Origin of the sequence: Nonomuraea rubra (assembly GCF_014207985.1) — a bacterium.
GTDB lineage: Bacteria > Actinomycetota > Actinomycetes > Streptosporangiales > Streptosporangiaceae > Nonomuraea > Nonomuraea rubra.
Genome location: NZ_JACHMI010000001.1, coordinates 5467357 through 5582699, shown reverse-complemented (window position 1 = coordinate 5582699; position 115343 = coordinate 5467357). Strand labels below are relative to the sequence as shown.

Annotated in this window: 92 protein-coding genes and 3 pseudogenes (2 of these 95 only partly in view); 54 read left to right on the top strand and 41 right to left on the bottom strand. The window is 72.4% G+C overall.

The window, feature by feature from the left end:
- Positions 1-1081, top strand: the 3' portion of a protein-coding gene (locus HD593_RS25315) for a cytochrome P450 (protein ID WP_185104590.1). The gene continues 152 nt to the left of window position 1, outside the view; the window shows 1081 of its 1233 coding nt (coding positions 153-1233); its start codon lies beyond the left edge, outside the window; it ends in the stop codon at positions 1079-1081.
- The gene (locus HD593_RS25310; RefSeq protein ID WP_185104589.1) at positions 1059-2015 is read left to right on the top strand and encodes an aldo/keto reductase; all 957 of its coding nucleotides are present in this window, start codon (positions 1059-1061) and stop codon (positions 2013-2015) included. The genes HD593_RS25315 and HD593_RS25310 overlap by 23 nt, the downstream gene beginning before the upstream one ends.
- Before the next feature lie 6 nt (positions 2016-2021).
- Here HD593_RS25310 and HD593_RS25305 read toward each other — a convergent pair whose 3' ends face one another.
- From HD593_RS25305 to HD593_RS25295, 3 genes are all read right to left on the bottom strand, one after another.
- The gene (locus tag HD593_RS25305) at positions 2022-2795 is read right to left on the bottom strand and encodes a hypothetical protein (protein ID WP_185104588.1); all 774 of its coding nucleotides are present in this window, start codon (positions 2793-2795) and stop codon (positions 2022-2024) included.
- Positions 2796-2874: 79 nt separating this feature from the next.
- Positions 2875-3510 (bottom strand): transcriptional regulator, encoded by a 636-nt coding sequence (locus HD593_RS25300; RefSeq protein WP_185104587.1) that lies wholly within the window; start codon positions 3508-3510, stop codon positions 2875-2877.
- On the bottom strand, positions 3507-3893 hold the full coding sequence (locus HD593_RS25295; protein ID WP_185104586.1) for a DNA-binding protein: 387 nt from the start codon (positions 3891-3893) through the stop codon (positions 3507-3509). Before HD593_RS25295 ends, HD593_RS25300 begins: the two co-directional genes overlap by 4 nt.
- Positions 3894-3951: 58 nt before the next feature.
- Between HD593_RS25295 and HD593_RS25290 the strand changes: the two genes are divergently transcribed.
- The 4 genes from HD593_RS25290 (at position 3952) to HD593_RS25275 (ending at position 7862) form a co-directional block, all read left to right on the top strand.
- Positions 3952-5367 (top strand): PEP/pyruvate-binding domain-containing protein, encoded by a 1416-nt coding sequence (locus HD593_RS25290; RefSeq protein ID WP_185104585.1) that lies wholly within the window; start codon positions 3952-3954, stop codon positions 5365-5367.
- Positions 5368-5411: 44 nt separating this feature from the next.
- Positions 5412-6029, top strand: coding sequence for a histidine phosphatase family protein (locus tag HD593_RS25285; protein ID WP_185104584.1), 618 nt, complete (start codon positions 5412-5414; stop codon positions 6027-6029).
- 47 nt (positions 6030-6076) lie between these two features.
- A complete protein-coding gene (locus tag HD593_RS25280; RefSeq protein ID WP_185104583.1) occupies positions 6077-7168 on the top strand; it encodes a sensor histidine kinase in 1092 nt (363 codons plus the stop codon).
- 100 nt (positions 7169-7268) lie between these two features.
- The gene (locus HD593_RS25275) at positions 7269-7862 is read left to right on the top strand and encodes a response regulator transcription factor (protein WP_185104582.1); all 594 of its coding nucleotides are present in this window, start codon (positions 7269-7271) and stop codon (positions 7860-7862) included.
- 890 nt (positions 7863-8752) lie between these two features.
- Here the strand turns inward: HD593_RS25275 and HD593_RS64485 are convergent.
- Entirely contained in the window at positions 8753-9517 is a 765-nt protein-coding gene (locus HD593_RS64485; RefSeq protein WP_221524945.1) for an MBL fold metallo-hydrolase, read from the bottom strand.
- A gap of 29 nt (positions 9518-9546) precedes the next feature.
- Positions 9547-10041 carry a MarR family winged helix-turn-helix transcriptional regulator gene (locus tag HD593_RS25265; RefSeq protein ID WP_185104581.1) on the bottom strand — a complete coding sequence of 165 codons (495 nt, stop codon included), beginning with the start codon at positions 10039-10041 and terminating at the stop codon, positions 9547-9549.
- Between the two features lie 127 nt (positions 10042-10168).
- Here HD593_RS25265 and HD593_RS25260 point away from each other — a divergent pair, with 127 nt between their 5' ends.
- Complete coding sequence (locus HD593_RS25260; protein ID WP_185104580.1) at positions 10169-11614, top strand: MFS transporter; 1446 nt, start codon at positions 10169-10171, stop codon at positions 11612-11614.
- Here the strand turns inward: HD593_RS25260 and HD593_RS25255 are convergent.
- Together HD593_RS25255 and HD593_RS25250 are read right to left on the bottom strand one after the other, a co-directional pair.
- On the bottom strand, positions 11580-12206 hold the full coding sequence (locus tag HD593_RS25255) for a TetR/AcrR family transcriptional regulator (protein ID WP_185104579.1): 627 nt from the start codon (positions 12204-12206) through the stop codon (positions 11580-11582). The two genes, HD593_RS25260 and HD593_RS25255, sit on opposite strands and share 35 nt — an antisense overlap.
- 34 nt (positions 12207-12240) lie before the next feature.
- Complete coding sequence (locus tag HD593_RS25250; protein ID WP_185104578.1) at positions 12241-13437, bottom strand: cytochrome P450; 1197 nt, start codon at positions 13435-13437, stop codon at positions 12241-12243.
- Between the two features lie 415 nt (positions 13438-13852).
- On the opposite strand from HD593_RS25250, the gene HD593_RS63570 reads away from it, so the two are divergent.
- Positions 13853-17197 carry a S8 family serine peptidase gene (locus tag HD593_RS63570; RefSeq protein WP_185104577.1) on the top strand — a complete coding sequence of 1115 codons (3345 nt, stop codon included), beginning with the start codon at positions 13853-13855 and terminating at the stop codon, positions 17195-17197.
- Positions 17198-17326: 129 nt separating this feature from the next.
- Positions 17327-18667, top strand: coding sequence for an NADP-specific glutamate dehydrogenase (gene gdhA, locus HD593_RS25240; protein WP_185104576.1), 1341 nt, complete (start codon positions 17327-17329; stop codon positions 18665-18667).
- Positions 18668-18754: 87 nt separating this feature from the next.
- Here the strand turns inward: gdhA and HD593_RS25235 are convergent, their stop codons facing one another.
- Complete coding sequence (locus HD593_RS25235; protein ID WP_185104575.1) at positions 18755-19570, bottom strand: FadR/GntR family transcriptional regulator; 816 nt, start codon at positions 19568-19570, stop codon at positions 18755-18757.
- Positions 19571-19716: 146 nt separating this feature from the next.
- Between HD593_RS25235 and HD593_RS25230 the strand changes: the two genes are divergently transcribed.
- The 4 genes from HD593_RS25230 to HD593_RS25215 are packed head-to-tail and all read left to right on the top strand — an operon-like array spanning position 19717 to position 24804.
- Positions 19717-21084 (top strand): ABC transporter substrate-binding protein, encoded by a 1368-nt coding sequence (locus HD593_RS25230; protein ID WP_185104574.1) that lies wholly within the window; start codon positions 19717-19719, stop codon positions 21082-21084.
- A complete protein-coding gene (locus HD593_RS25225) occupies positions 21081-21995 on the top strand; it encodes a carbohydrate ABC transporter permease (RefSeq protein WP_185104573.1) in 915 nt (304 codons plus the stop codon). The genes HD593_RS25230 and HD593_RS25225 overlap by 4 nt, the downstream gene beginning before the upstream one ends.
- Entirely contained in the window at positions 21985-22866 is an 882-nt protein-coding gene (locus HD593_RS25220) for a carbohydrate ABC transporter permease (protein ID WP_185104572.1), read from the top strand. Before HD593_RS25225 ends, HD593_RS25220 begins: the two co-directional genes overlap by 11 nt.
- 21 nt (positions 22867-22887) lie before the next feature.
- Positions 22888-24804 (top strand): DUF8034 domain-containing protein, encoded by a 1917-nt coding sequence (locus HD593_RS25215; RefSeq protein ID WP_185104571.1) that lies wholly within the window; start codon positions 22888-22890, stop codon positions 24802-24804.
- A gap of 11 nt (positions 24805-24815) precedes the next feature.
- Here the strand turns inward: HD593_RS25215 and HD593_RS25210 are convergent, their stop codons facing one another.
- Positions 24816-25376, bottom strand: coding sequence for a TetR/AcrR family transcriptional regulator (locus HD593_RS25210; protein WP_185104570.1), 561 nt, complete (start codon positions 25374-25376; stop codon positions 24816-24818).
- On the bottom strand, positions 25369-26220 hold the full coding sequence (locus tag HD593_RS25205) for an alpha/beta fold hydrolase (protein ID WP_185104569.1): 852 nt from the start codon (positions 26218-26220) through the stop codon (positions 25369-25371). Before HD593_RS25205 ends, HD593_RS25210 begins: the two co-directional genes overlap by 8 nt.
- A gap of 95 nt (positions 26221-26315) precedes the next feature.
- On the opposite strand from HD593_RS25205, the gene HD593_RS25200 reads away from it, so the two are divergent.
- Positions 26316-28430, top strand: coding sequence for a TerD family protein (locus HD593_RS25200; protein WP_185104568.1), 2115 nt, complete (start codon positions 26316-26318; stop codon positions 28428-28430).
- Positions 28431-28696: 266 nt separating this feature from the next.
- Here HD593_RS25200 and HD593_RS25195 read toward each other — a convergent pair whose 3' ends face one another.
- Together HD593_RS25195 and HD593_RS25190 are read right to left on the bottom strand one after the other, a co-directional pair.
- Entirely contained in the window at positions 28697-30133 is a 1437-nt protein-coding gene (locus HD593_RS25195; protein ID WP_312903688.1) for an N-acetylmuramoyl-L-alanine amidase, read from the bottom strand.
- 43 nt (positions 30134-30176) lie between these two features.
- Positions 30177-31214 (bottom strand): M23 family metallopeptidase, encoded by a 1038-nt coding sequence (locus tag HD593_RS25190; protein WP_185104567.1) that lies wholly within the window; start codon positions 31212-31214, stop codon positions 30177-30179.
- 191 nt (positions 31215-31405) lie between these two features.
- Here HD593_RS25190 and HD593_RS61725 point away from each other — a divergent pair, with 191 nt between their 5' ends.
- Both HD593_RS61725 and HD593_RS25175 read left to right on the top strand, forming a co-directional pair.
- Positions 31406-34624, top strand: a complete 3219-nt coding sequence (locus tag HD593_RS61725) for an AfsR/SARP family transcriptional regulator (protein WP_312903686.1) — start codon at positions 31406-31408, stop codon at positions 34622-34624.
- A 119-nt stretch (positions 34625-34743) separates the two neighbouring features.
- Positions 34744-35412 (top strand): DUF4142 domain-containing protein, encoded by a 669-nt coding sequence (locus HD593_RS25175; protein WP_185104566.1) that lies wholly within the window; start codon positions 34744-34746, stop codon positions 35410-35412.
- Here the strand turns inward: HD593_RS25175 and HD593_RS25170 are convergent, their stop codons facing one another.
- Positions 35413-35829, bottom strand: a complete 417-nt coding sequence (locus tag HD593_RS25170) for a nuclear transport factor 2 family protein (RefSeq protein WP_185104565.1) — start codon at positions 35827-35829, stop codon at positions 35413-35415.
- Between the two features lie 141 nt (positions 35830-35970).
- Here HD593_RS25170 and HD593_RS25165 point away from each other — a divergent pair, with 141 nt between their 5' ends.
- Together HD593_RS25165 and HD593_RS25160 are read left to right on the top strand one after the other, a co-directional pair.
- Positions 35971-36846, top strand: a complete 876-nt coding sequence (locus HD593_RS25165) for an isocitrate lyase/PEP mutase family protein (protein WP_185104564.1) — start codon at positions 35971-35973, stop codon at positions 36844-36846.
- 177 nt (positions 36847-37023) lie between these two features.
- Positions 37024-37500, top strand: coding sequence for an arginase family protein (locus tag HD593_RS25160; protein WP_221524944.1), 477 nt, complete (start codon positions 37024-37026; stop codon positions 37498-37500).
- Here HD593_RS25160 and HD593_RS25155 read toward each other — a convergent pair whose 3' ends face one another.
- Entirely contained in the window at positions 37501-37932 is a 432-nt protein-coding gene (locus tag HD593_RS25155; RefSeq protein ID WP_312903684.1) for a nucleoside deaminase, read from the bottom strand.
- A 57-nt stretch (positions 37933-37989) separates the two neighbouring features.
- Positions 37990-38841, bottom strand: coding sequence for an LLM class flavin-dependent oxidoreductase (locus HD593_RS25150; protein WP_185104563.1), 852 nt, complete (start codon positions 38839-38841; stop codon positions 37990-37992).
- Positions 38842-38935: 94 nt separating this feature from the next.
- Here HD593_RS25150 and HD593_RS25145 point away from each other — a divergent pair, with 94 nt between their 5' ends.
- On the top strand, positions 38936-39388 hold the full coding sequence (locus tag HD593_RS25145) for an Lrp/AsnC family transcriptional regulator (RefSeq protein WP_185104562.1): 453 nt from the start codon (positions 38936-38938) through the stop codon (positions 39386-39388).
- Between the two features lie 3 nt (positions 39389-39391).
- Here HD593_RS25145 and HD593_RS25140 read toward each other — a convergent pair whose 3' ends face one another.
- From HD593_RS25140 to HD593_RS25130, 3 genes are all read right to left on the bottom strand, one after another.
- Entirely contained in the window at positions 39392-40279 is an 888-nt protein-coding gene (locus tag HD593_RS25140; protein WP_185104561.1) for an ABC transporter permease, read from the bottom strand.
- 130 nt (positions 40280-40409) lie between these two features.
- Positions 40410-40991: a TetR/AcrR family transcriptional regulator gene (locus tag HD593_RS25135; RefSeq protein WP_185104560.1), complete on the bottom strand. Its 582-nt coding sequence runs from the start codon at positions 40989-40991 to the stop codon at positions 40410-40412.
- A gap of 61 nt (positions 40992-41052) precedes the next feature.
- Positions 41053-41895 carry a hypothetical protein gene (locus HD593_RS25130; RefSeq protein WP_185104559.1) on the bottom strand — a complete coding sequence of 281 codons (843 nt, stop codon included), beginning with the start codon at positions 41893-41895 and terminating at the stop codon, positions 41053-41055.
- Positions 41896-42062: 167 nt separating this feature from the next.
- On the opposite strand from HD593_RS25130, the gene HD593_RS25125 reads away from it, so the two are divergent.
- Both HD593_RS25125 and HD593_RS25120 read left to right on the top strand, forming a co-directional pair.
- Complete coding sequence (locus HD593_RS25125; protein WP_185104558.1) at positions 42063-42812, top strand: HAD family hydrolase; 750 nt, start codon at positions 42063-42065, stop codon at positions 42810-42812.
- 112 nt (positions 42813-42924) lie between these two features.
- On the top strand, positions 42925-45852 hold the full coding sequence (locus tag HD593_RS25120) for a pyridoxamine 5'-phosphate oxidase family protein (RefSeq protein ID WP_185104557.1): 2928 nt from the start codon (positions 42925-42927) through the stop codon (positions 45850-45852).
- Positions 45853-45863: 11 nt separating this feature from the next.
- On the opposite strand, the gene HD593_RS25115 is transcribed toward HD593_RS25120, so the two are convergent.
- From HD593_RS25115 to HD593_RS25105, 3 genes are all read right to left on the bottom strand, one after another.
- On the bottom strand, positions 45864-46955 hold the full coding sequence (locus tag HD593_RS25115) for an esterase-like activity of phytase family protein (RefSeq protein WP_312903682.1): 1092 nt from the start codon (positions 46953-46955) through the stop codon (positions 45864-45866).
- Between the two features lie 250 nt (positions 46956-47205).
- Positions 47206-47838: a TetR/AcrR family transcriptional regulator C-terminal domain-containing protein gene (locus HD593_RS25110; protein ID WP_246546713.1), complete on the bottom strand. Its 633-nt coding sequence runs from the start codon at positions 47836-47838 to the stop codon at positions 47206-47208.
- 25 nt (positions 47839-47863) lie between these two features.
- On the bottom strand, positions 47864-48664 hold the full coding sequence (locus HD593_RS25105) for a putative protein N(5)-glutamine methyltransferase (protein WP_185104555.1): 801 nt from the start codon (positions 48662-48664) through the stop codon (positions 47864-47866).
- A gap of 266 nt (positions 48665-48930) precedes the next feature.
- On the opposite strand from HD593_RS25105, the gene HD593_RS61720 reads away from it, so the two are divergent.
- The gene (locus tag HD593_RS61720; RefSeq protein WP_246546712.1) at positions 48931-49851 is read left to right on the top strand and encodes a helix-turn-helix domain-containing protein; all 921 of its coding nucleotides are present in this window, start codon (positions 48931-48933) and stop codon (positions 49849-49851) included.
- Between the two features lie 7 nt (positions 49852-49858).
- On the opposite strand, the gene HD593_RS25095 is transcribed toward HD593_RS61720, so the two are convergent.
- A complete protein-coding gene (locus HD593_RS25095) occupies positions 49859-51394 on the bottom strand; it encodes a long-chain-fatty-acid--CoA ligase (protein ID WP_185104554.1) in 1536 nt (511 codons plus the stop codon).
- A gap of 166 nt (positions 51395-51560) precedes the next feature.
- On the opposite strand from HD593_RS25095, the gene HD593_RS25090 reads away from it, so the two are divergent.
- From HD593_RS25090 to HD593_RS25075, 4 genes are all read left to right on the top strand, one after another.
- Positions 51561-52472 (top strand): NADP-dependent oxidoreductase, encoded by a 912-nt coding sequence (locus HD593_RS25090; RefSeq protein WP_185104553.1) that lies wholly within the window; start codon positions 51561-51563, stop codon positions 52470-52472.
- Positions 52473-52578: 106 nt separating this feature from the next.
- On the top strand, positions 52579-53025 hold the full coding sequence (locus HD593_RS25085; protein WP_185104552.1) for a cupin domain-containing protein: 447 nt from the start codon (positions 52579-52581) through the stop codon (positions 53023-53025).
- A gap of 10 nt (positions 53026-53035) precedes the next feature.
- Positions 53036-53470, top strand: coding sequence for a cupin domain-containing protein (locus HD593_RS25080; RefSeq protein WP_185104551.1), 435 nt, complete (start codon positions 53036-53038; stop codon positions 53468-53470).
- Positions 53467-53772: a DUF6313 family protein gene (locus HD593_RS25075; protein ID WP_185104550.1), complete on the top strand. Its 306-nt coding sequence runs from the start codon at positions 53467-53469 to the stop codon at positions 53770-53772. Before HD593_RS25080 ends, HD593_RS25075 begins: the two co-directional genes overlap by 4 nt.
- 34 nt (positions 53773-53806) lie before the next feature.
- Here HD593_RS25075 and HD593_RS25070 read toward each other — a convergent pair whose 3' ends face one another.
- Together HD593_RS25070 and HD593_RS25065 are read right to left on the bottom strand one after the other, a co-directional pair.
- Positions 53807-54931 (bottom strand): WD40 repeat domain-containing protein, encoded by a 1125-nt coding sequence (locus HD593_RS25070; RefSeq protein ID WP_185104549.1) that lies wholly within the window; start codon positions 54929-54931, stop codon positions 53807-53809.
- A gap of 147 nt (positions 54932-55078) precedes the next feature.
- The gene (locus HD593_RS25065; protein ID WP_185104548.1) at positions 55079-56389 is read right to left on the bottom strand and encodes a lysine N(6)-hydroxylase/L-ornithine N(5)-oxygenase family protein; all 1311 of its coding nucleotides are present in this window, start codon (positions 56387-56389) and stop codon (positions 55079-55081) included.
- Between the two features lie 112 nt (positions 56390-56501).
- On the opposite strand from HD593_RS25065, the gene HD593_RS25060 reads away from it, so the two are divergent.
- On the top strand, positions 56502-57449 hold the full coding sequence (locus HD593_RS25060) for a methionyl-tRNA formyltransferase (protein WP_185104547.1): 948 nt from the start codon (positions 56502-56504) through the stop codon (positions 57447-57449).
- Here HD593_RS25060 and HD593_RS25055 read toward each other — a convergent pair.
- The gene (locus HD593_RS25055) at positions 57440-58573 is read right to left on the bottom strand and encodes an alpha/beta hydrolase-fold protein (protein ID WP_185104546.1); all 1134 of its coding nucleotides are present in this window, start codon (positions 58571-58573) and stop codon (positions 57440-57442) included. The genes HD593_RS25060 and HD593_RS25055 overlap by 10 nt on opposite strands.
- A gap of 88 nt (positions 58574-58661) precedes the next feature.
- Between HD593_RS25055 and HD593_RS25050 the strand changes: the two genes are divergently transcribed.
- The 11 genes from HD593_RS25050 (at position 58662) to HD593_RS25000 (ending at position 79688) form a co-directional block, all read left to right on the top strand.
- Positions 58662-59696 carry a FecCD family ABC transporter permease gene (locus tag HD593_RS25050; protein ID WP_185104545.1) on the top strand — a complete coding sequence of 345 codons (1035 nt, stop codon included), beginning with the start codon at positions 58662-58664 and terminating at the stop codon, positions 59694-59696.
- Positions 59693-60763, top strand: coding sequence for a FecCD family ABC transporter permease (locus HD593_RS25045; RefSeq protein WP_185104544.1), 1071 nt, complete (start codon positions 59693-59695; stop codon positions 60761-60763). Before HD593_RS25050 ends, HD593_RS25045 begins: the two co-directional genes overlap by 4 nt.
- Positions 60764-60887: 124 nt before the next feature.
- Positions 60888-61886: an iron-siderophore ABC transporter substrate-binding protein gene (locus HD593_RS25040; protein WP_312903680.1), complete on the top strand. Its 999-nt coding sequence runs from the start codon at positions 60888-60890 to the stop codon at positions 61884-61886.
- Between the two features lie 51 nt (positions 61887-61937).
- Positions 61938-63716: an ABC transporter ATP-binding protein gene (locus HD593_RS25035; RefSeq protein ID WP_185104542.1), complete on the top strand. Its 1779-nt coding sequence runs from the start codon at positions 61938-61940 to the stop codon at positions 63714-63716.
- Between the two features lie 41 nt (positions 63717-63757).
- Positions 63758-74782 (top strand): non-ribosomal peptide synthetase, encoded by an 11025-nt coding sequence (locus HD593_RS25030; protein ID WP_185104541.1) that lies wholly within the window; start codon positions 63758-63760, stop codon positions 74780-74782.
- Positions 74769-76469 carry an ABC transporter ATP-binding protein gene (locus HD593_RS25025; RefSeq protein ID WP_185104540.1) on the top strand — a complete coding sequence of 567 codons (1701 nt, stop codon included), beginning with the start codon at positions 74769-74771 and terminating at the stop codon, positions 76467-76469. Before HD593_RS25030 ends, HD593_RS25025 begins: the two co-directional genes overlap by 14 nt.
- 31 nt (positions 76470-76500) lie before the next feature.
- Entirely contained in the window at positions 76501-76710 is a 210-nt protein-coding gene (locus HD593_RS25020; RefSeq protein WP_185104539.1) for an MbtH family protein, read from the top strand.
- Positions 76711-76729: 19 nt separating this feature from the next.
- Positions 76730-77170 carry a hypothetical protein gene (locus tag HD593_RS25015; protein WP_185104538.1) on the top strand — a complete coding sequence of 147 codons (441 nt, stop codon included), beginning with the start codon at positions 76730-76732 and terminating at the stop codon, positions 77168-77170.
- 37 nt (positions 77171-77207) lie between these two features.
- Positions 77208-78146 carry an ABC transporter ATP-binding protein gene (locus HD593_RS25010; RefSeq protein ID WP_185104537.1) on the top strand — a complete coding sequence of 313 codons (939 nt, stop codon included), beginning with the start codon at positions 77208-77210 and terminating at the stop codon, positions 78144-78146.
- A complete protein-coding gene (locus HD593_RS25005) occupies positions 78143-78898 on the top strand; it encodes an ABC transporter permease (RefSeq protein ID WP_185104536.1) in 756 nt (251 codons plus the stop codon). The genes HD593_RS25010 and HD593_RS25005 overlap by 4 nt, the downstream gene beginning before the upstream one ends.
- Complete coding sequence (locus HD593_RS25000) at positions 78891-79688, top strand: ABC transporter permease (RefSeq protein ID WP_221524943.1); 798 nt, start codon at positions 78891-78893, stop codon at positions 79686-79688. The genes HD593_RS25005 and HD593_RS25000 overlap by 8 nt, the downstream gene beginning before the upstream one ends.
- A gap of 9 nt (positions 79689-79697) precedes the next feature.
- Here HD593_RS25000 and HD593_RS64480 read toward each other — a convergent pair whose 3' ends face one another.
- The 3 genes from HD593_RS64480 to HD593_RS24985 form a co-directional block, all read right to left on the bottom strand.
- Complete coding sequence (locus HD593_RS64480; RefSeq protein ID WP_185104535.1) at positions 79698-82220, bottom strand: sensor histidine kinase; 2523 nt, start codon at positions 82218-82220, stop codon at positions 79698-79700.
- Positions 82190-82573 (bottom strand): response regulator, encoded by a 384-nt coding sequence (locus HD593_RS24990; protein ID WP_185104534.1) that lies wholly within the window; start codon positions 82571-82573, stop codon positions 82190-82192. Before HD593_RS24990 ends, HD593_RS64480 begins: the two co-directional genes overlap by 31 nt.
- 93 nt (positions 82574-82666) lie before the next feature.
- Positions 82667-83344: a response regulator transcription factor gene (locus HD593_RS24985; protein WP_221524942.1), complete on the bottom strand. Its 678-nt coding sequence runs from the start codon at positions 83342-83344 to the stop codon at positions 82667-82669.
- 177 nt (positions 83345-83521) lie between these two features.
- On the opposite strand from HD593_RS24985, the gene HD593_RS24980 reads away from it, so the two are divergent.
- Both HD593_RS24980 and HD593_RS24975 read left to right on the top strand, forming a co-directional pair.
- A complete protein-coding gene (locus HD593_RS24980; protein ID WP_185104533.1) occupies positions 83522-83785 on the top strand; it encodes a hypothetical protein in 264 nt (87 codons plus the stop codon).
- Positions 83772-84377, top strand: a complete 606-nt coding sequence (locus HD593_RS24975) for a hypothetical protein (RefSeq protein WP_185104532.1) — start codon at positions 83772-83774, stop codon at positions 84375-84377. The genes HD593_RS24980 and HD593_RS24975 overlap by 14 nt, the downstream gene beginning before the upstream one ends.
- 219 nt (positions 84378-84596) lie before the next feature.
- On the opposite strand, the gene clpX is transcribed toward HD593_RS24975, so the two are convergent.
- Both clpX and HD593_RS24965 read right to left on the bottom strand, forming a co-directional pair.
- A complete protein-coding gene (gene clpX, locus HD593_RS24970) occupies positions 84597-85841 on the bottom strand; it encodes an ATP-dependent Clp protease ATP-binding subunit ClpX (RefSeq protein ID WP_185104531.1) in 1245 nt (414 codons plus the stop codon).
- Between the two features lie 9 nt (positions 85842-85850).
- Positions 85851-87029 (bottom strand): cytochrome P450 family protein, encoded by a 1179-nt coding sequence (locus tag HD593_RS24965; protein WP_185104530.1) that lies wholly within the window; start codon positions 87027-87029, stop codon positions 85851-85853.
- A gap of 82 nt (positions 87030-87111) precedes the next feature.
- Here HD593_RS24965 and HD593_RS24960 point away from each other — a divergent pair, with 82 nt between their 5' ends.
- The gene (locus HD593_RS24960; RefSeq protein ID WP_185104529.1) at positions 87112-88182 is read left to right on the top strand and encodes a TetR/AcrR family transcriptional regulator; all 1071 of its coding nucleotides are present in this window, start codon (positions 87112-87114) and stop codon (positions 88180-88182) included.
- A 259-nt stretch (positions 88183-88441) separates the two neighbouring features.
- On the opposite strand, the gene HD593_RS24955 is transcribed toward HD593_RS24960, so the two are convergent.
- Positions 88442-89305: an SMP-30/gluconolactonase/LRE family protein gene (locus HD593_RS24955; protein ID WP_185104528.1), complete on the bottom strand. Its 864-nt coding sequence runs from the start codon at positions 89303-89305 to the stop codon at positions 88442-88444.
- 324 nt (positions 89306-89629) lie between these two features.
- Between HD593_RS24955 and HD593_RS24950 the strand changes: the two genes are divergently transcribed.
- A complete protein-coding gene (locus tag HD593_RS24950) occupies positions 89630-90994 on the top strand; it encodes a family 43 glycosylhydrolase (RefSeq protein WP_185104527.1) in 1365 nt (454 codons plus the stop codon).
- A gap of 129 nt (positions 90995-91123) precedes the next feature.
- Here HD593_RS24950 and HD593_RS24945 read toward each other — a convergent pair whose 3' ends face one another.
- Positions 91124-92035 (bottom strand): EamA family transporter, encoded by a 912-nt coding sequence (locus HD593_RS24945; RefSeq protein ID WP_185104526.1) that lies wholly within the window; start codon positions 92033-92035, stop codon positions 91124-91126.
- A 76-nt stretch (positions 92036-92111) separates the two neighbouring features.
- Between HD593_RS24945 and HD593_RS24940 the strand changes: the two genes are divergently transcribed.
- The gene (locus tag HD593_RS24940) at positions 92112-92615 is read left to right on the top strand and encodes a MarR family winged helix-turn-helix transcriptional regulator (protein WP_185104525.1); all 504 of its coding nucleotides are present in this window, start codon (positions 92112-92114) and stop codon (positions 92613-92615) included.
- Positions 92616-92755: 140 nt separating this feature from the next.
- Here the strand turns inward: HD593_RS24940 and HD593_RS24935 are convergent, their stop codons facing one another.
- From HD593_RS24935 to HD593_RS24920, 4 genes are all read right to left on the bottom strand, one after another.
- Positions 92756-93724, bottom strand: coding sequence for a pentapeptide repeat-containing protein (locus tag HD593_RS24935; RefSeq protein WP_185104524.1), 969 nt, complete (start codon positions 93722-93724; stop codon positions 92756-92758).
- Between the two features lie 6 nt (positions 93725-93730).
- Entirely contained in the window at positions 93731-94504 is a 774-nt protein-coding gene (locus tag HD593_RS24930) for a GNAT family N-acetyltransferase (RefSeq protein WP_185104523.1), read from the bottom strand.
- Positions 94505-94632: 128 nt separating this feature from the next.
- On the bottom strand, positions 94633-95409 hold the full coding sequence (gene uppS, locus HD593_RS24925; RefSeq protein ID WP_312903679.1) for a polyprenyl diphosphate synthase: 777 nt from the start codon (positions 95407-95409) through the stop codon (positions 94633-94635).
- Positions 95410-96137: 728 nt separating this feature from the next.
- Positions 96138-96326, bottom strand: coding sequence for a hypothetical protein (locus HD593_RS24920; protein WP_185104522.1), 189 nt, complete (start codon positions 96324-96326; stop codon positions 96138-96140).
- 196 nt (positions 96327-96522) lie between these two features.
- Between HD593_RS24920 and HD593_RS61710 the strand changes: the two are divergent.
- Positions 96523-96675 (top strand): annotated as a pseudogene (locus HD593_RS61710) (IS30 family transposase); the annotation flags it as partial.
- A 304-nt stretch (positions 96676-96979) separates the two neighbouring features.
- Here the strand turns inward: HD593_RS61710 and HD593_RS24915 are convergent.
- A complete protein-coding gene (locus tag HD593_RS24915; RefSeq protein ID WP_185104521.1) occupies positions 96980-97939 on the bottom strand; it encodes a LysR family transcriptional regulator in 960 nt (319 codons plus the stop codon).
- 128 nt (positions 97940-98067) lie between these two features.
- Between HD593_RS24915 and HD593_RS24910 the strand changes: the two genes are divergently transcribed.
- The 7 genes and pseudogenes from HD593_RS24910 (at position 98068) to HD593_RS24880 (ending at position 105065) form a co-directional block, all read left to right on the top strand.
- Complete coding sequence (locus tag HD593_RS24910) at positions 98068-99099, top strand: fumarylacetoacetate hydrolase family protein (protein WP_185104520.1); 1032 nt, start codon at positions 98068-98070, stop codon at positions 99097-99099.
- Between the two features lie 85 nt (positions 99100-99184).
- Complete coding sequence (locus HD593_RS24905; RefSeq protein WP_185104519.1) at positions 99185-100324, top strand: FAD-dependent oxidoreductase; 1140 nt, start codon at positions 99185-99187, stop codon at positions 100322-100324.
- Positions 100321-101340, top strand: a complete 1020-nt coding sequence (locus tag HD593_RS24900) for an amidohydrolase family protein (protein WP_312903677.1) — start codon at positions 100321-100323, stop codon at positions 101338-101340. Before HD593_RS24905 ends, HD593_RS24900 begins: the two co-directional genes overlap by 4 nt.
- A 10-nt stretch (positions 101341-101350) precedes the next feature.
- A complete protein-coding gene (locus HD593_RS24895; RefSeq protein WP_183642702.1) occupies positions 101351-102289 on the top strand; it encodes a VOC family protein in 939 nt (312 codons plus the stop codon).
- A 160-nt stretch (positions 102290-102449) separates the two neighbouring features.
- Positions 102450-102905 (top strand): annotated as a pseudogene (locus HD593_RS64475) (MBL fold metallo-hydrolase); the annotation flags it as partial.
- 361 nt (positions 102906-103266) lie between these two features.
- On the top strand, positions 103267-103686 hold the full coding sequence (locus HD593_RS24885; RefSeq protein WP_221524939.1) for a fumarylacetoacetate hydrolase family protein: 420 nt from the start codon (positions 103267-103269) through the stop codon (positions 103684-103686).
- 170 nt (positions 103687-103856) lie between these two features.
- Positions 103857-105065 carry an amidohydrolase family protein gene (locus HD593_RS24880; RefSeq protein WP_185104518.1) on the top strand — a complete coding sequence of 403 codons (1209 nt, stop codon included), beginning with the start codon at positions 103857-103859 and terminating at the stop codon, positions 105063-105065.
- A 21-nt stretch (positions 105066-105086) separates the two neighbouring features.
- On the opposite strand, the pseudogene HD593_RS61705 reads toward HD593_RS24880, so the two are convergent.
- The 4 genes and pseudogenes from HD593_RS61705 to HD593_RS24860 form a co-directional block, all read right to left on the bottom strand.
- A pseudogene (locus tag HD593_RS61705) lies at positions 105087-105387 on the bottom strand (transposase); the annotation flags it as partial.
- Between the two features lie 223 nt (positions 105388-105610).
- Positions 105611-107461: a glycosyl hydrolase 53 family protein gene (locus tag HD593_RS24870; RefSeq protein WP_185104517.1), complete on the bottom strand. Its 1851-nt coding sequence runs from the start codon at positions 107459-107461 to the stop codon at positions 105611-105613.
- 349 nt (positions 107462-107810) lie between these two features.
- The gene (locus HD593_RS24865) at positions 107811-109562 is read right to left on the bottom strand and encodes a right-handed parallel beta-helix repeat-containing protein (RefSeq protein ID WP_185104516.1); all 1752 of its coding nucleotides are present in this window, start codon (positions 109560-109562) and stop codon (positions 107811-107813) included.
- A gap of 12 nt (positions 109563-109574) precedes the next feature.
- Positions 109575-110618 carry a glycosyl hydrolase 53 family protein gene (locus HD593_RS24860; protein ID WP_185104515.1) on the bottom strand — a complete coding sequence of 348 codons (1044 nt, stop codon included), beginning with the start codon at positions 110616-110618 and terminating at the stop codon, positions 109575-109577.
- A gap of 1512 nt (positions 110619-112130) precedes the next feature.
- On the opposite strand from HD593_RS24860, the gene HD593_RS24855 reads away from it, so the two are divergent.
- The 3 genes from HD593_RS24855 to HD593_RS24845 form a co-directional block, all read left to right on the top strand.
- Complete coding sequence (locus HD593_RS24855; RefSeq protein ID WP_185104514.1) at positions 112131-112361, top strand: hypothetical protein; 231 nt, start codon at positions 112131-112133, stop codon at positions 112359-112361.
- Between the two features lie 31 nt (positions 112362-112392).
- Positions 112393-114633 (top strand): rhamnogalacturonan lyase family protein, encoded by a 2241-nt coding sequence (locus HD593_RS24850; RefSeq protein ID WP_185104513.1) that lies wholly within the window; start codon positions 112393-112395, stop codon positions 114631-114633.
- 258 nt (positions 114634-114891) lie between these two features.
- A protein-coding gene (locus HD593_RS24845) for a family 43 glycosylhydrolase (protein WP_221524938.1) crosses the window boundary here: on the top strand, positions 114892-115343 show its 5' end (the start). The gene runs 1879 nt beyond the window's last position; only the first 452 of its 2331 coding nucleotides appear in the window; it begins with the start codon at positions 114892-114894; its stop codon lies beyond the right edge, outside the window.

Below are 115343 nucleotides of genomic sequence, written 5' to 3'. Positions count from 1 at the left end.
GGCCATCCTGGCGGATCCGCGGTTCAGCACCCGGCGCGAGCTGCTGCACCAGCCGGTCGGGCGCGAGCGCGCGACCGAGGAGCCGTCACCGGCGGAGCCGGGCATCTTCCCGCACCTGGATCCGCCCGAGCACACGCGCTACCGCCGCCTGCTCGGCCACCACTTCGGGCCGCGGCGCGTCGCCGAGCTGATGCCCGCGATCCGGCGGCACACCGAGCGGGCCCTGCGCGACCTGGCGGACGGCGGGTCTCCTGCCGACCTGGTCGCCGGGTTCGCCATGCCGATCCCGGCGCTGGTGATCTGCGAGTTGCTGGGCGTGGAGGCGGAGGACCGGCAGCGGATCCAGGCGGCCACCTCGGTCATGAACGACCTGGACTCGCACCCGGAGCAGGCGGCCGACGCCGTGGGCACGATCACCGCGACGGTGCGCGCCGTCCTCGCCGACGGCCGCTCGGATGGCGGGTTGCTGGCGCAGGCTGCGGCGAGTGGCGAGCTGGGCGACGAGGAGCTCACCAACCTCGGGATGGTGCTGCTGGCCACCGGTCACCTTCCCACGGCGAGCATGCTCGCGCTCGGGGCGTTCGTCCTGCTGACCGACCCTGTCCAGCGGGCCCGCCTGGCGGTGGATCCCGGGCGGGCGGTGGAGGAGTTGCTGCGGTACCTGTCGATCCTCCAGTTCGACGTACGGCGCACCGCGCTGACCGCGGTCGAGATCGGCGGCCAGGTCATCGCGGCCGGCGAGACCGTGGTGCTGGCGCTGCCGCTGGCCAACCGCGATCCCGGCCACTTCCCCGACCCGGACACGCTGGACCTGACCCGCTCCGCGGCCGGGCACCTGGCGTTCGGGCACGGCGTCCACCAGTGTCTCGGGCAGCACCTCGCCCGCGCCGAGCTCCGGGTGGCGCTCACCGCGCTCTTCGAGCACTTCCCCGACCTGCGCCTGGCGGTGCCGCCGGCCGAGGTGCCGACCCGCGACCGCATGGCGGTGTACGGGGTGGACCGGCTCCCGGTCTCCTGGAGCACCGTCCGGACAGAACAGCCGAGAAAGGTTCACGATCATGCGCTACAGGACTCTGGGTGACTCCGGCCTCAGGACGTCGGTCGTCGGGCTGGGCTGCAACGCCATCGGCGCGAGTCTCGACAAGGCGCGGACCACGGCGCTGGTGGACGCGGCGATCGAGGAGGGCGTCACGCTGTTCGACACCGCCGAGGCGTACGGCGAGCCCGCAGGCGCGAGCGAGGAACTGCTCGGTGCGGCGCTGGCGGGGCGCCGGGACCAGGTGGTGCTGGCCACCAAGTTCGGCGGCCCCGGCCGTCACCGCCCCGACGACGGGCGGGGCGAGGCCCGCGGAGCTCCCGGCGGCCGGTCGTCCATCCGGCGGGCGGTGGAGGGGTCGCTGCGCCGCCTGCGCACCGACTACCTGGACCTGTACCAGTACCACGTGCCGGACGGCGTCACCCCGATCGAGGAGACCCTGGCCGCGCTGACCGAGCTGGTACGCGAGGGCAAGGTGCGCTACGTCGGCAGCTCGAACCTCCCCGGCTGGCGGATCGCGGAGGCCGCGCACGTGGCCAGAGCCGGTGGCCACGCGCCGTTCGTGGCGACGCAGACCCACTGGTCGCTGCTGGAGCGCGGCGCCGAGCGCGAGGTGGTGCCTGCGGCGGTGCACTACGGGGTCGGGGTCCTGCCCTTCTTCCCGCTGGATCACGGGCTGCTGACGGGGAAGGTGCGGCGAGGGCAGGAGCCGCCGGCCGGGTCCCGGCTCGCGAGGCTCCCCCACCTCGTCACGCCGGAGAAGCTGGATCGGGTGGAGGCGCTGGCGTCCTGGGGGGACAGGTACGGCCGGTCCGTCCTGGAGGTGGCCATCGGCGCCCTGGCGGCGCTGCCGGGCTGCGGTTCGGTGATCGCCGGTGCGACGAGCCCGGAGCAGATCCGGGCCAACGCGGCCGCCGGCGACTGGGAGCCGACCGCCGGGGAGCTGGCCGAGATCACCGCGCTGGTGCCGCCCGGCTGATCCGTGTCACCTGCCGGACCGCCAGCTGTTCAGGAACGGCCACTTGGCGTCGAGGTTCACCAGCTCGATGACCCGGCGGTTGTCGAAGATGATGCGCTCGTTGCCCTTGTAGTAGCTGAACTTCGGGGCGTTCTTCTCGAACTCCACCGAGAAGTCGTCGAGGTCGCCGCGGAAACGTTCGGGCAGGAGGGCTTCGCCGTAGAGCGGCAGTTCGGGGATCTCGAACGACTTGGTGAACGGGACCGTGGCGGACCCGCCCCGCACCCCCAGGCGCAGGACCGCGTTGCCGTCGTTGACCTCGCTCAGGCCGTCGTACGGCAGGGGGATCCTGAACGGGCCGCTGACGATGCCGCCGTCCTCGAAGGTGATCGCCTGGGTGCCGTTGGTCCAGGTGTGCCGCCAGCGGAAGTTGGGGCCGCTGAAGGAGATCGCGGCCGCGTCGATGCCGCGGGTGAACTGCTTGGGCAGGAACGGCCACTTCTTCTTGATCGGCGCCGGGCCTTCGATGAGGCCGCGGTCGGTGAAGATGGCGTACTGGTCGCCGATCAACGCCAGGTGCTTCCAGGCCTTGCGCTCGTTCACGGTGGTGACGGCGTCGAAGGCGCGCAACGCCGCCGGGGCGGGCGGGGCCACCGCCCTCCCGGAGGCGGGTGCCGCCGTCGCCGAGGTGGGGGCTGCCGCCGCGGTGGGTGCCGCCGCGGCACCCAGCACGGTCACGGCGGCCAGCAGCGCCGGCAGCCGCCACCACCGTGGCGGGACCCTGGTCTGCTTCTCGCGCATGTTCCACTCCGTTCACTGGTCCGATTGCTCAGGGGTCAGGAACGGTTCGCGCGACGGGCGGCGGCGGATGAGAGGCGGGTCAGGGTTCCGCGTGGCGGTCGAGGCCCAGCGTGGCGATGAGGTCTTCGTGGAGCTCGAACCAGACACGATGGCAGGAGTCGACGTCGGTGCGGTCGACCCAGCCGGTCTCCCCCGCCCCGGCGCGCGCGAGAGCCGCGGCGAACCGGGTGTCGTACCCGCGGAACCGGGCCAGGACGCTCCCGAGCCGGTCCGCGAGCGGCTGTAGCCCCTCGCCGATCTCGCCGAGCTCGCGCAGGATCCTGGCGTCCCAGGCGGGATCGGCGTGGTCGTTGACGGCGAGCCTGTCCCCGGCGGTGGGCCGCAGCTGCCAGTCGGTGCAGGCGCGCAGCAGGAGGGCGTTCAGCGGCAGGAACGCGCGGTAGACGTCGCGAACCTCCTCGGCCCCACCGGCGTGTGCGAGCTCGGCCGCCAGCAGGCGCTCGTTCTCGGCCCTGCCCCGCCCGGTCAGCGACCAGCCGCCGGTGCCGGCGAAGGAGGTGTGCTCGACCCAGCCGTGCGCCTCGGCGTCGAGCAGCAGCTCCTTCGTCTCGGCCGGGTCGAGGCCGTAGCGGTGCGCGACGGCCGGGGTGTCGGCCAGCCCGGTGATGCGTACGGCGTGCAGGGCCAGGAGGGCGGGCGCGGAGTCCGGTGTCATGAGGTGGTGTCCTGTCGTGCTGTCAGGCGGGTGTAGTGCTGCTGGCATGCCTGCGGCGAGTTGAACCCCATCGCGTCCGCCATCTGCGCCCAGGTCAGCCCGGTGCTCCTGGCGATGAACAGCAGGGCCGATTCGAGCCCTTCCACCTCGGCGCGGGCGGCGGGCAGGAGGGTCAGCGCGCTCAGCACGGCCTCCGGGGACAGGTCGGCGTTGCGCCAGACGGCGAACTGCACCAGGTCGACCGCCGAGGGCGGGGCGGGCGGGGGCCGCCATGGGCGGGCGTCGAGCGCGTCCGCGCCCAGGCTCAGCAGGCGCTCACGCGCGTCCCGTTCGCGCCCCGCCTGGGCGTGGTCGGAGTGGGCGGGGTTCTCCTTGCGTGGCATGCGACTCACCCTGCATAATCAACGAAATTTTGTCAACAAAACGTTGAAGGGAGGGTGGGTGATCGTACCCCTCATGGAGGCTGCCGCCGACACCTGCGGAGGGAAGGGCGGCACGCTCGGGGCGTTGCTGCGCGCGGGCCTGCCGGTCCCTGACGGCTTCGTCGTCCCGTTCGCCGCCTACCTGGCCGCCGTCCGCGACCTGGACCCGGACCGCGACCCCGAGCGGGGGCGGGGGCTGGGCCGGGGGCGGGACCGTGCGCAGGGGCCCGGGCGGGTCGCCGCTGTGCGTCGGGCGATCGCGGGCCGTCCCCTGCACACCACCCTGATCGACGAGCTGGGGCGGGCGCTCGGCCGGCTGGGTGATCCGCCGGTGGCGGTGAGGTCATCCGCGTCGGGCGAGGACACCGGTCAGGCGTCGGCGGCCGGTCAGCACGAGAGCTTTCTCGCCGTTCAGGGGGCCGGCGAGGTCGCCCGGGCCGTACGGGCCTGCTGGGCCTCGTTGTGGTCGCCGCGTGCCATCGCCTACCGGGGTGACGACGGGACGCCCTCAGAGCCTGTGATGGCCGTCATCGTGCAGCGGCATCTGGACGCCGAGGTGTCCGGGGTGATGTTCACGTCCACGGGGCCGGACGGGGCGACCGAGATCGAGGCGTCGTGGGGCCTGGGTCCCAGCGTCGTCGGCGGCACGGTCACCCCTGACGCCTACCGCGTCGCCGGGGACGGGACGGTCACCCGTACCGTCGCGGACAAGAGGACCCGCCTCGACCGGCAGGGCGCGCGGCTCGTGGTGCGCGACGTGCCCGCCGACGCCAGGAACCGGCTGGCGCTCGACGACGCGACCGCCGCGCGGCTCGCCGCGCTGGGCGAGAAGATCGCCACGGTGCTCGGCGGGCCGCAGGACGTCGAGTGGGCGATCGCCGACGGCCACACCTGGGTCCTCCAGTCACGCCCGATCACCGCCGCACTCCCCCGGCGCCCCTCACCCCCGGCCGCCCCAGCCGACGTCCTCACCAGCGCCTCGGACGCCCTGACCGGCACCCGGGACGTCCCGCACGGCACCTCGGACGTCCCGCACAACGTCCGAGACGTCCCGCAAGGCGTCACAGACGTCCCGGACGTCCCGGACGTCCCGCACGACGTCAAGGACGTCCCGGACGGCGTCCTCACCGGCGCCCCGGGGAGCCGCGGGATGGCGACCGGGCCCGCCAGGATCGTGCGGGGGCCCGGCGACTTCGCGCGCGTGCGGCCGGGTGACATCCTCGTCTGCCCTTTCACCGACCCCGCCTGGACACCGCTGCTGCGCATCGCCGCCGGCGTCGTCACCGAGACCGGGGGCGTGCTGTCGCATGCCGCGATCGTCGCCCGCGAGCAGGCCATCCCGGCCGTCCTCGGCGTCCCGGACGCCACCGGTACGCTCCACGACGGCATCCTCATCACCATCGACGGCGCCACCGGCACCGTCACGACGATGTGACCGCTCGACCCGAAGGGAGCAGGGGCACCGCGCCCCGACCGCTGATGACGACGCGACACCTCTACCTGGCACGCCACGGCGCGGCCGACGCGTTCGGGGAACTCACCGGCGAGGGGCGCCGGCAGGCGGCCCTGCTGGGCGAACGGCTCGCCGCCGTCCCGGTCGACGCCGTGTGGCACTCCCCGCTGCCACGTGCCGTGGCCAGCGCGCAGGAGCTCGCCCGGCACCTGCCGGACGTGCCCGTGGCCGAGGCCGCCGAGCTCATCGACCACGTGCCGTACGTGCCAGCCGCGGCCGAGACTCCCCCGGCCTGGGCGGGCTTCTTCGACGGCTACGACGACGCCGAGGCCGAGTCGGGCGCGAAGCTCGCCGAGGCCCTGGTCGCCCGGTTCGCGAACGTGCCCGAGCCGGACGCGGAGGGGGCGCGGCCCGACAGTCACGAGGTTCTGGTGACGCACGCGTTCCAGATCGCGTGGCTGGTGCGGCACGCGCTGGACGCGCCGCCGTCCCGGTGGCTCGGGCTGAACAGCGGCAACACCGCGCTGACGGTCATCCAGTATCGGACCGGCCTGCCGCCGGCGATCGTGATGTTCAACGACATGAGCCACCTGCCGGCCGACCTGCGCTGGACGGGCTTCCCCGCCGGAGGCGTGCGGCTGTGACATTCGTCAGGGGCGGGTGAGATCGGCGGCTGGATAGGGTGAGGCGCATGAAGGGCCGGCTCTGGACCTCCGTCTATCTCGTCGCCCTGGTGTGGCCGATGCCCGCGTTCCTGGCGTCCGCGCCGTCCGCCTCCGCGGTCGTGGTGGTGGCCGCCGGAGTGACGGGGTTCGTCGTCCTCTACCTGCGGGTCGTGTGGACCGCGCTGGTGCGGCCGCACCGCAACGCCACCCCGTACGCCCTGGCCCTGCTGTACGTGGTCACCGCCGCGATGGCACCGATCCTGGGTGAGATGTGGCTGTTCGCGACGTCGTACTTCCTCATCACCGCGGTCGCCACGGCGCTGCCGGAGCGGGTCTTGCCGGTGGCGGCCGGGGCGACCGTCGTGGCGCTCACGCTGGCCCTGCCGCTGCTGGACAGGCCGCTGGCCGAGTACTGGTGGATGCCGTTGCAGACGGTCGTGTTCACGGCCGCCATCCGCGCCTTCCTCCGGCTCGAGTCCGCGAACAGGGCTTTGAGCGAGGCCAACGTCAAGGTCGAGCGGCTGGCCGTGGACAACGAACGGCTGCGCTTCGCCCGCGACATGCACGACCTGCTCGGTCACAGCCTGGCCGTGATGACGGTGAAGAGCCAGCTCGCGGGCAGGCTCGCCGTCGCCGACCCGGAACGGGCCAGGGCCGAGATGGAGGAGGTGGAGGAGCTGTCCCGGCAGGCGTTGTCGGAGGTGCGCGAGGCGATCGCGGGGTATCGGGAGCTGTCGCTGCCGGAGGAGCTGGACGGTGCGCGCCGCGCGCTCGGCACCGCGGGCGTGCGGCTGGAGGTGGCGGCGGGGCCGCTGCCCGCCGATGTGGAGCCGGTGCTGGCCTGGGTGGTCAGGGAGGCCGCGACGAACGTCGTCCGGCACAGCGGCGCCCGGCGCTGCCACATCCGCCTCGGCGTCGAGGGCGGGGAGGCGTACGCGGAGGTGCGCGACGACGGACGCGGCCCCGCCCCGGGCCCGGGCGCCGACGGCGGCGGCGGGAACGGCCTGCGCGGGCTGGCCGAGCGCGTGCACGTGGCAGGCGGCACCCTGGACGGCGGCCCCGCCGAGGGCGGCGGCTTCCTCCTGTCGGCCAGGCTGCCCCTGGCGGACGCGCCATGACCCGCGCTCTCCGGCGGACGCACCGTGACGCGCATCCCGCCGCCGTCCATCGGCGGGACGCCGTGACGCGGCCCCCGCTGCCGTCCATCGGGGGGACGCCGTGATCCGTGTGCTGCTGGCCGACGATCAGCATCTCGTTCGGGAGGCGCTGGCGGCGTTGCTCGGTCTCGAGCCCGACCTGGAGGTCGTCGGTCAGGTGAGCCGGGGTGACGAGGTGCCCGGCGCGGTCGCCCGGTTGCGTCCGGACGTGGTGCTGCTCGACATCGAGATGCCCGGCCGTGACGGTCTCACCACGGCGGCCGGGCTCACCGGCGTACGGGTGATCATCCTGACCACGTTCGGCCGCCCCGGGTACCTGCGGCGGGCCATGGACGCGGGCGTGGCCGGCTACGTGGTCAAGGACGCCCGGGCCGGGGAGCTGGCCGACGCCGTGCGGCGGGTGCACGCGGGTGAGCGGGTGTTCGACCGCAAGCTGTCGGCCGCCAGCCTCTCCGCCGGCGCCAACCCGCTCACGAGCCGGGAACGGGACGTGCTGCGCGCCGCCAACGAGGGCGGCACCATCGCCGACATCGCCCGCCGCCTGTACCTGTCCGACGGCACCGTGCGCAACTACCTGTCATCGGCCATCGGCAAGCTCGGCGCCCGCAACCGGGCCGAGGCCGCGCGTGCGGCCGAGGCCAAGGGCTGGCTCTGACGAACGTCACTACCGGCGCCGCCCCGCCCCGGCGAGGCTGGAGACATGATCCAACGCATCGCGCCCGCGTTCGGGCTCTTCCTGTTGTCGCCGCTGATCGGCGAGTTCCTGCTGGGCAATCTGCCCGTCACCATGCTGTTCGCGCTGATCACCCTGGCCCCGCTGTACGGGGGCGGCGCGCTGCTCATCCGCGAGCTGGCCAGGCGCAGGGGCGCCGGCTGGCCCGGCATCGTGCTGCTCGCCGTCGCGTACGGGCTCCTGGAGGAGGGCCTGGTGACGCGCTCGCTCTTCAACCCCGGCTACGCCGGCATGGACCTCACCGCGTACGCCTGGATCCCCGGCGTGGAGGTGAGCGCCTGGTGGGTGAGCTTCGTGCTGGGCGGCGTGCACGCGGCGGGCAGCATCTGCGTGCCCATCGCGGTCGTGGAGGCCCTGGTGCCGTCCAGGGCGGCGCAGCCGTGGCTGCGGCTTCCCGGGCTGGTGATCACGGGGGTTCTGTTCGTGCTCGGGGCGGCGGCCACCGCCCTGTTCGACCCGGCCGCCCACCAGCTCTCCGTCGCCCAGCTCGCGGGCGTGGTCGTGCCTGCCGGTCTGCTGATCGCATTCGCCCTGCGCCGCCGCCGCCCGGCGGACGAACTGCCGGACCGGGCGCCGGCGGCGGAGCTGCCGGGACTGGCGCCGGGACCCTGGCCGGTGCTCGGCTTCTCGCTGGTGGCCGGAGCCGTGTTCTGGCTGGCCGCCATGGCCCTCGACACGCTCGGCGGCTGGCCGGTCGTGGCCGTCAACCTCACCGTCTACGCCGTGGTCTGCGGCCTGGTGACCCGCTGGTCGCGGCGCGCGGGCTGGGGCCGGGCCCAGGTGTTCGCGCTGGCGGCCGGCGGCGTGCTCACCTACGCCTGGCACGGCTTCGCGCAACCTCCCGCCGTACCTGTGGAGCAGGCGATCGACCTGGCGGGGAACGCCGGCTTCGCCCTGGCCGCCGTCGCCCTGCTCGCCGTGGCCGCCGCACGCCTGCGATCACCGCGTCTCGCCGGAGACCGACAGGCGTGACCGGTGACCACCTCAAGGCCCGTACGGCGGCAGCTCGTGCACCAGGCCCGGCACGGCGAGGTGCACGGGACCGTCGAAGTGTGGCCGTGCGAGGTGCTGTCGGTGCGGTCCAGCGTGGCCTCGGCCAGCAACAGGCCGGCGTCCGCGGCGAGGGTGTGCAGGGCGCCGGTCACCCCGGTGTCGCCGGTGTAGGCCAGGGTCGCGGCGGGGCCGCGCACGCGGGCGCCGCAGTTGGGCAGCGCGTGGCGCAACCCGTGCATGGTGACATGGCAGCCGCCGAGCTCGAACTCCTGCCCGGGGCGGTATCCCCGCACGTCCAGGGCGAGGTCGAAGACGCGGTCCAGGATGGGGGCGGTCGGCAGGGGGAACAGCGCCGCCAGCCCGCGCAGCAGGTCCCGGCCGCCGGCGGGCACGTACAGCGGGATCGCCGGGCGCAGCGCGCCGACATCGTGCTCGCCGAAGGGGTAGGTCAGCTGGTCGGACAGGATCCGGCGGCCCAGCGGCAGCAGGTCGTAGCAGCGCCCACGTGATCGACCATCTTCACAGCGTGACGCGGACGCGGAGCGGCACCGCCAATCGCGCCTGACGAACAGGCGAACCCTCACCGACGCGCCGGTGGCCCCGCGGGCCGGCGTCAGGGAGCTCCCTTGAGGTCGTCCGTGGCCCGCAGCCGGTGGATCTCGGCGGCGGTGCTGCGTTCGGCCGTCCTCATGAAGCGGACGATGGTCCGCAGCTCGGCGTCGCCGAACTCGCCGAGATCGTCCCGCGTCCGGGCGACCAGCCCCGCGTAGGCGGCGGTGACCCGGTCGAGCCCTTCCTGGGTGGGTTCGATGAGCACCTTCCTGCGGTCGTGCGGGTCGGCCACCCGCCGGACGCAGCCCGCGGCCACCAGCCGGTCGATCATGCGGGAGGCCGAGCCGGTGGTGAGGTTCACGTGCTTGGCCAGGATCCCCGGGGTCGCCGGGCCGTGCCGCCCCAGCACGTGCAGGCATTGCACGTCCGTGTCGGTGACGCCCAGCCGCTCGGCGACCAGGTTGTTGAGCTGGACGACCAGGATCGCCCAGCTGGGCACCACGTCCGTAGTGACCTCGGCGAGCAGCGCTTCCCTGCTCGCATCCGGCTCCGTCATCGTGGCACCCTTCCCCGTCGATTTCGCTGCGCCGCGCAGTGAAATTCGTGCTACGTTTTGCTGCGCGACGCAGCTACTGCGTTGCGCAGGCATTTTACCGTCCCCCGCACACGGGAGTCCAACCCGCATGAGCACACCCACCCGCCGGCACGACGGCAGCGCGGCCCTGCTGACCGGCCGCGCGGCGGCCGTCGCCCTGGCCGCCATCCTCACCGCGTCCTTCATGGAGCTCCTCGACGCCACGATCGTCAGCGTGGCGGCCCCCGCGATCGCCCGGGACCTCGGCGCCGGCCAGGCCGCGCTCCAGTGGATGATGGCCGGCTACACCCTCGCCGTCGGAGCGGGCCTGATCACCGGCGGCCGCCTCGGCGACCTGTACGGGCGCCGCCGCGTGTTCCTGCTGGGCCTGGCCGCGTTCATGCTGGCCTCGGCCGGTTGCGGGCTGGCGCCGAGCCCCGGCGCGCTGGTCGGCATGCGGGTCGTGCAGGGCCTGGCAGGTGGCCTGATGATCCCGCAGGTGTTCGGCATCATCCGCGCCTCGTTCGAGCCCGGCGCCCGCGCGCGGGCCCTGGGCGCCTACGGCGCCGTGCTCGGCCTGGCCTCGGTGGCCGGGCCGTTGCTCGGCGGGCTGCTGGTCGAGGCCGACCTGTTCGGCCTGGGATGGCGGGCGATCTTCTGGGTCAACGTGCCGATCGCGGTCGCCGCGCTGGCCGCGGGCGCGCGGTTCATGCCCGAGTCCCGCTCGCCCGGCCGTACGCGGCTGGACCTGGCCGGCGCGGCGCTGGCCGCCGCGGCCACGACGCTGCTGCTCCTGCCCTTGATCCAGGGACGCGACTGGGGCTGGCCCTGGTGGGGCTTCGCCGTACTGGCGCTGTCGGCGCCCGTGGCGGCCCTGTTCCTGCTCCGGCAGCGGCGCCTGACCGGCCGGGGCGGGCAGCCGATCCTCGATCCCGCGCTGCTGCGCGTGCGTGCCTTCGCCGGCGGCCTGGCGGTCTCCGTGCTGTTCTTCGGCGCGATCGGCTCCTTCTTCCTGCTGCTGTCCCTGTATCTGCAGCTCGGCGCCGGGCGTTCCGCGATGGAGACGGGGCTGGTGATCCTGCCGTACGCCGTGGGTTCGATCGTCACCTCCGGGATCGGCGTCCGGTTCGCCCACCGGGCCGTCCTCGTCGGCGGCACGCTGCTGCTCGCGGCGTCGCAGGTCGTGCTGCTCCTCATGGTGGGAGACAGCGCCGGACCCGCCTACTGGGAGCTGGCCGTGCCCCTGTTCGCGGGCGGCCTGGGGCTGGGCCTCACCGCCCCGTCCCTGATCAACGTGGTGCTCGCCGGCATGCCCGCGCGGGACGCGGGAGCGGCGGGCGGCGTGCTCACCACCATCACCCAGATCGGCAACGCGCTGGGCGTGGCGGTGCTGGGCGGCGTGTTCTTCGCCCGGCTGGACGGCTCCCTGCGCGACGGCGCCTCCGGTCTGCTCGCGTACGGCGACGCCCTGGCCTCGATCCTGCCCTGGCAGGTCGCCTGCTACGTCGCCGCGGCCGCGCTCATGTTCCTCCTGCCCAGGAACGCCCGGACGTGACCGGGCCCTCGGCCGAGGAGGGCGCGGGCAGGCCGTCGTCCGACGGCCGCAGGCCCGACAGCAGCAGGGCCAGGTAGCGGCGGGGGTCGTGATGGGCGGGATCGCGGGGGTGCGCGGTGGCCAGGGCCATCACGACGATCGCGGCGAGGTCGCGTACGACCAGGTCGCCGCGCACCTGCCCGGCCTGCTGCGCCCGGACCAGGACGGTGCCGAGCGGCCCCATGAACCGGGCGGCGATGTCGACGGTGGAGGCGCCCGACTGCCGGGCGGCCTTCAGCAGCCCGTGGTGGGCGGCCAGAGTGTCGACCGCCGCCGTCAGCGCCCCGGCGAGCGCTCCCCCGGGATCGGCGGCGTCGCGGGCGGCCAGCACCAGCGGCTCCACCTCCTCGGCGAAGTACGTCTCGAAGGCGGCCCTGATCACGCCGTCGCGGTCGCCGAAGCGCCGGTAGACGGTGGCGCTCCCGATGCCCGCCTGCCGGGCGATCTCGTCGAGGGAGACCTCGGGGCCGCGTTCGCGCAGGATCGCGATGGCGGCCCGGACGATCCTGTCGGCGTTGCGCAGCGCGTCGGCTCGCTGTCGCTGCTCGTGCACACGGTGAACGCTAGCAGCCGGGATGAGCGGGCTGTCACCAGGCGACTTCGAAGGCGGACAGGCCGTACACGACGTTGAAGGAGCGGAACTCCGGCGGGGTGCCGGTCTCGCGCAGCCCGGGGAACCGCTCGAACAGCGCCGGGAAGGCGATGCGCATCTCCATCCTGGCCAGCGGCGCGCCCAGGCAGTGGTGCACGCCGTGACCGAAGGCGACGTGGCCGAGGTCGCCGCGGGTGATGTCGAGACGGTCGGGGTCGGCGAGGAACGCCGGGTCGCGGTTGGCCGCGGGCAGCGCGCACAGCACGAGCTCGCCGGCCGGGATGCGGGTGCCGGACAGCTCGACCTCGGTCGTGGTGATCTTGCTCGTGCCGGAGTGCACGATGCTCAGCCAGCGCAGCAGCTCCTCGACGGTGGCGCCGATCCGCTCGGGCTCCTTCCTGAGCAGGCCGAGCTGGTCGGGATGGCGCAGCAGGGCCAGGGTGCCGAGGCCGAGCATGTTGGAGGTGGTCTCGTGGCCGGCCAGCAGCAGGAGCCCGGCGATGCCCACCAGCTCGTCGGTGGACAGGTCGTCGCCGTGCTCGCGCACCAGCATGCCGAGCATGTCGTCGCCGGGCGCGGCCTGGGCGCGGGCGACGAGCCCTGCCATGTAGGAGCGCTGTTCCAGGCTGGCCGCCTGCCGCTCCTCGACCGGCAGCGAGATGTCCAGCACCATGCCGGTACGCCGCTGGAACTCGCCGCGGTCGGCGTACGGCACGCCCAGCAGCTCGCAGATGACCAGCGAGGGGATCGGCAGGGCGAAGGCGGAGACCAGGTCGGCCGGCGCCCCGTCACGCTCCATCGCGTCCAGGTGCTCCTGGACGATCTCGTGGATGCGCGGCTCCAGGCGGCGCATCCGCCGCATGGTGAACTCGGGCGTCAGGATGCGGCGCAGCCGGGTGTGCTCGGGCGGGTCGAAGGCGAGCAGGTTGCCCGCCCGCATCGTCCTGAGCTGCTCCTCGCTGTACTGCGGCCGGTCGGCCGCCCGGAACCCGATGACCTCGGCGTTGCTGAAGCGTCCGGAGTCGCCGAGCACCTCCCGCACGTCGGAGAACCGGCTGACGACCCACGCTTCGATGCCGAACACGGTGGGCACCCGGCGGACGCCCTCCCCGTCGCGCAGCGCCGACAGCTCGGGGTCGGGATCGAACCCGCTGCGCCGCATGTGCAGGGGCAATGTCACAGAATCGCTCATGTCAACTCCCGTGCAGGGACCCGCTCGGACGATCTTGACTGACCGTGTGTCACTAAAACGACAGTAGCCCATCGTTTCGGCGGTCGCGCGGCGACGCTCCGCCCGCCACGGCGGCCCCAGGACGCCGGGGTGGAAGGCGGGGCCGGCGCGGGCGGAGGTGCCGGGGGCGTCCATCCGGCGCGGAGCATCTCGAACGGGAGATGTCGATCGTGAAGTGTGCCGGATTCCGCGGGAGATTCTGGCAACTCGGGTGGGATTCTCCGGCGTCGATCGCTGCCTACACTCCGGTCGGACCAAGATGAGTTCCCGTTCGTCGCCCGCCGGGGAGGGTCAGCGCTCCCTCCGGCGTACCCGCGGACGGGTGACGTGACGCCTCCCTGGCGGGCCTCGCAGCCCCTCGCCAAGGAGGTCCCCCGTGTCATCCGGTGCCCTGTTATCCCGCGCGCGGCGGCTCGTCCCCGCCGCCGTCGCGCTGAGCGTCGTCCTGGCCATCAGCCCGGCGGCGGCCGCGGCGAGCCCGCCGCCGTCCCCGCCGGCCAAGAAGTGGACGTCCACCCCGCTCGCCCCCGCCGAGGTCGTCGAGGGCGCCAAGTCCCCGACGGGCAAGCTCGCCAAGAGCGACCAGGCGCTGCTGAGCAGCACCTCCACCGCGCCGGTCAACGTCGTGGTCAAGCTGGACTACGACTCGCTGGCCGCCTACCGGGGCGGCGTGGCCGGCCTGCCGGGCACGAGCCCGTCCGTGACGGGCCGGGCCCTGGACGCCGACGGCGCCGACGCCAGGAGGTACGCCGAGCACATCGAGGAGATCGAGAACGCCTTCCTCGCCGAGCTGTCCAGGCAGATCCCCGGTGCCGTCCCCGGCCAGCGCATCAGGACGGTGTACGGCGGCATCGCCCTGCGCATCCCCGGCGACCAGGCGGCGGAGGTGCTGAAGCTGCCCGGCGCGGTCGCCGTGCAGGAGGACAAGCCGCAGCAGCTGCTCACCGACTCCAGCCCCGCCTTCATCGGCGCCCCCGCGATCTACGGCAAGCTCGGCGACACCGCTAAGACGGCCGGCAAGGGAGTGATCGTGGGCGTGCTGGACAGCGGCGCCTGGCCCGAGCACCCGTCGTTCGCCGCCCGGCCCGGCCTGCCCGCCCCGCCGCCCACCGAGGACGGCACCACGCGGGTCTGCGACTTCGGCGACAACCCGACCACCCCGGCCGCCGACCCGTTCACCTGCAACAACAAGCTGATCGGCGGGCAGCCGTTCCTGGAGACGTACAACGCGGTCTTCGGCGGCGAGGTCTACCCCGACAGCGCCCGCGACTCCAACGGCCACGGCACCCACACCGCGAGCACGTCGGCGGGCGGCCCGGTCGCCGAGGCGAACCCGCTGGGCATCGGCCGCGGCCCGATCCACGGCATCGCGCCCGGCGCGGCGGTGTCGGTCTACAAGGTGTGCGGCGCGCAGGGCTGCTTCCCGTCGGACTCGGCGCAGGCGGTGGCCAGGGCCATCCTGGACGGCGCCCAGGTGCTGAACTTCTCGATCTCCGGCGGCAGCGACCCGTACAGCGACCCGGTGGAGCTGGCCTTCCTCGACGCGTACGCGGCGGGCGTGCTGGTGTCGGCGTCGGCGGGCAACGCCGGGCCCGGCGCGGACACCACCGACCACCTCGGCCCCTGGACGACCACGGTGGCCGCCTCCACGCAGACCAGGACGTTCCAGTCCACCCTCACGCTGACCGGCGGCGGCGCCACGGCGACGGTCAAGGGTGCCTCGATCACGCAGGGGCTCGGCTCGCCGCTGCCCGTGGTGCTCGCCTCGGCGCCGCCGTACAACGACGCGACCTGTCTCACTCCGGCGCCGCCCGGCACGTTCACCGGGAAGATCGTCGCCTGTGAGCGCACCCCGAACCGGGTGATGAAGAGCTTCAACGTCATGCAGGGCGGCGCGGCCGGCATGATCATCTACAACACGTTCCCGTTCGACGTCTTCACCGACGCGCACTGGATCCCGTCGGTGCACCTCGACAAGCCCGAGGCGGACACGCTGCTGGGCTTCCTGGCCGCGCATCCGGACGCCGCGGCCTCGTTCACCCAGGGCACGAAGAGCACCTGGCAGGGCGACGCGATCACGCACTTCTCCTCGCGCGGCCCCGGCGGCGACTTCCTCAAGCCGGACGTCACCGCGCCCGGCCTGCACATCATGGCCGGCATGACCCCGACGCCGGAGTCGCCGGCGGAAGGGCCGCCCGGCAACCTCTACCAGGTCATCTCGGGCACCTCCATGTCGGCGCCGCACGTGGCGGGAGCGGCGGCGCTGCTGTTCGCGCTGCATCCAAGCTGGACGCCGGGGCAGGTCAAGTCCGCCCTGGAGACCACGGCCAGGACGGCGGTCACCAAGCAGGACAGGACGACGCCTGCGGACCCGTTCGACATGGGCGGCGGGCGCATCGACCTCACCAAGGCCGGTGACCCGGGCCTGACCCTGGACGAGAGCGCCGCGGACTTCGTCGCCTCGGCCGCCGACCCGCTCAACCGCATCGACCTCAACCTGCCGTCGGTGAACGCCCCCGTCATGCCGGGCGTGATCACCGCCGAGCGCACGGTCACCAACGTCACGAACAGGAGCCTCACCTTCACCGCCTCCGGCAGGACCGTCAGCGGCGCCGCCATCACGGTGCTGCCGCCCCGCTTCACCGTCGCGCCGGGCAAGAGCGCCAGGCTCAGCATCGTGATCACCGCGCCCGACCTGCCCGACGGGCAGTACTTCGGGCAGGTGGACCTCAAGCAGTCCGGCGGCTCCCGCGCGCTGCACCTGCCGGTCGCGTTCTTCCGCAAGGAGGGCGCGATCCCGGTGGACCAGACCTGCGCGCCGGCGTCGATCCCCAGGAACACCGGCGAGTCCACCTGCACGGTCACCCTCGCGAACGACACGCTGAAGGACGCCAAGGTGACCGCGGTGAGCACGCTCGACGCCCGCCTGCGGCTCAACGGCGTCACCGGCGCCACCAGGATCGGCAGCCAGATCGCGACCACCACCGCGACGCTGGCCGCCAGGCAGCCCGCCAGCCCGTCGATCGCGCCGGGCGCGAGCCCAGCCGGGTACATCCCGCTGGACGACTTCGGCGTCACCCCGATCCCGATCGGGGACGAGCAGGCGCTCAACCTCACGCCTCCGGCCCCGTTCACCTTCGCGGGCAGGAGCCACACCCGGCTGGGCGTGACCTCCAACGGCTACAGCGTCGCGGGCGGCGCCACGTCCGGCGACATCGACTTCGTGCCGCAGACGCTGCCCGACCCGGCCCGCCCGAACGGCGTGCTGGCCCCCTACTGGACCGACCTGGACGGCACCGGCGCGCCGGGCATCCTGGCCACGGTCCTGTCGGACGGGACGAACAGCTGGCTGGTCGTCGAGTGGCGGGTCAACCTGTTCGGCACCACGGCCCGCAAGGTCTTCCAGCAGTGGATCGGGCTCGGCGGCGCCGAGGACATCAGCTACGTCTACAACCCGGCCGACCTGCCGGGCGAGCCGCCCGCGAGCTACGGCCTCACCGTGGGCGCCGAGAACGAGGAGGGCACGGCGGGCGCCCAGATCGCCGGGCCGCCCACCGGGGACCTGCGGGTCACCAGCACGCCGGCCGTCCCCGGCGGCACGCTGACGTACTCGATGAGGGTCAGAGGGGTCGCACCCGGCACCGGCAAGGTCACCACGGCCACCTCGACGCCCCAGGTCCGGGGCATCACCGTCGAAGTGGACAGGATCACCGTGCAATAGCGTGACGGCGGCCGCGGGCGGGGCGACGCGCCCGCGGCCACCTGCCGCTTCGGGCGGGGGCGCGTTCTTCTCACAATGGGCCGAACCGTAAAGTGAGGTGGTCTACACCAGTGAGGTTGGGAGTCCCTCTTGCACGAGAAACTGTCGTCGATCTACGACAACGTCCTGCGCCGCAACCCTGGAGAGGTCGAGTTCCACCAGGCGGTGCGCGAGGTGCTCGACAGCATCGGCCCGGTTCTCGGCAAGCATCCCGAATACGCCGAATCCAAGATCATTGAACGGATCTGCGAACCCGAGCGGCAGATCATCTTCCGGGTGCCGTGGCTGGACGATCGGGGCCAGGTGCAGATCAACCGCGGCTTCCGGGTGGAGTTCAACAGCGCGCTGGGGCCGTACAAGGGCGGATTGCGCTTCCACCCTTCGGTCTACCTGGGCATCGTCAAGTTCCTGGGCTTCGAGCAGATCTTCAAGAACGGCTTGACGGGCCTGCCGATCGGCGGCGGCAAGGGCGGGTCGGACTTCGACCCCAAGGGCCGCTCCGACCGCGAGGTGATGGCCTTCTGCCAGAGCTTCATGACGGAGCTGTACCGGCACATCGGCGAGTACACCGACGTGCCGGCCGGTGACATCGGCGTCGGCGGGCGGGAGATCGGCTACCTGTTCGGCCAGTACAAGCGCATCACCAACCGCTACGAGTCCGGCGTGATCACGGGCAAGGGGCTGGTGTACGGCGGCGCCCAGGTGCGTACCGAGGCGACCGGCTACGGGTGCGCGTTCTTCGTCGAGGAGATGCTCAGGGCGCGCGGCACGTCGTTCGACGGCAAGCGGGTCGTGGTGTCCGGCTCCGGCAACGTGGCGATCTACACCATCGAGAAGATCCAGCAGCTCGGCGGCGTCGTGGTGGCCTGCTCCGACTCCTCCGGCTACGTGCTCGACGAGAAGGGCATCGACCTGGACCTGCTCAAGCAGGTCAAGCAGATCGAGCGGGCCCGGCTGGACGTGTACGCGGAGCGCGGCGGCGAGCACGTCACCTTCGTGCCCGGCCGCAGCGTGTGGGAGGTGCCCTGCGAGGTGGCGATGCCGTCCGCCACGCAGAACGAGATCACCGGCCGCGACGCCGCGCTCATGGTGGACAATGGCTGCGTCGCGGTCGGCGAGGGCGCCAACATGCCCACCACCCCGGAGGGCATCAAGGTGTTCGTCGAGGCGGGCGTCGCGTTCGGGCCCGGCAAGGCGGCCAACGCGGGCGGCGTGGCGACCAGCGCGCTGGAGATGCAGCAGAACGCCAGCCGCGACTCGTGGACGTTCGAGTTCTCCGAGCGCCGCCTGCGCGAGATCATGCAGGACATCCACGCCCGCTGCCTGGGGACCGCGGACGAGTACGGCATGCCGGGCAACTACGTGGCCGGGGCCAACATCGACGGCTTCCGCCGGGTCGCCGACGCCATGCTGGCACTCGGCCTGATCTGAGCCCCGCCACCCGACCGGGCCGACGCCACACCGGCGCCCGGCCCGATTCCGCCCTCAGCACTCGGCCGGGCCGGCGCCGGGCCGTGATCAGCCGTGAGGTGCGGGGCGGCGGCGGTTCCACGAATCGAGGATGTGGCGTCGCATGGCGGCCGCCGCTCCCTCCGGGTCGCCCGCCACGATCGCGTCGCTGATCGCCTGGTGCTCCTCCAGCGTCCGGCGCATGACCGAGTCGTTGTACTCGCCGTGGTAGCGCATGCTGGTGCGCGCCTTGTCGTGGATGCTGTTGACGATCGCCCGGCCGAGCCGGTTCCCGGACGCCGCCATGATCATGTCGTGGAAGCGCACGTCGGCCGCGCCGAAGTCGGGCGGTGACTCCAGGCTCGCCCGCATCGTGCCCAGCTCCGCGGCGATGCGCTCGTCGTCCTGCGCGGTGTGGAAGCGGGCCGCGGCGGCGGCCATGTCCGCCTCCAGCGCCGTCCGCACCGAGACCAGCTCGTCCAGGAACGTCGCGTTCTCGTCGTGCGCGATGACCGAGGTCAGCACGACGTCGTCGAGCAGGTTCCACTGCCGCGGATCCATGACCTGGGTGCCGCGCCCGTGCTCGATCCTGACCAGGCCCTTCTCCTGGACGATCTTCACCGACTCGCGGATCACGGTGCGGCTGACCCCGAACTCCTCGCACAGCTCACCCTCCGGGGGCAGCGCCGAGCCGGGGCGGAGCACGCCGCGGACGATGTCGTCCACGAGCTGCTCGACCACGGTGGTGCCCAGCTTGGCCGGGCGCACGCGCCGCGATCGGCGCGCGGGCTGCGCCGCGCCTTCGGCCGTGCGGCCGGCTGTGCCTCCGGCTGGGTCGCCGGCCGGGTCGCCGATGCGCGGGCCTGCCGGTGCGTGCTGTGTCACGTGCCCTCCCGAGCACTGATGGTCCTGATCTCCGGACCGCCTTGAGTATAGGCCATTGTAAATGACATCACACGTATGATGTCATATCCCGAAACGCGGCGTTTACGTAGCTCACTTCCGCCTTTCGTCCCCCCGAGGAACACCACATGAGACGACGCAGCCCGGCGATCCTCATCACCGCGGTCCTGTTCACCGTCGCGGCCTGCGGCCCGCCCAACCCCGCCGGCACCGAGCGGCCCGGCACCGCCACCCCCGCCTCCGACTCCGCCTCCTCCTCCAAGTACGGCTTCGCCCCGGCCCCGCAGGAGGACGGCAAGCTCGTGGTCTGGGTCGACTCCACCCGGCTGGACGCGGCGAAGGCGTACCAGGCCGCGCACCCCGGCGCGCAGCTCGACATCGTCACCTACGACGGCAACGCCAACGGCTCCAACTCGCTCAAGACCAAGGTCCAGCTCTTCAACCGGGCCGGCGAGGGCTGGCCGGACGTCGTGTTCACCACCGACAACAACACCGCCTCCTGGGCCTCGCAGGGCTCCGGCGCCTTCGTCGCCCCGCTGGACAAGGGCCTGATCGACCGGAACACGCTGAGCGGGTTCGCCAAGGGCGCACTGGACGTGTGCACGGTGGACGGCACCGTCTACTGCCTGCGCAACGACCTGGCCCAGGTGGTGCTCTGGTACAACAAGAAGCTGCTGGACGAGTTCGGCTACGAGGTGCCGGCGACCTGGGAGGAGTACCAGGCGCTGGGCGAGAGGGTGGCGGCCGAGCACCCGGGCTACCTCGTCGGCACGGCCGGCGACGCCTGGGCGCCCGAGATCTACATGTGGGGCGCGCAGTGCCCGGCCAACCAGGTCACCGCCGCCAAGGCGATCACCGTCAAGGCCACCGACCCGGCGTGCGTGCGGGCCGCGAAGCTGATCGACAAGCTCGTCGCGAACAAGACCATGTCCCTGCTGCCGCTCTTCGGCCCCGACTTCGCCAAGAACCAGGGCGACAAGGTGCTCATGCTGCCCGGCCCCGCCTGGTACGGCGGCGCGGTGTTCCAGGGTGCGCTCAAGACGCCCAAGGGCACGCTCGCGGTCGGCGACGCGCTGCACTGGGCGGACCAGAGCCCGCCCGTGACGGGCAACGTCGGCGGCGGCGCCTGGTGGGTCTCGCGGCACAGCGCCCGCCTGGAGGCCGCCAGGGACTTCGTCACCTGGGTCACCACCGCCGACGCGTACCAGGTGGACAAGTCGCCCGGCTACCCCGCGTACTCCCCCGCGGCGGCCAAGTGGATCGCCAAGCAGCAGGACAGCGGCTACTACGCCGGCGACATCGCCGCCCCGATCACCGCCGCGGCCGATCAGGTCTGGCCGGGCTGGGGCTCGCCCGAGTTCAGCCAGGAGGCGGTGTGGGCCAAGACGGTCATTCCCGCCCAGACCGCGGGCAAGACCGTTGAGTCGCTGCTGCCGGAGTGGCAGACCGCGATCGAGCAGCAGGCCCAGGTGCTCGGCTACCAGGTCGCCGGATGAGCGCTCCCGCGATGGCCGCCGCCGGCTCGCGAGCCGGGAGCCGTTCCCGCGCCTGGCGGCCGGCGGCGGGGCACGTCTTCGTCTCCGGGTACGTGGTCCTGCTCGTGGCCTTCGGCCTCGTCCCGACCGCGTACGCGCTCAACCTGGCCTTCACCGACGCCGGCGGGCGCTTCGCCGGGCTCGCCAACTTCGTGCGCACCGCCCAGGACCACCGCTTCCTGGCCGCCGTCGGGCACGTGGGCACGTACCTGGCACTGTGGCTGGTCACGCTGACCGTGCTGGTCCTGGCGCTGGCGCTGCTGGTGCACCGGCTGGCCGCGGCCTGGTCGCGGGCGGTGCTGCGGTTCGTCTACTACGTGCCGGGCGCGCTGGCCGGCGCGTCCAGCGTGCTGCTGTGGCTGTTCATGCTGGACCCGTCCGTGAGCCCGATCGACGGCGTCGTCCGTACGTTGTGGGGCTCGACGTTCGTGGCCGTCGTCGCGCCCGGGCACCTGCCGTGGCTGTTCACGATCATCGCGTTCTGGACCGGCGCGGGCGGCTGGATCGTCATCATGTACGGCGCGCTGAACAGCATCCCGCACGAGGTCATCGAGGCCGCCAGGGTGGACGGCGCGGGCCCGCTGCGCACCGCGCTGCGCGTGCAGCTGCCGATGCTGCGCAAGTGGATCGTGTACATGCTGATCCTCTCCCTCGCGGCCGGCACCCAGCTCTTCGTCGAGCCGCAGCTCATCTCCCAGGCGAGCTTCGGCGTCGTCGGCACCGACTACTCGCTCAACCAGCTCGCCTACCTGTACGCCTTCGACCAGAACGACTTCAACGGCTCGGCCGCCATCGCGATCGACCTGCTGATCGTGGCGCTGTGCTGCGCCGGCCTGTTCGTCGCCAAGGGAGGGCTGTTCGATGCGGACTGACCACCCGGCCCGCCTGGTGGTGCGCGTGCTGGTCGCCGCCGTGCTGGCCGGGTTCGCGCTGTTCTTCGTGCTGCCGATGGTGTGGCTGGTGCTGGCGGCCACCAAGACGCCGGCCGGCCTGATCCAGGACAACCCGCTCTCCCCCGGCTCGATCGCCGCGCTGCTGGACAACTGGCGCCATCTCATGTCCTTCCAGGACGGCACGGTGGCGACCTGGATGGGCAACTCGGTGCTCTACGCCGCACTGTCGGTGGCGCTCACGCTGCTGGTGAGCATCCCGGCGGGCTACGCGCTGGCGCTGACGAGGTTCCGGGGCCGCCGCCTGCTGCTCGTCGTCACGCTCGTGGTGATGCTGATGCCGGCCACCGCCCTGGTGCTGCCGATCTTCCTGGAGTTCAGCTACCTGGGGCTGGTCAACACGACGGCGTCGGTGGTGCTGCCGATGTCGTTCTTCCCGTTCGGCGTGTACCTGACCTACATCTACTTCTCCACCAGCGTGCCCGCCGAGCTGCTGGACTCCGCGCGCCTGGACGGCTGCGGCGAGTCGGCCACGTTCGCGCGGGTGGCGCTGCCGCTGGCCAAGCCGGTCGTCGCGCTGGTCGCCTTCTTCAGCTTCGTGACGAACTGGAACAACTTCTTCCTGCCGTACGTGATGCTGCCGGACAGCGACAACTACCCCATGCAGGTCGGCCTGACCCAGATGCTGGCGGCGACCCCCACCTTCAATCCCGTCGTCGGCGCCAACGCCGAGGTGCAGCCGCCGGAGCTGGTCCTGGCCACGCTGCTGTCGATCACCCCCGTGCTGCTGGTCTTCCTGTTCTCGCAGCGTTTCCTGGTCGCCGGGCTGACCGCCGGCGCGACCAAGGGCTGAACCTTGAGGAGCTCTCACCGCATGACGCACCGCAGTGCCACCGTGACGGCCAGTGTGCCCGTCCTTGATCCCCCGGCCTGGGCGCTGTCCCAGCGGGCCCTGCTGGACCTGCTCGACAGCGGGTGGCGGCTGTTCAGCGACCGCTACACCAGGCCGGACGGCTCGCTGCGCTACGAGGGCCGGCTGTCCTCGCGCGACGGCGCGGACGACTTCTTCGAGCCGTTCTTCAACTGGCCGCAGCTCTATCTGCTGGGAGGCGCGGACGACCTGCTGGAGACCTGCGCGCGGCACTGGCACGGCGTGGTGGCCCAGATGACGGAGCTGGGCATGTTCGCCGACGAGTTCGAGATCGGCTACGACTGGTTCCACCAGGGCGAGAGCCTGCTGTTCACGTACTTCCTGACCGCCGCCGACCCGCATTCCTGGGGCGAGCGGGCCACCCGCTTCGCCGACCTCTACCTCTTCCCCGCCAACGGCAACTACGACCCCGAGCTGTGCATCATCAAGGCCCCGCACAACGGCAGCCGGGGCGCCCGCGACGGCGTGTCCGACACGCCCGCGTACCCGTGGACCGAGGCGGAGGCCGCCCAGTACGGCTACCCGCTCGACTGGCTGGTGCCCGGCGGCACGCCCGTGCCCCCGCTCGCCGGGGACCCGCGGCTCGGCGCCGAGATGCAGCGCCGCCTGGGCCGCGGCGACGCCGTCGGCAACCTCAGCGTGGCCGGCCTGGTCTGCAACGCCTACCTCGCCGGCGGCGAGCGGCGCTACGCCGACTGGCTGCGCGAGTACGTCGGTGCCTGGCAGCGCAGGGCCGAGGCCAACGGCGGCGTCGTGCCCGACAACGTCGGCCCCGACGGCGTGGTGGGCAGCCTGCTCGACGGCCGCTGGTACGGCGGCCACTACGGCTGGACCTGGCCGCACGGCCTGTACAGCATCGGCCAGGCGGCGGCCGTCGGCGCGCTGAGCGCCGCCCTGGCCACCGGCGACGACTCCTACCTCGGTTTCGTCCGCTCGCTGCTGGACGCGGTCATCGAGCGCGGCGTCAAGCTGGCCTTCGACGAGAGCGACTCGGCCAACCAGGGCCGCTGGCGCGCCCACCTCGGTCCCGACGCGTACGTGCCGACGCTGCTCGTGCCCTATCGGCACAGCGACCGGGGCTGGTTCGACTACAACCCGATCCAGACGTCGGTCCCCTTCGCGCTCTGGCACCACACCGGCGCCGCCGAGGACCGCGCCCGTCTCGACGCGCTGCGGGCCGCCGCCGGTTACGACTGGGCGACCGTGCGGCCCTTCCGCGACAAGGAGGAGGCCGGGCACGAGGAGCCGTGGTACGCGTACCTGTGCGGCGACAATCCGGACTACCCCGAGCGGATTCTGGCCGCCGCGCACGCCCAGGCCCGCCGCCGCATCGCGCTGCTGCTCGCCAACGCCGATCGCGACCTGCCGGAGGAGGCCATTCACCTGTGGCAGAACGTCAATCCGGTGGTGACCGAGGCGCTGGCCCAGCTCATGTGGGGCGGCCCGCAGGTCGTCTACAACGGCGGCCTGCAGCAGGCCCGGGTGCGTTACTTCGACGCCCGGCGCCGCCGTCCCGGCGTGCCCGACCAGGTGGCGGCGCTGGTCAGCGCGATCGAGCCGGAGGCCACGGTGGTCACCCTGGTCAACCTGTCGGCGACGTGCGACAGGACGGTCGTCGTGCAGGGCGGGGCGTTCGGCGAGCACGAGATCGTGAGCGCCGTGGCGACGGCGGCCGAGCCCGGCTGGACCGGCCACGACACCGAGTACGTGCACCACGAGCCGGTGGTCTCGGCCGCCGGGCAGGCGGTGGGCGGGCCGTACCTGACCGTGGAGCTGCCGGCGGGCACCACAATCACGCTCACCCTGCGGCTGCGGCTGCGTGCCTACCGGCCGTCCTACCGCTCGCCGTGGGAGGCGTGAGAGGCGTCCCGCTAGCGCCCTGGAGGGGTGTGCAGCCCGGCGATCACCATGTGGATCAGCAGGTCGTAGCTCTCCTCCAGGTCCTCGGGCAGGCCGAAGGCGCCTTCGGCCTCCAGGACGGCGAACCCGTGGACGGCCGCGCGCAGGCTGCGGGCCGCGTGGATGGCCGCCGAGTCCTTCATCCCGTAGGCCCGCAGCGTGGCGGACATGATGGTGAGCAGGCGGGCCCCGGCCTCCGCCGTGCGCGGCTCGGGGGCCTGGATGAGCGCGGCGTAGCGGTTCGGGCATCGCCGTACGTAGGCCCGCCACGCCTTCATCAGCGCGCGGACCGCGTCGTCGGCGGAGCGGCCGAGCACGGCCTCGCCGGCCTGGGCGGCCAGCTCGTCGATGACCCGCGCGGACACCAGCGCCCGCAGCTCGGCCAGGTTGCGCACGTGCTTGTACAGCGACGGAGGCGCGACGCCCGCCGCGCCGGCCACCGCCGACAGCGTCAGTGCCGCGGGCCCGCCCTCGTCGACGACGCGCAGCGCGAGGTCGACGATCGCGTCTGGGGACAGAGCCGGCCTAGCCACGCGCACCGGCCCCGAGGAAGTCCAGGACGGCCGCGGCGACGGCGGCGGGGAACTGCGCGTGCGCGTAGTGACCGGCCCCTTCCACCAGGTGCAGCCGGGCCGTTCCCGGCGGCATGCCGGCCACGATGCCCTCGCCCTCGGCCCTGGGGTCGGCCCAGTCGGGGTCGAGCGTGCCCATGACGATCAGGGCCGGGCAGCGGACGTCGCCGAGCCGGGCGCCCGCGTCGGTGGGCGCGGACGTGCCGAACCTGGCGACCACGGCCATCCGGCCCGGCCTGCGCAGGTCGGCCTCCAGCGCGGCGACGTGCTGGGCGTGCCCGGCGGGCTTGGCGCCCGGGTAGGCGTGGTCGAGGTAGCGCTTCCACATCCCCACGCTGCGGAACAGGCCGGCCCCCAGCAGCAGGGTCATGCCCTTGCGGTAGCGGGCGTTGGAGATCAGCGCGCCCAGGTTCACCTGCTGGGCGCGGGTGAACGGGCCGAGCTCGACGATGGCGCTGACCAGGCCGGGCTCCTGGGCGGCCGCGATGGTGGCGGCGCCGCCGGCGAAGGAGTGGCCCACGATCACGGCGGGGCCGCCCAGGTGCCCGATCAGGGCGAGCAGGTCGCCGGCGACGTCGGTGCGCGTGTACGACGGCCAGCCGGTGCTGGACTCGCCGTGGCCGCGCAGATCCATGCTCGCCACCCGGAACCCGGCGGCCACCAGCTCCGCCGCCAGCTCGCGGTAGACCGCCCTGTTGTCGCCCATGCCGTGGGCGAGCACGATCAGCGGGCCCTGCCCGGTCACGTCGTAGGCGAGCCGGCCACCGTCGAGGTCCAGGAACTCGGTCCCGTGGTTTATCTCCATAGCCCATAGGCTAATGTCATTAGCCGACTCCGGTCAACCCCGATTCGAAGGAAAAAGCGCGGCATACCCCCGCGTACCGGCTATAGGGTGCGCCAGTGGAGAATCTTGAAGCGCTCGTCATCGCCCGCCGCCTGCGCGTACCGATCGGCGATGCCCCCGCCGGCGGCCACCCGGGATGGGGAGAGGCGGCCGCCCGCCAGCTCGACGCCGCGCTGCTGAGCGTCGGCTTCAAGTGCTCGGCGGCCCTGCTGGAGCGGCTGGGGGCGCTGCGCGGCGAGACGGTCCTCGACCTCGGCGTACGGGTGCTGGCCGCCGTCCGCGAGCTCGTGGGCGACCACGTGCGGCACAACGCCTACTTCATCGGCTTCCCCAGCAACGTGCCCGACACCATGGAATTCTGGGCGGGCCTGCTGCGGGAGGCGCTGCTCGACCCCGTCGCCGCCGCCCGCGTCCGGCCGGCCACGCTCAACCTGCTCGCGCTGCCCGGCTACGGCCGCTACCAGCACACCTACGCCGACCTCCTGGCCGCGCACGCCGAGCTGATCCCGCTGGCCGGCGACCGCGTGACCGTGCTGGACCTGGGCGCGAGCCTGGAGTCGGAGGCCCGCGAGCTGTTCTGGTCGATGGCCGGCTCGCAGGTGCCGCTGCCCGCCGAGGACCTGACGGCGCTGCGGGCCCTGGCCGCGTTCTGCCCGGACGAGCCGGAGCACATCCCGGTGCGCGAGAACCGCGCGGTCGTCAACGAGGAGCGCCTGGCCGCGGGCCGGCCGCTGCTCGTCGACACGGTGACCGACGTGCTCCGGCTGGCCTGCGGCGCCTCCGGCGGCGACGTCACGCTGGCCACCCTCACCCGGTTCCGCTCGTTCCGCCGGGCCGAGCGCCGCGCCCTGCTCCAGGCGCTGGACGCGGTCGCGTCGCCGGCCAGGCTCGGCGACGTGCCGCGCCACCGCGAGCAGTGGAAGCGGCTCGGCGAGCGGCTGCACCCGCACGAGCACCCGCGCTTCCCGCGCGCCGCGCAGGTCTTCGAGGTCGCCCGCGGGGCCCGCCGGGCGCGCGGCCTCGGCAGCCGGCTGGAGTCGTCCCTGGCACAGGGCCGCACCGGGGAGGCGCTCGGTCTGCTCGCCCAGGCGCCCGGTGCGCTGCTGCGCCGGCTGGACCACCTGCTGCGCACCGCCGACGACCCCTCGGCCGTGCTCGACGCCGCCGGGCAGGCCGCCGCCGGCGCGTCCGGAAGAGTCCTGCTGTCGCTGCGCGAGCACCTGCACAACCGGCTCGGGCCCGTCGCCGGCCGGGTCTTCGCCAACCGGCACGGCCGGGCGTGGACCACGCCCGACGCCCGCTCCCCGATCGAGGAGAGCGTCCTGTCGCGGGCGGTGGCCGTGCTGGACGAGGAGATCATCCGCCGCCTGCCCGATCCCGGCAACCTGATCATCGATCCGGACGTGCTCGACGTCGCCCTGCCGCTGTCGGGCAAGGCCGTCGCGCCCGGGCTCGGCATGCTGCCGCGCGGCTCGCTGTCGGCCGTGAACGGCGAGCTGCTGCGCTTCTTCGTCCACTGGCGCCAGGCCGAGCGGCGCACCGACTACGACCTGTCGGCCCTGATGCTGGACGCCTCCTTCGGCGACCCCGAGCACGTCTCCTGGACCAACTACCACAACGCCTTCGCCACCTACTCCGGCGACCTCACCGACGCCGCCGCCGGCGCGAGCGAGTTCATCGACATCCGCCTCCCCCAGGCGACCAAGCCGATCATCATCCCGCAGGTGTACCTCTACGCCGGGGAGCCGTTCGACGAGGCCGCAGAGGCGTTCTTCGGGTTCATGACCAGGGACGGCGGGCAGAAGGGCAGGCCGTTCGAGCCGCGCACCGTCCGGATGAAGTCCGACCTGCGCGGCGCGGGCCGCATCGCGCTGCCCCTGGCCTTCCTGCGCGGCGAGGACGGCACCTGGCAGGCGAAGTGGCTGCACCTCTACCTGAAGGGACGCCCCGGCTTCAACCAGGTGGAGGGCAACCGCGTCACGACCTCGCTGCTGGTGCGCTCGATCGTCGAACGCGACCACCTGCGCGTCCGCCACCTGGCCGACCTGCTCGCGCGCCGCGGCTCCGCCGGGGAGCACACCACGTACATCGGGTTGCAGGCGCCGGCCGGTCTGCCGGAGGGTGCCCGGGTGTACACGCCGGCGACGCTGCACGAGCTGATCCCCGCCTGATACAGTGCGGATCGCGAGGCCATGGGAGGGCTTCCTTCTCCTCTTTCAAAAAGAAAACTCTAGCCTTCCCGCCTTCCTCGCACGCCGTGCCGCGAGGCCATCCGGCAGCTTCCTTCTCCTGGTTCGATTCCAGGCAGGCCCCCCGGGGCCTGCTAGGTCATCTAGCTGCCGGGCCCTCCTCGCGGCCGGTTCCAGGCACCGGCCGAACGCCGCGGGCGGGCCCGGGCTCCTGCCCGCACCCGCCCGCCGCCTGTTCTCCGTACCGGCTAACCGCAGTGCTCGAACGGGCTGTCGTAGACGGCCGAGCCCGCCTTGCCGCCCCACTTGACGCACTTGCCCGCCGCCGCGGCGCGGATCGGGCCCGCGTAGTAGGCGAAGTTGCCGCTGTCGGTGACCCGGGCCTTGCCCTGCACCTCCAGGTACGCGCTGGTGGCGGTGGCCGTGCCGATCGAGGTCTTCTTGATCGTGGCGACGCAGTTGTTGCCGTTGGCGGAGTTGTAGAGCAGGTGGACCGTGCCGGCCGAGCCCAGCGCGGCGCTGTCGATCACCTTGTAGCCGCTGCCGCACACCGACTCGGGGGTGTGCGGGTTGGGAGTGCCGCCACTGCCGCCCGTGACGTACCGCATGAACGTGGTCCAGTTCCAGTGGCCGCCGGGGTCGGTGTGATCGGTGCCGGGGACCTGGTTGTGGCCGACGATGTGCGTGCGGTCCTTGGGGATGCCGTACCGGTCGGCGATGTTGCGGGTCAGCGCGGCCGACGAGCGGTACATGGCGTCGGTGAACCACGTGGCGTCGCTAACGTAGCCCTCGTGCTCGATGCCGACCGAGCGACGGTTGTACTCGCCGGCGTGGAAGGCCCGGTCCTTCTCCCTGACCATCTGGGTGACGGCGCCGTCGGACGAGCGTACGACGTAGTGGGAGCTGACCTTGGCGGCCGGGTTCTGGAACCAGGAGATCGTGCCTGCGTAGGAGCCCTGGGCCACGTGGATGACGATCCGGTCGATCTTGTCGCTCGCCGGGCGGCTGGAGACGGCGTAGTTGGCGGTGCCGGCCGGCACCCACGCGGCCTGCGGGTAGTCGGTCGAGGCGGCGAGGGTGCCGGGGCCGTCCAGGTCCTTGGCCTTGGCGTACGCGCCGCGGTCGGGTTCGACGGCGCGCGGCTCGACCGTGACGCTCTCGCCGCCCGTGCTGGTGGCGCGCACGCCCTCCGCCATCAGGTCGTAGACGGTGTCGGCGTACAGGCGGGCCACGTCGGGGGAGGCGGCGCCGCCGTAGCGGGCGATGGCCCCGTACCAGCGGGCGGGGTCCTTGCGGGCGGCGGCGTCCAGGCCCGCCTCGTCGGCGTAGGCGCGCAGCACGGCGGCGCCTCCGGCGATGTTGGCGGCGTCGTCGCTCTTCAGCTCCTTGACGGGCCGGTCGGTGAGGGTGGCCGCGCGCTCCAGCGTGCGGGACGTGACCAGGTGCATCATGCCGTAGCCGCCGCCGGCGCTGGGCTCGCCGTCGTGGCCGTCCAGGCGGGTCTCGGCGTAGGCGAGCGAGACCAGCAGGTCGCGCGGCACCTCGTGGGCGGCGGCCGCCTTGGCGAACGCCGCCGTCACGGGACCGTCGGCCGACGTAGCCGCGGCCGGGCTTCCCATCAGCAGCGAGGCGGGGATCAGCGCACCGGTCAGCAGCGCGGCTGAGCGGCGCAGTCGGGCTCGCACAGTGTTCTCTCCTCAGGAAGTCTCGTTCGTGGGGGTACGCGCTCTAGCCGCAGTGCTCGAACGGGCTGTTGTAGACGGCCGAGCCCGCCTTGCCGCCCCACTTGACGCACTTGCCCGCCGCCGCGGCGCGCACCGGGCCCGCGTAGTAGGCGAAGTTGCCGCTGTCGGTGACCCGGCTCTTGCCCTGCACCTCCAGGTACGCGCTGGTGGCGGTGGCCTTGCCCAGCGACGACTTCTTGATCGTGGCGACGCAGTTGTTGCCGTTGGCGGAGTTGTAGAGCAGGTAGGCGGTGCCGGCGGAGCCCAGGGCGGCCGAGTCGATCACCTTGAAGCCGGCGCCGCAGACGGACGTGGCGGTGTGCGGGTTGGTGGTTCCGCCGCCGCCGCACTTGTTCTTCGAGGTCAGGGTCTGGTTGGGGTAGCCGAAGGTGACGCCGTTGAAGACGGCCTTGCGGATGTTGCCGGGATAGCTGGTGCCCTGGCGGACCTCGTAGTGCAGGTGCGGGCTGATGTTGTTGCCCGGCTTGCTGGTGTTGCCGAGCGTGCCGATCTTCTGGCCCTGGGCGACCTGCGCGCCGGCGGCGACCGAGCGCACGTTCAGGTGCGCGTAGTACGACGTCCAGCCGCCACCGTGGTCGATCTTGACCAGGTTGCCGTAGCCGTTCGCGGAGCCCTGGTGGGCGGAGATGACCACGGTGCCGGCCGCGGCGGCAACGACGGTGTCGCCGAGGTCGGCGGAGGCGGAGCCGCCGCGGTTGAAGTCGATCTCGTACGAGCGGTGCGCGCTGCTGGCGCTGGAGTTGCCCGTCCAGCTCTGGCCGCAGGGGAAGGGGAGCTGGAAGCTCGGCGCGGCGAGGGTGGAGACCTCGGGGACCTCGACCTGGTTCGGCGGGTCGTTCGGGTCCGGCGCGGGCGTCGCCGTGGCTGTGGCCGCCGGGGTGGCCGCCGGGGTGGCGGGCTGGCCGGCGGGCTGGGTGGCGGGCGGCGAAGGAGCCGGCGTGGGGGCGGCGGAGGCGGCCTGGCCGGCGGCGAGCCCGCACACCAGGACGAAGCCCACCGTGAGCACCCTGCTGGGTCGCATAAGGATCCTTTCCTTACGGCTCCGGGACGGGGATCCGCCCGGCGCCGATCATGATCAAGTGGATCTCTCGACGTGCGCTTGCTGGGGCTCAAGATTGCGAGTACGGCGTACAAAGAACATCCAAAATCGGTATAAAGGCTCAACCCGGCAATGGTTGCAACACCTCCAGCCAAGGAGTAGGTGCGGTCATAGTGGTCGATCAACCAGCCTTCGGTGTCCTCGGGCCGTTGCAGGTCCTGGCCTCGGGCCGGAGCCTGCGCGTCGGCGGCCCCAAGCCGCGGCTGCTCCTGGCCACCCTGCTGCTCGACGCGAACCAGGTGGTCGGCTCCGACACGCTCATCGAGGTCCTGTGGGCCGGGAACCCGCCCTCGTCCGCCACGGCCAACCTGCGCACGTACGTGAGCTCCTTACGCGGGGTCCTCGGCACGGCGGGAGCCGGCATCGCCGCCCACCCCTCGGGTTACGCGATCGAGGTGGAGGCGGACGGGCTGGACCTGCTGCTGTTCGAGGACCTGGTGGCCAGGGCGCGGGCGGGCGGGCGTACCGGGGAGGCCGCCGCGCACCTGCGCGAGGCGCTCGCGCTGTGGCGCGGCGAACCCCTCAGCGACCTGCCCGCCAGCCCTGCCTGGGACGCGCGGCTGCGGGCGCTCACCCAGGCCAGGCTGGGCGCGGCCGAGGAACTGGTCGCGACGAAGCTGGCGACCGGCGAGCACGCCTCCGCCATCGACGACCTGCGGGAGCTGATCGGCGAGCATCCGTACCGGGAGGATCTCTGGCAGCAGCTCATCCTGGCCCTGCACCGTGGCGGCAGGCGGGCCGAGGCGCTGCACGCCTACACCGCCATCCGGCGCCAGCTCGTCGACGATCTCGGCATCGAGCCCGGCCAGGAGCTGCGCGAGGCCCATGCCCGGGTCCTGTCCGAGGACTTCGACCCCGCTCCCGCCCGCGACGCCGGGCCGAGCCTGGGGGCGTTGGCGGGCCCGGGTGCGGGCGCAGCCGCGGGTTCGGGCGGGGGCACAGGTCCGGGCACGCGGGCAGGCACGAGCGCGGGGCTGGCTGGGGGCACGCGTTCGGATGCGGGAATTGGCGCAGGCGCGGGTGCGAGCGCAGGCGGAGGCGGGGGCGCCGGCTCAGGCACGGTCACAAGCGCAGGCGCGGGCGCGGGCGCAGGCGGAGGCGGGGGCGCCGGCTCAGGCACGGTCACAAGCGCAGGCGCGGGCGCGGGCGCAGGCGCGGGGCCGGAAGCCGAGGCGGGCGTGGATGCGGGTGCAGGTGTGGGGGTGCCTCGGCCTTACCAGCTTCCGCCCGACATAGCGGACTTCACCGGACGGGCCGCCGCGGTCGCCGCCCTGACGGACGCCCTCGCGGCCGGGGAACGGCAACCGGACGGGCCCCCGTCGATCGCCGTGGTCGTCGGCCCGCCGGGCGTCGGCAAGACGGCGCTGGCCGTGCACTGCGCCCACGCCGTACGGTCCGGTTACCCGGCCGGGCAGCTGCACCTGTGCCTCGGCGGCACCGACCCGGCCCCCGCCGACCCGGCGGATCTGCTGGCCGAGGCGCTGCGCGCGCTGGGAGTGGGGGACGCCGCCCTGCCGCCCACCGTGCACGAACGCTCCGCCCTCTACCGCTCCCTGCTGGCCGAGCGGCCGATGCTCGTCTTCCTCGACGACGCCGCCGACGCGGCCCAGGTGCGCGCCCTGCTGCCGGGCAACGGCTGCGCGGTCCTGGTCACCAGCCGGCGGCGCATCACCGAGCTGCCCGGCGCGCTCCTGCTCGAACTCGACGTCCTGCCGCCCGACGAGGCCGAGCGGTTCCTCGGCCGCATCGTCGGCCCGGAGCGGCTGGCCGCCGAGCGGCAGGCGGCCCTGGCCATCCTCGACGCCTGCGGCCACCTGCCCCTGGCCGTCCGGATCGCCGGCGCCCGCCTGGCGGGCCGCCCCAACTGGCCGCTGCGCGTGCTGCAGCAGCGCCTGGCCGACGAGGCCGGTCGGCTCGACGAGCTGCGCGCCGGCGACCTGGAGGTACGGGGCTCCTTCGAGCGCAGCACCCGCCGCCTGACGGGCGAGGCGGCCACCGCCTTCCACGCGTTCGGCCTGCTCGGCCCGGCCTCCGTGCCCGGCTGGGTGGCCGACGCCGTCCTGGGCCGTCCCCGTACGGAAGCCGTCGTGGACTCCCTCGTGGACGCCAGCCTCCTGCGCCTGGCCGGCACCGACGCCCTCGGCCAGCCCCGCTACCAGCTGCACGACCTGATGCGCTGCCAGGCCCGGCACCACGCGGACGCCGGCGCGGCAGGCGGCACGGCAGGCGGCACGGCAGGCCGCGCGGGAAACGAGGCGGCAGCCCGTGTGCTCGCCGGCTGGGCCAGCGCCACCGGCCACTTCGCCGCCCGCCTGCCCACCACCCTGTTCAGCCTGACGCCCGAGGAGCCCGCCTCCTGGAGCCTCCCGGACGAGACGCTCGCCCAGCTCACCGCCGACCCGCTGTCATGGTTCGAGACCGAGCGCGAGTCGCTGGTGGAGGCCGTCCGGCTGGCCGCCGGCACCGGGCGCGCCGCCTCGGCGTGGGGGCTGGCCGCCGCCCTCGTCCCGTACTTCGACCTGCACTGCCGCCTGGACGAGTGGCGGCTCACGCACCGGCTGGCCCTCGACAGTGCCCGCGCGGCGGGCGATCGACGCGGCGAGGCCGCCATGCTGCGCGGTCTCGGCCAGGTGTGCCTGTACCAGGACCGCTATGCCGAGGCCGGCGACATGCTCAGGCGTGCCCGCGCGCTCTTCCGCGAGCTCGGCGACTCGCGCGGCGAGGCGATCTCGATCTGCGGGCTGGGCGCGGTCAGCCAGTTCTCCGGCGAGCACCTGCGGGCGCTCGGCTCGTTCCGGCACGCCCTGGCCATGTTCCTGGCCGTCGGTGACCGCAGCGGCGAGGCGTACGCGCGGCAGGCGATCGGGCGGATCTTCCTGTCGCTGCGGGACCTCCGCCAGGCGTCCCGGTGGCTGGCCGAGGCCCTGCGGCTGGCCCGGGAGCTCGGCGACACCCATCGCGAGGGGTGCGTGTCGATGCACCTGGGCCGCCTGCACGACATGAAGGCCGACACCGAGGGGGCGATGCGGTTCCAGGGCCGGGCCCTGGACATCTTCGAACGGCTCGGCGACCGGCACTGCGGCGCGTACGCGATGCAGAACCTGGGCGGGCTGCAGGCGGCCAGCGGCAGGCGGTCCGACGGCTCCGACCGCCTCCAGGCGTCCCTGGCGATCTTCCAGCAGCTCGGCGACCGCAGCGGGGAGGCGGCCACGTTCCAGACGCTCGGCGAGCTCTACCGCTCGGCCGGGCGGTCCACGCTGGCCTCCCACTACCTGCACCGCGCGGTCGAGCTGCGCAGGGAGCTGCGCGAAGACGCCGTTCCCCGCACGTAGCGGAATTGCCTCCGGCAAATCTTGCACAGTGCCATGAACGCTTCCCGGCCGCGCGGCGTATCCATGAGTGACCGGTGCCGCACCAAGGCACCCCCGGATCCCGGAAGGGGTGACGGCGGATGCGCCAGAGCCGTCGCGTACTCGCCGGATGCGCACTCGGCCTGCTCTGCTCGGCGACCGCCTGCGCCGGCTACACGCCCACGCCCACCTCGGACACGGTCGCGGTGAGCACCGTACCGGCTGCTGTCGGCACGGAGACGACCGAGCCGTCCGCCACCCCGTCTGGGGAAGAGGAGGACGGCGGGACGCGGCAGACCGAGTGGGGCCCGCTGTCCGAGACCGACCGGGAGCTCATCCGCAAGGTCCGCCTGGCGAGCCTGTGGGAGATGCCCATGGCCCAGGACGCGGTGCAGCGAGCCAGCACCGCCCGCGTCCGCCAGATCAGCAGGGACATCGCCGAGCAGCACCACACCCTCGACAAGCAGGTCCGCGACGTCGCCGCCAAGCTGCAGGTCAAGCTGCCGGTGAAGCCCACCACCCAGCAGCAGGCCTGGATGAGCGACATCTCCGGCAGGACCGGCGCCGCCTACGACACCACCTACGTCAAGTGGCTGCGCCTGGCCCACGGGCAGATCTTCCCCCTGATCGGCACGGTGCGGGGCAGCACCCAGAACACGCTGGTCCGCCGCTTCTCCGAGCAGTGCAACGCGGCGGTGCTCAACCACCAGCGGTTGCTGGAGAGCACCGGCCTGACCACCCCGGCGAGCTTCCCCACACCGTCGTCCTGATCAGGACTCCGCGCGCGTCCAGAGGGGCGTGATCCGCACCTCGCGGATCCGCCACCCCGCCGGGGCCCGCACCACGGTGGCGGTCAGCCGCAGGCCGCCGGTGAAGTGCGGCGCCCGGCTGTCGCGGTAGTAGTACACCAGCGAGTTCGCCGACACGGCCGCCTGGTCGCCGTCGAGGGTCGCCAGCAGGTCGGTGGTCGTGTGCTGGGCGCGCTGTCCCTCGACCTCGCCCTGCCGCATGAAGGCGACGACCTGGTCGAGGCCGCGCAGCTCGCCGCCGCGCGGCGAATGCACCGCCACGTCGCCGGTGAAGACCGTGCCCGCGTCGTCCCACCGCCCCTCGTCCAGCAGGAGCCCGAAGCGGGTGAACAGGTCGGCGATCTCGATGCGGTCGGCGATCAGGGTCTGCGTGGACATGCCATCCTCATTTCATTGGCGCAACCAACGTTTATGGCGCTAACCATACACGGATTTCGTTGGTGGCACCAACAGCTTTGGCATCCGTCCGGTACGGGGAGGAGCGCGCGGGTAGGAGCCGGGCACGGGGGGAACGGACAGATGACACGACACACGACCAGGCTGCGGGAGCTGATCGCCGCCCCGGAGATCCTGGTGGCGCCCGGCGTGTACGACGGCACGGGCGCCCGCCTTGCCCAGTCGCTGGGCTTCCGGGCGATCTACCTCAGCGGCTTCCAGACCTCGGCCAGCCTGCTCGGCAGGCCCGACGTCGGCTACCTGACGCTGACCCAGATGGTGGCGCGGGTGGCCGCGTTCGCCGAGGCCGTGGACCTGCCGCTGATCGCCGACGCCGACACCGGGTACGGCAACCCGCTCAACGTCCGGCGCGCGGTACGCGAGTACGAGGCGGCCGGCGCCGCGGCGATGCACCTGGAGGACCAGACCTTCCCCAAACGTTGCGGGCACATGCCGGGCAGGGACGTCATCGCCGCGGAGGACATGGTGCAGAAGATCAGGGCGGCGGTGGACGCGCGGCGCGACCCCGACTTCATGATCATCGCCCGTACCGACGCGCGTACCACGCTGGGCCTGGACGAGGCGCTGGAGCGCGGCGCCCGCTACCACGAGGCGGGCGCCGACCTGCTGTTCATCGAGTCCCCCGAGACCGAGGCCGAGATGCGGCGCGTCTGCGACACCTTCCGCGGCGTCGTCCCGGTGCTCAGCAACCAGATCGAGGGCGGCAGGACCCCGCTGGTGAACGTGCGCGGGCTCCAGGAGATGGGCTACGCGCTCGTGCTCTTCTCGGTGGGCGCGGCGTTCGCGGCAGCCAAGGGCCTGCACGACTACCTGCGCACGCTCGCCACCCGGGGCGAGACGGGCCCGGCGGTCGAGAACATGATCACGTTCGACGCGTTCAACCACCTGATCGGCCTCGACGAGCACGCCGCCCTGGAGGAGCGGTACCGGAGCCGCTGACCCGCCTCAGACCTGAGCCGCCTCAGACCTGAGCCGCCTCAGACCTGGGCCGCCTCAGACCTGGGCCGCCTCAGACGCGGGCCTCCTCCGCGCGCAGGTCCACGCCGCGGATCCCGGCCGGCGCCGTGCATCCGGCGCAGCACGAACCTGTTCGGCACCTACAGCTACGAGCTCGGCGTGGACCTGCGCGAGCAGCTCAACCTGGTCGACATCGGCGGCTGGCAGGCACCCAGGGCCGGGGTCAAGGTCGGGCGCGAGCGCGGCACCACCGTGATCACGGTGGGCGGCGTGGAGCGGACCGGCGTGGAGCGCGTCGCCGAGGCCGCCCTGGAGATCGCCTGGCAGGGCGCCGAGGCCGTGTACCTCTCCTTCGACATCGACGTCATCGACGCCGGGTTCGTCCCCGGCACCGGCTGGCCGGAGCCCGGCGGGCTGCTCCCCCGGGAGGCGCTGAACCTGGTGCGGCTGGTGTCCGAGCCGGGGCTGGCCGGGATCGAGGTGTGGGAGTGCTCGCCGCCGTACGACTGGGCGGAGCAGACGGCGCTGCTCAGCGCCCGGGTCATCCTCGACAGCCTGGCCGTGCAGGTCAGGGCGGGGAAGCTGGGGCGGAAGGCGTCCACCCTGCCGCGCCCCGCCTGGGGTCCGACCCCGTGATCACCGGTAGAAGCCCTCGACGGGGACGCGTGCCTCCTCGAACAGCGCCGGCCCCTCCTGCGGGACCAGGGGCCAGCCGCCGCCCGGCTTGAGCTCGGCGAGCTGCTCGTTGGACAGCGCGTACACCACGCGGCCCAGCCCGGAGCGCTCGATGCCGCCGCGGCACATGTCGCACGGCTGGCAGCTCGTGAACATGGTGGTGGCGGCGGCGGTCGCCGGGTCCAGCTCGCGGGCCGCCCAGCGGGCCAGTTTCAGCTCGGGATGGGCGGCGATGTCGCCCTCGCTGGTGACGGTGTTGTGCGCTTCCGCCAGGACGTCGCCGTCCGGTCCCACCAGCAGGGAGCCGAACGGGGCGTCGCCGCTCGCGCGGGACTTGGCGGCCAGCTCGATGGCCCTGCGCAGGAAGGTCTCCTCCTGAGGTGTCAATGTCACCGTTGCTCCCTTGATCGGTCGGTCGGTCGTGCCGGTCGGGCCGGTCGGCCGGGCTGGTCAGGTGTGCGGGCCCAGGGGCCAGTGGTCGGCCACGGCGGCGAGCGCGTGCCAGGCCGTCTCCGGGTGCAGCGTCTCGGCGGGGTCCCCGTCGAACGGGTCGAGCACCACGGTGTCGGCGCCGAGCGCGCGCAGCTCCCCGAGGTCTTCCACGATCTGGCCGATGGTGCCCTCCCCGGCGCGCCGCTGCGGTCCGGTGACCGGCGTGCCCGTCAGCCGCAGCACGATGCGCGGGGCGAAGGCGGGCGCTGGCCGTCCCAGCTCTCCGGCGACGGCCTTGAGCCGCTGGGCCGCGTCCCGCAGCCACGGGAGCGTCGTGCGCAGCGGATGGTACGCGTCCCCCAGGCGCACCGCCCGGCGCAGCCCGGCCTCGCCGTTCCCGCCCACCCAGAGGGGGATCGGCCCGGCACGGTAGTCGTCCTCGTCCGCCCACGCGGCCCGCATCGCCTGGAGGTGCTCGTCCGTCAGCCGCCCGCGCCGCTCGAACGGCACCCCGAGCGCGTCGAACTCCTGGCGGGCCCAGCCCGTGCCCACGCCGAGGACGAGCCGGCCGCCGCTGAACCGGTCGAGGTTCGCCGCCATGCGGGCCATGAGGAGGGGGTGGCGGTACGGCACGATGAGGACCGAGGTGCCGAGCCTGATCCGCTCGGTGACGCCGGCCAGCCACGAGAGCGTGGTGAACGGCTCGTAGAACGGAGCCGGATACTGCTCGGCCACGTCGGGCGTCACCACGACGTGGTCGGAGATCATCAGCAGGTCGTAGCCGAGTGCCTCCACCGTGCGCGCCCAGCGCCGCAGGACGGCCGGGTCCGTCCCCGGCCCGAAGTTCGGCACGTTCACCCCGATTCGCATGGCAAGGAGGCTATCGAGGCGGCCGCCCGGATCTGAAGGGCTTCTTCCCGGCCTTGACGGCCGATGGCCGGGAATCTGCCGGTAATTTGGCGGGGTGACCGAGGAACTTGACGAGACGGACTGGTCGATCCTGGCGGAGGTCCAGCGGGACGGCCGCATCCCCTTCACCGAGCTGGGCCGCCGGGTGAACCTCAGCGCCTCGGCCACCACCGAGCGCGTCAGGCGGCTGGAGGCGCTGGGCGTCATCTCCGGCTACCGGGCCGACGTCGATCTCACCAAGGTGGGCTACGCCATCCTGGCCGTCGTGCGCCTGAAGTACCCGGGCAACCGGCACGAGCCGCTGCGCCGGCTGCTCGGCGAGCGCATGGAGATCCTGGAGTGCCTGCGCACCACCGGCGAGGACTGCTACACGCTGAAGGTGGCGGCGGGCTCGATGGCGCACCTCGAGAGCATCGTGGACGAGCTCGCCCGGTTCGGCAGCACCACCACCAACCTCGTCTACAGCCAGCCCCTGCCCTACCGCGGCCCCCGGACCCCGCCCCAGTGACGGTCAGCCCCGCCCGTACCGGTCCTCGGCCCGCCAGAAGTACCAGAACCCGCCGGCGAGCGCGGCGACCGCCCACACCAGGCACGACACCCACACGAGCTGCGGCGGGGTGTGGCCGGCGATGAGGAGGTCCCGCATCCACTCGATGTAGGAGGCGGCCGGGTTCAGGTACATGGCGGTGGCGACCCACTCGGGCAGCCCCGCGCTGTTGACGACCTTGTCGTGGATGGCGAAGAACACCCCCGAGGCGTACAACCACGTCCGCATGATGAACGGCAGCAGCTGGTTGAGGTCCCGCAGCGAGGCGCCGAGCCTGGCCAGGATCAGCCCCGCCCCGATGTTGAACATCGTCTGCAGCACCAGCACGATCGGGATCATCAGCCAGCGCAGCGTCACCGGCTCGTTGGTGATCACCACGATGACCAGCAGCACGCCCATGGAGATGACGAGCTGCTGCAGCTCCTGGATCGTGTACGCCAGCGGCAGCGAGGCCCGCGGGAAGTGCAGGGCTCGGATCAGCGACAGATTGCCGGAGATCGACTTGGCTCCGGCCGTGACCGTGCGCTGCGTGTAGGTGAACACGAACATCCCGGTCAGCAGGAACGCCGGATAGTTCTCGATGCCCTTGCTGCCGCCGAGGATGAGGCCGAACATCACGTAGTAGATGGCGGCGTTCAGCAGCGGGGTGATGACCTGCCAGAGCTGGCCCAGCGCCGACCCGGAGTACTTGGAGACGTTGCGCGAGGTCGCGTACGTCAGCACGAAGTGCCGCCGCTGCCAGAGCTGGCGCAGGTAGACGGGGAATCTGGGGCGGGCGATGGCGGGCTTGAGCCCGTGCCTGCGGGCCAGCTCCGCCAGCGACTGCGGTGCGGGGTCTTCCACTTGGCTCATGAGCACCTCGTAGCGTTGCGGCCACCGTGCCGGCCCGCCCGGTGACCGATGGTTCCGGCCTGGTCGATCATCCCCCGCCGCGGGGGGCGCCGGTCCAGTCTCGGGCCGGAGCGTCGCGGAGTCGAGGACCTCATCCGGCGAGGTACGGGCGCAGCGTCTGCCCCAGGGCCTCGCGCATCGCGTCGGGGAGCGGGCCGTCGCCGGTCAGCGCCCACAGGATGAGGGCGCCGTTGTAGGCCACCTGCACCGCCCCTGCCAGCGTGGCCGCCCCCGCCTCCAGCTCTCCCGCCGCCACCGCGTCGGCCAGCAGGGCGGCGATCTCGTCGCGGGTACGGCGGGCGTGCTCGGCCGCGTGCGCCCGGAAGTCGGGGTCGGTCAGGTCGAGCTGCAGGAACCCGAGGCTGCCCGACAGCTCCTCAGGCGTGGACACGCCCTCCGCCAGGTGCACGAGCGCGGCCCGCAGGGCGGCCAGCGGTGAGGCGTGCTCCTGGCGGGCCCGCTCGAACGGCTCGGCCGCGGTGCGGGTGGCGTGGGCGGCGAACGCCAGCAGCAGGCCGCGCTTCGAGCCGAACCGCTGCACCAGCGTGGCCGGGGACAGCCCGGCCTCCTGCGCGACGGCGGCCAGCGTGAGCCCCTGCGGGCCGTGCCGGCCGATCGCGCGGGCGGTCGCGCCGAGGATCGCCTCGTCGCTGGTGGTGCGGGGCCTGCCCATGATCGCTTCCCCCCGAGCCTTAGTGAATGCGCGTTTATAAACTAGCAGCCCTCTCCCGTCGCTACGGCGATGTCACCCCCGTCACCGCGAACCGCTCGACCTCGGCCACGTGCCCGCCGGTCGAGGCGACGACGGTCAGCGTCCGCCCCGGCTGCGCCGTGAACGAGACCCGTGCCGACCAGGCCGCGTTCTCGCCTCCGGCGGGCAGGCAGCACCGCTCCCCCACCGGGGTGTCCGAGCCCGGGTGGCGGACCTGGATCCTGATGCTCTCGTCCACGCCGGTGACGCGGCCGCCGACGGTCAGCGGGGAGCCGGCCGAGGCGCCGTACGCGGGTCTGGTCAGGGAGAGCGTGGTGTCGTCGGTGCCGACCACCTCCCAGGGGGCGTCGTCGCCCTGGCCGTACCTCATGAGGTGCACGACGGCCGCCACCAGGGGCCGGGAGGCGTCCTCGGCGCGGAAGCCGACGTGCACGCGCGCGTGCGGGCCGTCCGTCACGGTCTTGAGGGCGCGGTCGATGCCGGCGAAGCCGAGGAAGTCGCGGCTGAAGGCGATCGCGGTGCGGCGGGCGTCGAAGTGCCACGGCTCGTGGCCGTTCGCCCGGTACTCGCGCTGCCAGGCCGCCGCCTCCTCAGGGGTGGAGAACGGCCACAGCGGCTGGTAGTGGCCGCCGATCAGGGTCTCGTGCGGGGCAGGCTCCGCCTGCGTGATGGTCGCGGGGGGTGTGGAGGTGACCGGAGTGGGTGAGGTGGGTGAGGTGGGTGCGGTGGATGAGGGTGACGTGGGGGCGGGTGAGGGGCTGAGTGCGGCGGTGCTCGGCGGGCCGGCGTCGCCGCAGCCCGCGACCCCCAGCCCCAGCCCCAGCACGGCGAGCAACGGCAGCACTCCTACGGTCAACGCTCTCATGCGGCGCCTCCTGCCAGGGCCGATGGGGTATGGGGATTCACGTGGCGCGGCCTGGTGACAGACGTACCCACTGGCTGCTCCCGCTTCCCGTGGGACGGGCAGGAGGTCCTGGGTCACGAGGTCCGGCGGCCATGGCTGGGCGGCGCGTGCGCGGGTAGCGTCCAGACATGGCCACCTTCGATCTGACCAGCTTGCGCGCCGTCGTCTTCGACACCGACGGCGTGGTCACCGACACGGCCCGGGTGCACGCCGCGGCGTGGAAGCACGTCTTCGACGCCTTCCTCAGGGGGCGTTCGGAGCCCTTCGACATCCGCGCCGACTATCTCGCCCACGTGGACGGGCGGCCGCGGCTCGACGGGGTGCGCACGTTCCTGGCCTCGCGCGGCATCTCGCTGCCCGAGGGCGGGCCGGGCGACGAGCCGGGCGCGCCGACCGTGCACGGGCTGGGGCTGGCGAAGGACGCGCTGTTCATGGAGCAGATCCACCAGCACGGCGTGGCCGCCTTCCCCGCCACGGTCGCGCTGCTGCACGAGCTGCGGCAGCGCGGCTGCCGTACGGGGGTGGTCTCGGCCAGCAGGCACTGCCGCGCGGTCGTGTCGTCGGCCGGGCTGCTGCACCTGTTCGACGTGCTGGTGGACGGTAACGACGCGGCCCGGCTGGGCCTGCCGGGCAAGCCGGATCCCGCGCTGTTCCTGGAGGCGGCGCGGCGGCTGGAGCTGCCTCCGGGCGAGGTGGCGATCGTGGAAGACGCGCTGCCCGGTGTCGAGGCGGGGCGCAGGGGCGGGTTCGGGCAGGTCGTCGCGGTGGACAGGTCCGGCACGCAGGCCGCCGCGATGCTGGCGGCCGGGGCCGGCGCGGTCGTCACCGACCTGGCCGACGCCGACGTGACGGGCCGCGTGCCGGTGGGCCGCCGATGACCACGCCCGCGATCGTCCCTGGGCGTGTGCCGCTGACGACCACGCCCGCTGACGTGGCGGGCCGCCTGCCGCCGGAGAGCACGCCCGCGAGCCGCGTACGTGTGGGCCGCCGATGAACGATCGTGTGCCGGACGCCTGGGTGCTGGTCTACGAGGGGTTCGAGCCCTCGGGCGAGGGCCTGCGCGAGGCGCTGTGCACGCTGGGCAACGGCCGGTTCGCCACGCGCGGAGCCACCCCCGACGGGCAGCCGCGCACGCCGGGCACGTACCTGGCGGGCTGCTACGACCGGCTCGACTCGGTGGTGGCCGGCCACACCGTGACGAACGAGGACCTCGTCAACCTGCCGGACTGGCTGCCGCTGACGTTCGCCACGCCCGGCTCGGGCTGGTTCCGGCCCGAGCGGGCCGACCTGCCGCTCTACCGGCACGAGCTGGACCTGCGCCGCGGCGTGCTGGTACGGGACCTGCGCTGGCGCGACGGCGAGGGCAGGATCACCCGGGTACGCCAGCGCCGCCTGGTGTCGATGGCGGACCCGTACCTGGCGGCGATGCAGACCACGTTCACGGCGGAGAACTGGTCGGGCCCGCTGCGCGTGCGCGCCACGCTGGAGGGCCGGGTGCGCAACGAGGGCGTGGCCCGCTACCGCGACCTGCGCGGCGACCACCTCACCGGGCACGCGACCGGCTCGGAGGACGACCTGGCCTGGCTGACGGCGCGTACCCGCTCCTCCCACGTGGTCGTGGCGCTGGCCGCCAGGATGGACGGCGACGTGCCCGCCAGGCCGTCGCTCGGCGCCGGCCACATCACCTCCGACCACGTTCTCGACCTGGCCGAGGGCGTGCCGGCCGACCTCACGAAGGTGGTGGCGCTGACGTCCTCGCGCGACCCGGCCAGCCACGACCCGCGGACGTCGGCGCTGCGGCACGTGCGCCGGGCGCCGCCGTTCGCGGAGCTGCTGGCGCGGCACGAGGCGGCGTGGGAGCTGCTGTGGCGGCGGGCCAGGCTCGACGTGGACGGCCCCGAGCTGTCGCTGGTCGTGCACCTGCACATCTTCCACCTGCTGCAGACGCTCTCCCCGCACACCGCCGGCCTGGACGCCGGGGTGCCCGCCCGTGGCCTGCACGGCGAGGCGTACCGGGGGCACGTGTTCTGGGACGAGCTGTTCGTGCAGCCGTGGCTGGACCTGCGCTTCCCGCAGATCTCCCGCGGGCTGCTGCGTTACCGCTGGCGACGACTGCCCGAGGCGCGGGACGCGGCCAGGGAGGCCGGTCTCGACGGCGCGATGTTCCCCTGGCAGAGCGGCAGCGACGGCCGCGAGGAGAGCCAGACCCTGCACCTGAACCCCGCCTCCGGCCGCTGGCTGCCCGACCACTCCCGGCTGCAGCGGCACGTCGGCCTGGCCGTCGCCTACAACGTGTGGCACCACTACCTGGCCACCGGCTCCATGCCGCCGTGGTGCGCCGAGCTGCTGCTCGACATCGCCAGGTTCTTCGCCTCGCTGGCCGTCCCCGCCGGTGACCGGTACGAGATCCGCGGCGTCATGGGCCCCGACGAGTACCACGACGCCTACCCCGGCGCGGCCGTCCCCGGCCTGGACAACAACGCCTACACCAACGTCATGACCGCGTGGCTGATGGCTCGCGCCCGCGACACCGCCGCGCTGGCCCCCGACCTGCCTCCCGGCCTGGCGCCGTCCGCCGCGGAGCTGGAGCGCTGGGACGACGTCGGCCGCCGCCTGCGGGTCGACTTCCACGACGGCGTGATCAGCCAGTTCACCGGGTACGCCGACCTGCTGGAGCTCGACTGGGACCGCTTCGCCGGCGTGCGCCGCCTGGACCGGGCGCTGGAGGCCGACGGCGACGACGTCAACCGGTACAAGGCGTCCAAGCAGGCCGACACCCTCATGCTCTGCTACCTGCTGACCGGCGAGGAGCTGACCGGCACGCTGGAGCGGCTCGGCTATCCGGTCGATCCGGACCTCATCTCCCGTACCGTCTCCTACTACCTGCGGCGCACCAGCCACGGCTCCACGCTCAGTGCGGTCGTGCACGCCTGGGTGCTGGCCCGCTCGAACCGGGCGCAGTCGTGGCGTTTCTTCACCGAGGCCCTTTACAGCGACATCAAGGACGTCCAGGGCGGCACCACCGCGGAGGGCATCCACCTGGGCGCCATGGGGGGCACGCTCGACCTGCTGCAGCGCTGCTATCTGGGCCTGGAGGTGGGGCCCGGCGGGCTGCGGCTGGATCCGCTGCTGCCCGAGGAGCTCGGGCTCGTGTCCATGCCGATCCGCTACCGGGGGCGTCAGGTGTTCATCGACGCCGATCACGACGAGGCCCGGCTCAACGGCGCCGCGCGCCGTACTTTTGGCAGAGGGGAAGTCATCATGACAGGCACAGGCGATCTCGGCCGTCGCGTCATCCATCACCGCGAGCGGCTCGGGCTGACCCGGGAGCAGGTCGCCGAGCGCGCGGACATGTCACCCGGATACCTGAAATATCTGGAGGAGAACGCCGACACGCCCGACACCGGAGCGCTCTACCGGCTGGCGGACGCGCTGGGCACGACGGTGGAGGACCTGCTGGGCGGCGGCCACGACCGTCCGCCCGGGCGCGGCCCCGCCATGGCCCACCCGTCGCTGGAGATGCTGGACGAGCAGGAGTGCCGGCGGCTGATCGCGCCGGGCGGGATCGGGCGGGTGGCGTTCAACGGCTCGCACGGGCCGACCGTGCTGCCGGTCAACTACAAGATGCACGAGGGCGCGATCGTCTTCCGCACCGCCGTGGGCGGGGCCATGGACAAGGACCTGAGCACCGGGCTGGCAGGCGTCGACATCCTGATCGCCTTCGAGATCGACAACATCGACGAGGCCAACCGGGAGGGGTGGAGCGTGCTGGTCCAGGGGCCCGCGCACCACGTGCCCCCGGAGGAGACGAACGGCCCGCAGGGCACGGGCGTCACCCCGTGGGCCGGGGGCGAGCGGGAGCTCTACATCCGCATCGTCCCCCAGCACATCACCGGGCGCCGCATCCACGGCATCTGACGGATCCAGGCTCAGCAGCCCGTGGCCGCGAACGCCATGAACTGCGTCACCTCCTCCTCGGAGAAGTTGTCGTCGGAGCCGATCACCAGCGTGCACTCGCCGCTCGCCAGCCGGGGGCCCCAGGCCATGCCCTCCAGGTTCTGCACCGGCGGGCGGAAGCCGCCGAGGTCGCGGACCAGCCGCTTGGTGACCGGCCGGTACCTGCCGGCCTGCGTCAGCGAGTCGCGGCCGATCACGTTCGAGGCACCGCGCAAGTCGATCTCGTACAGCCTGGCCCGGTATCCCACGCCCTGGATCCAGGAGCGCTCGAGTGCCAGGTAGCGGTTGTCGTCGATGGCCAGCAGCTCCGACACGCCGCTGTCGCTCAGGCCGTCTGGCGGGTTCGGCGGGGCCGCCAGGGCGTCGAGCGGGTAGGCGTACTGCGCGCGGGCCCGGCCCTGGCGGTCCCACACGGTGAGCCGCGCCACCGAGCCGCGTTCGGCCGTCGGCGTCGGCCCGTCCTCGAAGCGCGGGCCCTCGGTCATGGCGGCGATGGTGCGTTCGGTGACGGCCAGCCCCTCGAACCCGAAATTGCGCCGCGGCCCGTTTTCCGTGTTCGTGAAGCGCAAATTCGACGGCACCGGCAGATCAGCGGTTTCGCGTCCTTCGGGGTTCATTCCGCGCACCGTTGAATGCGAGATGGGAATATCCGGATTCGCGCGGTCGGGCCGGTCGCCCTCGTCGCCCCACAGCAGCCGCCCGTTCCACCGGTCGAACCTGATCGACTCGGGGTCGGCCGAGCCCGGCCTGCCGTAGGCCGGGTACGGTGTCCCGTCGGGCCTGGTCAGCGTGGTGACGCCGGTCAGCCGTACGGCGGCGAAGGCGCCCGTCCTGCGGTCGATGGTCAGCTGGCCGGTGTAGAAGCGGGCGGGGTCGTAGCGCCAGCGGTCGTCGGAGATGAAGTACCAGACGCCGGTGCGCGGGTCCCGATCGAAGCCCGACAGGCCGCCCACGGTCGTGCCCTCGAACTCCACCCGGTGCGGGATCCGCTGCTCGCCGAGGAAGCGGGTGATCCGCACGGGCTCGCGAGGGGCGGCCGTCGCGGGCGGAGCCGTGCCCGCCACCACCGCGAGAGCGAGGGTGATTTCCGTAATTCTCCGTGCACTTCTCCGTGTACGCGCCAATTGTTCCTCCATCCCGGAATTCGACGGAGGAAATGAAAGCGCGTCTCACCGGAGAAGTCCACGAAGAAAACAACCGCATGCCGCACTGCAAAAGGCGCAAATCACGGCGGGAGGCCGGGCAGGGTGACCGGCTGACGGAGACCGGAGGAGGATCAGGCGGGAGCTCACGCGGCCTCCTCGACCGGGAGGATCAGGCGGGGGCCGACGCGGCGACGCCGTCGAGGATGAGCCGCAGGCCGTGCTCGAACGCCTCGTCGCTGGTCGGCGCGCCGCCCGTCCTGACGCCCTCGACCGTGAGCGGGTAGTCCGCGGCGTACGCGGCCAGGGCGGGCCCGTCGTCAGGGCTGTCGCGGCGGCCTCGCCGGTCGAGGGCCGCCTGCTCGTTCAGCACGAAGCCGAGCGTGTAGTGGCTGATCGCGGTGATCGCGTGCAGGCCCCGCGCGGGGGTGAAGCCGAGCCCGGTCAGCGTCCTGAGCTCCTCCTCGAAGCTCCTGGCCACGCCGGGCCCCGGATCGCCGGCCGCGATCAGCCGCGCGCCGTCGCGGTGGCCGAGCAGCGTGCGCCGGTAGCGGTGCGCGCGCCGGGTCAGCCACTCCCGCCAGCCCTCGCCCTCGGCCGGCCCGCCCATGTCGTGGGCGAGCAGCTCGCGGGCCATCTCGTCGAGCAGCTCCTGCTTGTTGCGGAAGTGCCAGTAGAGCGCCGGGTTCTGGACGCCCAGGCGGGCGGCGAGGCGGCGCATGGACAGGCCCTCCAGGCCGGCCTCGTCGAGCAGTTCCAGCGCCGCGCGCACGACGGTGTCCCGCGCCAGTCCCTTCTGTGCCATCGCGGATCACCTTAACACCGCTAAGTCATCGGGCTTCCAGGGTGCCGATGACCGCCGTCGCGTCCAGGTCGCCGGAGGTGGCCACCCGGGCCGCCAGCCCGGCCGACCGTACGGCCTCGGCGGTCGCTGCCGCCTGGCGCTCACTGGTCTCCACCAGCAGATGCCCGCCGGGAGCGAGCCAGCCGGGGGCGCCGCCGATCACCCGCCGGACCACGTCGAGGCCGTCGGCGCCGCCGTCCAGCGCGTGCAGCGGCTCGTGCAGGCGGGCCTCGGGAGGCAGCAGGCCCACCGACTCCGTCGGCACGTACGGGGGGCTGGCGATCAGGATGTCCACCCGTCCGCGCAGCGCGGCGGGCAGCGGGTCGTACAGGTCGCCCTCGTGGACCGTCGCCGCCCCCGCCAGGTTGCGCCGGGCGCAGCGGACGGCGGCGGGGTCGAGATCGGCGGCGTGCAGCTCGGTCTCCGGCAGGGCCGCCGCCACGGCCGCGCCCATCGCGCCCGTCCCGCAGCACAGGTCCAGGACCGCCGGGGTGCCCGCGACCTCGCGCGCCAGCCCGACGGCCACCTCGATGAGGAACTCGGTGCGCGGCCGGGGCACGAACACCCCCGGCTCCACGTACACCCGCAGGCCGCAGAACTCCGCCCAGCCCAGCACGTGTTCGAGCGGTTCGCCCGCGACCCTGCGCGCCACCATGGCGTCGAGCTCGGCGGGGGTGGGCGCGGTGGACAGGAGCAGCTCCGCCTCGTCCTCGGCGAAGACGCATCCGGCGGCGCGGAGGCGGGCGACGATGGCAGCAGTGCTGATAGATGACGAAAAAACCGACATGGGAGCCTTTCGGGATGCCCATGGGCGCTCCCGCGGTCACCTAATCCCTGTGGGCCGCGCTTCTCGAGGGGAGCACCCAGACTGACACAGCGGTAATGGGTCTCACCTCCCAAGGACGATCCTGCGACGTGACCGCCACAGTACCAGCCCGCGGGATCCCGCATCGGCCGGGGGGCTGGTGACGCCGCTCTCAGCCGGAGGCCGCGCCCACCCGTGAACGGCTACGCTTTCAGCGGCGCGGGCTCCCGGGCCGGAAGGGCGGGGTGATGGCGCACTCCTGGCGCGGCTGGTGCCTCCTGCGGCCCGGCCTCCTGCTGTACGGCGGCACGGTCGGCCGGAACGAGCTGCACGCCCACCACGCGGTCCAGCTGATCGTCGCCGCCGAGCCCTTCACCATGGCCGACGCCCGCGGCGAGCGGGTGACCACGCGCATCGCCGTCGTCCCGCCCGACACCGCCCACACGGTGCTCACCGGCGCCCGCCACGCCCTGCTCGCCCACCTCGACCCGCGCAGCTCGCCGGGCCGCTCCCTGCTCGCACGCTGCGCCCCCGGCCCAACGGCTCCCACCTGGTCACCGGCCGGTACCGGGCCGACGGCGCTCGCATGGCCGCTCTCCGTCCCACCGGCCGGCGTTGCGGTCGAGAAGCCGTCCGGCGGGACGGCCGGCGTTGCGGTCGGGGAGCCGTCCGGTCGCGGCTCCCCGGCCCCCGTGGCTGCCGGGAACGGGCGCGTGCGGCCGGGGATCCGGCCGCGCATGTTCACCGAGCCCCCGGCCGGTCACGCGCGTTCGGCCGAGGCGGCGGCCGCGCTGCGGGTCGTCGAGGAGTGGAGCGGCCACGGCGGCGCCGCCGACGTCCTGCACCCGGCGGTGGAGGCGGCGATCGCGCTGCTCCCCGCGCTCCTCGCGGGAGGCCCTGTGCGGCTGCGAGCGGTGGCGGAGGCGGTGCACCTGTCGCCCAGCCGGCTGGCGCACCTGTTCAGCGCGCACGTCGGGATCCCGCTGCGGCCGTACGTGCGGTGGCTGCGGTTGCAGCGGGCCATCGATCAGGTGGCCGCCGGGGAGTCGCTGACGGCGGCCGCGCACGCCGCCGGGTTCGCCGACGGCCCGCACTTCACCCGGGCCTTCAGGACCACCTTCGGCAACGCGCCGTCCGAGCTCGCCACCGCGATCGACTGGCTGCCGTGACGGCCGGCTAACGCAGCTCGCGCTTGAGGATCTTGCCGGTCGCCGTCATCGGCAGGTGCTCGCGGAACTCGATGATCCTCGGGTACTTGTAGGCCGCCATGTTCTCCCTCGACCAGGCGACGAGCTCGGCCTCGCTCGCCGTCGCGCCGGGCGCCGGGATGACGTACGCCTTGACCTCCTCGCCGTGCGAGGCATGGGGCACGCCGACGACGGCCGCCAGCGAGACCGCCGGGTGCGTCATCAGCACCTCCTCCACCTCGCGCGGGTAGACGTTGAACCCGCCCCGGATGATCATGTCCTTGGTGCGGTCGAAGACGGCGTAGTAGCCGTCCTCGTCGCGGGTGGCGACGTCGCCGGTGCGGAACCAGCCGTCCCGCAGCACCTCCGCGGTCTCCTCGGGACGCCCGTGGTAGCCCTTCATCACGTTGTGCCCGCGGATGGCGATCTCGCCGGGGCCCTCGCCCTCGATGGTGTTCCAGTCGCCGTCCACCAGCCGCATCTGCACGCCCCAGATGGGGAAGCCGATGGTGCCTGGCTTGGTGGGCCGGCTGAGCTGGTTGAAGCAGGCCGCGGGCGAGGTCTCCGACAGGCCGTAGCCCTCCAGGATCGGGACGCCGAAGGTGGCCTCGAAGTCCTTGAGCACCTCGACCGGGCAGGCGGCCGCCCCCGACACCGCCACCTTCAGCGTCGTGGGCACCTCGGCCCCGTCCGCGTGGATCTTCGACAGCATCGCCCAGTACATGGTGGGCACCCCGGCGAAGATGGACACCTTCTCCCGGCGCATGAGCTCCAGGGCCTCGCCGGGCTCGAAGCGCGGCATGAGCACGAGGGTGGCGCGGCGGCGCAGGCTCACGTTCATGACCGAGGTCTGGCCGAAGGAGTGGAAGAGGGGCAGCACGGCGAGCGAGACGTCGCCGCCGGGGTCGGTGGGGAACATCTCGTCGCTGACCATGGTGTTGATCAGCAGGTTCGCGTGGGTGAGCTCGGCGCCCTTGGGCCGGCCGGTGGTGCCGGAGGTGTAGAGGATGGCCGCGACGTCCTCCGGCCCCGTCTGCACCGTCTCGAACTCCCCCGGCATCCCGTCCAGCGCCGCCCAGATCGACTCGCCGTGCTCCGACTCGGTGGCCAGCGGCGTGGCGGGCAGCACGAAGAAGTGCTCGCAGCCCTCTGTGGCGTCGAACCCCTCCCGCCCGCGCTCCCCCATCGGCAGCTCGGCGGTGCCCTCGAAGCAGAAGAGCGCCCTGGCGCCGCTGTCGGTCAGGTGGTAGGTGATCTCGCGCGGCTGCAGCAGCACGTTGAGCGGGACGACGGTCGCGCCGGCCTTGAGTATGCCGAAGTAGACGAAGGGGAAGTAGGGCACGTTCGGGCAGAGCAGGGCGACCTTGTCGCCCCTGCCGATCCCTCTGGCCGCCAGGAGGTTCGCCACCTGGTTCGCGACGGAGTCCACCATGGAGTACGGCAGGCGCAGGTCGCCGAAGACCAGGGCGGTGCGGTCCGGAGCGTTGCGGGCGCTGTCTTCCAGAATGATCGACAGGTTGAGCATCGTGACCCTCTCGTCAGAACGCGTCGTCCGTCCCCAGGATGCTCGGGCCGTTCCCGGCACGGCTTGTACGAACGTGCCGACTCCACGCGGACGGGCGGATCGAACTCCCGCGCCGGTGGGTACGTTCGCCCTGCTCGATTTCTCACACCACCGGCGAGGACCTGTCATGCAAGCCATCACCGCCCGAGACCGCGCCGCCGGCCCGGCCGGGCTCTCCCTGACCGAGGAGCCGTACCCGCACGCCGCCGAGAACGACGTGATCGTCCGGGTGCACGCCGCGGGGTTCACCCGGGGAGAGCTCGACTGGCCGGGAACGTGGTCGGACCGCGCGGGCCGCGACCGGACGCCGAGCGTGCCCGGGCACGAGGTGTCCGGGACGGTGGCGGAGCTGGGGTACGGCACCACCGGCCTGACCGTCGGGCAGCGGGTGTTCGGGCTGACCGACTGGACCCGCAACGGCTCCCTGGCCGAGTACGTGGCGGTCGAGGCGCGCAACCTCGCCCCGCTGCCGGCCGACATCGACCACACCGTGGCCGCCGCGCTGCCGATCTCGGGGCTGACCGCGTGGCAGGCGCTGTTCGACCACGGCCGCCTCGCCGCCGGCCAGACCGTGCTGGTCCACGGCGCCGCGGGCGGCGTCGGCTCGCTGGCGGTGCAGCTCGCGCGCGAGGCGGGAGCGCGGGTGATCGGCACCGGCAGGGCGGAGTCCAGGGACACGGCACTCGGCCTGGGCGTGGACGTCTTCCTGGATCTGGAGGCCGACCGGCTGGAGGACGCCGGCCAGGTCGATCTGGTGATCGACGTGATCGGCGGCGACATCGGCGACCGTTCCGCCGCGCTGGTACGCCCCGGCGGCACGCTCATCGCCCTCCCCTCGCCACCGGCCGTCCACCCCCCGGAGGGCCGGGCGATCTTCTTCGTCGTCGAGCCCGACCGGGCCCGCCTCGCGGACCTGGCCGGGCGGCTGCGCGAGGGGCGGCTCCGCGTGCTCGTCGGGGCCGTGCGCCCCCTGGCCGAGGCACCGGCCGCGTTCGCGTCCCGCGGCAAGACAATCATCCGGGTCACGGAGGGCGGATAGACCGGTTCGAGCTGGGCGAATCATCGCCAGGGCTTGAAGTGGCCCCTGGTTAACCCGCGACGGGCCCGGACAGCGTACTCGGACAGAGCAGGATGGGAGAGCCGTCATGATCCGAGTACGGTCCGCCCTGGCCGCCGGCCTGGTGGCCTCGGCGGCCGCGTGCGCCGCTCCGGCGACGGGCCACGCGCCGGTCGCCACCGTGACCACGCAGCCACCGGCCGAGACGCTGAAGCCGCTGCTGGAACAGGCACTGCCGAACGTCAAGGGCAAGACGTTCACCTCGGCGATCGCCGACTTCCCGCCGGCCGCGCGGGCGGTCCCGCACCGGCACGGCACGGCCTTCGTGTACGCCTACGTGCTCGAAGGCACCGTACGCAGCCAGATCGAGGGCGAGCCGGTGCGCACGTACCGCCAGGGCGAGAGCTGGGTCGAGCCGCCGGGTGCCCACCATGTGCTCACCGAGAACACCAGCCGCACGGACCCGGCGAAACTGCTGGTCGTCTTCATCTCGGACACCGGAGCCGAGCTCAAGGTCGACGACCGGCACGGGTGAGGAGGAACCCATGAGCGACGAGCATCTGCATCACCTGGACAATCCCAACGCGACCACGCCACCGCCGAGGATCGAGCTCGTCTCGTCGGTCCCGTCGCCGCCGCCGATGCCCGGCAACGCGGAGGCGATGACGATCCGCGTCGTCCTGCCGCCGGGCAGCGAGGGCAACCCGCCGCACCGCCACACCGGCCCCGCGTACGGCTACATGATCAGGGGCGAGATGATCTTCGAGCTGGAGGGCGAGCCGGAACGCGTCGTCAAGGCCGGCGAGTCGTTCTGGGAGCCGGGCGGCGATCGCATCCACTACCAGGACGCCAACAACCTCCCGGACGCCGAGACCGAGTTCGTCGTCACGATGTTCGGCGTGGCGGGGCAGCCGATGCTCATCCCGGTGAGCGCGGAGGAGCTCGAAGCGCGCCGGGACCGCCGGGCGCCTCGCCCATGACGCCGGATCGCGGCACCCAGCAGGAGCCGCCCCGTACCCGGTTCGGCGGGCTGGTCAATCTCAGCAGGTGGCTCTGGCGCGAGGCGAAGTGGGTTCTCGTCGGGGTCGTGGTGCTCTTCGTGGCGACCGGCCTGCTGATCGGCTGGGTGGAGGCCTACGAGATCCTCATGGGCTTCCGCTCCCCGTCGAACGTCAAGCACTCGGTGCTGGCGTGGGCGCTGTCCGTGGTGGGCTGGGCGATCATCCCGGCCCTGATCGGCGCCGTGGTGGGCTATCTCTGGCTGTGCAAGAAGCCCCGCTGACGGGGAACGTCTCCCCGGCGGGCGCGGCGGCAGGTCACCAGGCCACGTTCGGCGAGTCGCCCTCGCCCGGCCGCTCACTGACTGTGATCGGCACGGAGGTGACGGCGCCGCCGCCGAGCGGGATCCGGTGGGCGCGCCACCCGTGCGCGTACAGGAGGTGCTCGCCGGTCCCGTCGACGCTGAAGCGCAGGGTCAGCGAGGCGCCGGGCGGCGGTTCCCGCCTGGCCAGGACCTGTGACGGGCCGCCCAGCACGGGGACACGTTCGACGGTGTGCCCGGCGGCGTAGATCAGCGCGCCGCCGTCAGGGGTGTGGGTCACCGACTCGAACGGCACGGCGCCGGCGGCGTTCCTGACGATCCGGGGCGCGGCGGCGTCCGGGCGGGACAGGTCGAGGACGGCGAGGGTCCGGCCGTTGAGCACGCAGGCGAGCGAGCGGCCGTCCGGGGCCCAGGACAGGCCGCCCACCATCGAGTACGTCGCGGTCTTCCAGTCGCGGCGCCGGCCGGTGGCGACGTCGAGCACGGAGATCTTGGCGCCGCCGCCGATGAGCGGGGTGGCGTAGGCCAGCCGGGTGCCGTCGGCACTGAGGGCGAGGTCGTAGAGCTGGCTCAGGTCGTCCGGGTCGGTCTGCGTGACGGGCACCGGCTCGCCCGGGCGCCCGTCCTCGCCGAGGCGGACGAGGAAGAAGCGCAGGCCGGGCTCCGCCTGCCCGCCGGTCCGGCCGGCGAGGGCGAACGTGCGGTTGTCCCGGGCGGCGGCCAGGCGGTGCGAGGTGCCGTCGAGGCCGGGCGGCAGCGGGATGTTCGCGAGGAACGCCCCGGTCGCGGCGTCGTGCACGGCGGGCGGCACCGGGGTGATGGTGGCGGTCTTGGAGGTGCCGGTGAAGCGGGCGAGCGGGGTGCGGGCGGAGACGAAGAAGCGGGGCGGGCCCGTCGCCGGCAGGGGTGCTCCGGTCGCCATGGGCTCGGCCAGCGAGGTCGCCATCGGGTACGGGTGCCTCGGAGCCCCCGTGGATCGCATGGGGGACGGCGGTGGCGGTGACACGGAGGGCTGGGGCGCGCCGGCGAGCGACACCCGGCCGGCCGCCGGATCGGCGCATCCGGCGGCCAGGACGGCCAGGGCCAAGCCCGCCAGCGCGGCTGACGTACGGGACGGCATAGGACGATCATCGACGGGAACGGCCGCGCGCGCCAGCACAAGGCGGGAACGTCCGCGCCCGGCGCGACTCGCCGCGACAGCGGGCAGGCGCTCCGGCGCGGCCCCGGCGCGAGAGCGCGTGGGAGCTCCGGCGCGACCCGTGCGGGCTCAGCGTGACAGCGCGTAGGAGCTGAGGCTTCCGCTCCGGAGGCGGTCGGCCACCGACTCGACGATCTCGCCCACCCGGATCGCGGTGTTGGACAGCAGGGTCGAGGTCAGGCCGTGGGTGTGCTCGCTGGCGCCCTGGACGTAGATGCCGCAGCGCATCGCCTGGGAGGTGACGATCCGGTAGTCGCGGTCCAGGCGCACGCCGCCGCCGGGGAGGCGTTCGCAGTGCCGGCCGGCCTCGCCGAGCAGGGTGAGCGGGTCGGCGGGGCGGTAGCCGGTCGCGTAGACGATGACGTCGGTCTCCAGCACGGTGCGCTCGCCGGTGGGCAGGAACTCCACGGTGACGCGCAGGCCGTTGTCGTCGCGCTCGACGTCGGCGAGCCGTGAGGCGTTGAGGATGCGCAGCCGTTCCTTGCCCTGGACCTTCTCCTGGTAGTGGCGGCGGTACAGCTCGTCGATGAGGTCCAGGTCCACCACGGAGTAGTTGGTGGTGGCGTGGTAGGCGCGCAGCCGGGACTTCACCTCGTCGGGGGCGGTGTAGAAGTGGTCGACCGCGACGGGGTCGAAGATGCGGTTGGCGAAGGAGCTGTCGTCGGCGGGGGTGTAGCCGTACTTGCCGAAGACGGCGCACACCTCGGCCCCGGGGTAGGCGCCGTGCAGGTGCTCGGTCACCTCGGCCGCGCTCTGCCCCGCGCCGACCACCACGAACCTGTGCGGGTCGCGCAGCCCGGGCAGCCTGCCGAGCAGCTCCTCGCTGTGCCAGACCCGGTCGTCGCTGACCAGGCCGTCCGGGAGGACCGGTTCGAGCCCGGCGGCGAGGACCAGGTTGCGGGTGCGGCGGGTGACCAGCGTGCCGTCGCCCTGGCGGACGACCACGTCGAGGAGGTCGATCGTGCCGCCGGACTCGACCGGGGTCACCGCGACGACCTCGGAGCCGTATTCCACCTGGTCGGAGAACCGGGCGGCCGCCCATTCGAGATAGTCGTGGAACTCCATGCGCGACGGGAACATCGTCTTGTGGTTGATGAAGTCGATCAGCCGGTCCCTGTCCTGGAGGTAGCAGAGGAAGCTGAACTCGCTCGTCGGGGTGCGCATGGTGACCAGGTCCTTCAGAAAGGACACCTGCATGGTCGTGCCTTCGAGCAACATGCCCCGGTGCCAGCCGAAGGCGGGCTGTTTCTCGAGGAACACGGCGTCGAGCACGTCACCCGTCCGCGCCTGGCGTTCGCGCAGTGCGATCGCCAGGGCGAGGTTGGAGGGTCCGAAGCCGATGCCTACGAGATCGTGCACGTGCTGCTCCGCTGAGGACATGGAGGCCTTTCCGCCGGTGTGTAACTGGGGTGGAGTCATGGCACAAATTAGGTTAGCCTGGCCTAATTAAGGCGAGCCTAACTGAATCCGATCCCCTCGACAAGGAGGCCCCATGCGGGTCGTGATGTTCGGCTACCAGACCTGGGGACATCGCACGCTCCAGGCCCTGCTGGATTCCACGCACGAGGTCGTACTGGTGGTGACCCATCCGAAGAGCGAGCACGCCTACGAGAGGATCTGGAGCGACTCGGTGGCCGAGCTGGCCGAGGCGCACGACGTCCCGGTACTGCTGCGCAACAGGCCCGACGACGAGGAGCTGATGGTCCGGCTCAAGGAGGCCGAGCCCGACCTCATCGTCGCCAACAACTGGCGGACCTGGATCCCGCCGGAGATCTTCCGCCTCCCCCGCCACGGCACCCTCAACGTGCACGACTCGCTGCTGCCCGCCTACGCCGGCTTCTCCCCGCTGATCTGGGCACTGATCAACGGCGAGCCGGAGGTGGGCGTCACCGCGCACATGATGAACGACGAGCTGGACGCCGGCGACATCGTCGTGCAGCGGGCCGTGCCCGTCGGGCCGGCGGACACCGCCACCGACCTCTTCCACCGCACGGTCGACCTGATCGCGCCGATCGTCACCGAGGCGCTCGACCTCATCGACTCCGGCCGCACCACCTGGACGCCCCAGGACAGGTCCAAGGCCAGCTTCTTCCACAAGCGGTCGATCGAGGACAGCAACATCGACTGGACCTGGCCCGCCGAGGACATCGAGCGGCTGGTCCGCGCCCAGTCCGACCCCTACCCCAACGCCTTCACCCACTACAGGGGCGAGCGCATCCGCGTGCTCAAAGCCTCGGTGTCCCAGGGCGTCTACGGCGGCACGCCCGGCCGGGTCTTCATCCGCGAGGGCGACGGCGTGGTGATCGTCGCTGGCGCCGAGGCTCGCCGCGGCCGCTGCCACGGGCTGGTGATCGAACAGGTGCGTACGGAGGACGGCAGGGACCTGCCCGCCACCGAGGTGTTCCGCACCATGGGCGGCTACCTCACCCGTCAGCCGTGAGCGCGTGGTGGCCCGGCCGCCGGGCCACCACCATCCGCGAGCACCCAGGCGACGTCCCTGAGCAGGGCGTGCCGCCAGCCCGCCCGGTCGTGGCCGGAGGCCGAGCGCGAGACGTGCACCGTGGCCCCGGCCCGCCCGGTCAGGGTCTCGACCAGCTCGCAGTGCGGCAGCATCCGCCGCTCGTGCTCCCCCACGTCGAACGCGACCCGCAGCCCTGACAGGTCGGCGCGTTCCCGCAGGCGGGCGGCGATGGCCCCGCCGACCTGCCCGCCCAGGGGGTCGGGCAGGTCCGGCGCCCCGGGCGCCCACCAGAACGACCCCGACTGGCAGGCGAGGCCGGACACCAGCCCGGGGAACTCCAGGGCCGCGTACATCGCGCTCAGCCCGCCGAGGCTCTGCCCGGCGACCACCAGCCGGTCCCGGTCGGCGGGCACGCCGCTCTCCGCCACCAGTGGCAGCAGCTCGTCCCTGATCGCCTCCCACAGCTCGGGCCTGCAGGCGAACTCGGCCCCCCTGTCTCTGGCGGGCACGAAGACGAGCGTGACGGGAGGCAGGTCGCCCTGGGCGACGGCCGAGTCGAACGCGGTCATGGCCGGGTGCAGGTACAACCAGTCGTCCCCGTCGAGCAGCAGCACCACGGGCCCGCCGCCGCCCGCCGGATGCACGCGCACGGTGCGCCGCCCGCCGAGCCGTTCGCTGGTCCAGCGCAGGCGGGTGCGCGGCAGGGGCAGGACGTCGGCGGGGCCGACGGCGGGCCAGTGCGGCTGGGCGGGGGCGTCGGGGGTCGCGGCGATGGACCGGTCGCCGCCCGCGCCCACGGGGTTGAGCGGGTCGGCGTACGCCGCGTCGGCGGTGCGGAGCTGGTACGTCACCCGCAGCCGCGCGGGCATGGACACCTCGGCGTACCAGCAGTCGGTGCCGCCCCACCGGCGCAGCGGCACCGGCTCCGACCAGCTCTCGAAGTCCAGGCTCGCCGGGGAGCCGCGCCACAGGAACAGGGCGGTCCAGCCGCCTTCGCCGCCGGGCACCATCGCGGGCACCATCGCGCGCGCTGTCGCCGCCGCCCAGAACTCCTCGCTGCCCGGCTCACCGGGTAACCCGAACCTGGCGAAGGTGTCGTCCATCGCAGCCCCGTCCGTCCCTACCGTCGATCGGCGACTAAGGATAGCTTTACCTAAATCGATTGATCGAGACGGCGGTGACGAACCTCGCATGGGAGCTTCCGTGGCGGCGCGGGCGCACCGGCGCCGCGCGGCGGGGGCGGTCACACTCGTGGCGGTCCTCGCGGTCGTGGGCGCCGCGTCGCTGGCCGTCGGCGCGCGCGCGTTGAGCCCCGGGGAGGTGTGGCACGGGCTGTTCGGGGCGCCGGGCGGCGACCAGCGGCTCAGCGAGATCACGCTCATCCTGCGGACGGTGCGGGTGCCCAGGACCGTGCTCGCGATCGCGGCCGGCGCCGCGCTGGGCGTCGGTGGGGCGCTGATCCAGGGGTTCACGCGCAACCCGATCGCCGACACGGGGCTGCTGGGGGTGAACTCCGGCGCCTCGTTCGCCGTGGTGACGGTGATCATGCTGTTCGGGCTCTCCAACCCGTTCCAGTACGTCTGGTTCGCCTTCCTCGGCGCGGCGGCCGCCGGGGTCGTCGTGTTCGGGCTGTCGAGCCTCGGCAGGGGCGGGAGCAGCCCGCTGACGCTCGCGCTGACCGGGCAGGGGGTCACGGTGTTCCTGGCGGCGATGACCACGGCGATCGCGCTGTCGGACCCGGCGTCGCTGAACGCGCTGCGCTTCTGGAACGCCGGCTCCGTGGCCGGAGTCGGCTTCGACGTCATCTGGCCGGTGACGGCGTTCATCGCGGCCGGGCTGGTGCTGGCACTGAGCACGCTGCCGGCCGTCAACCTGCTCAACCTCGGGGAGGACGTGGCCGGGGGGCTGGGCGTGAACACCAGGCTGACCAGGACCGCCGGCGTCGTCGCCATCACCGTGCTGGCGGGCGCGGCGACGGCGGCCTGCGGGCCCATCGCGTTCCTCGGGCTCATGGTGGCCCACGTGGCCCGGTACCTCACGGGGGCGGACTATCGCTGGCTGGTGCCGTACGCGGGACTGCTGGGCGCCGTCGTCCTGCTGGCCTGCGACATCGTGGGGCGCGTGGTGACGCGGCCGGGCGAGTTGCAGGCGGGGGTGGTGGTCGCGCTGGCGGGCGCGCCGTTCTTCGCGGTGCTGGTGTGGCGCGGGAAGTTCAGGAACACATGAGCGAGACGGCGGCGAGGCGTACGGTGGCGCCGGGCGTGCGGCTCGGCCGGGCGTCGTTCGTGTGGCGGCCCTGGCTGCTGGCCGTCACGCTGCTGCTGGCGGGCGCGACGTTCCTGGTGTTCTGCCTGTCCATCGGCGTCGGGGACTTCCCCATCGGCCTGCCCCAGGTGATCGCCACGATCTTCGGGCGGGGCGAGCGGGTCGACGAGTTCGTGATCATGGACTTGCGGATGCCGCGCGCCCTGGCCGGGCTCGTCGTCGGGGTCGCGCTGGGGCTGTCGGGGGCGATCACGCAGTCCATCGCGCGCAACCCGCTGGCCAGCCCCGACGTGCTGGGGATCACCAGCGGCGCGAGCGCGGTCTCGGTGTTCCTGGTGACGGTGTCGGGCGGGGCCGCCGCGGCGATCACCGGCACCGTGGGCCTGTCCGGGGCCGCGCTCGCGGGCGGCCTCGGCACCGGCCTGCTGGTGTACCTCATGGCCTGGCGGCGCGGGATCGAGGGGCTGCGGCTCATCCTCATCGGCATCTCGGTGAGCGCCGTGATGGAGGCGATCACCACCTGGCTGCTGGTCACGGCCGACATCCGGGACGTGGCCAGGGCCCAGGCGTGGCTGATCGGCTCGCTGGACGAGCGCTCGTGGGGCGAGGTCCTGGTGGCGCTGTGGTGCACGCTCGCCCTGCTGGCCGTGGTCGCCTACCTCGCCTTCCCCCTCAGGCCGATGCACTTCGGCGACCAGGTCGCCGCGAGCCTGGGCGTGCGTTACGCGCTGGTGCGGGCGGTCCTGCTGCTGTGCGCCGTGCTGCTGGCCGGGGTGGCGGTGAGCGCGGCGGGGCCCGTCCCGTTCGTCGCGCTGGTGGCGCCGCAGGTGGCGATGCGCCTGGCGCGGCACGCCACCCCGCCGCTCCTGGCCTCGGGGCTGGCGGGCGCGCTGCTGCTGATCGGCGCCGACCTGGTGGCCCGTACGGCACTGCCGGTCGGCCTGCCCGTCGGGGTGGTCACCGCCGCCATCGGCGGCCCCTTCCTCGTCTACCTGCTAGTACGGGCGAACCTCAGAAGAGACCGCTAGGCAAGGTTAGCCTTACCTAATATCGACGTGTTACGGTTTCCCTGGCGCTCGAGACCGCAGCGGACAGCAAGGGACCCCGATGCCTTCACCAGGAACGACCCTGACGGCCCTACGGCGTTCGGCGGTGGCACTGTCCGCCGCGATCCTCGTCGCGGCCTGCGGCTCCGGCCCGGCTCCCCAGCCGGAGGCCGGCAGCGCGGCCCCCACCACCGGTGGCGCGTTCCCGGTCACCGTGGAGCACGCGTTCGGCTCCACGCAGATCACCCAGGCCCCGCAGCGGGTCGTCTCCGTCGGCTACACCGACGACCAGGCCATCCTGGCGTTCGGCATCAAGCCGGTCGGCATGGTCGACCAGTACCCGAACCCGCCGGGCCGGTCCCCCGACATCAACACCCAGTGGCCCTGGGTGAAGGACAGGTGGGGCGGCACCCGGCCCGAGGTCGTCATGACCAACGGGGACTCCGGCCCCAACTACGAGAAGATCGCCGCGCTGCGGCCCGACCTGATCATCGCGGTGTACTCCGAGATCGACCAGGCCGCCTACGACCGGCTCACCAGGATCGCCCCGACGGTGGGCCGCACCAAGACCGAGACGGAGCCGTTCAGCGCCCCGTGGCAGGACAACGCGCTGCACATCGCCAAGGCGCTCGGCAAGGCGGACGAGGGCGCGAAGCTGGTCCAGGACATCCAGGCCAAGCTCGACGCGGCCCGCGCCGCGCATCCGGAGTTCGCCGATCAGACCGCCGTCGCGCTGTCCTGGTACAAGAACTCGGTCGCCCCCTTCACCACCACCGACGTGCGCGGGCGGCTGGTCACGGGCATCGGGTTCAAGGGGCAGCCGGAGATCGACAAGATCGCGGGCGGTAGCTTCTACACCGTGCTGTCCCCAGAACGCATCGACCTCATCGACGTCGATCGCCTCTTCGTCATCGCGGACCAGGCCGACCAGGCGGCGCTGAAGAAGTTCGAGCTGTTCGCCAACCTGCCCGCGGTCAAGAACGGCAAGGTGTCGTACCTGCTCGACAGCGAGGGCCCGGCCGTCGGCGCGGCCATCTCGCAGAGCACGCTGCTGTCGCTGCCGTACGCGATCGACGAGCTCGTCAAGTCGGTCGGCCAGGGATGACGCCGGTGCACGAGCCCTGTCCCCGGCCCGCTTCGGCACGGATGTGAGCGGGTGAACAGCAAGGAGGTTCGCGCCGCGCTGCGCACGGCCACCGGACGCGAGGCCGCCCGATGGGTCGCCGCGGCCTGCCGTGAGGCGCCCTGGCTGACGGCCGCCACCGCCGCCACCACCGTGGCCGGGGCGGCGCTCCAGGTGGTGCCCGTGCTGCTGCTCGGCCGGGTGGTCGACGGGGTGGTCGCGGGCGAGCCGCACTCCATCCTGGTCACGGTCGGGGTGCTGCTGGTCGCCGCCGCGCTGCTCGGCGCGGCGGCCACGGCGGCGTCGGCGTACCTGATCGGGCGGCTGGGCGCGGAGCTGCTCGCGCGGTTGCGGGAAGGCGCCGTGCGGGCCGTGCTGGGCATGCCGAGCGCCCGGATCGAGCAGGTCGGCCACGGTGACGTGCTGTCCAGGGTCGGTGACGACGTGGCCGTGGTGTCCAAGGGCATCCGGCAGGCCGTTCCCACCGTGTTCTCGGCGGGGGTGCTGGTCGCCATCGCCACGGTGGGCATGTTCGGCCTGGACTGGCGGCTGGGGCTGGCGGGCGCCGCGGCGCTGCCCGCGTACGCGCTGGCCCTGCGCTGGTACCTGCCCAGGTCCGCGCCGCTCTACCGGGCGCAGCGCGAGGCCCAGGCCGACCGGGCGCAGGCGCTCATCAGCGGGCTGAACGGGATCGGCACCGTCCGGGCGTACCGGATGGAGAGCGTCTTCCGCGAGCGGGTCGCCCGCGAGTCGTGGCGGGTTCGCGATCTCGGCATCGAGGTGTTCCGCTTCTTCGGCCGGTTCGTCGGCCGCGAGAACCGGGCCGAGTTCATCGGGCTGGTCCTGATCATCGTCACCGGGTACGTGCTGCTGGAGGCCGGCGCCGTCACCCTCGGCGAGGCGTCGGTGGCGCCGCTGCTGTTCCACCGGCTGTTCAACCCCCTGGGCGCCATCATGTTCACCTTCGACGAGGCGCAGAAGTCGGGCGCGAGCCTGACCCGGCTGGTCGGGGTGCTGGGCGAGCCTGCGGAGGAGCGGCTGGTGGGCGGGGCGGCCGTCGCACCGGCGGGCGCGGGGCCGTACCCGGTGACGGTGGAGGGGCTGACGTTCGGCTACCCCGGGTCCGAGCGGCCGGTCCTGCGGGAGGTGAACCTGCAGATTCCGGCGGGCGGCTCCCTCGCGCTGGTGGGAGCGACGGGCGCGGGCAAGTCGACGCTGGCCGCGCTGGTCGCGGGCATCGGCGTCCCGCAGGCCGGGACGGTGCGCATCGGCTCGACCGACCTGGCCGGGCTGGACGAGGCGGGGGCGCGGGTGCTGGTGAGCATCCTGACGCAGGAGACGCACGTGTTCTCCGGCAAGCTCGCCGACGACCTGCGGCTGGCCGCGCCGGAGGCGACGGACGCCGAGCTCATGGACGCCCTGCGCACGGCCGACGCCGAACCGTGGGTCGCGGCGCTGCCCGACGGGCTGAACACCGTGGTGGGCGAGGGCGGCGAGCGCCTGGACGGCGGCAAGGTCGCCCAGCTCGCGCTGGCCCGGCTGATCCTGGGCCGGGCACCGGTGGTGGTGCTGGACGAGTCGACGGCGGAGGCGGGCAGCCAGGGCGCCGCCGAGCTGGAGCGGGCCGTGCTGGCCGCGTGCCGGGGCCGTACCGCGCTGTTCGTGGCGCACCGGCTCACCCAGGCGGTGGCGGCGGACCGCATCGCCGTGCTGGACGCGGGACAGGTCGTGGAACAGGGCACCCACGAGGAGCTGGTGGCCCTGGACGGCCGGTACGCGCGGTTGTGGCGGGCCTGGCGAGAGGCCGGATAGGTGATCGATGGAGGTTTCCGAGAGGGATGGCTGAGTCTGCGATGTTGGAACCAAGCGCTCGTCACGTTTCGCTTTCTTCCGCTCGGCTGGCCGGCCTGCGCCGGCGGACCGGTGACCATCCCGACAGGACCCTCGCCGAGGCGTGCGCCATCGGGCTGGCGTACTGGGCGACGGGCCGCAGCCCCGACGGCCTCGACCTCACCCCCGGCACGCTCTTCACCGACGTGCTCGGCTGGGCGGGCAACGGCGGGCGCGCGCCCGCCGGCTGGGAGGTCACCGGGGACGGCATCACCGTCCCCGAGGGCGTGCCGCCGGCCGACGCGCAGCTCGCGCTGGACGACCTGGCCGACTTCCCCGACCGGCCCGTGGGCACCATCGGCCCGTCCAGCGTGGCGGAGCGGCTGCGGGCCCTGGCCCGGTGGAACGACACCGGCGCCGAACGGGAGCGCCCGACCATCGTGGAGCTGTTCCGCGAGCAGGCGCGGGCCAGGCCGGACGCCGTCGCCGTCGTCGACGAGCGCCGGTCCCTGACCTACCGCGAGACCGCCGAGCTGGCCGGCCAGCTGGCCCACCACCTGATCGAGCGCGGGCTGAAGGCCGAGCAGGTCGTCGGCATCTCGCTGGAGCGCTCCGCCGACATGGTGATCGGGCTGCTGGGCGTGCTCATGGCGGGCGGCGCGTTCGTGCCGCTCGATCCGCGCTGGCCCGCCGCGCGCCGGGCGGTCGTCATCGCCGACGCCGGGCTCGCGCTGCAGCTCGCCCACTCCGGCGAGGCCGCCGCAGGCGAGCCCGAGGCCGTGGCCGTCGATCTCGGCGACTGGCGGTTCGGCTCGTACCCCGCCCGGGACCCCGGGGTGGACATCCCCGGCCCCGCGCTGGCGTACGTGATCTTCACCTCGGGTTCGACCGGGCGGCCGAAGGGCGCCATGATCCGGCACGAGGCGATCAGCGAGCGGCTGCTGTGGCAGGCCGGCGAGATCCTGCGCTTCGGCCCGGACGACGCGTCGCTGTTCAAGGCGCCGCTGTCGTTCGACATCTCGATCAACGAGATCTTCCTGCCGCTGGTGCGCGGCGGCCGGCTGGTGGTCCTGCGGCCCGGCGGCGAGCGCGACCCGCACCACCTGCTCGGCGTGATCGACGAGCAGCGCGTCACCTTCACGTACCTGGTGTCGTCCATGCTGGACGTGCTGCTGGAGATGGCGGGCGACTCCGGGCGGCTGGACAGCCTGCGGCACGTGTGGTGCGGCGGCGAGGTGCTGACCCCAGAGCTGTACGACCGCTTCCGCACCCGCCTCGGCATCCCGCTCTACCACGGCTACGGCCCCGCCGAGACGACGATCGGCGTCTCGCACGTCATCTACCGGGGCGCGGCGGAGCGCCTGTCCACGTCCATCGGCAAGGCCAACCCCAACACCCAGCTGTACGTGCTGGACGACGAGCTGCGCCCGGTCCCCGTCGGCGTCGGCGGCGAGCTGTACGTGGGCGGGTTCCTCCTGGGCCGCGGGTACGCCGGTGCGCCCGGCCTGACCGCGTCCCGGTTCGTGGCCAACCCGTTCGCCGCGGACGGGTCCCGCCTCTACCGGACCGGCGACCTCGCCCGGTTCGCACCGGACGGGTCGCTGGACTTCCTCGGCCGCGCCGACAACCAGATCAAGATCCGCGGCATGCGGCTGGAGCTGGAGGACGTCGAGGCCGGCCTCGCCGAGCACCCCGGCGTGCGCCATTCCTGCGTCGTGGCGAAGAAGAACGCCGCGGGCGGCACCTACCTGGTGGGGTACGTGATCCCGGCGACGGGCGCCGAGGGCCTGCGGCCCGAGGAGGTCACGGCGTGGGCCACCGGGAACATGGTCGAGCACATGGTGCCCGCGCACGTCGTCGTCATGAAGGAGTTCCCGCTCACCGAGAACGGCAAGCTGGACCGGCGCGCGCTGCCCGAGCCCGAGCTCGGGACGGGCCCGCTCGTACCGCCCGCCACCGACGACGAGCGGGTGGTGTGCGCGGCGGTCGCCTCGGTGCTGGGGCTGGACGCGGTCGGCGTGGACCAGAACTTCTTCAAGCTCGGCGGCGACAGCCTGCTGGCGATCTCGCTGCTGAGCGCGCTGCGCGAGGCTGGACTGCACGTCACCGCGACGGAGATCTTCGCCGGCGGCAGCGTGGGCGCGCTGGCGGCGGTGGCCAGGCGCGACGCGGCCGCGCCCGCCGACTCCGGGGACGTCGCGACCGGCACCGTCACGGGGTCGCCCATCGTGCGGTGGCTCGGTGAGACCACCGGCGCGATCGGCGGCTTCGTGCAGTCGGCGGTGCTGAACACCCCGGCGGACCTGACCGCCGGCGCCCTCGACGAGCTGCTCGCCGCCCTGCTCGAACGGCACGACATGTTGCGGGCCAGGCTGGTACGCGGCGACCGCTGGGGCTTCGAGGTCCCGGAGGCCGGCCAGGCGTCCGCCGGCTGGCAGGAGAGCGACCGGCCGCTCGACGAGTGCGTCGCGCTCGCCGCCGGGGGGCTGGACCCGGACCGGGGCGTGATGCTGCGTGCCGTCTGGCGGCGCGCGGCCCGGCAACTGGTCCTCGTCGCCCACCACACGGTGATCGACGGCGTGTCCTGGCGGATCCTGATGGACGACCTGGCCACGGCGTGGCGGCAGCTCTCGGCGGGCACGCCCATCGAGCTGCCCCCGGTGGGCACGTCGTTCCGGCGCTGGACGCAGGTGCTGGAGGAGACCTCCTTCGACGCCGGCTACTTCCGGCGCCCGCTGCCCGGAGCGGACGAGCCGCTGGGCAGGCGCCCGCTGTCGGAGGCCGACACCGTCGCGCGCGAGCGGGTGCGGGTCGTCACGGCGGGCCCCGAGGTCACCGCCGCGCTGCTGGGCGAGATCCCCGCGCGGTTCCACGCCGGCGTCAACGACGTGCTGCTGACCGCGCTCGCCGTCGCCCTCGCCCGGTGGCGCCGCGACCTCGGCCAGGACCAGACGTTCGCGCACATCGAGCTGGAGGGCCACGGCCGGGAGGGACGGTTCGTCGCGGACGCGGCCGGGTTCGAGCCGGACCTGTCGCGGACCGTGGGCTGGTTCACCACGCTCTTCCCGGTGACCGTGGACCCCGGAGCCGCGCCGGACCACACCGCGCCTGCGTATCTGTCCGCCGCGCTCAAGGCGGTCAAGGAGGACCTCGCCCGGGTGCCGGGCAACGGCCTGCCGTACGGCGTCCTGCGTTACGTGGCCGGCCACGCCTTCGACGCGCCCGCCCCGCAGGTGCTGTTCAACTACCTGGGCCGCTACGAGGCGGGCGGGACCGGGGACTGGCAGCTCGCGGGCACCACGGGCCTCCTGGGCGAGCGCCGGGATCCGGGGATGCGGCTGCCGCGCGCCCTGGAGTTCAACGCGATCGCCGAGCCCGGCCCGACCGGCGCGTACGAGCTGGCCACCACCATCTCCTGGCCCGAGGGCGTGCTCACCGGCGAGGACGTCGCCACGATCGGCGGGTACTTCCTGGCCGCCCTGGAAGGCCTGGCCGCGCTCGACCGGGGCGGCCACTCCCCCAGCGACTTCCGCCCGCTGTCGCTCACGCAGGCCGACGTCGACGCCCTGGACGGCCCGGCGCTGCACGACATCCTGCCGCTGACCCCGCTGCAGGAGGGCCTGTACTTCCACTCGGTCTTCGACGACGACTCGGCGGGCAGCTACGTCGAGCAGCAGGTGCTGACGCTGGAGGGCGAGGTGGACGCCGGCCGGCTCGCCGCGGCCGCCACCCGGCTGCTCACGCTCTACCCGAACCTGGCCGCGCGGTTCGTCGCGCTCGCCGACGGCCGGGTGGTCTCGGTGCTGGAGAGCGGCATGACCGCGCCGTTCACCACGCTGGACCGGCCCGGCATGACCGCCGAGGAGATCCGCGACCACGCGGAACGGGACAGGCGCGCCGGGTTCGACCTTTCGGCGGGGCCGCTGATGCGCTACACGCTCATCCGCGCGGGCGCCGGGAGGAACGTCCTGGTGCAGACCGTGCACCACATCATCGCGGACGGCTGGTCGGTGCCCGCCATGTTGCGCGCGCTGCTGGCCGAGTACCACGCGCCGGGCAGCGTGCATGCGCTGGGCGGGTTCCCCGCCTATGTGCGGTGGCTCGCCGGACGTGACGGCGAGGCGAGCGACCGGGTGTGGCGGGAGCAGCTCGCCGGGCTGCCCGGCCCCTCGCTGGTCGCCGAGGGGCACGCCCCGTCAGGCCGGTTCGCCGACACCACCGCGGAACCGGAGGGCGACCTCGACGCTGCCGCCCGGGAGGCGGGCGTGCCGCTGAGCGTGGCCGTGCACAGTGCCTGGGCGGTGACGCTGGGCGGCCTGCTGCACGGGCAGGACGTGGTCTTCGGGTCCACGGTGTCCGGGCGGGACGCGCAGGTGCCCGGCATCGAGGACATGGTGGGGCTGTTCATCAACACGATCCCCGTACGGGCGCGGTGGGGCGTCGCCACCACGTCCCGCGAACTGCTCGGCTCCGTGCGCGAGCACCAGAGCGCGGTGCTGCCGCACCAGCACGTCTCGCTGGCCGCGATCGGCCGCCAGGCCGGTGGCGGGCCGCTGTTCGACACGCTGGTGGTGTTCGACGTCGCGACCGACGTGGAGAGCCTGCGCGGGCCCGGTCACGAGCTGGTCATCACCGGTGTGGTGAACGAGGGTGCTCCGCACTACCCGCTGACGCTGGTGGTGGAGCGCGGGCCGGGCGGGCGGCCGCGCTTCAACCTGATCTACGACTGCGAGCTGCTGCGGGAAGGGGGCGCCCGGTCGATCCTGGCGACGTTCACCCGGGCCCTGACCGGGCTGCTCACCCGGCCGGACGACCTCGTACGCGACCTGGCCCCCAGCACGTCGCCTGGCGCTGTCCTGTCGGGTGTGCGGGCGACCTTGGGCGGGCTGTTCGACGCCGCCGCGAGGCGCGACCCGGCCGCGACCGCCGTCACCCAGTGCGGGCTCGACGGCGGCAGCCGTTCACTCACCTACGGCGAGCTGGCGGAGGCGAAGGACCGGCTGGCCGCGGCGCTGCGCGCGGCCGGCGCCGGGCCGGGCGAACGGGTCGCCATCGCCGTGCCGCGCTCGGCCGAGCAGGTCGTCGCCCTGGTCGCGACCGTCACCGCGGGCGCCGCGTACGTGCCGCTGGACCTGGCCTACCCGGACGAACGCCTGCGCTACGTCCTCCAGGACGCCGCCCCGCGGGTCGTGCTCGTGGACCGGGACCACCGGGACCGCCTCACGGAGCTGCTGGCCGAAGCGGGGGTCCCGGCCCGGGTGCTCGTCCAGGGGGAGGAGCCGCTGCTCTACGCCGCCCCCGGCGGGCCGCAGGCGGGCCCGCACGACCCGGCGTACGTGATCTACACCTCGGGATCGACCGGCAGGCCCAAGGGCGTCGTCGTCCCGCACTCCAGCGTGGTGACGCTGCTCGCGAACACCCGCCAGGACATGGGCTTCGGCCCGGACGACGTGTGGGTGCAGTTCCACTCCTACTCCTTCGACTTCGCCGTGTGGGAGCTGTGGGGCGCGCTCGCGCACGGCGGCGAGCTGCTGATCCCCGAGTACGGCCTGACCCGCTCCCCCGTCGACTTCCACCGCCTGGTACGCGAGCGCGGCGTCACCGTGCTCAACCAGACCCCGTCGGCGTTCTACCAGTTCATCGAGGCCGACCGGCGCGAGGCCGAGCCGCTGTCCTCGCTGCGCAGGATCGTCTTCGGCGGCGAGGCCCTGGATCTCGGGCGGCTGCGCGCCTGGGCCGAGCGGTACGGCACCGGCTCGCCGGAGCTGGTCAACATGTACGGCATCACCGAGACCACCGTCCACGTCACCCACCGGGTCCTGACGTCCGAGGACTTCGCCGTCCACCACGACGGCGCCCCGATCGGCGGCCCCATCCCCGGCCTGGTCACGTACCTGCTGGACGACCGGCTGCGGCCGGTGCCGCCGGGGCGGGTGGGCGCCATCTACGTCGCCGGTGACCAGGTGTCGCTCGGCTACCTGGGCAGGCCGGGGCTCACGGCGAGCCGGTTCGTGGCGAACCCGTTCGCGGGTGACGGCTCCCGCATGTACCACACGGGCGACCTGGCCCGCCGGACGCTGGACGGCGAGCTGGTCTTCGCCGGCCGCGCCGACGACCAGGTGCAGCTCAAGGGGTTCCGCGTCGAGCCTGGCGAGGTGGAGGGCGCGATCAGGGAGCTGGACGGCGTGGTGGACGCGGCCGTCACCGTGGCGGGCAGCGGTGACCATCTGGTCGCGCACGTCGTGGGCGTCGTGCCCGGGGACCTGACCCGGCTGCTGGCGGCGAAGCTGCCCGCGTACATGGTGCCCGGGCGGGTGCTGCGGGTGGACGCGCTGCCGCTGACGGTCAACGGCAAGCTGGACCGCCAGGCCCTGGCGGAACGCGCGTCCCGGCTCGACGCCGTCGCCCTCGCGGACGATCCCGCGCGCGACGGCGCCCCGGCACTCGCGAACCGACCGGCATTCACGGACGAACGGGCAGTCGCGGACGAACGGGCAGTCGCGGACGAACGGGCAGTCGCGGACGAACGGGCAGTCGCGGACGAACGGGCAGTCGCGGGCGAGCGGGCGGTCGCCGCGCTGGCCGCGATCTTCGCCGAAGCGCTCCCCGGCACCGACGCGGACGCCGACACGGACTTCTTCCGCGCCGGAGGCGACAGCATCATCGCCATCACCGTCGTCAACCGGGCCAGAGCACTCGGCCTGCCCATCACCCCGCGTGACGTCTTCCTGCACAGAACACCCCGCGCACTGGCCGAACACCTGAACCCACACACGACCGCACCCGCGCCCGCCCGCCACGAGGACGGCCCGCTGACCCCCACCCCGATCATCCTGCGCCAGCGCGAGCTGGGCGGCTCCCTGGCACGATTCGCCCAGGCCAGGACATTGACGGCACCGGACGGCACCGGCTTCGCCGACGCCGGGCGCGCCGCGAACGCCGTCGTGGCCGCACACCCGGCACTCCGGCTGCGGCTGCACATCGAGCACGGCGTGTGGGCGCTGCGCACGGAGCCGCCGCGCCAGGTGACCGTCGCCCGGGCGGCGACCGGAGCGACGGCCGCCGCCGACGAGGCCGCCGGCCGGCTCGACCCCGAGACCGGCGAGCTGATCGCGTTCACCTGGCTGGAGGCGAGCAGGACCCTGGTGATCACCGCCCACCACCTCGCCATCGACGCGGTCTCCTGGCTCATCCTGCTGGACGACCTGACCACCGCCATGCGAGGAGCACCCCTCCCCCCGCCCACCACCTCCTACGCCGAGTACGCCGGCACCCTGGCGACCCGCTCCACCCACGCCATCGGCACCCTCGGACACTGGCTGGACACGCTCGACGCCCCCGCCCTGCTCCCCGCGATCGGGAACCTGCGCGAGACCACCGTCGAGATCGCGCCCGAGCTCACCACCCTCCTGACGCGCACCGCGCCCGCCGCACTCGGCATCGGCCTCACCGAGCTGCTGTGCGGCGCGCTCCGGGCCGCGCTGACGCACGTCCAGCAGTCCCCCGCCGACCTCGCCGCCGACCTGGAACGGCACGGCCGCGTCCCGCAGCTCGGCCACCACGACTACACCCGCACGGTCGGCTGGTTCACCGCCATCGCACCCGTACGGCTCACGCCGCACACCGACCCGGTGGCGGCGGCCCGCGAGGTCGCGCAACGCCAGCCGGACGAGCGCGGGCACCTCACCTACGGCCTGCTCAGGTACCTCAACCCGCAGACCGCCCCGCTCCTCCGCGCGCACCCGCAGGTGCTGTTCAACTACCTCGGCCAGGCCACCGAATCCCAGGCACTCCCGATCACCGGCGGCGACCAGGGCAGCCCGTACGCCGTCGAGGTCAACGCCTGGCTCGACCCGGCCACCGGCAGCCTCCGCGCGGCCTTCACCCTGGCCGAAGGCGTCCCCGTCGAGCTCACCGGGCACTGGCGGCGCGCGCTGGAGCGCATCGCCGACGCCTGCACGACGGCGGAGCGCACGGCACCGGTGACCCCGCTGCAACGCGGCCTGTACTTCCAGGCCCAGCTCACGGGCCCGGCCGGGCACTACGTCGCCCAGAGCTACTTCACCTTCGACCGGCGGCTGGACGCCGGCGCCCTGGCCGAGGCGATGGCGTACGTGATCGCCCGGCACCCGGTCGCCGGCGCCGGCTTCACCACCGACGCGAGCGGGAACCCGGTCCAGGTGCTCGCGGCGGGCAGGCGGGTGAACGTCCGCACGGTGGAGCTGTCCACCGAGGCGGAGGCCGAGGAGCTGCGTGCCCGCGACCGCGACACGGGCTTCGACCCGGGCGAGCCGCCGCTGGTCCGGCTGACGGTGGTGCGGCTGCCGGGCGGGCACGACCGCCTGCTGCTGAGCTACCACCTGCTGCTGTGGGACGGCTGGTCGCGCGAGATCGTGCTGCGGGACCTGTTCGACGCGTACGCGGCCGTCGTCGCCGGCCGGCCGCTGGACCCGGTGCCCGCCACGCCGAGCTTCGAGGACCACGCCCGGGCACTGGCAGCCAGGGACGTCTCCGCCTCGGAGCGGTTCTGGGCGGAGCACCTGGCCGGGCTCCCCGGCCCGACGCTGCTCGCCGGCCCGTCGCCGTCGCTGCCCGACGAGCTGCCGCCCGCGCTCGTCCGCACGCTGCCGGCCGAGCAGTCGCGGCTGCTGCGGGAGGCGGCCAGGACGCACGGGGTCACGCTCAACGCGGTGCTGACCGGCGCGTTCGGCCTGCTGCTCGGCGCGCACACCGGCCGGAGCGACGCCGTGTTCGGCGTGACCGTGTCCGGCAGGGAGGGGGAGGGCCTGTCCGGCGTCGTCGGCGTGCTGCTCAACACCGTGCCCATGTGGACCAGGGCCCGGCCGGGCGACACGGTGCGGGAGTACCTGTCGTCGGTGCAGGCGGCCAGGGTCGCGGCGATGGAGCACGAGCACCTGGGGCTCGGCGAGATCCAGCGCGGCAGCGGCCACGACACCCTCTTCGACAACCTGTTCGTCCTGCAGAACTTCCTGGACCTGGACGCGCTCGCCACGCTGAACGCCAGGCACGGCATCGTCGCCGAGCGGGCCGACGACTCCACGCACTACCCGTTCACCTGGGTCGTCACGCCCGGGGACGAGCTGACGGTCAAGCTGGAGTACCGCGACCGCGACACCGGGCGCGCCCGCCGGCTTCTGGACGACTACGTGCGCGTGCTGGGCGACCTGGCCCGGTGGACCGGCCCGGTGGGCGCGCTGCCGGGCCTGGGGCCCGAGCCCGTCCCGGCCGGGCGTACGGACATCGGCACGGACACCGTGGTCGACCGGTTCGACCTGGCGGCCGATCGCGATCCCGGCCGGGTCGCGCTCGTCGCCCACGGCCGCAGCATGACGTTCGCGCAGCTCCGGGAGCGCAGCCGCGCGGTGGCGGGGGTGCTCGCCGGGCGCGGGCTCGGCCCGGAGACGACCGTGGGGCTGGCGATCCCGCGCTCGCTCGACTCGATCGTGGCGCTGTTCGCGGTGCTGCGGACGGGCGCGGCGTACGTGCCGCTGGAGCTGGACCACCCGGACGAGCGGATCGCCGCGATCGTCGCGGACGCCCGCCCGGACGTGGTCCTCACCGTCAGTTCCGTCTCCCCCAGGCTGACCGGGAGCGTCCCTCCGGGGAACCTGATCGAGCTGGACCGGCCGCTGCCCGAGGCGGAGCCGTTCGTGACGTTCGCGCCCGGCGACCCCGGCCGCCTGCGGCATCCCGCGTACACGATCTACACCTCCGGCTCGACGGGGCAGCCCAAGGGGGTGGTCACCGAGTACGCCGGGCTCACGAACATGCTGATCAACCATCAGCGCCGGATCTTCGAGCCGGTGCTGGCCGAGCACGGGCACCGGGTGTTCCGGATCGCGCACACGGTGTCGTTCGCGTTCGACATGTCGTGGGAGGAGCTGCTGTGGCTCGCGGACGGCCACGAGGTGCACATCTGCGACGAGGAGCTGCGCCGTGACGCGCCCCGGCTGGTCGAGTACTGCCTGGAGCACCGGATCGACGTCATCAACGTGACCCCCACCTACGCGCAGCAGCTGGTCGCCGAGGGCCTGCTCGACGACCCGGCGCGGCGGCCCCCGCTGGTGCTGCTGGGCGGCGAGGCGGTCACCCCGGCGTTGTGGCGGCGGCTCGCCGAGACCGAGGGCACGGTGGGCTACAACCTGTACGGGCCCACCGAGTACACGATCAACACCCTCGGCGTCGGCACGTTCGAGTGCCAGGACCCGGTGGTGGGGGTGGCCATCGACAACACCGACGTGTACGTGCTGGACCCGTGGTTGCGGCCGGTGCCCGACGGCGTGCCGGGCGAGCTGTACGTGTCCGGGATCGGCATCGCCCGCGGCTATCTCGGGCAGCCGGGGCAGAGCGCGCACCGGTTCGTCGCGTGCCCGTTCGGCGAGCCGGGCGAGCGGATGTACCGTACCGGGGACCTGGTGCTGCGGCGGCCCGACGGGAACCTGATGTACCTGGGCCGTACCGACCAGCAGGTCAAGATCCGGGGGCACCGGGTCGAGCCGGCCGAGGTGGAGGCCGCGTTCGCGGCGCATCCGGCGGTGCGGTTCGCCGCCGCGGTCGCGCAGTCCGATCCGCAGGTGGACGGCGCGTACCGGCTGGCCGCCTACCTCGTGCTGGACGGCGGCGACCTGGCGGCGGTCGCCGCCGAGGTGGGCGCCGGGCTGCCCGACTACCTGCGTCCCACGCACTACGCTCAGGTCGAGGCCATCCCGCTGACCGTGAATGGGAAGGCCGACACCAAGGCGCTGCCGGAGGCCAGGCCGCTGGGCGCGCTGACCACGTCGGCCGAGCGCGGCCCGGCGACCGAGACCGAGAGCGCGGTGTGCGAGTTCTTCGCCGAGGCGCTGGACCTGGACGACGACGAGGTGAGCGCGGTGAGCGACTTCGTGGCCCTAGGCGGGCACTCCATGCTGGCCGTGCGGCTGATCGGGCTGCTCCGCCGCGAGTACGGCCCCGTGATCACCATTCGCGACCTGTTCGCGCTGCGTACCCCCGAAGCGATCGCCCGGCACCTCGATGAGCGGAACTGACCGGCGCGGGCCCGTCACGGGCCCGGCCATCCTCCGGACCGCGCTGCGGCGCAACGCGGGCGCCATGGCCTGGGGCACCCTGCTCATGGGCCTGTACCAGGCGGGCGAGACCGCCTTTCCCATCGCGCTCGGCCTGATCGTCGAGCACGCGCTGCAGGAGCGCGGCCTCGCCTCGCTCGGCTGGTCGATCGCGGCGCTGGCCGTGATCGTCACGACCGTGTCGCTGTCGTGGCGGTTCGGGATGCGCATCCTGCAGAAGGCCAACACGACCGAGGCGCACCGCTGGCGGGTGCGGGTCGCCGACTGCGGGCTGCAGCCGGTCGCCAGGGACACGGACCTCAAGTCCGGCGAGGTGCTGACCATCGCCACGGAGGACGCCGACCAGACCGCCGACATCATCGAGGTGGTGCCGCTGCTGATCAGCTCGCTGGTCGCGGTGCTGATCACGGCGGTCGCGCTGGGCATCGCCAGCCTCTGGCTGGGCCTGCTGGTGATCGCGGGCACCATCGCGATCCTGACCATCCTGAGCGTGCTGTCCAGGCGGATCGGCGAGGGCACCCGCGAGCAGCAGGCCCGGGTGGCGCGGGCGGGCGCGAAGGTCGCCGACCTGATCACCGGCCTGCGGCCGCTGCACGGCTTCGGCGGCAACCACGCGGCGTTCCTGTCGTACCGGAAGGTGAGCACGGAGGCGAAGGACCAGGCGGTCACCGTCGCCAGGGCGAGCGGCGCCTACGCCGGGGCGGCGCTGGCGCTCAACGCGATCCTCGCCGCGGCGGTGACGCTGGCGGCGGGGTGGCTGGCGCTGGGCGGCCGGATCAGCATCGGGCAGCTCGTCATGGCCGTGGGGCTGGCGCAGTTCATCATCGAGCCGCTCAAGCTGTTCTCCGAGATGCCGAAGTACGTGATGGTCGCGCGCGCGTCGGCGGAGCGGATGGCGCTGGTGCTGGCCGCTCCCCCGGTGATGACCCCGGGCACGCTGCGGCCGTCCCCCGGCGGGGACCTGGAGGTGGACAGCGTCCGGTACGGGTCCCTGCGCGAGGTGAAGTTCCACGTGCCCGCGGGCGAGTTCACGGCCATCGCCGCCTACCGGGCGCGCGAGGCGGCCGATCTGGCCGCGATCCTGGCCGTGAACGTGCCACCGGGCGCTTACGAGGGCGTGGTGCGGGTCGGCGGGCGGGAGCTGAAGGACCTGTCGGTCGAGGCGGTCCGCGAGCACCTGCTGGTGAACCCGTACGACGCGGAGATCTTCGCGGGCACCCTGCGCACGAACATCGACCCGGAGGGCACCGGCCACCTGGTGGCGGAGGCCGTCGAGGCGTCCATGCTGACCGATGTCGTCGCCCTGCACCGGGACGGGCTCGACCACGGCGTCCGCGACCGCGGCGCGAACCTCTCCGGCGGCCAGCGCCAGCGGCTCTCCCTGGCCCGGGCGCTCGCCGCCGACCCCGGCATCCTGGTGCTGCACGATCCGACGACGGCGGTCGACGCGGTCACCGAACAGCTCATCGCGCGCAACCTCGCGGAGCTGCGGCGGGGCCGCACCCTGATCGTGATCACCAGCAGCCCGGCGCTCCTGGACGCCGCCGACCGCGTCCTCGTCCTGGACGGCGGTGTGGTCACCGCCGAGGACACCCATCGCAACCTCCTGGCCACCGATGAGACCTACCGTCAGGCGGTGGCCCGATGAGCCATCGCCCGCCTCGTGGAAAGGAACGCCCATGACCAACCCCTTCGACGATCCGGACGGCCGCTTCCTGGTGCTGGTCAACGCCGAGAACCAGCACTCCCTGTGGCCCGCCTTCGCCGAGGTGCCCGGCGGCTGGACGGTCGTGCTGCCCGACAGCAGCCGTGCCGACTGCCTGGACTACATCGAGAGCCACTGGACCGACCTGCGCCCCCGCTCGCTGGCCGAGGCCATGGACGACTGATGCGGCTGGCGCGGCCGAAGTGGCCGCCGCTGGTCGCCGCGAGGCGGGTTCCGCCCGCCTCGCGGGCCTGACGCTCGCCGCCTCGGCGATCGCCACCCCGCACGCGGACGCCCTGGCGATCGCCGCCCCGCATGCCACCGCCCCGCATGCCACCGCCCCGCATGCCACCGCTCGGGCCGTGCCCGAGGAGCGCCCGGTGGTCGTCAAGGACGTGCGCATCCCGCCCGTCCCCCTGGGCGACCTGCAGCAGTCCATCACCGATGATCGCGGCATCCTGCCGGGCGGGGTCGGCAGCGGCCTGTTCCCCGCCGCCCGGCGCGGCGACTACTGGATGGTCACCGACCGGGGCCCGGCCTGGCACGTCACGGCAGGCACCGGCGAGCGCCGCACGTTCCCGATCCCGGAGCTCAGCCCGGCGATCGTCCAGGTGGCCACCCGGTTCGGCGTCGAGATCAAATGAGTTGCGCCCCCCGTGCCTTCGCGGAAAGTATGCCCGCATGATCCAGGTCGAGGGGTTGTCGAAGGTCTTCCGCCGCCCACGCACCTTCTCCGGCCCCTTCGGCGCGCTGCGCACCCTGGTCACGCGCCAGTACGAGGAGCGGACCGCCGTCGACGACGTCAGCTTCGAGATCGGCGAGGGCGAGATCATCGGCTACCTCGGGCCGAACGGCGCGGGCAAGTCGACCACCATCAAGATCCTCACCGGCATCCTCACCCCGACGAGCGGCACCGTCCGGGTCGCCGGCCTGGTGCCGTGGCGCGACCGCCAGGCCAACGCCCGCAACGTCGGCGTGGTCTTCGGCCAGCGCAGCCAGCTGTGGTGGGACCTGCCGCTGATCGAGTCGTTACGCCTGGTCGGCTCGCTCTACGACGTGCCGTCGGCGCGGTTCGAGACGTCGTTGAGCAAGCTGCGCGACCTGCTCGGGCTGGACGAGTTCCTCGGCACCCCGGTGCGCCAGCTGAGCCTGGGCCAGCGGATGCGGGGCGACCTGGCCGCGGCCGTGCTGTACGAGCCTCCGCTGCTCTACCTGGACGAGCCGACCGTCGGCCTGGACGTGCTGGCCAAGGAGGCCGTGCGCGAGTTCGTCGTGGAGACCAACCGCGCGGGCCGCACCACCGTCGTCCTGACCACGCACGACCTGGCGGACGTCGAGGCGCTGTGCAAGCGGATCATCCTGATCGACCGGGGCAGGCTGCTGTTCGACGGCACCATCGACGCGCTGGTGAACCAGCCCCGGCGGCTGGTGGTGCTGCTGGAGTCCGCGCCGGAGGTGGTGCGCGGGGTGTCGCGGGACGGCGAGGGCCGCCACGTCTTCGAGATCCACGACGACCTGCCCGGCATGATCGCCTCGATCGCCGCCGAGCACACCATCCGCGACCTGTCGATCGAGGAACCGGACCTGGAGAGCGTGATCAAGGGGATCTACGCCCGATGACCCGCATCGGCTTCCGCCTCGCCCTCGCCTACCGCGGCAACATCGTCATGACGTGCGTGGCGCTGGTCGCCCAGGTGTTCCTGCTGCGCATGATCTGGACCGCGGTGTACGGCTCCCGCCCCGCCGCCGCCGGGCTCACCCTGGACGCGCTGCTGGCCTGTCTCACCCTGGCCAACCTCCAGGGTTTCGCCACCCACATGCTCGTCACCCGCATCGTCCATCAGCGCGTCCGCACCGGCACGGTCTTCTTCGACCTGGCCAGGCCGGCCGGTTACCTGCGGCAGATGGCGGCCTTCCAGGCGGGGAACACCCTGGGCGGCCTGCTGCTGCTCACCCCGGTCGTCCCGGTGGTGCTGCTGGCCGGCTCGATCACCGCGCCCGTCAACCCGGCGGGCTACGTGATCACGCTGGTGCTCGGCTACGTCATCGCCGTGCAGCTGGCGCTGCTGATCAGCCTGATCGCCTTCTGGACCCTGGAGATCGGGGCCGTCTCGCTGCTCTACCGGCTCGTCAGCCAGTTCTTCGCCGGCACGATGGTGCCGCTCGCCTTCTTCCCCGGCTTCCTGGGCTCGCTGGCCGAGGTCCTGCCCTTCAAGTACCTGGGCTACGTCCCCGCCGCGATCTACGTCGGCCACATCTCCGACGTTTCCGGAGCTGTCGTGGTCGAGGCCGCCTGGATCGCGGGGCTGTGGGCCCTGCTCACGCTCGTCTGGTCCCGCGCCCACCGCAGGGTGGTGATCCAGGGTGGCTGAGGTCCTGCGCGCCCTGCGCCTGTACGTCCTGCTCCAGCGCGCCTCCGCCCGCGCCGCGCTGCAGTACCGCGCGAACACCGTGATCGGGATCCTCAGCGGCGCCGTCTGGCAGGGCACCGGATTCGCGTTCATCTGGGTGATCATGCACACGTTCCCCTCGCTGGCGGGCTGGGGCCTGGCCGAGATCGCCTTCCTGTACGGCCTGCGCCTGACCGCCCACGCGCTGGCCATGATCCCCCTGATGAGCGTCAACGACATCCACTGGCTGGTGCTCAACGGCGAGTTCGACCGTTTCCTGCTGCGCCCGCTCAACCCCCTCGTCCAGCTCATGGGCAACCGGATGGGCATCGCCCAGTTCGGCGACCTGCTCGCCGGCGTGGCGCTGCTCGCCGTCGCCGGCCGGAGCGCGCACGTCCAGTGGAACGGCTGGCTGGTCGCCTTCTGCGCGGCGGCGATCGTCGGCGGCGCCCTCATCGAGGCCGCCTTCTTCCTCGCGCTCTGCTCCCTGTCGCTGCGCCTGATCGACACCTTCGCCCTGCGGGTCTTCGTCGACGACGTCTTCAGCAAGTTCGGCTCGTACCCGATGAAGATCTTCGGTGGCGCGGTCGAGTGGCTGTTCACCTTCGTGCTGCCGGTCGCGTTCGTGGCGTACGTGCCCGCGAGCGTCGTGCTGGGCAAGCTCGGCGATCCGCTGGCGGTGGCCGCGCCGCTGCTGGGGGTGCCGCTGATCGTGCTGGCGTACCTCTTCTGGCGGCGCAACCTCGATCACTACCAGAGCGCCGGCCACTGAGCGGCAGGCTCAGCCCGCGTCGCGCCAGGCGGTGGCCGGGATGTGCCCGTGCAGGCGCAGCCCGGTTCCCGGGCTGGTCTCGATGGTGAGGGTGCCGCCGATGGCGCCGAGGCGATCGTACATGTTGGTGATGCCGTGCCCCGTACGGATCAGGCCGGGGTGGCAGCCGATGCCCGTGTCAGCCAGGTCGAAGGAGAGGCCGTCCTGCTCGCGCAGGTCGATGGCCACCGTGGCCTGCTCGCCCGCGTGCTTGGCGGCGTTCTGCAGCGCCTCCAGCAGGCAGAAGTAGATGTTGATCTCGATCTCGGGCGGGTACCGGCCGAGTCCGGCGGCGCGGATCTCGGTCGGCAGCGGCGAGTGGCGCGTGGCCGCGCGCAGCGCCGCCTCCAGCCCCGACTCGGCGAGCTGCGGCGGGTAGATGCCGTGCGCCAGGTCGCGCAGCTCGGCCTGGGCCTCGCGCAGGTCGGAGGAGAGCTGCGCGAGCACGGGGACGGCCTGGGCGGGATCGGTGTCCATCAGCCGCTGGGCGACCCTGGACTGCACGGCCGCGGCGACGAGCCGCTGCTGAGCGCCGTCGTGCAGGTTCCGCTCGATCTCGCGGCGCTCCCGGTCGGCCGCCGCCACCAGCCGGGCGCGTGACTCCTGCAGCGCCTCCGCCCTGGCCACCAGCATCACGTGGTTGTGCCAGGCCAGGTACGAGGCCCGGGTCAGGCCCAGCACCACCAGCGCGATGACGACGGTGTCGACCAGCCAGCCGGGCGCGTTCCCCGCCAGCCCGGCGCCGGGGGCCAGCCGCCCGGCGAGCGTGACGGCCACGGCGGCGGCGACGGTGCAGCCCATGATGACCTTGAAGCGCCGCCGCGGCAAGAACGCCACCGACAGCAGCACCGGCGACACGATCACCAGCGTCGCGTACGGCAGCGCGGCCGGGATCATCGCGGTCAGCGTCAGCGCGTAGCACCAGGTGATCGCCGCCGACAGCCCGATGGCGTGGTCGATGCGGTGGCGCTTGACGACCCGCAGCGCCGCCACGACGAGCAGTGCCACCGTGCCGCAGCCGCCGGCCAGGGCCAGCAGCCAGAGCTGGTGCACGCCGGCGAAGGCCGCGGCGGCCACCGCGCCCGCCCCGAGCGTGACGCCCATGATCGCCCACAGGCCGGTGACGATGTACTGGTGGGGGTGCGGGTGGGTGCTGCGCTGGAGGCTCGTGTACACCCTGGCGATGAGGTGCCAGACGGCGTGCAGCCCGCCGCGTACGGCACCGCCGCGCTCCTGGCGGGAGCGCTCCACGCCGGCGCTCTCCAGCACCGACCGGGGCAGGTGGCCGTGCAGGCGCAGCCCGCCGCCCGGCCGGGTGTCGATGGTGAGGGTGCCGCCGATGGCGCCCAGGCGGTCGTTCATGTTGATCATGCCGGTGCCGGTGTGGACGAGGCCGGGGTCGCAGCCGACGCCGTTGTCGCGGAAGTCGAAGGACAGCCCGTTGCGGTCCTGGAGGGTGATGATCACCTCGGCCCGCTCCCCCGCGTGCCCGACCGCGTTCCGCAGGGCCTCCAGCAGGCAGAAATAGATGTTGATCTCGATCTCGGGCGGGTAGCGGCCGACACCGCTCGCGTGCACGGTGGTGGGGATCGGGGCGTGCTGGGCGGCGGCGCGCAGCGCCGTCTCCAGGCCGTACTGGCCGAGCTGGGGCGGGTAGATGCCGTGCGCCAGGCCGCGCAGCTCCGCGCTGGCCTCTTGCAGGTCGTCCGACAGGCGCGCCAGCAGCGGGCCGGCCTGGCCGGGGTCGGCGTCCAGCAACCGCCGGGCCTCGCCCGTCTGCTCGGCGGCGGCGGCCAGGCGCCGCTGGGCGCCCTGCGCCAGGTTGCGCTCGATCTGGCAGCGCTCGCGGTCGGCCGCCGCGACCAGCCGGGCCCGCGACTCGCGCAGCGCCTCCGTCCTGGCGACGAGCATGCCGTGGTTCTGCCACGCGGCCAGCGACACCAGGATCGTGATGAACGGGATGAACACGATCGCCAGCGCGTCCATGACCGTCTTCGGCACCAGCGGTTCCAGCCCGACCCCCGGCGTCAGGCTGCCCACGACGACCAGCACCGTGCCGACCAGCATCGTCGCGCCGAGCATGGCCGACAGCCGATCGTGGTTCATGTGCTGCACGGCCACCAGCACCGGCAGCAGCACCGCCAGCGCCAGCGTGGCCAGCGCGAACGGCACCACCGAGGTGACGGCCACGGCCACGATCCAGTTGGACAGCGCGAAGACGACGACGGCGGCGAAGCGCCGGTAGTGGTGGATCAGGTGGATGGCGCGCAGCAGGAACGCCGCCAGGGTGAGCAGCAGCACGACGATGGCCAGCAGCCAGCCCTCGCGCCGGACCGTCGCGTACAGGATCGTGACCCAGGCCGCGGCGACCACCACGCCGCCCAGGTCCGCCTGGATGTAGGTGCGCAGCCGCTCCCACTCCGGCGCGCCGATCTCGATGATCTCATGCCCCCGCAGGCCGGCTAGGAGTCTGCGTGCCCCCCGTCGCTCCACAACGCCTCCAGTTCGTCGGGGCCGAAGCGGTCCTTGTGCCGATAATGGGCCCCCATCACCATCGCGTCACGAGGCAGGTCCTCCGTGTTGTTGACCGACAGCAGCACCACGGTGACGTCCGGATGCCCGCACCTGATCCGCCTGGCCGCCTCCAGGCCGCCCATGCCGGGCATGTTCACGTCCATCAGCACCATCGCGACGGCGTGGTCCCGGAGGAAGTCGAGTGCCTCCTCCCCGCTGGCCGCCTCCCCCGCCAGCACGAACCCGTCCACCACGGCGATCACGCCGGCCACGGCCCGGCGGAACGACGGCAGGTCGTCCACCACCAGAACGCGTACGAGGTGTTGCTCCACGAACTGATCGTCGCATTCGATCGCCGCCGTGTCGGTGGTGCCACCATCACTATCCCCGGCCGGATTTCCGGCCGCCGGCCTGACCGCGCCGCCTTACCCCGGCGGCGAGCCGGAGTCGAGGAACAGCAGGACGGCCTTGACCCGCCGGTTGGTGTCGCGGTCGCCGCGCAGGCCGAGCTTGACGAAGATGGAGTTGATGTACTTCTCGACCGCGCGCTCGGAGACGTTGAACGCGGTCGCGATGGCCAGGTTCGACCGGCCGGCGGCCACCTCGGCGAGCGTCTCGCGCTCGCGCGGCGTCAGGTGCCGCAGCGTGCCGCCGTCGTTGCGGGCCTTGGCCGCCACCAGCGAATCGACGACCACGGGGTCGATGAACGAGCCGCCTGAGGCGACCGTGCGCACCGCCGAGATCAGCTCGCCGGGCGCGGCGATGCGCTCCTTGAGCAGGTAGCCGCGCCTGCTGCTGCCCTGCTCGATCAGGGCCAGCAGGTACGTCGGGTCGAGGAACTGCGACAGCACCAGCACGGCCACGTCCGGATGGCTGTCCCGCAGCGTGGTGGCCGCCCTGATGCCCTCGTCGCTCATGGTCGGCGGCATGCGGATGTCGGTGACGACGACGTCGGGCTGCTCCTTCTCGACGCATTCCATGAGCGCCTCGTAACCCGAGCACACGCCGACGACCTCGGCCCCGGACTCGGTCGCGATGAGGGCCTCGATCCCGGCCCGCACCAGCAGGTGGTCCTCGGCGATCACCACCCGGAAGGACGTCACGTGGCAAACGTTAGTCCGCCGCCCCCGCCCGCTCAACGGGTGCGGAAAACCGAACCACCGACTCGGAGGCCAGCTTTATCGCCGAATTAGCCGGCGCGGCCCAAACTGGCGGTATCGGCAGCCAACCTGCGAACGAATATGAGGGGTTTCCACAAGAACAAAGACGGAGGGGGAGTGGTGGCCGAAATGCTTCACGTCGCCGCGCGAGTATCGCGAATCAGGTCCTACGTCAGCGAGTTGCTGGCACGCGCCGACCGGGCGTTGTGCGCGGACCGGGACGAGCGGGCCCGCCAGTACGGGTGGACGGTCACCAGAACGGGGTTCGGCTCACGGCGGTATCGCGACCCGCGTTTCGACGCGCTCAGGGCGGCCCGGCTCACCGGGTCGCCGGCCGCCAGGGAGTCGTCGGCCGTAGGAGGTGATCGTCATGTTGCCGCGTAATCCGCGCCACAACCCGTACGCGGAGGCCGAGCGCCTGCTCCTGGCACCGGCTCCGGGGCTGGTCACGCGGCTGTGGCGGTGGCGTACGGAGATCGTCCTGCTCATGCTCGCGGCCGGGACGGCGGTCGTGATCGCGACCGCCGTCGGCCGGGGGATGTGGTGGGCGCCGGTCGCGCTGGCGGGCCCGGTCTTCGTGCCCGCCACGGTGCCGGCCGGCCGGAAATGGATTCTGCGGCACTTCTGGTGCCTGTTTTCCCGGCACCGGATCCAGCGGGTGTGCGCGGAGACGTCCATGCACACCCGCGAGGGCAGAATTCCGCTGATCCTCTGGATAACGCCGACCGGCTCCGGGGAAAGGGCTTTCATTCTGCTCCGGGCGGGGATTTGCGCGGACGACTTCGAGGCGTTCGGCGCGGAAATAGCGGCGGCCTGCTGCGCGGCTTCCGTCCGCGTGCGACGGCACCCGGACCGGGCGCAGTTCGTCACGGTGGACATCGTGCGGCGGGGCGCGGAGGACGACCAGCCCGGGGCGGGGACGTGGGGCGACGGCGAGCACGGCGGCAAGCGCCCGCTGGAACGGCTGGCCGGCTGACCCCGCCCCACCACCTGGGCGGACGAGGCTCACGCCACCCGAGCCCGCCGCCCTTCGCAGCCTCAGGGAGTGCCGGGGCCACCGGGCCGCCCCGGCCCCTGAGGCCACGGCCACCCGGACGGGGGCGGTTCGTCCGGGTGGCCGTCGTCCGCGCAGCCGGCCGGTGCCGCGCCGGCCGGCTGCGCCGGGCTTTCCCAGCTCAGGCGCATCTCTCCCGGCTCAGGCGGATCTCTCCCGGCGTTCCGGGCCGCTCCGCTCGCGTGGCACCAGCGTGGGGTTGACGTGGTCCAGCACGGTCTCGCGGGTGATCACGACGCGGGCCACGTCGTCCCGGCCCGGGATCTCGTACATGACGTTGAGCAGCACCTCCTCCAGGATCGCGCGCACCGCCCTGGCGCCGGTGCGGCGCAGCAGCGCCTGCTCGGCGACGGCGGCCACGGCGTCGTCCGTGAACTCCAGCTCCACCCCGTCGAGCTCCAGCAGCCGCCGGTACTGCTTGACGATCGCGTCGCGCGGCTCGGTCAGGATGCGGATCAGCGCCTCGCGGTCCGGCGGGCTCAGCGTCGCCACCACGGGGACCCTGCCGACGAACTCCGGGATGAACCCGTACCGGACGAGGTCCTGCGGCATCACCTGGGCCGGCACGTCACCGGCGGGTCCCGATCGCGGCGTGGCGCCGAAGCCGGCACCGCCGCGGGCCAGCCGCCGCTCGACGATCCGGTCCAGGCCGTCGAACGCGCCGCCCGCGATGAACAGCACGTTCGTCGTGTCGAGCTGGATGAGGTCCTGGTGGGGGTGCTTCCTGCCGCCCTGCGGCGGCACGCCGGCGACCGTGCCCTCCAGGATCTTCAGCAGCGCCTGCTGCACGCCCTCGCCGGAGACGTCGCGGGTGATCGACGGGTTCTCGCCCTTGCGGGCGAGCTTGTCGATCTCGTCGATGTAGACGATGCCGGTCCCGGCTCTGGCCAGGTCGTGGCCGGCCGCCTCGACGAGCGCGAGCAGCATGCTCTCGACGTCCTCGCCGACGTACCCGGCCTCGGTGAGCGCGGTGGCGTCGGCGACGGCGAACGGCACGTCGAGCAGCCGCGCGAGCGTGCGCACCAGGTGCGTCTTGCCGCTGCCGGTCGGGCCGACGAGCAGGATGTTCGACTTGCCCAGCTCGGCCTCGGGCGCGCGGACGCGCTTGTAGTGGTTGTAGACGGCGACCGACAGGGCGCGTTTGGCCTGGTCCTGGCCGATCACGTACTGGTCGAGGAAGCCGTGGATCTCGCGCGGCCTGGGCGGCTCCACGGTCGCGGGGCTCCGCGCCGCGCGCTCCTCCGCCATCAGCTCGGTGCACTGGCCCACGCACCCGTCGCAGATGAAGACGGCGGGCGGGCCCGCGATGAGCCTGCGCACCTCGCGCTGGCTCCTGCCGCAGAACGAGCAGTGCGGCAGATCCCCGGGCTTGCCGGTGCGTGCCATCGCGCCGCCTCAGCCCGCCGGGCGCAGGATCACGGGCAGGGACGCCAGCCGCCGCGTACCCGGGTCGGGCAGGAACGACGCCTCCCCCGCCGCCGCCAGGGCGGGGAAGCGGCGCAGCAGGGCCCCGAGCGCGACGGCGGTCTCCACCCGGGCCAGCGACGAGCCCACGCAGAAGTGCGGCCCGTGACCGAACCCGAGGTGCGGCCCCGGCTCGCGCGTGATGTCGAGCCTGTCGGGCTCGTCGAACACGCGCGGGTCCCGGTTGGCGGAGGCGATCGAGACGGTCACCGGCTGCCCCTTGGGGATGTGCACGCCGCCGATCTCGACGTCCTCGGCGGGGAAGCGCGGCACGGTCATCGGCTGCGGCGGGCTCCAGCGGGCCAGCTCGTCCACGGCGCGCGGCAGCAGGCCGGGGTCGGCACGCAGCGCGGCGAGCTGGTCGGGATGGGCGAGCAGGACGGCGACGGCGTTCGCGATGAGGTTGGCCGGGGTCTGGCCGGCCAGGACGAGCAACCACACCATGGTGACCAGCTCGTCGTCGAAGAGCCGGTCGCCGCCCTCCTCCACGACGCGGGCGAGGTCGGACAGCAGGCCGTCGCCCGGCTCCGCCCTGGTCCCGGCGATCGCCGACCTGGCGTCGCCGATGATCGACGGGATGGCCCGCGCGAACCTCTCCCCGTGGCCCGCGGCGATGGCGGCGCCGTACTCCCGCCAGCGCGGGCGGTCGGCGGGCGGGATGCCGACCAGCTCGCAGATGACGTCGATCGGCAGCGGCTTGGCGAACCGCTCCAGCAGGTCCACCGGCTCCCGCTCGGGCAGCTCGTCCAGCAGCCCCTCGACGATCCGCTCGATCCGCGCGCCGAACTCGCCGGCCCTGCGCGGGGTGAACGCGGGCGCGACCAGCCGCCGCAGGCGGGCGTGCTCGGCGCCGTTCGTCTCGGACATCGTGCGCATGTACGGCAGGCAGTGCTCCGGCACGTCGGGCCGCATGAAGCTGGACTCGTTGATCAGCATGCGCGGGTCGGCGAGCACCGCCCTGGCCTCCGCGTGCCGCGTCACCGCCCAGAACGGGCCGAACCCCGGCATCAGCAGCCGCACCACCGCGGACCGCTCCCTGACCTGCGCGTACGCCGTGTACGGGTCGTGCAGCACCGCCGGGTCGGTCAGGTCGATCTCCGGCACATCCATCGCGGTCCCCATTTCGAATGATCCCATCATCTGGATGTTCACGGTATCTTGGCTGCGGAGCGCACGGCAACGAGGAGGACGGTTGGCCCGGCTCACCCGAGCGGAGACCCAGGAGCGCAATCGCGCGAAGGTGCTGGCCGCGGCCAGGGCGGAGTTCGCCGAGCGCGGATACAGGGAAGCGAAGATCGACGACATCGCCGACCGCGCGGAGCTCACCCGAGGCGCGGTCTACTCGAACTTCCCCGGCAAGCGCGCGCTCTACTTCGCCGTGCTGGCCGACCTGGCCGAGCGCGTGCCCGTGACCGCCCTGGAGGAGCCCGCGCTCACCGTGCGGGAGGCCCTCGCCGAGGTGGCGCGCGCCTGGGTGACCCGGCTGCCGCTGGCCACCGAGGACGAGCGCCAGCCGAGCAGGCTGAGCATGCACCTGATCCCCGAGATCCTCGCCGACGAGGTCACGCGGCGTCCGTACGCGCAGCTCATGCAGCTCAACGCGGTGCTGCTCGGGCTGGCCATGGAGCGGCTGCGCCCGCCGAAGGAGCCGGACGGGCGGCTGGTGCGGCTGGCCGAGTCGGTGCTCACGGTCCTCCAGGGAGCCGCGCAGTTGTCGGCGGCGGCGCCGGGGTTCGTGGAGCCGTTCAACGTGATCCGGGTGTGCGAGCAGCTCGCCGCGCTCGACCTGGGTGACCGGTGGGCGCCGGCGCCGCTGCTCCCCCGGGTGCGGGAGACCGCCGAGCCCTGGTCGCCGCCGCCCGGGGCGGCCGACGCGGTCGGTGGCGGGCCGGCGCGGCTGGAGCGCGACGGCGTCGTGGCGGTGCTCGGGCTGCACCGGCTCTCGGCCGCAGAGGACGCGGTCCGCGCGGCCCCGGCGGGCGCCGAGGTCACCGCGGTCGTGGCGACCGGTGCGCCCAAGGAGCTGCTGCCGCTGGCCCGGCTGGTGATCGCCGAGCTGAGCACGTGCCTGCGGCAGGCGTTCCCGCGCCCGGCCTGGCCGCGCCTACGGGTGGTGTACGACGAGAGCGGCGCGCTGGCGGCGGCGGCCGGGGTGGCGGAGCCCGGCGACGACACGGAGGTGGCGGTCCTGGTGCGCTCGGGCCGGATCGTCATGCGCGCGGAGGGCTACGGCGCCGCCCATGCGGCCGCCCAGCACCCCTGACCTGGGCCGGCGCGACGGCCGGAGCGGGTTTCGCCTCGGGCCGGCACGACGGCGGGCGAGACGACCGGAGCGGGTTTCGCTCTGGATGGAACCGGCGGGCGGGCCAATGCTGTCCAAGCCATGGGCGACGTTCACGCCGGCGTCCCGCCCACCGGCCGCCTGGCAAGGCAGGCCGTCGTGCTGCTGGGAGCCGGCTGACGCCGCGGACGGCCCTTCCCGTCCGCCGCGAGGGCTGGACGTCGCCCCCCACCAAGCCCGCTCAGAGGGCGGTGGGCAGCACCGGCAGACCGCGCACACCCGGCTCGGCGCAGAAGATCGCCCCCGCCTCCGGTTGCTCCGCGCGATCCACGTCGAGCGCCGAGGTGGTGATGAACAGCCGGTCGAGCTCATCGCCGCCGAACGTGACCGCCGTGACCTTGCCCACCGGCAGCCGGACGACGGCGTCGAGCCGCCCGCCCTGGTCGTACCGGTGCACGGCCCCGCCCTGCCACATCGCCACCCACACCCCGCCCTCGGCGTCCACCGTGAGCCCGTCGGGCGCGCCGTGCTCCGGGTCCACCACGGCGAACGGCCGCCGCCCGCTCAGCCCGTCCTCCGGGTCGTAGTCGAGCACGTCCACGCGCCCGGTCCCGGTGTCGGCGTAGTACGCCAGCCGCCCGTCCGGGCTGAAGGCGAACCCGTTCGAGATCGTCACCCCGGGCAGCACCACCCGCAGCGCGCCGTCCGGCCCCGCCACGTAGAACGAGCCACGGCCCGGGGAGGCGTCGTAGGCCATGCTGCCGATGTAGAAGCGGCCGTCGGGGTCGCAGCCGCCCTCGTTCATGCGGATCGCGGGGTCGTTCCACGCCTCGCCCAGCGAGCGCAGCGGGGCGTCCAGGTCGTCGGAGTCGGCCAGCAGCAGCTCCCGTTCGGCCGCGACGAGGTAGCCGCCGGAGACGCGCGGCCGTACGACGGCGGCCACCGCGCCGACGTGCCGGCGGCGCACCGTGCCGTCGGCGGCGAGCGCGAGCACGTCCCCCGCCAGCATGTCCACCCACCGCAGCCCGCCCCAGCGGGCGGACCACACGGGCCCCTCGCCGTGCTCGGCGACGGGGTCCGTGACGGGGTGCGCGGTGATGGTCATGCCGCTCCCCCGTGTGCCGGTCGAGCGGTCCGAGCAATGAGCCTGATCACGGACGCCACCTAACCGCGCGGCGGCCCGCTTCGACAAGCCCGTTACGCGAACGTTACGGACGGTGCACTCCCCCGCACCCATGCACAACCATCTGACCTGCACTTATGCCATGGATGACCTGCTCGCGAGGCTCGGCGAAGATTTCTTCCGGGTTATTGACGAAATTTGAGCGTCTTGGGCAGACTCTCCGCATTGCGCACGAACGGCAGCTCCGGACCCGGCCCTCCGGGTGGGGCGAGTTCGGCATGCGCCGACGTGGAAGGGACACCATTGATGACTGGTTCCGACAACGGATCGAACGTCGACCGACGATCCTTGCTGACCGGCGTGGCGGGACTGCTGGGCGCGGCGGCGCTGCCGGCGTCCGCGGCCCACGCCTCCACGGGCACCGCGCAGGCGGCCGCGGACGCCTCAGCGGCGGCTTCCGTGTCGAGAGGGCGTTACCCGGCGAACTGGCCCGAGCTCGAGCCCTACGGCCTCGCCGACACCCGGCAGGAGCTGTGGCCGCGCGAGGACAACTCCTTCATCCTCCCCCTCGAGCTGCGCCCCCACGACCAGGAGCTCGGCCGGGTCTGGATCCGCGACACCTACGTCAACTGCTTCCGCGTGGGCGGCCGCCCGCTGTACGTCGCCACCGGGACCACCCGCGCGCCCGGCCTGCCCGCGGCCGGCCCGTGGAACGACGGCATCTACGTGTGGACGGCCAGGTCCCTGCGCGGGCCGTGGCGGCTGGCCGACACCACGCGCATCCGGCCGGACGCCCAGAAGGGCAAGGTGTGGTCGCCGGAGTTCGCCGGGGAGAACCGGCCGGGGCGGGTCGTCGTGGCTCCGTGGCAGGAGTACTGGACCGACGAGGGCCAGTTCGGCAAGCGGGGCAACGCGTGGGCGCCGGAGGTGCACTACTTCCGCGGCAAGTGGTACATCGTGGCGTGCATGGGCGACCACTCCCAGAAGGTCGGCTCGTTCATGCTGGTGAGCGACGGCGGGGTGGAGGGCCCGTACCGGCTGGTCGAGGGCAACCACGACAAGCCGTTCGGCGACTCGTTCATCGGCGGGCCCGGCTGGATCAAGCCCGGCGCCTACCACCACATCGACGGCAGCCTCTACACCGAGGGCGACGACGCGTGGCTGGTGCTGCACAACCACCTGTACGCGAAGTTCCGGGACGACATGGAGGACATCGTCCCTGCCACGAACCTGCCGAAGTTCCAGCAGCGGCCCTACACGCCCGAGCCGTACCTCGAAGGCTCGTACGTCTTCAAGTACGGCGGCAAGTACTACCTGCTCCACGCCGCGTGGGACCGGACGTCGGCCAACGCCGACGGCAGCACGCGGTACGCCTACGACCCGCCGGGCGCCGGCCGGGTGCAGTACCAGTACGACGCCGTGATCGCCGTCTCGGACACGTTCGAGGGGCCGTACTCGGAGCGGTGGACCGCGGGCGTCGGCGCGGGTCACAACAACCTGTTCGTCGACCACAGCGGCAAGGTCTGGGCGACGTTCTTCCGCAACCCCGCCTTCGGCTACTGGGCCGACCCGTCCCGGAGCGGCGAGGCCGCCGTGGCCGGGGTGGTGCGGATGGAGTGGACCGGCCCTGAGGGCAACCGCCTGTACGTCCAGCGCCCTCGCGGACACTGACCCCCCCGGACACTGACCCCCGCGGACACTGACCCCTCGCGGACACTGACCCCTCGGGGGCACCGGCCCCTGGCGGGCACTGCGCCTGACCGGTGGTGGCGAGGCCCTGACGGCGCCGTCAGGGCCTCGTCATCGCCGGGCGAGCTCGGGCTCTTCGCGGTGCGCGCGCGGTTCCGCGGGGCGTGGCCGGGAGGGCTGGAGCTGGGCGGCGGCCAGCGCGGCGAGCACGACGACGGCGCCGAACGCCTGGGCCGCGGTGAGCTCCTGGCCGAGCACGATCCACCCCAGCGCGGTGGCCACGACGGGGCTGAGCAGCCCGAGGAAGGTGACCTTGGTGGCCGACAGCACCCGCAGCCCCCTGAACCACAGGGCGTAGGCGAGCGCCGCCCCGATGAGCGAGAGGTAGGCGTACCCGGCGACGTTCGCACCGCTCAGCGCGGCGGGCGGCGCACCTTCGACGACCAGCGCGACGGGCACCAGCAGCACGCCGCCGGCGACGAGCTGCCAGCCGGTGGTGGCCAGCAGCGGCGCGGGCGACTGCCACCGCTTGCTCAAGACGACCCCGGCCGCCATGACGGCGGCCCCGCCGAGCGCCGCGGCCACCCCGAGCGTGTCCAGCCGGGCGTCCGCACGCAACACGAGCAGGGCGACCCCGGCCACCCCCGCCACGGCGGCCACCAAGGTGCGCCACGTGAGCCGCTCACCGAGCAGCCCGGCCGACAGCAGGGCGACCAGCAGCGGCTGGATGGCGCCGACGGTCGCCGCCACCCCGCCGGGCAGCCGGTACGCCCCCACGAACAACAACGCGAAGAACACGCCGATGTTCAGCGCGCCCAGCACCAGCGCCCGCCACCACCAGATCCCGCGCGGCAGGCACCGGGTGATGGCGACGAGCAGCAGACCGGCGGGCAGGGCCCGGAGCACCGCGGCCAGGAGCGGCCGACCGGGCGGAAGGAGCTCGGTGGTGACGAGGTACGTGGTGCCCCAGATGGCGGGGGTCAGCGCGGTCACGAGGACGAGAGCCGTTCGATTTCTTAGCACTAAGACAAAGTATCTCAACGTTAAGCAATCTGTCACGCGATTTACCTCAGCGCTAAGACATCGGTAGGCTGGGCCGGTGGCCGATCATGTCGAACTCGTCCTGAAGCAATGGCACGACCAGCGCCCTGACCTGGACGTCTCCCCGATGGGGGTGATCGGGCGGCTGTCGCGGCTGCACCGGCTGATCGACGCCGAGCTGCGCCGGACGTTCGCCGCGCACGAGCTGGACAGGGCCTCGTTCGACGTCCTGGCCACGCTGCGCCGCAGCGACCCGCCGCACCGGCTGACGCCCGCCGAGCTGATGCGGGCCTCCATGATCACCTCGGGGGCGGTGACGCAGCGCCTCGACCGCCTGGAGGCGCGCGGCCTGGTGACGCGCACGCCCAGCGAGTCGGACGGGCGGGTCGTCTACGTGACGCTCACCGAGGAGGGGTACGCGCTGATCGAACGGGTGCTGCCCGATCACGTCGAGACGGAGCACCGGGTGCTGGCCGCGCTGCCGGAGGACCGCCGCCAGGCCCTCGCGGAGACGCTGCGCGAGCTGCTGGAATCCCTGGGGGACACGGCGGACACGCTGTGAGGTTTGCGAGGGGCGGGCCGGCGTCGCCACGCTGACCTGGCGGAAGCGGCCGGCGGGGCGGTGCTAGCGGTGGTGCCGGCGGCGGGCAGCGGGCGGCGGTCGGTGCCAGCGGCGGTGCCGGCGGCGGGCAGCGGGTGGTGTCAGCGGCGGCGCGGGCGGCGGCCCGTGCCCTGTCCTCCGCGCCTGCCACCGGGTGAACGGCGGCGCTCCCCCGCCCCACCGTCCGGGCGCTCGCCACCGGCCGGGCGGCCCTCGCCCCGCGCCCAGTGGGCAGGGCGGGTCAGGCGGGCGGGCAGCCGGGTGGCCGAGTCGCCCCTGGCGGCGTTGACCTGCGCCTGGGTCAGGAAGATGCAGCCCGTGAGATCGGCCCCCGACAGGTCGGCGCCCCGCAGATCGGCCCCGATCAGGTCCGCCTCCCGCAGGTCGGCGCCCCGCAGATCGGCCCCGATGAGGTAGGCCCCGCGCAGGTTGGCGCCACGCAGCCCCGCCCTCTTCAGCCGGGCGCCGATCAGGTCGGCACCCCGGCATTCCTTGCCGTCCAGCCCGTCCCGCGCCAGCTCGCTCGCCCGCAGCAACAGCTCGTTCACCTCACCCCGGTGGGCGGCCACGTCGAGCTGCTCCAGCACGCCGGCGCTCTGCCTGGTGAGCCGCTCGGTCTCGGCCAGGGCGAGCCGCAGCGCCTCGTGCAGCGGCCGCGCCGCGTCCAGGGTCAGCGCCTCGGCGAGGTACCACAGCAGCTCGTGGAGCTGCCGCATGACGGGGAAGACCGCGTACATCTGCCGCGCCGTCTCCGGTGCCTCCCGCCAGCTGCGCCCCTCGTACGTGACCTGCGAGACCTTCTGCCCGGCCCCGAAGCAGTCGAACACCGTGCACCCGGGGAACCCGCGCTCCCGCAGCCGCGTGTGGATCGAGCAGCGGAAGTCGTCTCGCAGGTTGTGGCAGGGCTGGCCGCCCTCCTTGTCCACGGCGAAGTCGGCCGAGGCCGAGAACGGCAGCGCGACGCAGCACAGCCCGAAGCAGCTCTCGCAGTCGGCCAGCAGGCCGAACTCTCGGGGGTTCGTGACGTACTCCTCGGGCTGGGCGTGAAGGGGGACGGGCGGGTCAGTCAAGGGTACTCAAGGATGGACGTACGGCGTCGTCGTGGTGAGCTCGGTGAAGCCCAGCCGCAGCAGGATGGGCCGGCTCTGGTCGGAGGCGTCCACCTGCAGGTACTCGTAGCCCCGCGCCACCGCCTCCCGGGCGCGGTAGGCGACCAGCGCCCGGTAGACGCCGCGCCTGCGCCACTCCGGCACGGTGCCGCCGCCCCACAGGCCCGCGAACCGGGTGCCGGGATTCAGGTCCAGGCGGGCGGCGCTGATCGGAACGTCGCCGGCCATGGCGACGACCGCGACGACGGTGCCGGCGGCGAGCTGGGCGAGCAGGCGCTCCCTGATGTGCACGCGGCCCGCGCCGAAGGCGGACTCGTGCACGTCGGCCAGCAGCTCCACGCCGTCCTGGTCGGTCACCGGCACCAGGCGGACTCCATCAGGGGGCGGCGCGTCGGGGATCCCGGCGGCCCGTGCCACCATGAGCGCCTCGGCGGGCTCGGGGGTGAAGCCGGCGGCCAGGAGACGGCTGCCGAGGTCGGCGGGCTGGTCGTGGCCGTACAGCTTCCACTCGAACGCGCGCCCGAGCGCCCCGAAGTAGCGCACCTGCGCTGCGATGGCGGCGTCGGCGTCCTCACCATCACCGCGCAGGCCGGACCAGAGCACACCGTTCCAGCCGCCGCTCTCCGGACCTACCTGGCGCACCACGTCGCCGTCACGCTCGATCACCGCGTCCGGGCCGTCGGCCACGACCTCGCGCCGCAACTCCCGATCGAAGACGGCCATCACCTCTGCACGATTCACCGGGACACCTCACCAGCCACGCCACCCCGGCCGCAACCGATTTACCCGCCGGTCAGCCCCCGACGCATGCCCGCCGGTCAGGGCCCGATACCCGACCACCCGTCAGGCGCCCGGTACCTGACCGCCCGTCAGCTCCCGTAGCGCCGCTGCCGGGCCGCGAAGCTGCGCAGCGCGCGCAGGAAGTCGATCTCGCGGAACGCCGGCCAGTACGCCTCGCAGAAGTACAGCTCGGAGTAGGCGGACTGCCAGAGCAGGAAGTTCGACATGCGCTGCTCACCGCTGGTCCTGATGACCAGGTCGGGGTCCGGCTGCCCGGCCGTGTACAGGTGCCGGGCCACGTCGTCCACGGTCAGGGTCGAGGCCAGCTCCACCATCGACTGGCCGGCCTCGGCCCGCTCGTACAGCAGCTCGCGCAGCGCCTCGATGACCTCCTGGCGGCCGCCGTAGCCGATGGCCAGGGTGAGGTGGAAGCCGGTGTCGCAGGTGCGGGTGGCCTCGACGGCGCTCTTGAGCGCGCGGGCGGTGGTGTCGGGCAGGATGTCCAGCATCCCGGCCACGTGCACCCGCCAGCGGGCGTCGGGACGGTCGAAATGGTCGGCGACCATCTGCTCGATCACCTTCAGCAGGAAGGCCACCTCCTCGTCGCCGCGGCGCTGGAGGTTCTCGGTCGAGCAGAGGAACACGGTCAGATGCTGGATGCCGAGGCCCTCGCACCAGGTCAGCACGTGTTCGATATGGTCGGCGCCGTACTTGTGGCCGATGCTCGGGTTGGCCATGCCCATCTGCTTGGCCCAGCGCCGGTTGCCGTCCATGATCAAACCGACGTGGCGGGGCAGGGGTCCCGCCATGACTTGACGGCGCAGGCGCCGGGCGTAGAGGGAGTGAAGGAGGTCAGTCGTCTGCACCCTCCAAGGATGGCGCGGACGGCGGGCCGGAACCTGATCTTTCCCGATTTCTGACGGATAAGCGCTCCGATCGCTCCCCTGCCGGGCCGTGACCGGCGAGGTCATCATGCGGTGATCTGGCTGGTCAGCGCGCTTCGATCACGTCGAACGATGTCGGGAATTCCGCAGGAATCCGGGCTTGTCCGCACCTTCCGGTCTCCCTCCGGTCTCCCCTTGGATCCTCATCTGTGCTGGTCACTGCGTCCGCGCCGATGCCCTGTCCCGCGGAGTGAACCCAGACACCGTCACCATCCGGAGGATCAACTCTTTGACGCCATCACCCTTCTCTCGCCCCTTTACGACCCAGACGCCCTTCCCAGCCGAGGAGGAATCGCCCGCTGGCCCGCCGACTCGCCGACGACCCGGCCGGGCTGGTGCACATCGAACCCTTGCGTCAACACCTACGAGACGCCATGAACCTTGCCATCGCCACCAACCAGGAAAGTCGCGCGGCTACTCCTTCGGCGAACCGGCAAAGATCCTCGGCATCCGGCGGGAATCCGTCTGCGAACGAGCGCTCAAGGCCCGCACATTGATCACGGAGACACAGCGCCCGGCTCGGCGTGGCCAGCCTGCGAGAGCACCGCAAGGCCAGCCTCACACGAGCGGCACTCTCCGACCGTCGAGAAACCGGAGGACGTCATCGGGCAGATCCTCCTTAAACAGCCCGGCACCGCAACGAGAGGACTTCACCCGGCACCTCCCCCATCGCGACCACCGCCCGGCCCGCCCTGGCCAACGACGTTCAGCGCGCACAGGGCCGGCCACAGGCGGCTTTCACGTTCACCCATCAGCGCGGGAGCATCAGTGACATCGTCATCGGCGCCGATCGGCTCGATCAGGGTGGTCCTGACAACATCACTCTGATCGTCATCCACGTCCCAAGTGACGGTGGGTGGCCGCCTGGACAGAGCCGCCAGCCGGGAAGCCGTCGCCGGCGACCCGGCTCCCAACTCGCCGCGGTGGTGGCAGGCCCGCAACGAGGGGGACGTGACACCCGCTCCTTCCGCGAGCGCCAGAGCCGCGGGCAAGCGCGGCGCACCGCCCCAGGACAGGACGGGCGAGGTGAGCGCCAAAGGCACCGGCCTGAGCCTGTACAGCCAAGCCGACCTTGACGCCCTGGCCACCCGACTGAACAACCGCCCCCGCAAGTGCCTCGGCTACCGAACCCCGGCCCAGTGTGTTGCCTTGACCCCCGAAACAGGCCGTTGCCTCTCCACCAACTGAGCGGGCAGCGGCCTTGGAGCTCTCGAGGAACTCAATCCAAAGCATCAAGATCGCGAACCAGTAACCACGACAAATAGCGATCCCAAGATCGCACACGAGCGGATGCGGACTGCTTGTCGTGGATGCCGGTCACATGCGCGTTGATCATGCTGATGTCCGCAGACGACTTGACCGTGATGCGAGTCGAGCCCCGGAGCTGCCGTCTTTCGTTGGCACACCCTGGATGGCGGCCGCGGCACGGACCGTGCTGTCCTCGGCCTTGTCGGCCCCCGCTTGCACCCCCGGCAGCGCGACGCCTCCTGTCTCAACCACGTTTCACGACGCGCTCTCCAATCGGCGGGCCGGAGCTCGTGGGCCGATCGGCCTTGACGGCCTCGCCGACCCTGGCCGCCGTCTCACGCAGCCAGATGTGCGCCGCGTCGTGTGTGTGCGCCGGGTGCCACCACAGGGCTTCCTGGAGTGGCACGGCATCGTATGGCGGTTCCATGACGCGGACCGGGACGAGCCCGCCCAGCCGCTCAGCGAGACGTCCCTGGATGAGGGCCACCCGGCGGGTGCCTGCGACCAGCAGGGGCATCAACTGGAAGCTGTCCACGGAGATCTCCACGCGCGGCGCGATGCCGAGCAAGCCGATCTGGCGAGCGGCGGGGGCGTCGTAGGTGCGCTGGTACGTCACCCACGGTAGCCGGGCCAGGTCGTCGAGGGTGAGCTGCTCACCGACCTCGGGATTGTCGTCGGCGACGATGTAGACCCAGCTGTCCTGGTAGAGATCGACCGTGGGGAAGCCGCGAATGATGCCGTGTGGCATCAGCAGCCCGTCGACGGCACTCAGCAGCGCCGTGGTGTCCTCGATGGCTTCCGTCGGCGCCTGTTTGAACCGGAGCCGGATGCCTGGCGCCTCGGCATGGATGGTGCGGGCGAGTTCGGCGCCGAAGACGGCCACCGCGTAGTCGGAGGCGATCAGGGTGAACTCGTGTTCCTCGCGGGCGGGGTCGAAGTTGGCCTGGCTGGTGAAGACGCGCTCCAGCAGGTCGCAGGCGGTGGCGGTGCGGTCGAGGAGAGCCAGGCCGAGGGCGGTCAGTTCGTAGTGTCCGCCGGTCCGGGAGAGCAGGTCGTCGTCGAAATGGCGTCGCAGCCGGGCCAGGGCAGCGCTCGTGGCGGGCTGGCTGAGCCCGATGCGTCGCCCCGCCTTGGTGACGCTGCGCTCCTCCAGCAGGGCGCGCAGGGCGACGACGAGGTTGAGGTCCAGGCTTGCCAGATTCACGAAGCATCCCAGTGCGGAGTCGGAGCGTACGAGTATTTGTGCGCTGGATTTAGTCCATCCAAGGAATCTATTTGCCAGATCACACCCTACGGGCCAGATTAGTCACATCTCAATCGGGAGGACTCTCCGTGACATCCACAGCCGCGTCAGTGCCCTTCTCCGGCCCGTTCGCCATCGGCACCCTTTCGACTCCGGGCGGGGCGAGGTTCCCTGGCCTGGTGGCGCCGGACGGCCGAGTGCTCGACCTGTGCACGGCACTGGGCGAACCCACGCTGACCACGCTGGTGCTCTTGGAGCGCTGGGACGAGCAGCTGCCACTCCTGCGCACCCTCGTGGAGGACCCGGCGGGCGACTGGCAGCCGCTGGCGGACCTGGCGGTGCACGCGCCCCTCGAGCCCCGGCAAATCTTCCAGTCGGGCGCCAACTACCGGCAGCACGTGATCGACCTGGGGGTCGCGCACCGCGCCCCGGACGACCCGCGCACCGTCGAGGAGGCCCGCGCCGAGATCGCGGCGATCATGGACAAGCGAGCCGCCGAGGACCTCCCGTACGTCTTCATCGGCCTGCCGACCGCGATCAGCGGTCCCTACGACGACGTGGTGCTCCCCGCGTGGGCCGAGAAGCCCGACTGGGAGCTGGAACTGGCCGCGGTGATCTCCCGCCCCGCCTACCGGGTCACCGTGGAGCAAGCCCTGGACCACGTCGCGGGGTACACCATCGCCAATGACCTCACCGACCGGGCGACCGTCTTCCGCCGGGACATGCCCCCCATCGGCACCGACTGGCTGCGCTGCAAGAACGCCCCCGGTTTCACTCCGCTGGGCCCCTGGATCGTCCCGGCAGGCTCCGTCACCGACCCGTCCGACCTGCAGGTCACCCTCAAGCTCAACGGGAAGACCATGCAGGACGAGTCCACCAAGGACATGATCTTCGACGTGGCGCGGATCGTCTCGTACATCTCCCAGACCGCCCGGCTGCTCCCCGGTGACCTGGTTCTGACCGGCAGCCCGGCAGGGAACGGCATCCACTGGGGCCGACTGCTGCGCGACGGCGACGTGATGGACGGCTCGATCACCGGGCTCGGCGCCCAGCGCACCCGCTGTGTCGCGCAGGAAGCGGCAGCCGTCGGCGCGCCGGTCGACCCCATCGCCGTCAAGTAGCGCCCTGAAACGGCCGGGCGGCCCCGATAGCCGCGCCCGGCCCCGCCTTGCCGCCCACGCCGTGCGGCCCCTCGCAGGAGACGCCATGACAGATCCCCGTCCTCACAACGTCCTCGTCATCGGCGGTGGCGCGTCCGGCAACGCCGTGACCGTGCTGCTGAGGCGGGCGGGCACCACCGTGGACCTGATCGAGGCCCAGCCCGACTGGAACGTCCTCGGCTCCGGTATCACCCTCCAGGGCAACGCGCTGCGCGTCCTGCGCGAACTGGGTGTGTGGGACAAGGTCCAGGAGACCGGCTACGCCTTCGACTCCGTGGGCCTGGCCGCGCCCGACGGGACGGTGTTCCACGTCCAACAGGGCATCCGCACGGGTGGCGAGGATCTGCCCGCGACCGCCGGCATGCAGCGGGCACAGCTTCAGGAGATCCTGTGCGAGGCCGTCCGCGCCAGCGGCGCGAGCGTGCGCCTCGGGACCATCGCGAACGAGCTGACCCAGGACGGGACCGGTGTCGCCGTCCGCTTCAGCGACGGCACCGAGGGGCGCTACGACCTCGTCATCGCCGCCGACGGCGTCAACTCCACCACCCGCGCCATGATCGGCATCAGCGACAAGCCCGAGCCGACCGGCATGGCCATCTGGCGCGTCGCCACGCACCGCCCCGAGGGCGTGGAGCGCTCCGACCTGAGCTACGGCGGCCCCTGCTACATCGCCGGTTACTGCCCCACCAGCCAGAACACCATGTACGCCTACCTCGTGGAGGCCAACCGCGACCGCACCGCCATCGCCCCTGCCTCCTACGCGGAGGAGATGCGCCGGCTGGCCGCGGGCTACGGCGGCGTGTGGCCGGAGATCGCCGCGAGCATCACCGATCCGGCCAAGGTCAACTACACGTGGTTCACCCGGCTGCTCGTCGAGGGCTCCTGGCACCGCGGCCGGGTCGTCCTGATCGGCGACGCCGCCCACGCCTGTCCCCCCACCCTCGCCCAGGGCGCGGCCATGTCGCTGGAAGACGCCTCCGTGCTGGCCGAGATGCTGAGCGAGGAGCAGGACTGGAGTTCTCTGGACGCCCTGCTGACCGGCTTCTACGAACGCCGGATCGACCGTGTCCGCACGGTGGTCGAGGCCTCGGTGCAACTCGGTCAGTGGCAGCTGGACGGCGTCCGGAACGCCGACATGCCCGGTCTGATGTACCGCACGATGTCCGTCATCAAGGAGACCCCGTGAACTCCGTCAGTCCGCTGAGCAGCGCACCCACGATCGACGTGCACGCGCACGTCCTGCTCCCGCGGATCGAGGACGCCGTCGCAGGACACCCCGCCCTGGCCGCCGCCCGCGCTCTCGAGGCCCGCCGCAACGGCCCCGAGGCTCTTGCCGTCAGCGGCCCGATGTTCCGCGACCGCGTCCCGAAACTGACCGACGTCAAGGCCCGGCTCGCCGCGATGGACGCCTCCGGGATCGACGTCCAACTGGTCTCGCCCTCCCCCTCGCACTACCACTACTGGGCCGAGGAGGCCCTGGCCCGCACGGTCTGCGAACAGGCCAACGCCGGCACCGCCGAGCACGTCGCCCAAGCCCCGGAACGACTGCACGGCCTCGGCCTCGTCCCACTCCAGCACCCGGCCCTCGCCGTCGAAGCGCTCGACCACGCCCTCGGCTTGGGCCTGCGCGGTGTCGAAATCTCCAGCCACGCGCCAGGGCGCGAGCTGTCGGACCCCGCATACGAACCGTTCTGGAAGCGTGCGGAGGAAACCGGGGCGATCCTCTTCCTGCACCCCTTCGGCTGCACACTCGACGAACGCCTCGACCGCTGGTACCTGTCCAACACCGTCGGCCAGCCCGCCGAGAACGCCGTCGCGCTCTCCCACCTCATCTTCTCCGGCGTCCTGGACAACCATCCCGGCTTGCGCGTCGTCGCCGCCCACGGCGGCGGCTACCTGCCCACCCACATCGGCCGCTCCGACCACGCCTGGCGTGCCCGCACCGACGCCCGCTGCTGCGCGCACCCGCCCAGCAGCTACCTCCGGCGGCTGTACTTCGACTCCCTTGTCCACGACCCGCACGTCCTGCGCGAACTGATCCGGGTGGCCGGCCCCGACCGGGTGCTGCTCGGCTCCGACTTCCCCTTCGACATGGGCACCGACGACCCGATCGGCGCGCTGCGCGCCGTCGAGGACCTACCCGATCCGCACTTCCACGCCGTGCGCGGCCGCAACGCGGCAGCGCTGCTGTGCCTCACCTGAGGAGTCCGACATGACCAACCGTCTACTTACCCATTTGCGGCACGTCGACCTCGCCGTGCCGGACTACGACAAGCAACTCGACTTCTACGCCGGCGTCTGGGGCCTGACCAAGGTCGCCGAGGACTCCGGCATCTCCTTCCTGGCCGCCGAGGGCTCCCCCGAGCAGTACATCGTCCGGCTCCGCAAAGCCGGGGAGAAGCGCCTCGACCTCATCTCCTACGGTGCCGCGAGTCCCGCCGACGTGGACACGCTCGCCGAGCAACTGCTCTCGGGTGGCGTGCAGTTGATCTCCCAGCCCGGCAAGCTCGACACCCCCGGCGGCGGCTACGGCTTCCGCTTCTTCGACATCGACGGCCGCACCATCGAGGTCTCCGCCGACGTCGAGGCACGCAAGCACCGCCGTGTCGAGGAGAAGGAGGCCATCCCCGTCCGTCTCTCGCACGTCGTCCTGAACTCCACCGACATCAACGCCACCCGCGCCTGGTACGAGCAGCACCTCGACTTCCGGCTGTCCGACACGATGAGCATCCCGCACATGGGCGAGCTCATGCACTTCATGCGGATCAGCAACCAGCACCACTCCATGGCCATTGCCCGCGGCCCGCACACCTCCCTGCAACACCTCTCCTTCGAGATGCGCGGCATCGACGAGTACATGCGCGGCTCCGGCCGCGTGATGCGCTCCGGCGCCACCAAGATCTGGGGCCCCGGACGGCACATGGCGGGCGACAACACCTTCACGTACTTCCTCGACCCGCACGGCAACACCGTGGAGTACACCACCGAGCTCGAAGAGCTGGACGAGGACACCTGGCACCCGCACATCTACGACCTGACGAAGCCCGAGAACGCCGACCAGTGGGGCACGGCCAACCCAATGAACGAGATGATCGCCAAGGAGATGCACAACGACGTCGACCGCGGCGTCTTCGTCGCTCCGCCGGTCTGACCCCCTTGGCCCAGGGGGCTCGGCGCACTCCCCGCTCTGCCATGCCCCCGCGCCCCCGGCCTGTGCCAACTCACCCGGATCCTGAGGATTGCCATGCGTTTCGCCAGGTACGAACGGCACGGTCGCCGCCGCGTCGCCACCGTGAAGGACGGGGGTCCTGGTGATCGACACCTGCGCCACCGCGGCTCGCACCCGCCGGTTTCTCGACGCCGTGGACACGGCCACCGGCGGGGCGCCCGTCCGGCTGGCGGTGAACACCCATCAGCACGGTGACCACACCTACGGCAACAGCCTCCTCCCCTCCACGACAGTGATCGTCGGGCACAGCCGGATGCGGGAAGGGCTTCAGGCCCACCCGATCATCGACGGCTGCCCACCGCTGTGGAACCCGGTCCCGGACTGGGGGCCGGTGGCCCGCAGGCTTCCCGACATCTCGGCCGGCTCCGCACTCACTCTGCACGTCGCAGGTCGGCGGATCGAGCTGCTGCACCCCGGCAGCCCGGCGCACACCACCGGAGATCTGATCGCCTGGCTGCCCGAAGAGCGCGTGCTGTTCTCCGGCGATCTGGTGTTCGCCGGACTCACCCCGCTGGTCTTCATGGGCTCGGTGGACGGGGCCCTCGCCGCGGTCGACTGGCTGGAGTCCCTGCAACCCGACGTCGTCGTCCCCGGCCACGGCCCGGTCCTCACCGGCACCGGCATCACCCGGGTCCTGGACGAGCACCGCCGCTCTTACCGGCTCGTCCTCGACACCGCCCAGGATGGGCTCTCCCGGGGTCTGACGCCCCTGCAGGCCGCCCGCCAGGTCGACCTGGGCGAGTTCACGGGCTGGGCCGACGCCGAACGGATCGTGCTCAACCTGCACCGCGCCTACGCCGACCACGCCGGCCGGGACCTCGACGTGATCGCCGCCTTCGGAACGCGATCGCCTGGCTCGGCCGCCCGATGCACACCTCCGTCTGAAGGGAAGCGCGACTGTGCGGTTCGTGACCCACGCCGACGCCTACGTTGCCGGCTACACCATCCTCGTCGACTGGTCGGCCCGCGACGTCCAGTTCGCCGAGATGCAGGTCCGGCTCGGCCCCACCAAGGGCAAGGACACCGCCACCACCCTCGGACCGGTCCTGGTCACCCCCGACGAACTGCAACCCTGGCGCACCGACACCTCGTTCGACCTGACGATGACCGTCGAGATCAACGGCGAACGGCTGGGGCAGGACCGCTGGTCGTCCATGGCGTTCTCCTACGCCGACATGATCGCCTACGCCTCCCCCGGCACCGAGATCCGCCCCGGCGACGTCGTCACCGTCACCGTCGAACAACTCGGCACCCTGACCACCCGCGTCGTGCCAGGAGTCGAGCCGATTCCCATCCCACCCGCACGACGGGGCCGGTAGGCCCAGTCTGTCCGGAACGGCGACCCCCGTGAGGTCGCCGTCGCCCGCCCAGCCGAACAGACGGTCACCACGCCCCCCGAACACCCTTCGGCGGTCATCCTGCCGGTCCGGCAGACGTCGTAGCCGTGAAGCCCGAACCAGTACACGTCCAGCATTGCGAGGGGAGTCCGATGAACGAGTTCGTCATCGTCGGTGCGAAGGTGTTCGACGGCGAGAAGAACCTGGGCCAGGTCGACGTGCACGTCGCCGACGGCGTCATCGTCTCGGTGGGCGGGCCGCGTGTCACCGGGGTGGAAGTCGTCGACGCCACCGGCGCAACCCTGCTGCCGGGCCTGATCGACGCACACACCCACACCGATGCCGCGATGCTGCGCCAGGCGCTGGCCTTCGGCGTCACCACCGAACTCGACATGGGCTCGGTCCCCGCCACCATGATTCCGCTGCGAGCCGAGGCCGAGGCCGACCGGACTTTCGCGGACGTGCGGAGCGCCTCCTTTTCGCTCACCCACCCCGGCGGCCACCCCCACCAGTTACGGAAGGGCCTCAACGATCCGGTCTGGCCGACCGCGACCACCGTGGCGGAGGCGGCCGGGTTCGTCGACGACCGGATCAGCGAGGGCGCCGACTACATCAAGCTGATAGCCGAAAGTGGCGGGGCGTTCGGCTTCCAGTTGCCGCACGTACCACTGGAGATTCACACCGCCGTGATCGCCGAGGCGCACGCTCGCGGGAAAATGGTGATGGCCCACGCCATGACGCTGCACGAGACCGAACAGATGGTCGACGCCGGCGCCGACGGCCTCGCCCATCTGTTCGCCGACACGGCCCACACCCCGGAGATCGTCGACCGCATCGCCGGCGCGAACGTGTTCGTGGTGCCGACACTGACTCCCCTTGCCTCCATCGTCGGGCTGTCGCACAGCACGAACCTGGCACAAGATCCCCGCGTTGCGGGAAAGCTCTCGCCGGAATTGCGGGCGCACCTCTCCGACACGTTCGGCGGCTTGCCCGCCTCGCACTTCGACATGGCACTGGCCACGATCGCAGCCCTGCGCCAGGCTGGAGTCGACGTGATCGCAGGCACCGACGCCGCGGCCCTGGCCGTGCGCGGCGTGACCCACGGAGCAAGTCTGCACGGCGAGCTGCAACTGTTCGTACAGGCCGGTCACAGCCCCGCCGAAGCCCTGCGCTCGGCGACATCACTGACAGCACGACGGTTCGGCCTCCACGATCGGGGCCGCGTCGAGCAAGGCCTGCGGGCAGATCTCGTCCTGGTCGACGGTGATCCCACCACGACCATCAACGACAGCCTGTCGATTCGCGCGGTCTGGCGACAGGGCACCCGCCTCGCGGCCGCATCCACGCTCGGCTCCCGGTGAACCCGCCGGGAGCGACGAGGGCGTGTCTCCTAATTCCGGGATGCGGTGCGAGTGGTGATGATTGTTGCGGCGAGTAGGACGCCGCCGGGGAAGGCCGGGGCGTGCTTGTCGTAGCGGCTGGCGATGCCGCGCCACTGCTTCAGGCGGTTGAATGCCCGTTCCATGGTGTTGCGCTGCTTGTAGATCTCCTCGTCGAACGCTGGTGGGCGGCCGTCGGCCGAGCCTTTCTTCTGCGGGCCGCGATCTGGTCACGCCGTTCGGGGATGGTGTGCTTGATCCGGCGTCGGCGCAGTTCGCGCCGGGTTGAAGGGTGCGAGTACGCCCCTCTGTTCTGAGGGGGGCCTCGGTGCAGCAATGCACCGGGGCTACCCGGCGAGTGGGGGCCCAGTAGGAGCGCCACGGCGGCGCTGAGCAGGGGACGGTGGGCCACCAGGCCGGATACCAGATGAGAACGCTTCAGCCCCGGGGGTGAGGTTGAGGGCCTTGGCGTGGACCTCGACCTGTACCTCGCCGGAGAGCAGGAACTTATCACGTTGACCGCGTCGCTAGATGACGTCGATGACTGCGGTGACCTTGCCCAGCGCCGTCGTCCCGACGATGACGACCTCACCGGGCGTGTCGGTTGCCCCGTCCGGCAGCGCCTGCCAGCGAACGGGGATTGTGGTGATGGCGTTGTTTGCGGTGGTGAGCTTGCGGATGGAGGAGGGAAGTGCTGGAGTCCTGCCCACCCGGGTGGTGATGTAGACGGTGTCTTCAAGGATGTGCCTGGCCTGGCTCGCGTTGAACACGTTGATCGACGCGTGCGGCTCCCAGGTGTTGGGCAACTCGGGCACGGCCCGGAACATCGGCTGGTAGCCCGCCGGCTCCCAGACCAGCACGCCGGCACCCTGGTTGTCGACCACGTCATTGGCGGCCTGGAAGACCCGCTGGATGGCGTCTGCCTGGCCCTGGACGGTGCGTGGGAAGGGTGAGTTGGGCAATGGCGAGCCGTCGCCGCCGGACGCGGGGTAGGCGGTCTCGGCGATGTCGATTTCGTAGTCGGGGTAGGTCGTCGCGATCGTGTGCAGGTTGACATCCAGTGCGTCGGGCGAACCGTGCCACTCCGGATAGTAAGAGATCGCGAGCACGTCAGGGTTCTGGCCTTTGGCCTTGACCCGGGTGAGGAACTGGCTCCAGAACTCCATGGTCTTGGCGAGCCGTCCGGCGTCGACGATCACATGGATCTCCACCTTGGTCTTCGGCGACGTATCGCGGACGGCCTTGATCCCGGCCGCCGCCAATGTGGTGAACCGGTCCCACGCCTCGTTGTAGAGCCCCTGCTCGACCGGGTCGGTCGACTGCCAGTAGCGCCACAGCAGGCCGCCGCCGGGCTTCGACTGGTAGATGTCGGCCTGGTTGACGAAGTACGGCGGGTTGGTCGTGCCGATGAGGGCCGCCTCGCTGCCGTACAGGAAGCCGTTGATGATCTCATTTCCGACGGCGACCTTGTCCGGCGTGGTGCCCTGCTTGATCAGCCGGCGGAGGTAGTCGCCGGTGAAGTCGTACACCGCCTGTGTCAGATCGTCGAACTCCAACTCGGCCCAGGCGCGCGGTTTCGGCTGCTTGGCCGGGTCCGCCCAGGAGTCCGCGTAGTGGAAGTCGATGCCGAGCCCCATGCTCCGGTCCTTGATCCACCGTGCTGACTGCAGCGAGCGTTCCGGCCCCTGGCGCGGGACCGGTGTCGGTTCGCCGGTGCTTTCGTCCCTCGGCTCGTTGAAGATCCGCAGCCGGGCGTACTCCATGCCGCGGTCCTTGGCCACGTCGAGTAGGCGCGGTCCGGCGCCCCGGTCGGCGGCCAAGGGGCTGACCCAGTAGTCCCGGGTCTGGACGTCGTCCACCCAGGACAGGTCGGCGCCGAGGATGAGGTCGTCGCGCAGGTAGTTGAAGATCTGGATCTCGCTCACCCCGACCTTGGGATGGCCTGACGCGCCGGTGACCGTGAGCCGGACGAAGCGTGTTCCCGGCCGGGTGAACAAGTGCACTGCTCCCCGTGACGCGGCTCGATTGCGGGATGTATCGGCGATCTTGGTCCACCGGCGACCGTCGGACGAGGCCTCGATGACGTACCGGTACACCATGCCACGGTCCGCGAAGATCACCTTGACCTTCCGCAGATTGTCGTAGGCGCCGCCAAGGTCGACGGTCAGCCGCTGACGGGCCCTGGAGTCGTCGGCGTACCAGGATGTTGCCGGGTCTCCGTCAATGGCCAGTCGTGCGGTGGGTGAGCCGCTGCTTGCCGTGGCGGAGGCCCAGAACTTGGCGGCGATGTTGCTTTCGATCGGCTTGATGTCCGCGGTGCCGAAGATGGCGTACGCCGGCGCGGGCGCCGTGAACATCCCGGCCACCAGCACGGCCACGAGCACAGTGAGTGCCGCGGTGACGCGCGTCCCAGATCTATTGATCATGATTCCTCTCGTCGTGTGCGGCTACGCGTTGGCCAGGCAGTTGGTGATGCTCAGCCGGAAGGTTGCAGCGAATGGCGCCCGCTTTCCGGGCGCGACATCTTGGTGTGGACGGATGCCATCCCGTCTTGGATCGCATCCCTGGGTAGGGGTTAGGCGTTGGTGTGCGAATTTCGCGAATTTGTTCTGTGCACGTTCACAGGACCGGAGACTCGCGAGACATCCGGGCGGAGGGGAGGCAGCCGCTCTCGGGCGCAGCAGCGGAGGTCCCCTGCGCCCCTCCTGAACCGTGGGATGTGAGGTGTCAGCCGGCCGTGGGGCCGAGGTCGAGGTGGTCGATGTTGGGCAGTCCGGCTGTGGTGGTGGGGTCCACTCGGATGGTGTTGCCGCCGGTGGTCAGCGGGACGGTCATGGTCTTGGTGGCCCACGTCGTCCAGGCGCCGGTGGGTTCGAACGACACTGTCGCCACCGCGGATCCGTTGACGATCAGGTTGGCGGCCCTGGCGCTGCCGGCGCCGTTGGCATACCGGATTCCGAGCGACGCCGTTCCGGCCGCCGACGGGTTCACGGTGAACTGGGCATAGGCTCCGGCCGCGTTGGTGCCGTTACAGAAACCGCTGCCGGAGAAGCCGGCCCAGTTCGCATCGATCGTGCCCTGACACACCGCCGGCGCGGTCTCGGCCTCGTAACGCTGCCCCGGCGGCGTGTCCCCGGGCCACTCGAAGGCGCCGAGATCCGGGGCCTGCCCGGTGTAGGGCATGCCGATGTCGGTGCCTTTGTCGATCAGGGTGCTGTTCGCGGCAGGGCGGAGGTGGGGCAGCGTGGGCAGGCTGCCGTCTGTTTGGCGAGGCGCATCCCAGCCGGAGGTCGATACGCTCTGGAACTGGGAGTCCGTCAGGGTGACGCCGAGGTCCCAGGAGTTGTACGCGGAGCTGGTACCGATCATGTTCGACGTCAGCGTGCCCGTGTAGGCGATGTTGTTGCGCAGGTTGCCCCGGCCGACGGCGGCGCCGCTCGAGTTGATTCCCAGCATGTTGAAGTCGGGGTGGTTTCCGTAGCTGGTGTTGTTGAAGTAGTCGTTGGCCACCGGGTGGTGGTTGGCATAGAAGCCGGCTGCCTTGTTGAGGAAGGCTACTGAGAAGCGGACGGTGTGCTTCACCGCGCCGGCGTCGTACTCGGCGCCGAAGCCGCCCATCTTGAAGCCGGCGCCGTTGCCGGAAGGCGTCGTCGTCCCCGGCAGGTAACCGTTGCGCCAGGACCACGAGTTTTCGATGGTCACGGGCGAGTAGGTGGAGATGAGGTCGTAACCGTCATCCGCGTTCCACCACGCGCGGCAGCCCCGGAACACGTTGGCGGGGCGGCCAGCCGGCGTGTAGTGGGCGCCGAAACCGTCGGCGTTCTCGCCAGGCCCGTCCGAGCTGTTCGGGTCGTAGTTGTGATGCGAATCGGAGTTGAGAACGAGGTTGCCGCCCCCGCCGCTGATGAACAGGCCGGTTCCCATGTGGTGGTGCGTGTCGATCAGCTCGAGGATGTTGTTGCTGCCCGAGACCCAGATCCCCCAGGACTCGGCGTTCAGTTTGTTGTTCTGCGGCACGCCTCTGACGTCCAGCCCTTTGAGGTGGACATGGCTGCCGGTGATGCCGAATCCCTTGATCCGGCAGTTATCCGTCATGTGGGAGAAGTCGAATACCGGCTTCTCCCCGGGATAGGCCCAGTACCGGATCAGGTTGCCGGGACTACCGCTCTTGTTCAGGGTGATCGCGTCGACCCTGGCCGTCTGGCTCGAGCAGGCGCTGTTCGCGCGGGTGAAGACGTAGGTGCCGCCCCGGACGTAGACCGTGTCCCCGGGCTGGGCGGCCGCTTGCGCGCGAGCGATCGAGGCCCATGGGGCGGCCTGCGTTCCGGCCGCGCTGTCGCTGCCGTTCGGTGCGACGTAGTAGACGGCTCCGGCCGCCGCGTTGCCGGCCGTCACGGACGTGGTGATGAACGCGGCGGAAGAACCCACCACGACTGTCGCGATCAAGGCGGCACGCGCCACCGTCATGCAGCGTTTCATCAGTGAACTCCGTCAGACGTTGAGGAAGCCATCCATGGCGGCGGTGGGGCGTTTGCTGCCTTCGTCCCAGGCCGAGCTGTTGTAGTAGTTGAACGACGGGTAGCCCTCGGGCTCCCAGAAGAAGGTCCCCAGCCCGCCGAAGCCCTTGATCCCCGTGATGAACGCCCGCAGTGAGTCACGCACCTGAGTGGGCTTACCTACCGGGCCGCCGTACTCCACCTGCATGACCGGCTTGCCGTAGCTCGTCTGGATGGTCCTCATGTTGTTCAGTACGGGGGCCACGTTGCCGCCCTGCGCATACGAGGACAGGCCGGTGATGTCCCACTTCCCGCCGTTGCCGCGGTAGGCGTTGAAGAAGTTCTGAATGCTGTCGAGCTTCTGCGGCTGGGCCAGATGAATGAGCACCGGGGTGCTGGGGAAGACCTGCTTGACCGAGTCGTAGGCGGCATTCAGCAGACCGGTCATCTGGTTCGGCCGGCTGAGGCTGCCGGTGGGCTTGCAGATGCCCGAGTTCGTCTCATTACCGATCTTGACCCAGTCCGGTGTGACGCCGGCGCTCCTGAGCTGGTTCATCGAGTTGGTGACGTAGGTGCGCATCGCCGTGAGCATCTGGTCGTAGCTCATGCCGGCCCACGCCGCCGGCGGGTTCTGCACGCCGACCGAGTTCCAGGTGTCCCCGAAGTGGAACCCAACGAGCACCTGCAGGCCGGCGTCCGTACAACGCCGTGCCATCTGCACGGTCTCCGGCATGCTGCAGTGGCCGTTGCCCGGGTCGTTGGACGGGTTGACCCAGGTGCGCAGGCTGACGGCGGTGATGCCGTAGCCCTTGAGGATGGCCAGCAGGTCCTGCCGCTGGCCGGACCGGTTGTTCCAGTAGTAGCCGCGCGCCTCCATCTGCGGCATCCAGCTGATGTCCGCGCCCTTGATGAAGGAGGCGGCCTCTGCCTGGGGTGCCCGAATGGCGCTGGCGCCCAGCGCCAGCGCGCCGGCCGCCGCGCCGAGCAGGACGGTACGCCGCCGAAGACCGTCAGGTGTGCCTGCTTCGTTTTCGGTCATGGCATGAGATCCCTTCGATGCGGAGATGTCCGCTGTGGACTTCGACATGACAGGGGGCAACCGCCGAACCTCCGGTTCGGGAAGTGCTCCTGATTGCGCTGGCGGTCGATCGAACGAGGAGACGATCCCGGGTACGGGCACGACTCAGTTGAGATGGGGCGTGCCAACGGGCTGAGACACCACAGCCCTCGGCGGGGCAACGCAGCTGAACCTCATGAAACGATTTATCCCAAAGCGCGCGCGGGGGCACTTACGCACTCTTTGTCACTTGCCATCGGGGCGACGGCGCACTTGGAGGCTGGCGTGCCTGTGAGCTCCAGATCTTTGGTGCCGTCGGGTGACCGTGGAAATCGGCCGGCCCTCGCGGTAGGCGCCGAAGCCGGCACTCGCTCTGCCGCCCGTTCCCGTTCCGGTCACCTTGATATCCAGAAAAGGGCAGCTCAGGGTTATGTCACCAGGTGTTGTCGTGGCGACGGAAGACGGCCGAGGCGTTCCATCCCGTGCGTGGTCCGGCCGTCGGAGGGGCGCGGCCGGGAGCACGCACACACGATGCGGTCATCGATCGTGGGGGCTGATCGAGTGGGGCGCATGGGAGCTCCTAGGGAGGGCGGAGCAGTTAAACCGATATAACGGCGCAAGCGTAGGAGCGTTGCATCGGCTCGTCAAGGCTTCTGGACAGGCGGCCCGCCGCCGACGTGCTGGGATCGGGCTGCCAGTACGGTCGACGGCCGCCACGACAGGACTCCAGCAGCATGGCCGGGCGTAACCGGTTACTACAGGGCACCGGTCGTCACCATCAAGACTCCTGAGGTCATCCGGTTCGCTGTGCCCTGCCCGTGCGGCCGCCCGGCTTCTCCATGCGCCCGGCGGAGGGGACGCCTGAAACTTTCACGTCCGCACTCCAGAGTTCGCACTCTCTGGGAGCGTGCACAGACAGGAAGATGGCCTATTCGCAGACGATTACGGCGGCCTGCTTGCTCACGGCGTCCTTACCTAGGATTTCGAACAAGCCCTTTCAGTAGGCCACGCTCTGCATTACTGTGCACGTTCACAGAGCCTCATCCCCTCTGTGAGGAGGACATGTGGTCGCATCCCCCACCCCACTCGCGACTTCGCGCCCACCCGACCCCCGCCATCGCCCGCCGCCGCAGAACATGCGGTGAAACGACATCCGCCTAACTGCGACCGTCGACACCGGCCCGCTCATGCGAACTGTCCGCCCAGCCGCGTCCCAGGACGCGGGCGCCACTGGGCCGGCCCACTGTGTCCGCAGCCGGCGACACCACCGGCCGTGCGCGGTCGGCCGCGCCGTCTGCACAGGCAGGTGCTGGGGTGACCCCTGCTTTCGATCCCTGTCCCGATCGCCGGAGGACCCATGAAAAGGATCTTGATGACCGCCTCGACCCCCAGGTCAGGTGGACGCCGTAAGGCAGAGCCCGAAGAAGCTGGACAACCATAGGCCCTCACGGAAAAGCACGAATCATCATGGGTTCATCTCGGTCTGGCCATCGCGTGACAGGACCGCCGGTTTCCACGAGACTCGCCGTCCCCACCCTCCTCGCCTTCCCGACGGACCTGCTCGCCGTGCCGCTCGCGGCCCCGGCCGCGCTCCATCTGACGCAGGCGACCGACAGGGTGACCGACAACACGCCCTTCTCCTCCGATGGAGCGAGAGAGCTGACCAAACTCGTCCTGCGGCACATGTGCGAGCTGAACCTGTCGCCGGTGCCGTACCTGCGATAACCACCCCCGCCCTACCTGCTGGAGTTCCCTCATGTCCTTACGTAGACCGCGCACCGCGCTGCTGTCGGCCGGCGTCGCGCTGACGATGGCCGTCACCGGTGTCGTCATGGCCGCGGAAGCATCCGCCGCGACCCGTTACGAGGCGGAAAGCGCCCCGGCCACGTGCGACGGGCTCATCGAGTCCAACCACGCCGGCTTCTCCGGCAGTGGATTCTGCAACGGCACCAACGCGGCCGGCGCGGCGGCACAGTTCACCGTGACCGCGGCCGCGGCCGGCGCGGCCACCATCGCGATCCGGTACGCCAACGGCGCGACCGCGGGCCGTCCCGCGGACGTGCTGGTCAACGGCGCGGTCGCACATGCCGCCAGTGCGTTCGACCCCACCGGCGCCTGGACGAGCTGGGGGACCAAGACGCTGGCCGTGTCGCTGAACGCGGGCGACAACATCATCCGGTTGAGCCCGACCACCGCCGACGGCCTGGCCAACATCGACTACCTCGAGACGGACCAGGGCGGCCCGGACCCGAACCCGACCGGCCGGCAGATGGAGGATCTCGACCGCGGCCTGATCAGCGTGCGTTCCGGGTCGGGCAACCTGGTGTCCTGGCGGCTGCTGGGCACCGAGAGCGCGAGCACCGGATTCAACCTCTACCGGGGCTCGGCCAAGGTGAACCCCTCGCCGCTCACCGGCGCCACCAACTACCTGGACAACGGCGCGCCGGCGGACGCCTCCTACACCGTCCGAGCGGTCGTGAACGGCGTGGAGCAGGCCGCGTCCGGGCCGTCGCTGCGCTTTGCCGGCGGCAACTACCTGGACGTGCCGATCTCCCGGCCGGGAAGCACCTACACCGCCGGGGACGCGAGCGTCGGCGACGCGGACGGCGACGGCCAGTACGAGATCTTCCTCAAGTGGGACCCCAGCGACCAGAAGGACAACTCCCAGTCCGGGGTCACCAGCAACGTCTACATCGACGCCTACCGGCTCAACGGCCAGCGGCTGTGGCGCATCGACCTGGGCCGCAACATCCGGGCCGGCGCGCACTACACGCAGTTCCAGGTCTACGACTACGACGGCGACGGCCGGGCCGAGCTGGCGGTCAAGACCGGCGACGGCACCGTCTCCGGCACCGGGCAGACGATCGGCAACGCGGGCGCCGACCACCGCAACTCCTCCGGCTACATCATCACCGGGCCCGAGTACCTGACCATGTTCAACGGGCTCACCGGCGCCGCCATGTCCACGGTGAACTTCGACCCGGCCCGCGGCAACATCAACGACTGGGGCGACAACTACGGCAACCGCGGCGACCGGTTCCTGGCCGGCACGGCCTACCTGGACGGTCAGCGCCCCAGCCTCATCATGGGCCGCGGCTACTACGCCAAGAGCGCGATCGCGGCCTGGGACTTCCGCGACGGCCAGCTCACCCGGCGCTGGAAGTTCGACTCCAGCAGCGCCGGCAGCCAGTGGACCGGACGCGGCGCACACTCGCTGTCCATCGCCGACGTCGACGGCAACGGCACCGACGAGGTCATCTACGGCGGCATGACCATCAACGCCAACGGCACCGGCCGCTACACCACCAGCTTCTACGCCCACGGCGACGCCCTGCACGTCGGAGACTTCGTGCCCAGCCGTACCGGCAAGGAGATCTGGATGATCCACGAGCAGAGCTCCGGCGCCGCCGCCACCCTCCGGGACGCGGGCAACGGCTCGATCATCATGCAGAAGAACAACACCTGTAACTGCGAGGGCCCGGCACGCGGCGTGGCCGGCGACATCCACACCGGCAACGCCGGCGGCGAGTTCTGGGGATCGGGCACCGGCCTGGGCAACCTCTTCAACGCCTCCGGCGGCAACGTCGGGCGCAACCCCAGCAGCTACAACTTCGTGGCCTGGTGGGACGGCGACCCGGTGCGCGAACTGCTGGACGGCAACCACGTCGACAAATACGGCACCGGCGGCGACACCCGCCTGCTCACCGCCTCCGGAGCACACTCCATCAACGGCACCAAGGCCACCCCGTCCCTGTCCGGCGACCTGTTCGGCGACTGGCGCGAGGAAATCATCCTGCCCCGGGACGACAACGCCGCGCTGCGCATCTACGCCACTCCGATCCAGACCGACCGGCGGATCTACACGCTGATGCACGACACCCAGTACCGCGTCGCCATCGCCTGGCAGAACACCGCCTACAACCAGCCGCCACACCCGAGCTTCTTCCTCGGCGACGGCATGAACACCCCACCGCAACCCGACATCTACGTCCGCTGAACACGTAGCTGACCGGCGCCCCGGTCATCGAGAGTGCGCTGCACCCTCTACAACGGCGTGAGCTTCTGCCCGTTCGACGGCGCGACTACACCTCCTGCCCCGTCGGACGGTCACACCCACGGTAAGTCGGCCGATACCTCAGCTACTTCTCTTGGCCATTCGATTGGATCCGACCACTGCGACCGGACTGCCCAACGTCGACTACCTCGACGTCAGCGGGTGAGAGCGCCGGCGCCACGATGAACGAAGGGCAGCACCATGATCGGTACCTTACGCAGAACCCTGGCGCGGGGAGGGCTCGTCGCCGCGGCATGGCTGGTCCTGTCAGTGGCGGCATCCGGTGCCCCCGCCGCGTCGGCTGAACCCCTGGCGGCCGGCAACGCCCACGTCTCCCGCTACTCTGCCGCGGACTACACCGCCAGCTCGTGGACGGCCTTCTCCTCAGCCAGGGACTCGCTCACCCGACAAGGAGGCGAAGACGCCACCGCCCGCCAGAAACTCCAGAGGGCCGCTGATGGTCTGGTCATGGTTCGTGGCCTGAAGAGTCTGGTCGCGGACTACAAAACCCGCCCCGCCGGCAAGTACACGAGCGACTCCTGGGCACCCTTCGCCAAGGCGTTGGCCAACGCGGACGGCGTCGTCGCCGACGCCTCGGCAACCGCGTCGGAAGTCGCCGCCGCGAAGACGGCGCTGACGACCGCCGCCGGCAA

What these genes read in the sequence shown, in the direction of transcription:
- HD593_RS25310 (WP_185104589.1), top strand. Translation starts at nt 1,059, where the DNA reads ATGCGCTACAGGACTCTGGGTGACTCCGGCCTCAGGACGTCGGTCGTC.
- HD593_RS25305 (WP_185104588.1), bottom strand. Translation starts at nt 2,795, where the DNA reads ATGCGCGAGAAGCAGACCAGGGTCCCGCCACGGTGGTGGCGGCTGCCG.
- HD593_RS25300 (WP_185104587.1), bottom strand. Translation starts at nt 3,510, where the DNA reads ATGACACCGGACTCCGCGCCCGCCCTCCTGGCCCTGCACGCCGTACGC.
- HD593_RS25295 (WP_185104586.1), bottom strand. Translation starts at nt 3,893, where the DNA reads ATGCCACGCAAGGAGAACCCCGCCCACTCCGACCACGCCCAGGCGGGG.
- HD593_RS25285 (WP_185104584.1), top strand. Translation starts at nt 5,412, where the DNA reads ATGACGACGCGACACCTCTACCTGGCACGCCACGGCGCGGCCGACGCG.
- HD593_RS25280 (WP_185104583.1), top strand. Translation starts at nt 6,077, where the DNA reads ATGAAGGGCCGGCTCTGGACCTCCGTCTATCTCGTCGCCCTGGTGTGG.
- HD593_RS25265 (WP_185104581.1), bottom strand. Translation starts at nt 10,041, where the DNA reads ATGACGGAGCCGGATGCGAGCAGGGAAGCGCTGCTCGCCGAGGTCACT.
- HD593_RS25260 (WP_185104580.1), top strand. Translation starts at nt 10,169, where the DNA reads ATGAGCACACCCACCCGCCGGCACGACGGCAGCGCGGCCCTGCTGACC.
- HD593_RS25250 (WP_185104578.1), bottom strand. Translation starts at nt 13,437, where the DNA reads ATGAGCGATTCTGTGACATTGCCCCTGCACATGCGGCGCAGCGGGTTC.
- HD593_RS25230 (WP_185104574.1), top strand. Translation starts at nt 19,717, where the DNA reads ATGAGACGACGCAGCCCGGCGATCCTCATCACCGCGGTCCTGTTCACC.
- HD593_RS25225 (WP_185104573.1), top strand. Translation starts at nt 21,081, where the DNA reads ATGAGCGCTCCCGCGATGGCCGCCGCCGGCTCGCGAGCCGGGAGCCGT.
- HD593_RS25220 (WP_185104572.1), top strand. Translation starts at nt 21,985, where the DNA reads ATGCGGACTGACCACCCGGCCCGCCTGGTGGTGCGCGTGCTGGTCGCC.
- HD593_RS25215 (WP_185104571.1), top strand. Translation starts at nt 22,888, where the DNA reads ATGACGCACCGCAGTGCCACCGTGACGGCCAGTGTGCCCGTCCTTGAT.
- HD593_RS25205 (WP_185104569.1), bottom strand. Translation starts at nt 26,220, where the DNA reads ATGGAGATAAACCACGGGACCGAGTTCCTGGACCTCGACGGTGGCCGG.
- HD593_RS25190 (WP_185104567.1), bottom strand. Translation starts at nt 31,214, where the DNA reads ATGCGACCCAGCAGGGTGCTCACGGTGGGCTTCGTCCTGGTGTGCGGG.
- HD593_RS25175 (WP_185104566.1), top strand. Translation starts at nt 34,744, where the DNA reads ATGCGCCAGAGCCGTCGCGTACTCGCCGGATGCGCACTCGGCCTGCTC.
- HD593_RS25170 (WP_185104565.1), bottom strand. Translation starts at nt 35,829, where the DNA reads ATGTCCACGCAGACCCTGATCGCCGACCGCATCGAGATCGCCGACCTG.
- HD593_RS25165 (WP_185104564.1), top strand. Translation starts at nt 35,971, where the DNA reads ATGACACGACACACGACCAGGCTGCGGGAGCTGATCGCCGCCCCGGAG.
- HD593_RS25150 (WP_185104563.1), bottom strand. Translation starts at nt 38,841, where the DNA reads ATGCGAATCGGGGTGAACGTGCCGAACTTCGGGCCGGGGACGGACCCG.
- HD593_RS25140 (WP_185104561.1), bottom strand. Translation starts at nt 40,279, where the DNA reads ATGAGCCAAGTGGAAGACCCCGCACCGCAGTCGCTGGCGGAGCTGGCC.
- HD593_RS25135 (WP_185104560.1), bottom strand. Translation starts at nt 40,991, where the DNA reads ATGGGCAGGCCCCGCACCACCAGCGACGAGGCGATCCTCGGCGCGACC.
- HD593_RS25130 (WP_185104559.1), bottom strand. Translation starts at nt 41,895, where the DNA reads ATGAGAGCGTTGACCGTAGGAGTGCTGCCGTTGCTCGCCGTGCTGGGG.
- HD593_RS25125 (WP_185104558.1), top strand. Translation starts at nt 42,063, where the DNA reads ATGGCCACCTTCGATCTGACCAGCTTGCGCGCCGTCGTCTTCGACACC.
- HD593_RS25120 (WP_185104557.1), top strand. Translation starts at nt 42,925, where the DNA reads ATGAACGATCGTGTGCCGGACGCCTGGGTGCTGGTCTACGAGGGGTTC.
- HD593_RS25110 (WP_246546713.1), bottom strand. Translation starts at nt 47,838, where the DNA reads ATGGCACAGAAGGGACTGGCGCGGGACACCGTCGTGCGCGCGGCGCTG.
- HD593_RS25105 (WP_185104555.1), bottom strand. Translation starts at nt 48,664, where the DNA reads ATGTCGGTTTTTTCGTCATCTATCAGCACTGCTGCCATCGTCGCCCGC.
- HD593_RS61720 (WP_246546712.1), top strand. Translation starts at nt 48,931, where the DNA reads ATGGCGCACTCCTGGCGCGGCTGGTGCCTCCTGCGGCCCGGCCTCCTG.
- HD593_RS25095 (WP_185104554.1), bottom strand. Translation starts at nt 51,394, where the DNA reads ATGCTCAACCTGTCGATCATTCTGGAAGACAGCGCCCGCAACGCTCCG.
- HD593_RS25090 (WP_185104553.1), top strand. Translation starts at nt 51,561, where the DNA reads ATGCAAGCCATCACCGCCCGAGACCGCGCCGCCGGCCCGGCCGGGCTC.
- HD593_RS25085 (WP_185104552.1), top strand. Translation starts at nt 52,579, where the DNA reads ATGATCCGAGTACGGTCCGCCCTGGCCGCCGGCCTGGTGGCCTCGGCG.
- HD593_RS25080 (WP_185104551.1), top strand. Translation starts at nt 53,036, where the DNA reads ATGAGCGACGAGCATCTGCATCACCTGGACAATCCCAACGCGACCACG.
- HD593_RS25075 (WP_185104550.1), top strand. Translation starts at nt 53,467, where the DNA reads ATGACGCCGGATCGCGGCACCCAGCAGGAGCCGCCCCGTACCCGGTTC.
- HD593_RS25070 (WP_185104549.1), bottom strand. Translation starts at nt 54,931, where the DNA reads ATGCCGTCCCGTACGTCAGCCGCGCTGGCGGGCTTGGCCCTGGCCGTC.
- HD593_RS25065 (WP_185104548.1), bottom strand. Translation starts at nt 56,389, where the DNA reads ATGTCCTCAGCGGAGCAGCACGTGCACGATCTCGTAGGCATCGGCTTC.
- HD593_RS25060 (WP_185104547.1), top strand. Translation starts at nt 56,502, where the DNA reads ATGCGGGTCGTGATGTTCGGCTACCAGACCTGGGGACATCGCACGCTC.
- HD593_RS25055 (WP_185104546.1), bottom strand. Translation starts at nt 58,573, where the DNA reads ATGGACGACACCTTCGCCAGGTTCGGGTTACCCGGTGAGCCGGGCAGC.
- HD593_RS25050 (WP_185104545.1), top strand. Translation starts at nt 58,662, where the DNA reads ATGGGAGCTTCCGTGGCGGCGCGGGCGCACCGGCGCCGCGCGGCGGGG.
- HD593_RS25045 (WP_185104544.1), top strand. Translation starts at nt 59,693, where the DNA reads ATGAGCGAGACGGCGGCGAGGCGTACGGTGGCGCCGGGCGTGCGGCTC.
- HD593_RS25030 (WP_185104541.1), top strand. Translation starts at nt 63,758, where the DNA reads ATGTTGGAACCAAGCGCTCGTCACGTTTCGCTTTCTTCCGCTCGGCTG.
- HD593_RS25025 (WP_185104540.1), top strand. Translation starts at nt 74,769, where the DNA reads ATGAGCGGAACTGACCGGCGCGGGCCCGTCACGGGCCCGGCCATCCTC.
- HD593_RS25020 (WP_185104539.1), top strand. Translation starts at nt 76,501, where the DNA reads ATGACCAACCCCTTCGACGATCCGGACGGCCGCTTCCTGGTGCTGGTC.
- HD593_RS25010 (WP_185104537.1), top strand. Translation starts at nt 77,208, where the DNA reads ATGATCCAGGTCGAGGGGTTGTCGAAGGTCTTCCGCCGCCCACGCACC.
- HD593_RS25005 (WP_185104536.1), top strand. Translation starts at nt 78,143, where the DNA reads ATGACCCGCATCGGCTTCCGCCTCGCCCTCGCCTACCGCGGCAACATC.
- HD593_RS24975 (WP_185104532.1), top strand. Translation starts at nt 83,772, where the DNA reads ATGTTGCCGCGTAATCCGCGCCACAACCCGTACGCGGAGGCCGAGCGC.
- clpX (WP_185104531.1), bottom strand. Translation starts at nt 85,841, where the DNA reads ATGGCACGCACCGGCAAGCCCGGGGATCTGCCGCACTGCTCGTTCTGC.
- HD593_RS24965 (WP_185104530.1), bottom strand. Translation starts at nt 87,029, where the DNA reads ATGGATGTGCCGGAGATCGACCTGACCGACCCGGCGGTGCTGCACGAC.
- HD593_RS24955 (WP_185104528.1), bottom strand. Translation starts at nt 89,305, where the DNA reads ATGACCATCACCGCGCACCCCGTCACGGACCCCGTCGCCGAGCACGGC.
- HD593_RS24950 (WP_185104527.1), top strand. Translation starts at nt 89,630, where the DNA reads ATGACTGGTTCCGACAACGGATCGAACGTCGACCGACGATCCTTGCTG.
- HD593_RS24905 (WP_185104519.1), top strand. Translation starts at nt 99,185, where the DNA reads ATGACAGATCCCCGTCCTCACAACGTCCTCGTCATCGGCGGTGGCGCG.
- HD593_RS24895 (WP_183642702.1), top strand. Translation starts at nt 101,351, where the DNA reads ATGACCAACCGTCTACTTACCCATTTGCGGCACGTCGACCTCGCCGTG.
- HD593_RS24880 (WP_185104518.1), top strand. Translation starts at nt 103,857, where the DNA reads ATGAACGAGTTCGTCATCGTCGGTGCGAAGGTGTTCGACGGCGAGAAG.
- HD593_RS24865 (WP_185104516.1), bottom strand. Translation starts at nt 109,562, where the DNA reads ATGAAACGCTGCATGACGGTGGCGCGTGCCGCCTTGATCGCGACAGTC.
- HD593_RS24860 (WP_185104515.1), bottom strand. Translation starts at nt 110,618, where the DNA reads ATGACCGAAAACGAAGCAGGCACACCTGACGGTCTTCGGCGGCGTACC.
- HD593_RS24850 (WP_185104513.1), top strand. Translation starts at nt 112,393, where the DNA reads ATGTCCTTACGTAGACCGCGCACCGCGCTGCTGTCGGCCGGCGTCGCG.